Annotated in this window: 105 protein-coding genes (1 of these 105 running past the window's edge); 60 read left to right on the top strand and 45 right to left on the bottom strand. The window is 57.9% G+C overall.

Going from position 1 to position 115,343, the window contains the following annotated elements; all coding sequences use genetic code 11:
* Together C1N60_RS22755 and C1N60_RS22750 are read right to left on the bottom strand one after the other, a co-directional pair.
* On the bottom strand, positions 1-1,082 hold the beginning of the coding sequence (locus tag C1N60_RS22755; protein WP_394521859.1) for a hemagglutinin repeat-containing protein. Its footprint begins 9,628 nt before the window's first position; 1,082 of the gene's 10,710 nt are visible here — the first part of the coding sequence; the start codon lies at positions 1,080-1,082; its stop codon lies beyond the left edge, outside the window.
* Positions 1,083-1,094: 12 nt separating this feature from the next.
* Positions 1,095-2,759, bottom strand: a complete 1,665-nt coding sequence (locus tag C1N60_RS22750) for a ShlB/FhaC/HecB family hemolysin secretion/activation protein (protein WP_394521858.1) — start codon at positions 2,757-2,759, stop codon at positions 1,095-1,097.
* Positions 2,760-3,363: 604 nt separating this feature from the next.
* On the opposite strand from C1N60_RS22750, the gene C1N60_RS22745 reads away from it, so the two are divergent.
* The 6 genes from C1N60_RS22745 to C1N60_RS22720 are packed head-to-tail and all read left to right on the top strand — an operon-like array spanning position 3,364 to position 9,370.
* Positions 3,364-4,074, top strand: coding sequence for a FadR/GntR family transcriptional regulator (locus C1N60_RS22745; protein ID WP_021509083.1), 711 nt, complete (start codon positions 3,364-3,366; stop codon positions 4,072-4,074).
* On the top strand, positions 4,061-5,227 hold the full coding sequence (locus tag C1N60_RS22740) for a PLP-dependent transferase (protein ID WP_260640906.1): 1,167 nt from the start codon (positions 4,061-4,063) through the stop codon (positions 5,225-5,227). The genes C1N60_RS22745 and C1N60_RS22740 overlap by 14 nt, the downstream gene beginning before the upstream one ends.
* Before the next feature lie 21 nt (positions 5,228-5,248).
* Complete coding sequence (locus C1N60_RS22735) at positions 5,249-6,520, top strand: ABC transporter substrate-binding protein (protein ID WP_059011244.1); 1,272 nt, start codon at positions 5,249-5,251, stop codon at positions 6,518-6,520.
* A gap of 24 nt (positions 6,521-6,544) precedes the next feature.
* Positions 6,545-7,465 carry a carbohydrate ABC transporter permease gene (locus C1N60_RS22730; RefSeq protein ID WP_132463025.1) on the top strand — a complete coding sequence of 307 codons (921 nt, stop codon included), beginning with the start codon at positions 6,545-6,547 and terminating at the stop codon, positions 7,463-7,465.
* 9 nt (positions 7,466-7,474) lie between these two features.
* Positions 7,475-8,299: a carbohydrate ABC transporter permease gene (locus tag C1N60_RS22725; protein ID WP_394521857.1), complete on the top strand. Its 825-nt coding sequence runs from the start codon at positions 7,475-7,477 to the stop codon at positions 8,297-8,299.
* A 3-nt stretch (positions 8,300-8,302) separates the two neighbouring features.
* Entirely contained in the window at positions 8,303-9,370 is a 1,068-nt protein-coding gene (locus tag C1N60_RS22720; protein ID WP_088517298.1) for an ABC transporter ATP-binding protein, read from the top strand.
* Positions 9,371-9,386: 16 nt separating this feature from the next.
* Here C1N60_RS22720 and C1N60_RS22715 read toward each other — a convergent pair whose 3' ends face one another.
* Together C1N60_RS22715 and C1N60_RS22710 are read right to left on the bottom strand one after the other, a co-directional pair.
* A complete protein-coding gene (locus C1N60_RS22715) occupies positions 9,387-15,365 on the bottom strand; it encodes an autotransporter outer membrane beta-barrel domain-containing protein (protein ID WP_394521856.1) in 5,979 nt (1,992 codons plus the stop codon).
* 300 nt (positions 15,366-15,665) lie between these two features.
* Positions 15,666-16,802, bottom strand: coding sequence for an acyltransferase family protein (locus tag C1N60_RS22710; RefSeq protein ID WP_394521855.1), 1,137 nt, complete (start codon positions 16,800-16,802; stop codon positions 15,666-15,668).
* Between the two features lie 560 nt (positions 16,803-17,362).
* Between C1N60_RS22710 and C1N60_RS22705 the strand changes: the two genes are divergently transcribed.
* The 3 genes from C1N60_RS22705 to C1N60_RS22695 all read left to right on the top strand — a co-directional run bounded on the left by C1N60_RS22705 (position 17,363) and on the right by C1N60_RS22695 (position 19,124).
* Entirely contained in the window at positions 17,363-18,163 is an 801-nt protein-coding gene (locus tag C1N60_RS22705; RefSeq protein ID WP_394521854.1) for an SGNH/GDSL hydrolase family protein, read from the top strand.
* 114 nt (positions 18,164-18,277) lie between these two features.
* Positions 18,278-18,742 carry a GNAT family N-acetyltransferase gene (locus C1N60_RS22700; protein WP_150360313.1) on the top strand — a complete coding sequence of 155 codons (465 nt, stop codon included), beginning with the start codon at positions 18,278-18,280 and terminating at the stop codon, positions 18,740-18,742.
* A gap of 10 nt (positions 18,743-18,752) precedes the next feature.
* Positions 18,753-19,124, top strand: a complete 372-nt coding sequence (locus C1N60_RS22695; protein WP_394521853.1) for a RidA family protein — start codon at positions 18,753-18,755, stop codon at positions 19,122-19,124.
* Positions 19,125-19,382: 258 nt separating this feature from the next.
* Here C1N60_RS22695 and C1N60_RS22690 read toward each other — a convergent pair whose 3' ends face one another.
* Together C1N60_RS22690 and C1N60_RS22685 are read right to left on the bottom strand one after the other, a co-directional pair.
* The gene (locus tag C1N60_RS22690) at positions 19,383-20,510 is read right to left on the bottom strand and encodes a DDE-type integrase/transposase/recombinase (RefSeq protein WP_196368259.1); all 1,128 of its coding nucleotides are present in this window, start codon (positions 20,508-20,510) and stop codon (positions 19,383-19,385) included.
* A 202-nt stretch (positions 20,511-20,712) separates the two neighbouring features.
* The gene (locus C1N60_RS22685) at positions 20,713-21,657 is read right to left on the bottom strand and encodes an AraC family transcriptional regulator (protein WP_394521852.1); all 945 of its coding nucleotides are present in this window, start codon (positions 21,655-21,657) and stop codon (positions 20,713-20,715) included.
* Between the two features lie 99 nt (positions 21,658-21,756).
* Here C1N60_RS22685 and C1N60_RS22680 point away from each other — a divergent pair, with 99 nt between their 5' ends.
* Positions 21,757-22,503: an SDR family oxidoreductase gene (locus C1N60_RS22680; RefSeq protein WP_222952109.1), complete on the top strand. Its 747-nt coding sequence runs from the start codon at positions 21,757-21,759 to the stop codon at positions 22,501-22,503.
* Here C1N60_RS22680 and C1N60_RS22675 read toward each other — a convergent pair.
* Together C1N60_RS22675 and C1N60_RS22670 are read right to left on the bottom strand one after the other, a co-directional pair.
* A complete protein-coding gene (locus C1N60_RS22675; RefSeq protein WP_394522004.1) occupies positions 22,500-22,928 on the bottom strand; it encodes a nucleotide triphosphate diphosphatase NUDT15 in 429 nt (142 codons plus the stop codon). The two genes, C1N60_RS22680 and C1N60_RS22675, sit on opposite strands and share 4 nt — an antisense overlap.
* An 80-nt stretch (positions 22,929-23,008) precedes the next feature.
* Positions 23,009-24,157, bottom strand: coding sequence for an MFS transporter (locus C1N60_RS22670; RefSeq protein WP_394521851.1), 1,149 nt, complete (start codon positions 24,155-24,157; stop codon positions 23,009-23,011).
* A gap of 110 nt (positions 24,158-24,267) precedes the next feature.
* Here C1N60_RS22670 and C1N60_RS22665 point away from each other — a divergent pair, with 110 nt between their 5' ends.
* Together C1N60_RS22665 and cybB are read left to right on the top strand one after the other, a co-directional pair.
* Positions 24,268-24,756, top strand: coding sequence for a MarR family winged helix-turn-helix transcriptional regulator (locus C1N60_RS22665; protein ID WP_394521850.1), 489 nt, complete (start codon positions 24,268-24,270; stop codon positions 24,754-24,756).
* A gap of 87 nt (positions 24,757-24,843) precedes the next feature.
* On the top strand, positions 24,844-25,383 hold the full coding sequence (gene cybB, locus C1N60_RS22660) for a cytochrome b561 (protein WP_031280003.1): 540 nt from the start codon (positions 24,844-24,846) through the stop codon (positions 25,381-25,383).
* Between the two features lie 72 nt (positions 25,384-25,455).
* Here cybB and C1N60_RS22655 read toward each other — a convergent pair whose 3' ends face one another.
* The 4 genes from C1N60_RS22655 to C1N60_RS22640 all read right to left on the bottom strand — a co-directional run bounded on the left by C1N60_RS22655 (position 25,456) and on the right by C1N60_RS22640 (position 29,617).
* Entirely contained in the window at positions 25,456-27,396 is a 1,941-nt protein-coding gene (locus C1N60_RS22655) for a methyl-accepting chemotaxis protein (RefSeq protein ID WP_394521849.1), read from the bottom strand.
* 463 nt (positions 27,397-27,859) lie between these two features.
* Positions 27,860-28,189, bottom strand: a complete 330-nt coding sequence (locus C1N60_RS22650; protein ID WP_058775925.1) for a YebG family protein — start codon at positions 28,187-28,189, stop codon at positions 27,860-27,862.
* A 76-nt stretch (positions 28,190-28,265) separates the two neighbouring features.
* Complete coding sequence (locus tag C1N60_RS22645; protein WP_010618046.1) at positions 28,266-29,060, bottom strand: SIR2 family protein; 795 nt, start codon at positions 29,058-29,060, stop codon at positions 28,266-28,268.
* Positions 29,057-29,617 (bottom strand): non-canonical purine NTP pyrophosphatase, encoded by a 561-nt coding sequence (locus C1N60_RS22640; RefSeq protein WP_010618047.1) that lies wholly within the window; start codon positions 29,615-29,617, stop codon positions 29,057-29,059. Before C1N60_RS22640 ends, C1N60_RS22645 begins: the two co-directional genes overlap by 4 nt.
* Before the next feature lie 372 nt (positions 29,618-29,989).
* On the opposite strand from C1N60_RS22640, the gene C1N60_RS22635 reads away from it, so the two are divergent.
* On the top strand, positions 29,990-31,348 hold the full coding sequence (locus C1N60_RS22635; RefSeq protein WP_125310504.1) for a putative bifunctional diguanylate cyclase/phosphodiesterase: 1,359 nt from the start codon (positions 29,990-29,992) through the stop codon (positions 31,346-31,348).
* Positions 31,349-31,465: 117 nt separating this feature from the next.
* Here C1N60_RS22635 and C1N60_RS22630 read toward each other — a convergent pair whose 3' ends face one another.
* From C1N60_RS22630 to C1N60_RS22595, 8 genes are all read right to left on the bottom strand, one after another.
* Entirely contained in the window at positions 31,466-32,377 is a 912-nt protein-coding gene (locus C1N60_RS22630; protein ID WP_394521848.1) for a transporter substrate-binding domain-containing protein, read from the bottom strand.
* Positions 32,377-33,171 (bottom strand): amino acid ABC transporter ATP-binding protein, encoded by a 795-nt coding sequence (locus C1N60_RS22625; RefSeq protein ID WP_021509061.1) that lies wholly within the window; start codon positions 33,169-33,171, stop codon positions 32,377-32,379. Before C1N60_RS22625 ends, C1N60_RS22630 begins: the two co-directional genes overlap by 1 nt.
* Positions 33,155-34,081 carry an amino acid ABC transporter permease gene (locus C1N60_RS22620; protein ID WP_021509060.1) on the bottom strand — a complete coding sequence of 309 codons (927 nt, stop codon included), beginning with the start codon at positions 34,079-34,081 and terminating at the stop codon, positions 33,155-33,157. Before C1N60_RS22620 ends, C1N60_RS22625 begins: the two co-directional genes overlap by 17 nt.
* An 11-nt stretch (positions 34,082-34,092) precedes the next feature.
* Positions 34,093-34,605: a GNAT family N-acetyltransferase gene (locus C1N60_RS22615; protein WP_021509059.1), complete on the bottom strand. Its 513-nt coding sequence runs from the start codon at positions 34,603-34,605 to the stop codon at positions 34,093-34,095.
* 9 nt (positions 34,606-34,614) lie between these two features.
* The gene (locus C1N60_RS22610; RefSeq protein ID WP_058781522.1) at positions 34,615-35,547 is read right to left on the bottom strand and encodes an ABC transporter substrate-binding protein; all 933 of its coding nucleotides are present in this window, start codon (positions 35,545-35,547) and stop codon (positions 34,615-34,617) included.
* Between the two features lie 17 nt (positions 35,548-35,564).
* Positions 35,565-36,878 (bottom strand): LLM class flavin-dependent oxidoreductase, encoded by a 1,314-nt coding sequence (locus C1N60_RS22605; RefSeq protein ID WP_260640919.1) that lies wholly within the window; start codon positions 36,876-36,878, stop codon positions 35,565-35,567.
* A gap of 79 nt (positions 36,879-36,957) precedes the next feature.
* A complete protein-coding gene (locus C1N60_RS22600; protein WP_394521847.1) occupies positions 36,958-38,094 on the bottom strand; it encodes an amidohydrolase in 1,137 nt (378 codons plus the stop codon).
* A gap of 12 nt (positions 38,095-38,106) precedes the next feature.
* Complete coding sequence (locus tag C1N60_RS22595; protein ID WP_058770234.1) at positions 38,107-39,102, bottom strand: MsnO8 family LLM class oxidoreductase; 996 nt, start codon at positions 39,100-39,102, stop codon at positions 38,107-38,109.
* A gap of 418 nt (positions 39,103-39,520) precedes the next feature.
* Between C1N60_RS22595 and C1N60_RS22590 the strand changes: the two genes are divergently transcribed.
* From C1N60_RS22590 to C1N60_RS22555, 8 genes are read left to right on the top strand one after another with little or no spacing between them, the layout of a single operon-like run.
* On the top strand, positions 39,521-41,143 hold the full coding sequence (locus C1N60_RS22590; RefSeq protein ID WP_104093335.1) for a TIGR04028 family ABC transporter substrate-binding protein: 1,623 nt from the start codon (positions 39,521-39,523) through the stop codon (positions 41,141-41,143).
* Positions 41,144-41,153: 10 nt separating this feature from the next.
* On the top strand, positions 41,154-42,098 hold the full coding sequence (locus tag C1N60_RS22585; RefSeq protein WP_394522003.1) for an ABC transporter permease: 945 nt from the start codon (positions 41,154-41,156) through the stop codon (positions 42,096-42,098).
* Positions 42,095-42,952, top strand: coding sequence for an ABC transporter permease (locus C1N60_RS22580; RefSeq protein ID WP_394521846.1), 858 nt, complete (start codon positions 42,095-42,097; stop codon positions 42,950-42,952). The genes C1N60_RS22585 and C1N60_RS22580 overlap by 4 nt, the downstream gene beginning before the upstream one ends.
* Entirely contained in the window at positions 42,949-44,559 is a 1,611-nt protein-coding gene (locus tag C1N60_RS22575; protein WP_394521845.1) for a dipeptide ABC transporter ATP-binding protein, read from the top strand. Before C1N60_RS22580 ends, C1N60_RS22575 begins: the two co-directional genes overlap by 4 nt.
* Positions 44,556-45,560 (top strand): putative FMN-dependent luciferase-like monooxygenase, encoded by a 1,005-nt coding sequence (locus tag C1N60_RS22570; protein WP_394521844.1) that lies wholly within the window; start codon positions 44,556-44,558, stop codon positions 45,558-45,560. Before C1N60_RS22575 ends, C1N60_RS22570 begins: the two co-directional genes overlap by 4 nt.
* 12 nt (positions 45,561-45,572) lie before the next feature.
* A complete protein-coding gene (locus tag C1N60_RS22565; RefSeq protein ID WP_262264025.1) occupies positions 45,573-46,676 on the top strand; it encodes an alkylhydroperoxidase domain protein in 1,104 nt (367 codons plus the stop codon).
* A 2-nt stretch (positions 46,677-46,678) separates the two neighbouring features.
* Complete coding sequence (locus tag C1N60_RS22560) at positions 46,679-47,056, top strand: peptidase dimerization domain-containing protein (RefSeq protein ID WP_058770240.1); 378 nt, start codon at positions 46,679-46,681, stop codon at positions 47,054-47,056.
* 23 nt (positions 47,057-47,079) lie between these two features.
* Positions 47,080-47,928 (top strand): VOC family protein, encoded by an 849-nt coding sequence (locus C1N60_RS22555; RefSeq protein WP_058770241.1) that lies wholly within the window; start codon positions 47,080-47,082, stop codon positions 47,926-47,928.
* 154 nt (positions 47,929-48,082) lie between these two features.
* On the opposite strand, the gene C1N60_RS22550 is transcribed toward C1N60_RS22555, so the two are convergent.
* Entirely contained in the window at positions 48,083-48,349 is a 267-nt protein-coding gene (locus tag C1N60_RS22550; RefSeq protein ID WP_394521843.1) for a YdgH/BhsA/McbA-like domain containing protein, read from the bottom strand.
* A 621-nt stretch (positions 48,350-48,970) separates the two neighbouring features.
* Between C1N60_RS22550 and C1N60_RS22545 the strand changes: the two genes are divergently transcribed.
* Genes C1N60_RS22545 through C1N60_RS22500 form a run of 10 tightly spaced genes read left to right on the top strand, consistent with a single transcriptional unit; the run spans position 48,971 to position 59,037 of the window.
* Complete coding sequence (locus tag C1N60_RS22545) at positions 48,971-50,554, top strand: arylsulfatase (RefSeq protein ID WP_127834936.1); 1,584 nt, start codon at positions 48,971-48,973, stop codon at positions 50,552-50,554.
* A 48-nt stretch (positions 50,555-50,602) separates the two neighbouring features.
* Positions 50,603-51,898: an anaerobic sulfatase maturase gene (locus tag C1N60_RS22540; RefSeq protein ID WP_166710413.1), complete on the top strand. Its 1,296-nt coding sequence runs from the start codon at positions 50,603-50,605 to the stop codon at positions 51,896-51,898.
* Positions 51,895-52,896 (top strand): AAA family ATPase, encoded by a 1,002-nt coding sequence (locus C1N60_RS22535; protein ID WP_059012126.1) that lies wholly within the window; start codon positions 51,895-51,897, stop codon positions 52,894-52,896. The genes C1N60_RS22540 and C1N60_RS22535 overlap by 4 nt, the downstream gene beginning before the upstream one ends.
* Positions 52,893-53,822 (top strand): DUF58 domain-containing protein, encoded by a 930-nt coding sequence (locus C1N60_RS22530; RefSeq protein ID WP_021509042.1) that lies wholly within the window; start codon positions 52,893-52,895, stop codon positions 53,820-53,822. The genes C1N60_RS22535 and C1N60_RS22530 overlap by 4 nt, the downstream gene beginning before the upstream one ends.
* Entirely contained in the window at positions 53,803-54,240 is a 438-nt protein-coding gene (locus C1N60_RS22525; RefSeq protein ID WP_166710415.1) for a DUF4381 family protein, read from the top strand. The genes C1N60_RS22530 and C1N60_RS22525 overlap by 20 nt, the downstream gene beginning before the upstream one ends.
* Positions 54,233-55,210, top strand: a complete 978-nt coding sequence (locus tag C1N60_RS22520; RefSeq protein ID WP_394521842.1) for a VWA domain-containing protein — start codon at positions 54,233-54,235, stop codon at positions 55,208-55,210. Before C1N60_RS22525 ends, C1N60_RS22520 begins: the two co-directional genes overlap by 8 nt.
* Positions 55,207-56,709 carry a VWA domain-containing protein gene (locus C1N60_RS22515; protein ID WP_394521841.1) on the top strand — a complete coding sequence of 501 codons (1,503 nt, stop codon included), beginning with the start codon at positions 55,207-55,209 and terminating at the stop codon, positions 56,707-56,709. The genes C1N60_RS22520 and C1N60_RS22515 overlap by 4 nt, the downstream gene beginning before the upstream one ends.
* Positions 56,706-57,722 carry an oxygen tolerance domain protein gene (locus tag C1N60_RS22510; protein WP_278426961.1) on the top strand — a complete coding sequence of 339 codons (1,017 nt, stop codon included), beginning with the start codon at positions 56,706-56,708 and terminating at the stop codon, positions 57,720-57,722. Before C1N60_RS22515 ends, C1N60_RS22510 begins: the two co-directional genes overlap by 4 nt.
* Positions 57,719-58,741, top strand: coding sequence for an HAD family hydrolase (locus C1N60_RS22505; protein ID WP_394521840.1), 1,023 nt, complete (start codon positions 57,719-57,721; stop codon positions 58,739-58,741). The genes C1N60_RS22510 and C1N60_RS22505 overlap by 4 nt, the downstream gene beginning before the upstream one ends.
* Entirely contained in the window at positions 58,738-59,037 is a 300-nt protein-coding gene (locus C1N60_RS22500) for a YicS family protein (RefSeq protein WP_021509036.1), read from the top strand. The genes C1N60_RS22505 and C1N60_RS22500 overlap by 4 nt, the downstream gene beginning before the upstream one ends.
* An 83-nt stretch (positions 59,038-59,120) precedes the next feature.
* Here the strand turns inward: C1N60_RS22500 and fetB are convergent, their stop codons facing one another.
* Both fetB and fetA read right to left on the bottom strand, forming a co-directional pair.
* On the bottom strand, positions 59,121-59,882 hold the full coding sequence (gene fetB / locus C1N60_RS22495) for an iron efflux ABC transporter permease subunit FetB (protein WP_394521839.1): 762 nt from the start codon (positions 59,880-59,882) through the stop codon (positions 59,121-59,123).
* The gene (fetA, locus tag C1N60_RS22490; RefSeq protein WP_394521838.1) at positions 59,869-60,537 is read right to left on the bottom strand and encodes an iron efflux ABC transporter ATP-binding subunit FetA; all 669 of its coding nucleotides are present in this window, start codon (positions 60,535-60,537) and stop codon (positions 59,869-59,871) included. The genes fetB and fetA overlap by 14 nt, the downstream gene beginning before the upstream one ends.
* Before the next feature lie 160 nt (positions 60,538-60,697).
* Here fetA and C1N60_RS22485 point away from each other — a divergent pair, with 160 nt between their 5' ends.
* Positions 60,698-61,597 carry a nickel/cobalt transporter gene (locus C1N60_RS22485; protein WP_031279999.1) on the top strand — a complete coding sequence of 300 codons (900 nt, stop codon included), beginning with the start codon at positions 60,698-60,700 and terminating at the stop codon, positions 61,595-61,597.
* A gap of 134 nt (positions 61,598-61,731) precedes the next feature.
* Here C1N60_RS22485 and fhuE read toward each other — a convergent pair whose 3' ends face one another.
* Complete coding sequence (fhuE, locus tag C1N60_RS22480; protein WP_394521837.1) at positions 61,732-63,930, bottom strand: ferric-rhodotorulic acid/ferric-coprogen receptor FhuE; 2,199 nt, start codon at positions 63,928-63,930, stop codon at positions 61,732-61,734.
* 712 nt (positions 63,931-64,642) lie between these two features.
* On the opposite strand from fhuE, the gene C1N60_RS22475 reads away from it, so the two are divergent.
* A complete protein-coding gene (locus C1N60_RS22475; protein ID WP_394521836.1) occupies positions 64,643-65,044 on the top strand; it encodes an H-NS family histone-like protein in 402 nt (133 codons plus the stop codon).
* A gap of 156 nt (positions 65,045-65,200) precedes the next feature.
* Here C1N60_RS22475 and C1N60_RS22470 read toward each other — a convergent pair whose 3' ends face one another.
* From C1N60_RS22470 to C1N60_RS22460, 3 genes are read right to left on the bottom strand one after another with little or no spacing between them, the layout of a single operon-like run.
* A complete protein-coding gene (locus tag C1N60_RS22470) occupies positions 65,201-66,400 on the bottom strand; it encodes an aminotransferase class I/II-fold pyridoxal phosphate-dependent enzyme (protein ID WP_394521835.1) in 1,200 nt (399 codons plus the stop codon).
* Positions 66,401-66,416: 16 nt separating this feature from the next.
* Entirely contained in the window at positions 66,417-67,715 is a 1,299-nt protein-coding gene (locus tag C1N60_RS22465) for an LLM class flavin-dependent oxidoreductase (RefSeq protein WP_058770255.1), read from the bottom strand.
* A 34-nt stretch (positions 67,716-67,749) separates the two neighbouring features.
* Complete coding sequence (locus C1N60_RS22460) at positions 67,750-68,820, bottom strand: iron-containing alcohol dehydrogenase family protein (protein ID WP_394521834.1); 1,071 nt, start codon at positions 68,818-68,820, stop codon at positions 67,750-67,752.
* Positions 68,821-69,072: 252 nt separating this feature from the next.
* Here C1N60_RS22460 and C1N60_RS22455 point away from each other — a divergent pair, with 252 nt between their 5' ends.
* The 9 genes from C1N60_RS22455 (at position 69,073) to C1N60_RS22415 (ending at position 76,427) form a co-directional block, all read left to right on the top strand.
* Positions 69,073-69,618: a GNAT family N-acetyltransferase gene (locus C1N60_RS22455; RefSeq protein WP_394521833.1), complete on the top strand. Its 546-nt coding sequence runs from the start codon at positions 69,073-69,075 to the stop codon at positions 69,616-69,618.
* Positions 69,615-70,766 carry an amidohydrolase gene (locus C1N60_RS22450; RefSeq protein ID WP_394521832.1) on the top strand — a complete coding sequence of 384 codons (1,152 nt, stop codon included), beginning with the start codon at positions 69,615-69,617 and terminating at the stop codon, positions 70,764-70,766. The genes C1N60_RS22455 and C1N60_RS22450 overlap by 4 nt, the downstream gene beginning before the upstream one ends.
* Positions 70,763-72,079: an MmgE/PrpD family protein gene (locus tag C1N60_RS22445; protein ID WP_394521831.1), complete on the top strand. Its 1,317-nt coding sequence runs from the start codon at positions 70,763-70,765 to the stop codon at positions 72,077-72,079. Before C1N60_RS22450 ends, C1N60_RS22445 begins: the two co-directional genes overlap by 4 nt.
* Positions 72,080-72,119: 40 nt before the next feature.
* Complete coding sequence (locus C1N60_RS22440; RefSeq protein ID WP_166710439.1) at positions 72,120-72,824, top strand: helix-turn-helix transcriptional regulator; 705 nt, start codon at positions 72,120-72,122, stop codon at positions 72,822-72,824.
* 117 nt (positions 72,825-72,941) lie between these two features.
* Entirely contained in the window at positions 72,942-73,184 is a 243-nt protein-coding gene (locus tag C1N60_RS22435; RefSeq protein WP_071813632.1) for a ParD-like family protein, read from the top strand.
* A complete protein-coding gene (locus C1N60_RS22430) occupies positions 73,147-73,488 on the top strand; it encodes a type II toxin-antitoxin system RelE/ParE family toxin (protein ID WP_127834950.1) in 342 nt (113 codons plus the stop codon). Before C1N60_RS22435 ends, C1N60_RS22430 begins: the two co-directional genes overlap by 38 nt.
* A gap of 72 nt (positions 73,489-73,560) precedes the next feature.
* The gene (locus C1N60_RS22425) at positions 73,561-73,944 is read left to right on the top strand and encodes a VOC family protein (protein ID WP_394521829.1); all 384 of its coding nucleotides are present in this window, start codon (positions 73,561-73,563) and stop codon (positions 73,942-73,944) included.
* 499 nt (positions 73,945-74,443) lie between these two features.
* A complete protein-coding gene (locus C1N60_RS22420) occupies positions 74,444-75,598 on the top strand; it encodes an MFS transporter (protein WP_394521828.1) in 1,155 nt (384 codons plus the stop codon).
* Between the two features lie 34 nt (positions 75,599-75,632).
* Positions 75,633-76,427, top strand: coding sequence for a hypothetical protein (locus C1N60_RS22415; protein WP_394521827.1), 795 nt, complete (start codon positions 75,633-75,635; stop codon positions 76,425-76,427).
* 125 nt (positions 76,428-76,552) lie between these two features.
* Here the strand turns inward: C1N60_RS22415 and C1N60_RS22410 are convergent, their stop codons facing one another.
* From C1N60_RS22410 to leuE, 4 genes are all read right to left on the bottom strand, one after another.
* Complete coding sequence (locus C1N60_RS22410; protein ID WP_021509020.1) at positions 76,553-77,260, bottom strand: biuret amidohydrolase; 708 nt, start codon at positions 77,258-77,260, stop codon at positions 76,553-76,555.
* Positions 77,253-78,563 (bottom strand): purine-cytosine permease family protein, encoded by a 1,311-nt coding sequence (locus C1N60_RS22405; RefSeq protein WP_021509019.1) that lies wholly within the window; start codon positions 78,561-78,563, stop codon positions 77,253-77,255. The genes C1N60_RS22410 and C1N60_RS22405 overlap by 8 nt, the downstream gene beginning before the upstream one ends.
* Positions 78,556-80,004, bottom strand: coding sequence for an amidase (locus tag C1N60_RS22400; protein ID WP_394521826.1), 1,449 nt, complete (start codon positions 80,002-80,004; stop codon positions 78,556-78,558). The genes C1N60_RS22405 and C1N60_RS22400 overlap by 8 nt, the downstream gene beginning before the upstream one ends.
* A 253-nt stretch (positions 80,005-80,257) precedes the next feature.
* Positions 80,258-80,896, bottom strand: coding sequence for a leucine efflux protein LeuE (gene leuE, locus C1N60_RS22395; RefSeq protein ID WP_058770263.1), 639 nt, complete (start codon positions 80,894-80,896; stop codon positions 80,258-80,260).
* A 38-nt stretch (positions 80,897-80,934) separates the two neighbouring features.
* On the opposite strand from leuE, the gene C1N60_RS22390 reads away from it, so the two are divergent.
* Entirely contained in the window at positions 80,935-81,093 is a 159-nt protein-coding gene (locus C1N60_RS22390; protein ID WP_193751881.1) for a hypothetical protein, read from the top strand.
* Positions 81,094-81,097: 4 nt separating this feature from the next.
* Here C1N60_RS22390 and C1N60_RS22385 read toward each other — a convergent pair whose 3' ends face one another.
* The gene (locus C1N60_RS22385; protein WP_278706772.1) at positions 81,098-81,979 is read right to left on the bottom strand and encodes a LysR family transcriptional regulator; all 882 of its coding nucleotides are present in this window, start codon (positions 81,977-81,979) and stop codon (positions 81,098-81,100) included.
* Positions 81,980-82,102: 123 nt separating this feature from the next.
* On the opposite strand from C1N60_RS22385, the gene C1N60_RS22380 reads away from it, so the two are divergent.
* Positions 82,103-82,957: a Vmh family MBL fold metallo-hydrolase gene (locus tag C1N60_RS22380; RefSeq protein WP_282954427.1), complete on the top strand. Its 855-nt coding sequence runs from the start codon at positions 82,103-82,105 to the stop codon at positions 82,955-82,957.
* A 48-nt stretch (positions 82,958-83,005) separates the two neighbouring features.
* Here C1N60_RS22380 and C1N60_RS22375 read toward each other — a convergent pair whose 3' ends face one another.
* Entirely contained in the window at positions 83,006-83,986 is a 981-nt protein-coding gene (locus C1N60_RS22375) for an alpha/beta hydrolase (protein WP_369974302.1), read from the bottom strand.
* Positions 83,987-84,328: 342 nt separating this feature from the next.
* Between C1N60_RS22375 and yddG the strand changes: the two genes are divergently transcribed.
* Positions 84,329-85,243 carry an aromatic amino acid DMT transporter YddG gene (gene yddG, locus C1N60_RS22370; RefSeq protein ID WP_125310541.1) on the top strand — a complete coding sequence of 305 codons (915 nt, stop codon included), beginning with the start codon at positions 84,329-84,331 and terminating at the stop codon, positions 85,241-85,243.
* Between the two features lie 47 nt (positions 85,244-85,290).
* On the opposite strand, the gene C1N60_RS22365 is transcribed toward yddG, so the two are convergent.
* The gene (locus C1N60_RS22365; RefSeq protein ID WP_394521825.1) at positions 85,291-86,259 is read right to left on the bottom strand and encodes a GlxA family transcriptional regulator; all 969 of its coding nucleotides are present in this window, start codon (positions 86,257-86,259) and stop codon (positions 85,291-85,293) included.
* A 112-nt stretch (positions 86,260-86,371) separates the two neighbouring features.
* Here C1N60_RS22365 and C1N60_RS22360 point away from each other — a divergent pair, with 112 nt between their 5' ends.
* The 4 genes from C1N60_RS22360 (at position 86,372) to C1N60_RS22345 (ending at position 91,429) form a co-directional block, all read left to right on the top strand.
* Positions 86,372-87,013, top strand: coding sequence for an HD domain-containing protein (locus tag C1N60_RS22360; protein ID WP_394521824.1), 642 nt, complete (start codon positions 86,372-86,374; stop codon positions 87,011-87,013).
* A 595-nt stretch (positions 87,014-87,608) separates the two neighbouring features.
* A complete protein-coding gene (locus C1N60_RS22355) occupies positions 87,609-88,343 on the top strand; it encodes a gluconate 2-dehydrogenase subunit 3 family protein (protein ID WP_136547322.1) in 735 nt (244 codons plus the stop codon).
* Complete coding sequence (locus C1N60_RS22350; RefSeq protein ID WP_136547324.1) at positions 88,340-90,115, top strand: GMC family oxidoreductase; 1,776 nt, start codon at positions 88,340-88,342, stop codon at positions 90,113-90,115. The genes C1N60_RS22355 and C1N60_RS22350 overlap by 4 nt, the downstream gene beginning before the upstream one ends.
* A gap of 18 nt (positions 90,116-90,133) precedes the next feature.
* Positions 90,134-91,429 (top strand): c-type cytochrome, encoded by a 1,296-nt coding sequence (locus C1N60_RS22345; RefSeq protein ID WP_136547326.1) that lies wholly within the window; start codon positions 90,134-90,136, stop codon positions 91,427-91,429.
* Positions 91,430-91,542: 113 nt separating this feature from the next.
* Here the strand turns inward: C1N60_RS22345 and C1N60_RS22340 are convergent, their stop codons facing one another.
* The 3 genes from C1N60_RS22340 to C1N60_RS22330 all read right to left on the bottom strand — a co-directional run bounded on the left by C1N60_RS22340 (position 91,543) and on the right by C1N60_RS22330 (position 94,265).
* Positions 91,543-92,610, bottom strand: coding sequence for a mechanosensitive ion channel family protein (locus tag C1N60_RS22340; RefSeq protein ID WP_394521823.1), 1,068 nt, complete (start codon positions 92,608-92,610; stop codon positions 91,543-91,545).
* Positions 92,611-93,027: 417 nt separating this feature from the next.
* A complete protein-coding gene (locus tag C1N60_RS22335) occupies positions 93,028-93,606 on the bottom strand; it encodes a YceI family protein (protein WP_058759072.1) in 579 nt (192 codons plus the stop codon).
* Positions 93,607-93,887: 281 nt separating this feature from the next.
* On the bottom strand, positions 93,888-94,265 hold the full coding sequence (locus tag C1N60_RS22330) for a winged helix-turn-helix transcriptional regulator (RefSeq protein ID WP_021509005.1): 378 nt from the start codon (positions 94,263-94,265) through the stop codon (positions 93,888-93,890).
* Between the two features lie 101 nt (positions 94,266-94,366).
* Between C1N60_RS22330 and C1N60_RS22325 the strand changes: the two genes are divergently transcribed.
* Entirely contained in the window at positions 94,367-95,095 is a 729-nt protein-coding gene (locus tag C1N60_RS22325) for an SDR family NAD(P)-dependent oxidoreductase (protein WP_394522002.1), read from the top strand.
* 58 nt (positions 95,096-95,153) lie between these two features.
* On the opposite strand, the gene C1N60_RS22320 is transcribed toward C1N60_RS22325, so the two are convergent.
* On the bottom strand, positions 95,154-95,933 hold the full coding sequence (locus tag C1N60_RS22320; protein WP_264251819.1) for a MipA/OmpV family protein: 780 nt from the start codon (positions 95,931-95,933) through the stop codon (positions 95,154-95,156).
* A 125-nt stretch (positions 95,934-96,058) separates the two neighbouring features.
* On the opposite strand from C1N60_RS22320, the gene C1N60_RS22315 reads away from it, so the two are divergent.
* The 4 genes from C1N60_RS22315 to C1N60_RS22300 all read left to right on the top strand — a co-directional run bounded on the left by C1N60_RS22315 (position 96,059) and on the right by C1N60_RS22300 (position 102,254).
* Positions 96,059-96,754, top strand: a complete 696-nt coding sequence (locus C1N60_RS22315) for a response regulator transcription factor (protein WP_021509002.1) — start codon at positions 96,059-96,061, stop codon at positions 96,752-96,754.
* Positions 96,751-97,923, top strand: coding sequence for a sensor histidine kinase (locus tag C1N60_RS22310; RefSeq protein ID WP_394521822.1), 1,173 nt, complete (start codon positions 96,751-96,753; stop codon positions 97,921-97,923). The genes C1N60_RS22315 and C1N60_RS22310 overlap by 4 nt, the downstream gene beginning before the upstream one ends.
* A gap of 97 nt (positions 97,924-98,020) precedes the next feature.
* Positions 98,021-99,190: an efflux RND transporter periplasmic adaptor subunit gene (locus tag C1N60_RS22305; protein WP_394521821.1), complete on the top strand. Its 1,170-nt coding sequence runs from the start codon at positions 98,021-98,023 to the stop codon at positions 99,188-99,190.
* The gene (locus tag C1N60_RS22300) at positions 99,174-102,254 is read left to right on the top strand and encodes an efflux RND transporter permease subunit (RefSeq protein WP_394521820.1); all 3,081 of its coding nucleotides are present in this window, start codon (positions 99,174-99,176) and stop codon (positions 102,252-102,254) included. The genes C1N60_RS22305 and C1N60_RS22300 overlap by 17 nt, the downstream gene beginning before the upstream one ends.
* 131 nt (positions 102,255-102,385) lie before the next feature.
* Here the strand turns inward: C1N60_RS22300 and C1N60_RS22295 are convergent, their stop codons facing one another.
* The 3 genes from C1N60_RS22295 to C1N60_RS22285 form a co-directional block, all read right to left on the bottom strand.
* Positions 102,386-103,582, bottom strand: a complete 1,197-nt coding sequence (locus C1N60_RS22295; protein WP_058775975.1) for a cupin domain-containing protein — start codon at positions 103,580-103,582, stop codon at positions 102,386-102,388.
* A gap of 344 nt (positions 103,583-103,926) precedes the next feature.
* A complete protein-coding gene (locus C1N60_RS22290; protein ID WP_394521819.1) occupies positions 103,927-105,126 on the bottom strand; it encodes an FAD-dependent oxidoreductase in 1,200 nt (399 codons plus the stop codon).
* Positions 105,127-105,216: 90 nt separating this feature from the next.
* Positions 105,217-106,251, bottom strand: a complete 1,035-nt coding sequence (locus C1N60_RS22285; protein ID WP_394521818.1) for an SDR family oxidoreductase — start codon at positions 106,249-106,251, stop codon at positions 105,217-105,219.
* A gap of 69 nt (positions 106,252-106,320) precedes the next feature.
* On the opposite strand from C1N60_RS22285, the gene C1N60_RS22280 reads away from it, so the two are divergent.
* Positions 106,321-107,292 carry an AraC family transcriptional regulator gene (locus C1N60_RS22280; protein ID WP_394521817.1) on the top strand — a complete coding sequence of 324 codons (972 nt, stop codon included), beginning with the start codon at positions 106,321-106,323 and terminating at the stop codon, positions 107,290-107,292.
* A gap of 28 nt (positions 107,293-107,320) precedes the next feature.
* On the opposite strand, the gene mgrA is transcribed toward C1N60_RS22280, so the two are convergent.
* Positions 107,321-108,355 carry an L-glyceraldehyde 3-phosphate reductase gene (gene mgrA, locus C1N60_RS22275; protein ID WP_394521816.1) on the bottom strand — a complete coding sequence of 345 codons (1,035 nt, stop codon included), beginning with the start codon at positions 108,353-108,355 and terminating at the stop codon, positions 107,321-107,323.
* Positions 108,356-108,524: 169 nt separating this feature from the next.
* On the opposite strand from mgrA, the gene C1N60_RS22270 reads away from it, so the two are divergent.
* Together C1N60_RS22270 and C1N60_RS22265 are read left to right on the top strand one after the other, a co-directional pair.
* Positions 108,525-109,424 (top strand): LysR family transcriptional regulator, encoded by a 900-nt coding sequence (locus C1N60_RS22270; RefSeq protein WP_394521815.1) that lies wholly within the window; start codon positions 108,525-108,527, stop codon positions 109,422-109,424.
* A 392-nt stretch (positions 109,425-109,816) separates the two neighbouring features.
* Positions 109,817-110,107 carry a hypothetical protein gene (locus C1N60_RS22265; RefSeq protein WP_021508990.1) on the top strand — a complete coding sequence of 97 codons (291 nt, stop codon included), beginning with the start codon at positions 109,817-109,819 and terminating at the stop codon, positions 110,105-110,107.
* Between the two features lie 24 nt (positions 110,108-110,131).
* Here the strand turns inward: C1N60_RS22265 and C1N60_RS22260 are convergent, their stop codons facing one another.
* Positions 110,132-111,559 (bottom strand): alpha,alpha-trehalose-phosphate synthase (UDP-forming), encoded by a 1,428-nt coding sequence (locus C1N60_RS22260; RefSeq protein WP_394521814.1) that lies wholly within the window; start codon positions 111,557-111,559, stop codon positions 110,132-110,134.
* Positions 111,560-111,731: 172 nt separating this feature from the next.
* The gene (locus tag C1N60_RS22255; RefSeq protein WP_394521813.1) at positions 111,732-112,595 is read right to left on the bottom strand and encodes a substrate-binding domain-containing protein; all 864 of its coding nucleotides are present in this window, start codon (positions 112,593-112,595) and stop codon (positions 111,732-111,734) included.
* Between the two features lie 234 nt (positions 112,596-112,829).
* On the opposite strand from C1N60_RS22255, the gene C1N60_RS22250 reads away from it, so the two are divergent.
* The 3 genes from C1N60_RS22250 to C1N60_RS22240 all read left to right on the top strand — a co-directional run bounded on the left by C1N60_RS22250 (position 112,830) and on the right by C1N60_RS22240 (position 114,810).
* Positions 112,830-113,525 (top strand): RipA family octameric membrane protein, encoded by a 696-nt coding sequence (locus C1N60_RS22250; protein ID WP_394521812.1) that lies wholly within the window; start codon positions 112,830-112,832, stop codon positions 113,523-113,525.
* Between the two features lie 97 nt (positions 113,526-113,622).
* A complete protein-coding gene (gene blc, locus C1N60_RS22245; RefSeq protein WP_058775967.1) occupies positions 113,623-114,153 on the top strand; it encodes an outer membrane lipoprotein Blc in 531 nt (176 codons plus the stop codon).
* 111 nt (positions 114,154-114,264) lie between these two features.
* On the top strand, positions 114,265-114,810 hold the full coding sequence (locus C1N60_RS22240; RefSeq protein WP_141496117.1) for a GNAT family N-acetyltransferase: 546 nt from the start codon (positions 114,265-114,267) through the stop codon (positions 114,808-114,810).
* A gap of 104 nt (positions 114,811-114,914) precedes the next feature.
* On the opposite strand, the gene C1N60_RS22235 is transcribed toward C1N60_RS22240, so the two are convergent.
* Positions 114,915-115,121, bottom strand: coding sequence for a DUF7661 family protein (locus C1N60_RS22235; RefSeq protein WP_394521811.1), 207 nt, complete (start codon positions 115,119-115,121; stop codon positions 114,915-114,917).
* Between the last annotated feature and the right edge of the window lie 222 nt (positions 115,122-115,343).

Raw genomic sequence — 115,343 nt, 5'->3', positions numbered from 1 at the left:
ATGTCACCGTTAGCTGCAACGGTGCTGTTTTGATCTGCCGTGACGTCGCTTGCCGCCAGGCGCAGATTGCCGCCGCTGGTCAGTTTATTGTTACGCAGCTGCACATTGCCCTGGCTGTTCAGCGTTACGTCACCGGTCGCCTGTTGCGTCCCCTGCAGCTGCATATCGCGGGCATTCGCGAGCAGCTTGCCGCTGGTGCTGGCATTCCCCAGTGTCAGGGTGCCATTCGCGTTTAACGTGATATCGCCCTGGTTGGCCAGTAGATTACCGATGTTGACCCCGACGCCTTTGTCGCTCGACACCAGATGAATCCGGTTAGCGTACATGCCGCCAAGCGCACCGGTATCGACCGCCACTGACGGCACTGGCCCTTCTCCGGCGATTGGCGTAACCGAGCCGTCCTGCGCAACGCGGTTGGCACCCGCCGTGATAGCGAGATCGCTGGCATGAATATCCGCATTAATTTTGGTGGCGCGCGCAATGAGCGATACCGCATCAGCGCGGCTGCCATCCAGCCCTTTGCCCTCAACCGTCACGTCGCCTTTGGTGACTTCCAGCGCGGCAAGATTGCCGCTGGCATCCAGCTGCGGTTTTCCGGTGGTGAGCGTGACGTTGGGCGTATTAATAAAGCCACAGCCGTTACAGGTTATGCCGTAAGGGTTGGCCACGATCACATTCGCGGCTTTACCCGCGACTTCGGTATAGCCCTGCAACTGCGAACGATTAGCTCCCACCACTTCATTGATGATCGCCCGGGCTTCGTGCCCGGCTTGCAGGTTAGGGTTATTCTGGATCAGTCCGCCCAGTTGCGTCTGGGTAAGTTGCCCGCTGGCATTATTGAGAATCAGCCCCTGCTGACCGACGTTGTACTGCTGGTACTGGTTATGGGAAACACCAGCCTGATTCGGCGTGGCGATATTGACCATCGGCACGCCGTTACCCGCGGCATCCATGCGCGTGCCCGGCGTAACCGGGGTAATTTCCGCGGCCACAACCGGCAGCAGTGGCTGTACCGCCACCAGATAACAAATGAAGTAGCTCAGCGCGCGACGAAACGGGGAAACCGGTTGACGATCATCCATAATCATTGCCTCTTAAAAAACCAGCCCGACCCGGGCATAAATGCTAACGTGATCCGGTTGCAGATAGCCGGGATAACTGAGCGGAAAACCGACCGTGTATTGGGTATAAAAGAAACGGCTGCGGGTGCTGATCCCCACGGCGCTGCCCCATATCGTGCCCACAGACTCGCGGTTCTGCGCATCGCTCTTCAGCCAGCCGCCGTCCACCGCCGCCAGGGCGCTGACGTCACCGACCAACGGCAAGGTGAACAGGGTGTAATCCAGTTCATTACGCAAATAGCCACCCGCGTCGCCTGACAGGTATTGTTCTTTGAAACCCCTGACTGAGCTTTCGCCGCCGAGCGTCAGGCGTTCGCTGCCGTATAACCGATCCGGTGACCACTGGCCATATACGCTGCTGAGCCACCATAACTTGTCCGAAACCGGTCGCTGAAAGCTGCCGCTCAGGCTCCACTTGCGAAACTGCGCCCGCGGTAAGTCCCCGCTTTTGTCGGCATCACTTTCCGCATCAAACCACGGCATACCGCGGCTAAAGGTTGGGTTGAGCGTTGCCACGCCACCGAACACCTTTTGCGTATGGTTGAATCCGATCTGGGTACTGGTGATTTTGCGACTGCTACTCTGCAACAGGGTATTGTTGAGATAGTTGTGACTGGTGTAGTGATTCAGGCCGAGCTGCAAACTGGTTTTGATTTCACCGTTGCGAAACAGCACCCATGAACCATTCAGGCGATGCGCAATATTGTCGCCGTTACTCAGCCAGGTGAAACCATTGTTATCAAAATGACTGTGATAACTGCTCCAGCTATAGCTGTAGTCGAGCAGGCCGTAGCCATACGGCACGCTGACACCCGCCTGCACATTCTGCGCGTCACGCCACTCGCTGAATGCGCTGCTGCGACCGCCGCTGATAAACCAGCGATCCGCCAGCCCTAACAGGTTGTTGCCGGTCAGCGATGCGGTTAACTGACCGACACCGGTGCTTTTTTGTCCGCTATTATCAAATCCCAGCGCGGCGCTGAGCGGAAATTCTGCCGCTGTCGTCAGGTTCACCACTGAATAACCGGGCTGCGGCGCAGGCTGAATTTCAATCTGTACCGGGGTGCGGCGCAGGCGATTAATTTGCTCCATACCCTGCTCAATATCGCGCAGGTTAAGTATTTTTCCTTCAGTATGAGGAAAAGCCATCTTTAACATTGCCGGCTGCGCCCCGTCGAGGCGAATAGCGAATAGTTTCCCTTCCAGCACCGGAATAATTAACTGCCCATGCGACAGATCCTGTTCGGCTAAAAACGCCCGGCTGGTAATGTAACCACGTTGCATATACCAGTCAGAAACCGCATGTACCAGCGCATTAATTTCACTTAAATTCAGACAGCGATTGATATAAGGTGCCGTCAGCGCCTGTTGCTGACGATCGGATATCAGCGTGACGTGCTGCAGACGGATATGCTGGATCGGAAAACAGGGGCCGGGGCCCGCCGGGGAGGCGTCCGGCGCATTCAGCGGTGCCACAGCATGCCACAGTGCATCGCGCTGCTGCTGATCCTGCTCCAGTCGCTGCTGTTGTTGGTTTTGCAGATAATCGCGGTCGCCGGGTGTCAAAGGGGCAGCGATAATCTGGCCTGACGCTATAATAATAGACAGCGCCAGCAATATCCTTATTTTTGCCATCATCAAAGACTTAAGTAAAATTAATTGTAAAGGTTTTGTAAGCTTCTGTGCGCAGAATATCACCTAAACAATCAGAGAGTTCCGCTTAATATTAAAAGACAATAAATTTCGCAAAGTTTTAATTACGCGAAAAAAACAGTTCTCCTTAGCACAAATAGACAACAGAAAATTAGCAGGAGATTTTGATTCATTAACACAAAGCGATGGCGGCATGACCCCCGCATAAGCAGACCGAATGATATGAGATCATGTCAGCGATAAATCAGTGCCGTATTGATAAGCGCCACGGCAATCTGCGCTGACGCCGCAGTGCCGGGTCATTTAACCGGTCACAACGCTCTTCTTTTACCTTAACGTCATGGCTAACGGTTTTGTTGGCTGAAAGTTGCCGCTGTGCCACCGCATCTGCTGAATTCATACCCCGATTAATCAAAAAACGAGCACCGCACCGCCACACCACGGTGCACCGTGGCGCTTTTTGCACCAGTAAATCTCATAATCTGTGCTTATTACGGCATCAAATTTCCTGCTGAATCAAAGCCTCACGATTCTGGCATGCGGGTTGCTAAGCCTTTGGTAGAGATGTTGGACCAATTAAGGCAAAGCGATGCATGACCCGGCTGAACTCCATCCCATCATTCCCACGCGCAGCGATACGCTGATTCTTGATGCGCTCACGCGCTACATGGCGCATGCCGGCGCGCAGCCGGGCAGTCGCCTGCCGCCGGAGCGCGAGCTGGCGGAGAAACTGGGCGTCAGCCGTAATACGGTGCGCGAGGCGCTCAAGCGCTGGGAAGCACTCGGCATCATTGTGCGCAAAAAAGGCAGCGGCACTTTTCTGCAGGCAGAAGTCGGTCTGCATGACAGCTTTCTCTCTCTGCGCTTTAAAAACGACTCCGCCAACATGCTTCATGCGCTGGAAGTGCGCCGCATCATTGAGTCCGAATCCTGCGTGCTGGCCGCGCAGCGCGCCAGCGCCGACGACCTGCTGGAAATCGAACGGCGGCTGGAAGAGATGGAGCGTGTGCACCTGGCTATCGGTTCCGCCGGGCCGGAGGATTGGGCTTTCCACACCAGCATTTACCGCGCCGCCGGTAATCCGCTGCTGTTGCAGATGCTTAACGGCGTCTACGACACGCTGCACGCCTTTTTCGAATCCCCGCCGGAGCAGGCACTGTTTTCAGACTCGTTTCCCCTGCACCGTGAACTGTTTAACGCCATCCGCGCCCGCGACAGCCAGGCCGCGCGCGCCCTCTGCCACCAGATTCTTGATATTACCGAACGCGACATGAAGGACGTGATCCATGCCAAACGCTAAACCTATTGCGCAACAGACACTGCTGACCCACGACCAGCGCCACGAACAGGGCGCCGTAACGCCACCGATTTATCAGTCCTCGCTGTTTACCTTCAGCGATTACGACAGCATGATCGCCCGCTTTCGCGGTGAGAGCGACCAGCCGCTCTATTCCCGCGTTGATAATCCGACGGTCAAAGCGCTACAGGATAAAGTTGCCGCGCTGGAAGGCGGTGACGCCTGCCTCGCCTTTGCCAGCGGCATGGCCGCCATCAGCAACGCGATTTTGAGTGTGGTTCAGCCAGGCGCGAAAGTGGTCTGCGTTAATCATGTCTATCCCGATACTTACCGCTTTTTGCGCGGCTTTTGTCAGCGTTTCGGTATCACGACGCAGTTTGTTGATGGCGACGATGAAGCGGCGATGGCCGCCGCGCTGCCCGGCGCCAGCCTGCTCTATCTGGAAAGTCCCTCCAGCTGGGTGATGAGTGAACAGAACCTGCGCCAGCTGGCCACGCTGGCGCGCGATGCAGGCGTCGTCACGTTGATTGATAACAGCTGGGCTTCGCCCATATTCCAGCAGCCGCTGCTGTGTGGTATCGACATCGTGGTGCACTCCGCCTCGAAGTACATCAGCGGCCACAGCGATGTGGTGGCCGGCCTGGTGATTGCCAGCCACCAGCACATCAACAACATTGCCCGTCACATTAGTCCGTTCCTTGGCGGCAAACTGTCTGCGAACGAAGCCTCTTTGCTGATGCGTGGCCTGCGCACGCTGCCGCTGCGTATGAAGCAGCATCAGCACAGCGCCCTGCAGCTGGCGGAAAAGCTGCGTGACCATCCGCAGGTCAGCGCGGTTTGCCACCCCGGGCTCAATCCCCCTGCATGGTCCACGCTGCGCGGTTACAGCGGGCTGTTTTCCTTTGCCGTGACCGAACAGGTCGACATACCGCAATTCTGCAACGCCCTGCAACTGTTCCACATGGGCGTCAGCTGGGGAGGTTTTGAGAGCCTGGTGATGCCGGCGATTTCGGTCATTAATCAGGCCAGTGAATTTAATTCAGCCCAGGATTTTGGTGTCTCGCCGCGCCTGATCCGTATCTCTGTTGGCCTCGAAGAGACCGACGATCTTTGGACCGATCTGAATCAGGCACTTGCTGCCGCCACTCACCGTTAATCACGCTCCGGAGAACCAGCCATGACAACACGTTTCGCCCTGAAAGCCCTGGTACTCGCCGTGGGTTTAGGCAGCGCCTTTTGCAGCCTCGCCGCCAAACTCACCGTGGTGGAAGTCATCACCAGCCCGCCACGTACTGCGCTTCTGCAAAAAATGCTCGACGAATATAAGACGCAGCATCCCGGTACCGAGATAGAGCTGATTTCGCTGCCGTGGGGTCAGGCATTTGAAAAACTGGGCACCATGTTACAGAGCGGACAGGTTCCGGATGTGGTGGAGATGCCCGATACCTGGCAAGGCTTATACGCCAGCAACAATATGCTGGAAGATCTTGAACCCCGCCTGAAAAGCTGGCCTGAAAGCGCCCAGCTGACGGACAAAACGCTGGCAATGGCGCGGGCCGCAAACGGTAAAGCCACCATGGTGCCGTACGGTTTTTACCTGCGGGCGCTGTTCTGGAATAAAAAGCTGTTTAAGCAGGCAGGACTGAGTGAGCCGCCGAAAACCATGGACGAGTTTGCCAGCGACGCGAAGCGTATTAGTCAGTCAGGTAACGGTATTAGCGGCTACTGCATGCGCGGCGGTGTCGGGGGAACCAATGCGTGGATGATGTTTATGGCGGCGATGAATGGCTCGCCTGCCTTCTTTGATAAAGACGGCAACAGTACCTTAACCCAGCCGGGGGCGATAAAGGGGGCACAACTGCTGGTCGATTTGTATCAGCAAGGCGGCGCGCCTAAAGACAGCGTGAACTGGGGCTTTAACGAGATTGTCTCGGGCTTTTATTCCGGCAAATGCGCGATGCTCGATCAGGATCCGGACGCGCTGATCGCGATTAAAAATAGCATGGCGGCTGAGGATTTTGCCGTGGCGCCCATGCCGGTCGGGCCGTCCGGTAAAGCCTTCCCGACCATCGGCTATACCGGCTGGGCGATGTTCAAACAGGGTAAACAAAACGATGTCGCCTGGCCGCTGATTACCTTCCTCAGTAATAAAACCAACAACCTGGCGTGGGCGAAGTTTGTCGGCACGCTACCCATCTATAAAGGTGCGGAACAGGACCCGTTCTATCAGACGCCGCAGTTTGCCGGCTGGTTTAAGGAGCTGAACGATCCAAATTATGTGCCGCTCACCATGCCGACCCATCTCAAAGGCTGGGGCTATTTCAATTCGGTGATCGTGAAAGAGAGCAGCCAGGAGACGTTACTGGGCGAAAACGACACCAAAGATATGGTGCAGGACTGGGCCAGCTATCTGAGTAAAGAGCAAAAAGCCTGGCTCGCCAGCCAGTAATCCCGCGTAAACCGGAGCCCTGAAATGACGCCTGAAATCTCTCTTCCTGCCAGCCCGGCGCGCCGCCGCTGGCGCTGGACCCGGCTTGCGGAGCCATGGTGGTATCTGTCACCGGGCCTGTTGCTGATCGCCCTGTTCATCTTCGTGCCGATGGCGATCGGCATTTCTTACGCTTTTCAGAGCATGAACCTGCTCAATCCGCTGGAGAGCGGCTGGGTTGGCTGGGCGAACTTTGCGCAGATGCTCGACGATCGCCGCTTCTTTCGCGCGCTCGGCCATACCCTTAACTGGACGCTGAGTTCACTGCTGCTGCAGTTCTTTTTCGGCCTCGCGCTGGCGCTGCTGCTTAACCGCGAGTTTCGCTTTCGCCGCTGGGTGCAGGCGCTGGTGTTCTTACCGTGGGCGGTGCCGGCGTTTCTTTCCGGCCTGACCTGGTCCTGGCTGCTCAACCCGGTTGTGGGTCCGCTGCCACAGTGGCTCAGCGACGTGGGCATTCTCAGTGAACCCTACAATATTCTTTCCGATCCGCAACTGGCGATGTGGGGGCCGGTGATTGCTAACGTCTGGTTCGGCATCCCGTTTTTTGCCATCACTTTACTGGCGGCACTGCAGTCGATTCCCAAAGATTTGTATGAAGCAGCAGCCATTGACGGTGCCAGCGGCTGGCAGCAGTTTCGCCGAGTCACCCTGCCGTTTCTCGCCCCGATGATCGCCATTACCGTGATGCTGCGTACCATCTGGATCGCTAACTTTGCCGATTTGATCGTGGTGATGACCGACGGCGGTCCGGCCGGTTCAACCTCGATTCTTTCCAGTTACATCTTCACCACCGCTTATCGCAAACTGGATTTTGGTTATGCCTCGGCGATGGCGGTGTGTCTGTTATTGCTGATGACCTGCTATGCGCTGGTACTGCTGCGCATCCGCCATCAGTTACTTAAGTAAGGAGTCTGCATGCGCCTGTTACCGTTGTTCGGTCATCGTCTCAGCATCGCCGCCTATTTGCTGTTTGCGCTGTTTCCGTTGTACTGGATCATTAAAATTGCCGTTACGCCGGACAGGTTACTGTTCAGTCAGGGCGTGACGCTGTTACCTGGCGGTTTCACCCTGAGCCACTTTGCGAAGGTATTGACCGACAGTGATTTCCCCACGTTTTTTATTAACAGTCTCGTTGTCTCCTGCAGCACTGCCGCGCTGACCACCTTGATTGCCGCGGCTGCCGGCTATGCCTTTTCCCGCTTTCAGTTTCGCGGCAAGATGGTGATGGCGGCCCTGCTGCTGTTTACCCAGATGTTTCCGCTGGTGATGATCATTGCGCCGATTTACCGGGTGATGGCCCCGCTGGGTCTGACGAATAGTCTGCTGGGGCTGATTCTGATTTACAGCGCCTTCAATGTCCCGTTCGCCACCTTCCTGATGCAGTCATTTTTTGATGCCATCCCGAAAGATCTCGAAGAGTCCGCCATGCTGGAAGGCTGCACCCGCTTTCAGGCGCTGTACCGCGTGCTGATGCCGCTGACGCTGCCCGGCATGGCGGCGACGCTCGGCTTCGTTTTCACCGCCGCGTGGAGTGAGTTGCTGTTCTCACTGATGCTGATCAACAAAAACGAAGTCATGACCTTTCCGGTCGGGCTGCTCAGTTTCGTCTCCAAATTCGCCGTTTCGTGGGGCGAAATGATGGCTGCCGCCGTGCTGGCGTTAATTCCAGCCTGTCTGTTCTTCGCTTTCATTCAACGCTACCTGGTTCAGGGACTCACCGCCGGTGCGGTTAAGGGGTAAATAATGGCTGAAATTACGCTGGCGCAAATTGAAAAGCGCTATGGCAACGTTGAGGTTCTGCGCGACATCAATCTGACCATTAAAGATGGTGAGTTCGTGGTGCTGGTCGGCCCGTCCGGCTGTGGTAAATCCACCCTGCTGCGCACCATTGCCGGCCTGGAGTTGGCAACGGGCGGTAATATCCATATCGGCAGTCAGCTGATGAACGAGGTGGCGCCGAAAGACCGCGATATTTCGATGGTGTTCCAGAGCTATGCGCTCTATCCGCATCTGACGGTCGCGCGCAACATGGGCTTCAGCCTTGAAATTCAGAAACGACCGCGTGCTGAGATTGAGGAGAAAGTCCGGCGAGCGGCGGAGATTCTCAGCCTGACACACCTGCTTGATCGCCGGCCAAAAGAGCTGTCGGGTGGACAACGTCAGCGCGTGGCGATGGGCCGCGCCATTGTGCGTCAGCCGCAGGTGTTTTTGTTTGATGAGCCGCTTTCCAACCTCGATGCGCAACTGCGCGGCCAGATGCGCGTGGAGATCAAAAAACTGCATCAGCAAATGAACAACACCATCGTTTATGTTACCCACGATCAGGTTGAGGCCATGACGCTGGCTGACCGCATCGTGGTGCTCAATCACGGCGTCATTCAGCAGGTGGGCACACCGCTGGAGCTGTACGACACACCGGCCAATAAGTTTGTCGCCAGTTTTATCGGGTCCCCGTCGATGAATTTTATCAACGGCGTGATGACCCCCAGCGGCGTGCGTATCAGCGACAGCGCACAGTTGCCCCTGAATACGCACTGGGCGGCACAGGCCGCTGGCCGCGACGTTATTTACGGCATCCGGCCGGAAAACATCAGTCTGGCGCAGCCGGGTGAGCAGCATGCGCTGCCTCTTGAAGTGTCGCTGGTGGAGCCGACCGGCCTGTCCGAACTGATTCACGGTTCGCTGTTTGGCCACCCGCTGATGCTGTTTACCACCCAGCGTTCCGGCGCGCGCGCCGGTGATATTTTGCCGGTCACGCTCGACAGCGAACGTGCGATGCTGTTCGACGCCGCATCACAGCGCCGCCTGTAATTGCACGTTTAAGCGATCAAAACGACCAGCGCACCCCGGCATTGTAGCGCCAGCCTTTGACGCCGTTGCCGGCAATCTCTTTGCGGTAATCCGCCTCGGCATACAGCGCCACGTTGTTGATAAGGGTCGCCGTGCCGCCGAGGCCGACGTCCCACATCTGGCCAAATTTGCCGCTGCTGAAGCTCTGGCTCAGGTCGCTGTCGCTGGTGCCGACCCTGACCTGCGCCGTACCGCCCCAGCCGCGGTAGTAGTTAGCGCGCAGATACGGCGTGTACTGGTTCTGACTGCTGTCCTGCCAGCTGCGCGCCACGCGTGCGCCGAGCCGGCCAATGGTATGATCGTAATCGTTATAGGAGACGCGCGCGCCGTCAGCATCGGTAAAACTGTCCATGTTCATACGCAGCCAGCTAACCTGTGCCTGCGGTTCCAGGCGCACATCCCCCGCCAGCATCAGCGGATAGCCAGACTCGACTGACGCCGTCCAGCCGTGCCCTTTGGGTTTGGCGACCGCTTTCTGCCGCGCAATGTCGGTTTCGCCACGGTAGCCGCTCCAGCTCAGCGAGCCATCAACATACCAGCCACTGCTGCGCAGCCAGGTGCCATAAAGTGACAACGTATCGCTATCAAAGCTGGTGGAGCTGTACCCGTCAGCGGCATGCGGGCGAATGCGCGTGTTGCCGCGCGTATAGGCGACGCCGCCACGCACGCTATCTTCAGCGCCATCGGCGCGCAGCAAATTGCCGCCGAGCTGTACGGCGCTGTAGTTGAGGTCGAAATCATAACCCCAGGCATCCAGGCCGCGATTGCTTCGATACTGCAAATCCGACCCAAGGTAGCGGATAAACATCTCTGCGTTGTCCGCCGGCTGCTGGCGCAGTTCGCCGAGACGCTTATGCAGATCGTCAGTGACTGCCAGCGAGTAGTACGCCAGCCCGACCGGTGCGGAGATCCAGGACGGCACCTGCGGCGTAACCGCCGGACGCACCGCCTTAACCGCACTGCCCGCCTGCGGCTGGCACAGCGAGCCATCGCTGCAGATGAAATTGTTTGCCAGACGATAGTCCCATACGTTGCCGCCTGCGCTGCTGCCCGGTGCAAAGCTGTACAGGCCATACTGCCACGGCCCGGCCGCCACATAGCCATTGCTCAGCCTGAAACTGTCGGCGCTGGCGCTGCCGGTCACCTGCACCAGTGAGATGCCTTCGCTGGCCGCGATGACGTTGTCGCGATTGCTGTCCAGCAGCCCGCCGCCCTGCAGCCGGTCATCCACCCAGGTGGTGCCGCTGGCGTTACCGTTAACACGCAGCACGTCGCTGTGGGTGGCTGTCGAATTGAGTTTCAGGCGGCCCTGCGCGGAGGCCAGACTACCTTCGATGGTCAGGGTATTTGCCGCCACATTGCCACCGTTGGTCAGGTCGAGCGTGCCGGCATTATTCACTACCAGCGAATCATTGCTGGCCCCCTGCAGCCGCGCGTTGACGCCATCGCCGGCGAACAGCGTGGATCCGGCATCGATATTGATGGTGCTGTGCGCCAGTTTAATGTTGTCGCTCAGCGTCCACTGCGTATCGATGAAGTTCAGCGTGCTCCAGCCCGCGCCGAGGTTGGTGCCTTTGGTGAGGTCGTCCTGCCGGAACGAACCGCCGCGCGCATTGAGCTGGCTGAGGTTCAGCGTGCTATCCGCGCCGCCGCTGGTGATATGACGGGTCTGTTTCAGGCTGATAGTCTGCACCGTCGCCTGATTCGCACTGCCGTCGCCCATACTCAGGCCACCATCCAGCGTACCGCCCGTGACCAGCAGCGTATCACTGCCGTTGCCTGTGTTCACTTCGCCCGTGACGTTGCCCGCCAGCAGTGCCACCACATCACGGGTCGCGCCGCCCGCCACCACCACCTGATCGGCATAAGGCGCATCCAGCGTACCCTGGTTGATAAACACCGTCTCGCCGCCGCGCAGATCAATAAGCGGTGCCACGCGGCTTTGTGAACGGATGGTGCCCTGGTTAACCACCTGGCTGGCGCTGCGGGTGACAATCGCCGAACCGCCATCGGCATCGCGGATATCAATCAGGCCCTGAGCGATCACCCGTCCACGGGTGTTGGCACGCACGCCGGTGCCGCTGCCGTTGACTTCAATGCGGTAGTCGCGCCCAATCACTAAATCGTTGCCCGTAGTCGATCCATCTGCGTTTTCAAAACGATAGCCGGTACCGCCTGCGCCGACGTGAATCTGCGCGCTACCCGCCGGTTCGAACGAGGTGGCAGAGCGAATGCCGGTGCCACCGTTAGCCTCGAAGCGCACATTACTCAGCGAAATATCACTGATGCCGGCGCGATTGTTCAGCGCAGTGCCGCTGCCGTAAGCGCCGATGATGATGTCGTTGGCTTCAAAGCGCTGCGCACCGCTGTCGAGCAGCAAACCATCGGCTTTGCCGTAAGCCGCCAGCGTGCTGGCCCCCTGCCCGTCGCCGTAAATTTTCATCGCGCCGCCGGAGCCCACGCGCAGCGCGGCGGTGCCGTCATTCACGCGTAAGGTGCTGTCGAGCGGGACATACTGGCCATAACCGCTGCTGACGTCCACGCCGGTGCCGCTGGCGACGCTAACCGAGCCGCGGTTGATAAAGTTACCGCCATCATGCACCCGGGCCCCGGTACTGTTGCGGCCACGCAAATCCACTACGCCCTGCTGCTGATTAAACAGGCGCGCGTCGCCGCTGACATCAAACGCCGTGGCGTTGCGCCCGGTGCCGGTGATGAGCGAGGCGGCGTAGACCTCGGTGCCATCGCCTGTCGCCTGCGCGCCGAGGGTGTTTTTGCCATTCAGCGCGATAAGGCTGGTAATGATCCCCTGCGCGCGATCGCTGGCGCGCAGCACGGTGGCACCCTTACCGGTGACCTGATAAACATCGGTGCTGGATACCAGCGCATCCGTCCCGCTGACCACGATGCCGGTGCTGTCCCTGCCGCTCAGCGTGACGTTGCCAAAGCCCTGATTGTACAGCCACGCGCCGTTGCGGATTTCATACAACGTCGAATTACGACTGCTGACATCAACCGGGCTGCCGTTGACGATCAGGCGTGAGCCGGGATCAAAAGCCTGATAGCCGATCTGCTGTGCATCGTGGAACACCACACGGCTGTTCGCGCCCAGCGTAATACGACCGCCGGCAAAGGCTTTCGCGCCGACCACGTTATCGCCGTACAGATTAATCGTGCCGTTCTGGTTAATCCGCCCCAGCTGGTGATACGAGACCGCACCGAAGGTGGTGGTTTGCTGGGTGCTCTGGCCGCTGTAGAGATTAAGCGTGCCGCTATTGTTAATCTCCGTCAGGGTTTTGCCGTCGCCGGCGCCTGGATAACCATCGGCAAACAGTGCACGGCCGTTACGTAAGATGTTGATATCGCCGCGGTTGTCGACCGTGGCGCCATACTGTGCGTAGATACCCGTTACGCCTTCACCCCGCAGGGAGATAGCGCCACGATTCACCAGCCGCGCATGATTCATCACGGTAAATGGCTGCTGGTTATTGGCGCGGCCGTCTATCGCCGCCTGATTGATCAGTAAAGTGTTCGGGTCGAACTGCGTATCAGGGTTAACAACGTTACCCTGCAGCGTATAGCGATTACCGTCAGCGATGGCGACGCGGGCATCAGACCCGTTGAGGTGAATACGCGTTGCGGCATCAATGGTGGCGCGGGCGCCATCAGTGATAGTCAGCCCGCTGGCAAAGCTGGCGATGTTCAGCGTCGCGCCGTGGGTATTAATGTCGGTGCCGGCACCGCTGCCGTACACACCGGTCGCAAACGGGCTGTTCATCGACAAAGTCAGGCCGCGCCCGTCAAAATCCGCGCCCTGCTCGACGCGAAAAATCGTGCCGTTCCACACGGAGGCGCTGTAGCGGCCGTTGGCCGGCAGATTAATGCGCGCATCCGGGCCGATACGGTAGAAACTGATCTGTCCGCTATCCAGCATGCTGTCGCTGCCGCTGGAGGTGGGAATCGCGTGGGCGCTAACGTCGACCGTTGCCTGGCCTTCAGCGCGAATCCCAATGCCCGCTTTGCCGCTGAGCCGGATTGGGCCGGTGATATCGGCACTGGCGTGACCGCCCGGTTCGCCAGTTACCCACACCGCCGTATTGTTGGTGCCGCCAAAGCGGTCGGCGTCACCCGCCACGTTGATCGCCCCGCTGGAGAAAGCGTGCGCCTGGTTGCCCGCCGTGGCGATCACTTTCAGGCCGGTGCTGTTATAGCCATTCAGATTGAGGGTGCCGCGGTTGCCCACCTGGCCGCCGCTGCCGGAATCCATCGCCAGCATGGCGATATTTTCGCGCGGTAGCGCCTGCGCCATACCGTTGACATCGATAACGCCGTTATTCAGTGACACCGCGTTGGGCCCAGCCTCAATGCGCATGCCAACGGCGTTCTCGACTTTTGAGCCGATAACAATACGGCCATCATTGATGGCACGTGAGTCGAGCAGGCCGGAAATGGCGCTGATGCCACCGCCGAGGCTGACCGCGACATCCTGCGTGACGTCGCCCTTATGATTTTGCGGTGTACGGCCGAGATAAATCGTGCCATCGCGCGCGTTGACGAAGCTGCCCTCGCCGCTGAAACTCACCGCCGCTGCTGAGGAGCCGTTCGCCACATCGTGAATGCCGATGTTAATATTGCCGTGGTTGACCGCGCTGCTGCTGCCGAGAAATAAGCCGGCGGTGCCCCACGGCGCATCACCGATATGCACATTGAGCACGCCATTGTTGCGGAACTCACTGTCATAAATCGCCGACACCGCTGTGCCCGCATAGCCGAGGGAATCCTCCGCCACGCCCCGTCCATTGGCGGCGTTGAAAAAGCCACTGTTGATGACACCATTATTGATACCGCGCGTGCCGCTGACCAACTCCAGCGCGCCCGCTTCGGATGAGAGCGCGTTACTGGTCGCCAGTTTTCCAGCGATAATCGCCGTTGCACCGTTGCTGGCGCGCATCACGGCGCTGGCGCTGTTGGCCACTTCCAGCGTTTTGCCGCGATTGATTTCCACACTGGCTTTCGCGCCATCGGCACTCAGCACCACCTGATCACCGAGTGCGGCAGCCACTTCATCATCGTAATTACCGGTGCTCATGCGGTAAACCACACGACCGTCGCGCAGGCTGAACGCCTGGTTCAGCGCGGCGTTATAACTTTCCGGGCTCAGGTTGCCGCCGCTAATCTGGTCAATCAGCCAGTCGTTATAGTTACGCAATTCATTGAGATTACTGACGTAATAGGCGTTGCTGCTGCCATCCTTAAGCGTGACATCAAACAGACCGGCGTAGGTCACCACGCCTCCGGCATCAAATGCCAGCCGATCGCCACCGTACGGCGGCGTGGCGGCGGTAAAGCGGATGCGGTTATTACTGTCCCAGTTAATCTGGCCGTTATTACTGCTGGCAAATAACTGACTCTGTTTGGCCGCCATTGACCAGCGATTGGTGCTGGCGTTAGCGGCTGCGCCTTGCTGACCAATATTGATATTTAACCGGCCATTAGTGACTGTCGCAACGCGCGCATCAATATATTGCTTATCGTTCACATCATAATAATCTGGCACTACCGTAGCGCCATTAATTTCCGCCGGCGCAATCATTTCCGCGCTGTTATAAACCTGATAGACACGATAACTGCCTGTTTCTTCATCCGGAATACCAATAGCGTAATTTTGTGCGCCGAGTTGCAGGCGGGGCTCGCCGATTAAATTGTCATTAATAATACGCCCAACCTTTTGTAGTTCACCCAGCGTGACGCTGCTCATGCCACTTTCTCCAGCGGTAAAGCGCGGCACGCCGCTCAGCGTCTGGGTGTAACCATTACATAAGCAATAAGCGCCAACTTTATTGTCGTTGCGTTCGGGAGTGAAAGATTTTAATACCACCGCCGATACCGGTGTGGCAGACAGCATTAAGCCCTGCGCAGCAAGCAGGCTTAGTAACAAGGGATTTAATTTAAACACACTATTTTCCTCACCAGAGAAAAGACAAATGCCGCACAGCGAATGCGCAGTGCGGGGAAATAGCGAAGCGAAATATATTGTCGTAATAGCTTACAGCTGGAAATCCGTTGAAATGAGTATTACCGCGATCAGATTAAAACGTCCAGTTTGACTTAAGGAATTGTGATGACGGCGATAAGCTTTAGGAATTGCGCTAACGGCCTGAGATAATTATCTGGAACTAAAAATGCGGAAAATGGCAAAAATCAGATGGCGGGAAATAATACCCGGCACGCCAGTGGCGGCCGGGCATGATGACAATTACAGTCGCGCTTCGACCGGCACCGACACTTTTTTATCTTTCGGCTTGAGGCCAAACATGAACGAGGCGAAGCGTGAACGTTTGACGATGGCGTAACACACCGCGCTCAGCGCAATGCCGAGGGCAAAATCGATCAGGACATACAGTACTGACAGGTTATCCGGTAACCAGACATCCAGCAGCCATGAGAAAATGATCACCACCGGATAGTGCAGCAAATAGATGATCAGCGCGGAATCCACAATTGCCGTCAGAATGCGACTCTCTTTCACGTTGATGCGTTCGAAGCTAAACACCAGCCAGTAGGACAGCATCACCGACAGCACGCTGCCCAGCATCACCGGCACATATTTCATCACCCCGGTGATGTGGTTGTGCGCGACAACATAGCAGGCGGCCCACACCGCCAGCACCAGCGCGGCCACCAGCCAGCCATTCATCAGTTTACTGTTGGCGTACCGGGCAATTTTCTCGCGGTTGACGTATAACGCAAAACCGGCGGTGTAGTAGACGAGGAAGCGTGCGGTCACCGGGATGAGCTCGACAAATTCACCGCGGCCTTTTACCAGGAACTTCAGCACGAAGCAGGCGTTACCCAGAATCACCAGTGTGGCGATCAGCATTGGCAACGACATTTTGCCCAACTGACGGGCGCTCCACTGATAAAACGCGCCGGGTACCAGCAGCGACATCACCGACAGCGACACGAGGAACCACAGGTGGTGCATCATGGTATAGCTGTTTAGCCAGCCTTCGAGACTCAGCGGGGTGTTATTCATCTGTCCCGCGATAAAATACATCAGCGGCGGAATAAACAGATAGGCTGATATCAGCGGAATCAGGACGCGCTTACGGCGATTATCCGTAAAGAATTTCTGCCCTTTGCGCAAAATAATCAGCGCGGAGAACATGCCCGAAAGAAAGAAGAACACTTCCATCCTGAAGGTGTGCACCATGCTCAGCAGTGCCGTAAATATTTCCGAGGGATCGCGCTGCGCGACATAATACCAGCCATTCTCACCCGGTAAACTCCGTGAGGCGTGTAATAACACCCCTTCCAGAATTAGGCCGGCACGCAGCAGATCCAGGCCAATATTACGGCTGGATAAAAAGGATTCTGTTTTCACATTGCACATCCTGAAATGAGTTGTAACGCAATCATAATGATTCAGTCAGAATGCTAACACCGGATTAATCTGTATACATTATGTTTAGAAACGTTTCGGAATTTCGCCATAGTGTAAAGAATGTCACTGTGCAATGTCCATAAAGCTTAAGCCAGAATGTTCTGATGGTAAAAGTTATCGTCAGGCAGTGCTTATTCGCAGCTAACTCCCGGAAAAACAGCGAAAACCCACTCTTTTACAACAGGTTGTGGATTAACGGTTCGACTCGCAGTGCGAAAATTCGCTAATCAAGCTGCGTTATGTCCTGAAGCGACCGTGATGTTTTAAGCAGGCGTCAATGCGGGATTTTCTGGCTGAAGGGTGACTGTTGGGTAAGGTTTGTTTTTATGTTGCTGTATTTAAATAACTTTTATTCAGCGAGCGGCTTTTTTCTCAGAGTTGACCTAATTTTCACCCCGCAACCGTGCTTTCGGATTGTTGACCCGCAATCTCCCCTGTTAAGGTAATTCGCTTACGGTAAACAACCGATTCTCCATGTAACCTTGAGTATCAAAAGGCGGAAATTTGTTATGCAACGAGCGCTATCTGGCATCGTCACTTTGCTGATTACCACAGCCTGTCTGTGCAATACCGTATTCGCCGAAAGCGGCAAGCCCGATAATAACTTTATTATTGAAGCCTATGGCGGTTCCAGTACGCGCGGTGCCATGGCGATAAAGGAAAATGGCAAATTGCGCGCAATCTATATTAAAGACAATGAGATTGCTCTGATTAACCAGTGGTTACAGGAGAAGTATGGCGATGGCATTCGCGTAGTGAATAAAGGCGCGTCCTCATCACAGGCCATGGACCTGTTAAATGGCAAATATTTCTACAAGAATAATAAAAGCTGGCGCGAAGAGATGAAGAAATCGCCGGCAAAAATCATTTTGCTGAATTTTGCCACCAACGATGCACGCCATTTCCATTTCCGCGATATAGAAAAGGATTACCAGGTTAGCCCGGATAAATATACCCAGGTAATGACACAGCTGATCACTATTGCCCGTGAAGAGGGTAAGCAGGTGATATTACAGGAGCCGCACCCGATTTGTGGCCGCGCGGAGAAATGGCACGTTGCACCTTACGTCACCAAACTGGACGCGCTGGCTAAAGCAGAGTCGGTGCCGCTGGCGCGTCAGTATCAGCGCATCCTGCAGATGAAAGACTGGCAGTCGCTGATGTCACCCGATTGTATTCATCCGTCTGAACAGCTGTACCGCATGAAAGCAGAAGAAACTTTTTCGGTGCTGGTCTCCCACTTTAATACCGAGCTGGCTGCTGCCGGGCATGGCAAAAACCCGGATGGCGAGCAGGTGGCGAAACGCTAAACCGGTGATTGGCTGACCGGTGAAAACGGCTTAACGCGATAGTGTAGCGACATATTAACGGTAGTCTTTACCACCACGCTGTGTTATCCCTCGGGTTGTCGCGGAGGGATAACAATGAATATCAGTTTACTGAGCCAGTGCCCGCAGTTGCTGGATACGGTGGCAACTATGCTTCATCAGGAGTGGTCCGGGTTTTCTCACTGGCGCGATCGGAGCGCCATACGTCAACGCCTGCTGATGCGCAACGCGCATCCGGCAAAAACGTTTACGCTGGTCGCGTTGAATGCAGAAAATGAAGTGCTTGCCACTGCCAGCACGATTCTTCACGAGCTTGATGACATCCATGAACGCCAGTTCTGGATGGGCGAAGTACTGACTGTCGCGGCACACCGCGGTAAAGGCGTGGCCTCTGCTTTGGTATTGCGTTTAATTGAAGAAGCTCGCCAGCGCCACATGCCAGAGTTGTGGCTGTATACGCCGGATCAGCAGGCATTTTACCGTCGCTATGGCTGGCAGGAAATCGAGCAGCGCATCGTGTCGTCAGAACAGGTTAGCGTGATGCGAAGGGAAATCTTTTAAGGAAAAGAAGATGTTGGTACGTAAAAACTATCCAGAACTGGGCGAAGTGAAAGCGCCTTACGTGCACGCCGTGAAGCATGGCGACACGCTTTACGTTTCGGGTCTGACTGCCTTCGCAACAACGGCGCAGCAGGCGGATATTGCTGCGCAGGCAGAAGTGATTTTTCAGCAGCTACATTTGCTCGCCGCACAGGAGAATACTTCGCTAAAAAATCTAATTAAAGTGACGATTTTTATCACTTCATTTACCGATATAAATGCATTGCGCGACGTGCTTTACCGGCATTATGGCGAACACCTGCCCGCCAGTTCACTGGTGCAGATTAGCCAGCTGTTTTGCCCCGATCTGAAAATCGAAATTGAAGCAATTATTGCTCTGTGATGAAGTTGTAATTCTTTGTTTTAACGATGCTTTGATTTAAAACGATTCTTGTAGGTCGTCTGTTGCCTTCACAAGTTTTACCTGGTCACCATAAATGGCGACCCTACGGGTTAATTGCACGGTTTTATAATGTGTTTTGGGTCACCGTAAATGGTGGCCTTGCCGGGTAACGGCACGGTTTTGTAGGGTGCGCATTGAGGTACGACCGGGCACATGGGTAACAGATCAGACCGGGCACACAGGTAACACTTTTTGTGGTCAGTCGATCCGGATAATACGCTTTTCTGCCCGGTCATAATACGCAAGGATGAGCCTGTCGAAGAGGATGACGTCAATGCCGTCGTCCACTTCCAGGAACCGCACGTACTCGCCCCGTAACGCTGCGCTCAGGAAGGTCCGCCCGTTCAGCCTCAGGTCGCCTTTTTCACCGACTTTGTACAGCTTCGCCCCCTCCGGATAACCCACCTCCGGCACTTTTCCGTTCCATTTCCGCGGTGAAGGCGTCCATATTTTTGCGGGCGGCTGCTGCCCGTGCGCCTCATGCGGCTTTTCCTGATTGAACTCGTTCCGCCATCCGCTGCACCACGCCTGCTGCTCTGGCAGCGAGCCAAAGACGTCGTGATGGCTCATGGCGACCTTCAGCGACCGGTGCATCCGCTCGTGGCGGGCGTTCTGCCCCGGACAGCCCGGCGCGGTTCTTTCCGGCTGTATCCCCAGTTTTATCAGCCACACGCTCAGCTGCGTCAGCGCGAGGATGCCCGGCGCAACGAAGGGCGAGCCGTTGTCGGTGCGGATAACGTCGGGCAGCCCGCCTTCCAGGAAGGCCTTTTCCATGCAGCCGCGCACGAACACCGTGGTCTCCGACGTGCCCGGCTCGCAGGACAGCAGGTAGCGGCTGTGGTTATCGGTGAGCGTGAAGGGGCGGCACCAGCTGCCGTCTTTCAGGCGGAAGCGCCCTTTAAAATCAGCGCTCCAGACGTGGTTATTCCTCACGGGTGTCGTGAGACTGCGCAGGTTGCCCGGCGTTCGCTTACGCGGCGTCCGCGGCTGCACCATTCCCGCCGCCTTCAGCAGGTCGCCGATGGTGCTGGCGGCGGGCACGATGAAGTCAGCGCCGTTGCTGAGGAACCAGTGGCGGATTTTTTTTGGCCCCCAGTCGGGGTGCTGCTGGCGGAACTGAACAAGGCGCGCGGCGATGTCGGGGGCGATTTTATCGGGCTGGAGATGGCGGGCGCGGGAGAGATTTTCAAGCGAGGAGAGCTCGCCGGGGTTAAAGCGGCTGAGCCACTTGTAGCCGGTTTTGCGGCTGATGCCGTGGCGGTGACACAGCTGCGTCATGGATTCCCCGCCTGCCTGGCAGGCGAGGATGAATTCAAGGCGTTGCATGGTAACAGTCTCAGTCCAGGGCATAGTGAGTCTCCTCTGCTATGCCGTTTATAACTGTTACCCATGTGCCCGGTCTAAAGTGTTACCCATGTGGCCGGTTTGTACCTTGATGCGCACCGGCATTAACAGGGTATTTTTGAACTGAACGGCATTGCACGTTTTATGGCGACACGTTTTACGCTGGCGGCTGCCCCGGGCGTGATTAACTTACCCGGGTGATTGCTGGCTCAGCTTCTGCGGTGCCGCTGCGCCGTTCCGCGCCAGCGAAGCCGCTCGGCGTCTGGCCAGTGAAGCGGGTGAAAGCGATGCTGAAGGCGCTGGCAGAGCGGTAACCCACCCGTTCAGCCACGTCGGCCACTGACAGGCGGCTGCTGCGCAGCAGATTTTTCGCCAGCGCCATGCGCCACGTCAGCAGATACGCCATCGGCGCCATGCCCACTGCATCGCGAAAACGTACGAAAAACGCCGAGCGCGATAGCGCCGCGTGTTTCGCCAGCTGGGGTACCGTCCAGCCATGGGCAGGCCTGGCGTGGATGGCGCGAATCGCCCCGGCCAGCCGCTCATCGGCCAGTCCCCGCATCACACCAGGCGATGCATTCGCCGCGGGCATTGCGCGCAGCGCCTCGATCAGCAGTAATTCCAGCAAACGTTCCAGCACGATCTGCCGTGCCGGACGCTGTGCACGGCACTCATCCCTGACCAGCTGCACCAGCGTGGTCAGGCGCGATGCGCCACGCACATGAATAAACTGTGGCAGTAACGAGACAATCAATCCCGCGTCGGGTGCGGCAAACTGGCAGTAACCAATCAGCGTCTGTACCTCGGCTGGCTGCTGCCGATCGCCAAGCCACACTTCGCCCGGCGCAAGCATCTCCGGCATCGAATCAGGCGCATCTGCGGCCGGTGGCTGCTCGCTGGTCATGCAAAACTCCCACGCAGCCGGAATCAGGACAAAATCCCCCTGCTCAAGCGCAACCGGAGGATGACCTTTCATTTCCAGCCGGGTGCGCCCCTCCAGCACCACGCAGTAAAACGGCTGGCCGGTCTCACTGCGCTGCACACGCCATAATCCATTGGCACGCGCGCGTTTGGAATAAGCCGCCCCGGGCTGTAACAGTGACACCATTTCGGCGAGCGGATCGATCATAATGGACTCCTGCAAATGAAACCAGGACTGTACGTTGTAGTGAGTCCGGTAGTGGCACTCTATAGTGAGCTCTTACCCAACGCAATGCAGGAGTGAACCATGAAAACCATTTTAATCACCGGCTGCTCTTCTGGTTTTGGTCATGCTACCGCGCTCTGGTTTCTGGAGCGCGGCTGGAAAGTCATCGCCACCATGCGCACCCCGCGCGCCGAACTGTTTCCTGAATCCGCCCATCTGCGCCTGCTGCCACTGGATGTCACCGATGCCGCCAGCATCAGGCAAACGCTGGCTGAAGCAGGAGAGATTGATGTGCTGGTCAACAATGCCGGCATCGGTTTATTAACTTCGCTGGAAGGCGCGCCGATGTCCTCGGTACGGGAGGTGTTTGAAACCAACACGTTGGGCACCATCGCCATGACGCAGGCGGTCATCCCGCAGTTTCGCGCTAAAAACAGTGGCATGGTGATCAATGTGACCTCGACGGTGACGCTGAAATCTCTGCCGCTGCTGGCGGTTTATACCGGCAGCAAAGCGGCCGTCAACGCCTTTACCGAGTCGCTGGCGCTGGAACTGCAGCCCTTTAATGTTCAGGTGAAACTGGTATTACCCGGGATGGCTCCCACCACCGACTTTGGCAAAAATGCCCGGCCGCGCATGGAAAACACCTTGCTCGAGCCTTACCAGCCGATGTTTGATGGCATCATCGCCGGCATGCAGCAGCCCCAGCCAACCACTAAAGCACAGGACGTTGCCGCTGCCGTGTGGCGTGCCGCGACCGATCCCGCCGCACCGATGCGCATCCCGGCCGGAGAAGATGCCGAAGCCTCGATGAAGCAATACGGTTAGCGATCTTTGCGCTGGGCCAGCGCCTGCAGTGCTGCCAGACCGTCGCGCGCCAGCCAGCTTTGCAGCGGGGCAAACAACGGTTCAGGCAGCGCCTCAGGCGCGAACCAGTGCCAGCCTGCGCACTTATCCGGTTCCCGCAGCTGCGGCTCACCGCTGGCGTTCGGCGCTACCATCAGCAGTGTAATATAGTGCCGGTTGACCGCCGGAAACACATCGCTGACGAAGGCGCCGTTGTGTACGCTGTGCAGCAGTAAACCGGTCTCCTCCAGCACTTCCCGCCGCGCACAGGCTTCCGGGGATTCACCAAACTCCAGATGGCCGCCCGGCGCCGACCAGTCACCGGCACCGTGGCTGCCTTTACGCTGGCCGAGCAACAGCTTGCCATCGCGGAAAATTAATACGCCAACACCGACCTGTGGGGACATCATTGCTCCTGATTTATCGATCCTCTCACTCTGCACGGTTTATAAAACAGCGTATTCCGTCTGACAATGGTTTCCTGCCGTTATCGCTGGGGTTTGAGTCGCAGCGCCATCAGCATCAGTAGCAGCACGCCCGCCGCCATGATCTGCCACGCGCTGTCGAGTGATGCCGCGCGATCGCGCACAATGCCGGCTATCAGCGGCATCAGCGCGGCCAGCATATAGCCCCCGCCCTGCACAAACGACAGCAGCGCAGTGGCTTCTTCTGGCGTGCGGGCATGATCAAGCGTGACGATCAGCGATAGCGGAAACAGCGCACCAATCCCCAATCCCAGCAGCAGCGTCGGCAACCAGGCGCGTTCGCCGCCCAGCCACAGCAGTGCGATCAGCCCCAGCAGGATGGAAGCCAGCACCAGCAGCAGCGGCCAGCGGCGATCGCGGCAGCGATGAATCAGCGCGGAGAGCATAAATCCGGCGGCGACTTCGGTCAGGGTTAATGCGCCCAGCACGTAGCCGCTCTGCGCCGGCAGCCAGCCGTGTTGCATGTAAAATGGTGGCAGCCACGCCAGCACCAGCGTGTATGCACCGGTGCCGATGCCAAAAAACAGCATCAACAGCCAGGCGCGCCGCGTGCGGTGTACGCCGCCGGCCGGTGGCGTGTTTACTCTTGTGGTCACAGGCTGCAGGCACAGCCACAGAATCAATGCGATCAGCGCCGGTAGCGACGGCAGCATCAGGGCAATCGTCAGTCCGGCATGGCTGGCGAGCGGCGCGGCGCTGGCAGCGGCCACTGCGGCTCCGGCCATAATACCGGTGGTGAACAGTGCCATTAACGTACCGGCACGCGAGGCGAAGTGACGTTTGATAAGCGCGGGCATCAGCGCCTGGATCAGCCCGATGCCGCAGCCGGCCAGCAGCGCGCTGGCGGTTAGCATGGTGGCACTGTGATCAACGCCACGCGCGCCACCCGCGAGCACCAGCACTATCAGGCCAGCGGTAATGCCGCGCGCTTCACCCAGCCTGCGCAGCAGCAGCGGCCCGGCCAGCGCCGCCAGCCCCATCATAATGACCGGCAGCGTCGTCAGCAGGCTCAGCTGCGTGGCACTGAGCCCTGCATCGTGCTGCAGTTGCAGGAACAGCGGTCCGATGGCCGCCATCACCGGACGCAAATTCAGCGCCACCACAAAAACCAGTAAAGCAAACAAGCCAATAGCAGGTAAGGTACGATTCACATTCTGTCTCCATACGCCAAAGTATCTTAACGTTAAGATACTTTGCGGAAGAACGATAGCGGGTGCGCACAAAGCGACACATTGCCCGCCGTGAACTGATGAGAATTAACATGACTGACCACGTAGATTTTGTCGTTGCGCAATGGGCCAGCGCCATGCCGGAGCTGGACGCCTCTTCCATGGCGATTTTTGGCCGCATGCTGCGCCTGATGAAGCATCTGGCGAAAAAGCGCGCTGAGGCGCTGGCGCCCTTTGGTTTTCGCGATGGCGAATTTGATGTGCTGGCGACACTGCGGCGTGCCGGCGCACCTTACCGCCTATCGCCCACGCAGCTCTACAAATCGCTGCTGGTCACCTCCGGTGCCATGACCAACCGGCTTAACCGGCTGGAAGAAGAGGGATTGATTGCGCGTGTTGCCGATGCCGATGATAAGCGCAGCACGCTGGTGATGCTGACGCCGGCCGGCCTGGCAAAGATTGAGCAGGCGCTGCAGATGCATACGCAAACGCAGAACGCGCTGCTGGCCACGCTGGACGATCGGCAGCAGCAGCAGCTTGCCGCCCTGCTGCGTCAGCTGTTGCAGGCAGCCGAACAGTAAGCCGAACGGGATGTGGCAAAAAATGAATTAATTCAGCGCGTTTTTCGCTATGTTAAGCATCCCACACCGCTTATTTTCGGACTGGCTATGCGTAACAAATATGCCCCTGCGCAAATCTTTATTCACTGGCTGACGCTGGTACTGGTGGCCACCGCTTACTGCACCATGGAGTTTCGCGGCTTATTCACGCGCGGATCCTGGCAAGGTTATACCATGATCGTCGGACATTTCAGCGCCGGCAGTTGTGTGCTGTTGCTGATGCTGTCACGCATTGTGCTGCGTTTTCGCCATCGCAGCCCGAAAATCGAACCCCAGCCGCCGCACTGGCAAACCGGACTGGCGCATCTGATGCATCTGGCGATCTATCTGTTCTTTATCGTACTGCCGATTCTCGGCATCCTTTCGCGCTTCTACATGGGCCGTAACTGGTGGATTTTTGCGATTCCGATGCCGGTCAGCGCCAGCCCGGATCCCGACTTTGCCGATATGCTGAGCGACTGGCACGAAACCCTCGCGCCATACGGCTACTGGCTGATTGGTCTGCACGCGGCGGCCGCGCTGGTGCATCATTATCTGATTAAAGACAATACGTTGCTGCGCATGATGCCGTCACGGCGAAACGGATGAAAGGAATAAGACGGTCGCCTGACGTGGCGACCGTCCTGATTTACGCAGCGTGCCGGCGATCGGTCACCGACCTCAGCTGAGGTGAAAACGTCCCACGGTATGCGCCAGCTGTGCCGCCTGGTCTTCCAGCGAACTGGCGGCGGCTGACATCTGCTGGACCAGCGCGGCGTTCTGCTGGGTGGTGCCATCCATCTCGTTTACCGCGATCGTTACCTGGCTGATGCCGCGCGCCTGCTCGTCTGACGCGGTAACAATCTCGCCGATAATGGTGCGCACCGAGTTCACCGCCTGCGTCATCTCCTGCATGGTTTTACCGGCATCCTGCACCAGCTGCACACCGCTACCGACGCGCTGACCGGACTCTTCAATCAGCGCAGCGATATCCTTCACCGCATTGGCGCTGCGCTGTGCCAGATTACGCACTTCCGACGCCACCACGGCAAAACCGCGTCCCTGTTCCCCGGCGCGCGCCGCTTCAACCGCGGCGTTGAGCGCCAGAATGTTGGTCTGGAAGGCGATGCTGTTGATAATGGCAGTGATGTCGCCGATTTTCTTCGCGCTGTCGTCGATTTGCGCCATGGTCTGCACCACCTGGCCCACCAGTGACTCACCGCGGCTGGCGATGTGCGTCGCGTTATCGGTCAGCGTCGTCGCCTGATGCGCGTTAGCAGCGTTGTGTTTCACCGTCGCAGTAATCTGCTCCATGCTGGCGGCAGTTTGTTCCAGTGCGGCCGCCTGCTCTTCGGTACGTGACGCGAGGTTGAGGTTGCCGCTGGCGATTTCACCTGCGCCCTGGCGCACCGACGCGCTGGCATCCTGAATCTGCCCGACAATCTCGCGCAGCTGATTTTGCATAGTGTGCAAGGCGAAGAACAGACTGCTGCTGTCGCGCGCTTTCAGCGGGATAGCGTTATCCAGTTTGCCATCGGCCACCGCCAGCGCAATGGTGGCTGCGGTCAGTGGCTCACCGCCAATCGGCTTCAGCACTTTGCGACTAAATACCAGCCCAAGCAGTGCGCACACCACCAGGATACTGATCACCATTAAAATCACCGCGTTAATCAGCTGACGGTGCGCCGCTTCCATCACCTTGCTCACCGGGGCCACCACGCCGAGATACCATTTCTGATCGCTGTTACCGATCACCACCGGCCGCCAGGCTACCAGCGCATCCTCGCCCAGAATAGCGTCATGCTGTTCGGTGACCGTACTGCTGAAATTATGTGTGTCGCCCTTCCAGGCTTTGCTGGTCTGGCTTTTGTCCGGATAAGACACCACATTGCCCGCGCTCGAGAGCAGCATGGCGTAACCGCTGCCTTCCCACGGTTTGATGCTGTTCACTTTTTCCTGCAGTGACGCCAGTGAGATATCGGACGTCACCACGCCCCACAGTTTGCCCTGGCTGATAATTGGCGCGGCCACCGAGGTCAGCAGCGTTGGCACACCGTTATAGGCATAGCTATAAGGTTCGATCAGCGTATCTTTCTGGCTTTTCTGCGGCAGCAGATAGTAATCGCCCTGGCCCGGCGTAAAGATTGAGGTCAGCGGATGCAGGGCAAAATTGCCGCCCTGGTCGCGATCGACGAAATAGGCGTAACGTCCTTTAGGTGCCGCGCCAGCCTGAGAGGCAAACTCAGCATCGCGTCCGTCAAATGCGTTTTCTTCGAAGATGACCGAAATAGAGAGATAGTCCGGATTATCACGCAGTGCAGAGACCAGCAGCTTATCGGCCACTTTGCGGTCCTGCACGCCGGCAGCCGGCAGGGCAATCAGACTGTGGCCGAGGTTGTGTGCGACATCGCGTGCGTAACTTAGCTCCTGCTGGATTTGCAGCGCCTGACTCTGTGCAATCTGCTGTAAGTAACTTTCCGCCAGCGATTTTTGCTCATTGCTGGACTGCCAGCTGAGCACGCCGATAGTCACGGCGAAGCCGAGGGTGATGGTTAAGGCGCCCGTCAGCAGCATTTGTGTGCGGGTGCTCATTTTTTTCTTATTAGATATGGTTGTGGCCATGTCGGCGCTCCTGGTGTTGACACTTTATTACTGAAAAAGAATCACGCCCTGTGCACCTGCATCCCTGTAATCACTCTATCGGCGCACAATCCGGGAACTTGATGGCCTGGCAGGTCCGATCAGAAAACCATCAACCGCTGTTGCGGCGTTGAGTCGCCATTAAAAACGCTAAGACGATGCAGTAAAAAAGAAGGAATTTGATCTGGCGCAAGATCGCCACTTCGTTGTGCTGTCAGGTTATTGCGTACGGGCGTAACGCGCCGCATAACAAGAGGAATGCAACATGGCAGGTAAATTGAGTCTGGCAGGGTTAATGGTGGTCTGGCTGGTGTATGTGGCGTGGATGGTCAGTTACTACTCAGGCACCTTCTCTCTTTTCACGCACTGATCGTTAGCACGGTTCTCAGGCCAGCGCAGAGGCTGGCCCGGATTCAGCAGCAGTGCAAAGCGAACGCGCTGTTCCTCAGGCGGCTTTGACCGCACGCACCTTCTTCTCTTTTTCCGGCGCAGCCGTATCGCTGTCGTCAGCAGCGGTTTCGCCGCTGTCTTTCACCGCGTCCGGCAGTTTGCTGGTGCGCAGAATGTGTTGCACCGCGTCTTTCTGTTCGGCCAGCAGCATACCCAGCGCTTCTGCCTGGGCCTCATCCATCGCTGGCTGATGTTGCTGCAGCCAGTCGGTGAACGCGTCGGCCATATCGAGCATTTTGTCCCATGCATCTGCGTCTTTTTTATTGGCAAACGTCATCTTCTCTTCACCCTTTCTGACCACAACATATTTGGTTTCGACTGCCATGATGCACCTCATTTACTGTGTTTATATACAGTATATTTCATTCAGCTTTTTTAGCCAACGGTTTTCTGCTTGCCATTTAAGCCAGCAGCTCTTCGAGGAAGGTTGCCAGCGCTTTGCGCGGATCGTCCTCTTCAGACACGATCATTTCAATGCCCCACTGCCCCAGTACCTCTTTCGCCACCGGATTATTACGGTTGGTGAACAGGTAGGATTTAGGCCGTGCGGTCGCCAGCCCGGTGCGGCCCCACATTTTGGTCAGGCGATAAAACAGCAGGCGGATATTGAAATCGCTGATGCTGTAGCCAACAAACAGCACGGAGTTACCCATGACATCATGGGTCAGTTTGATATCCAGCGGCGAGTCAAAATAGAGCCGCTCGAAGTAGCTGCTCTCGTCCAGCACGATGGAGGTATCATCGTCAAAATCGCCATGGAGTTTAATAATATGGCGCTTATCTTCGGTCAGCGACACCAGATCGGCGGCATTAGCGACCTTGCTGTACGGCACGTTGTGCGCTTCATGCGCCATCTCCAGCCAGCGGTCGTAATTAGTGGTATAGATGCGCGAGAAATTGCCCTGAGTGATCATGGTGTGGATTTCAGAGCTGCGTACGTCGATGTCCGGACGGTGCCACTCGCGATCCATCCAGCTGCGCAGCGGGCCGAGCGAGCCTTTGCGCTGTTTGTAATACTCCGCCAGCGACAAATGGGTGCCATAGGTATTGAAGATCTTCGGATCGTAGCCCAGCTCATTAGCCAGATGTGCAATCAGCTCGTGCCACTCCGGCAGTCCGAGATTGCGTGAGATGCCCGCACCGGCGAACAGAATCAGTTTGCCGGCATCGTAAGCGCGTTTGAGTTCCGGTTTCATGCCAGTCCCCGCGAAGTTTTCAGAAAGGTGGCAAAGCGATCCAGCGCCAGGCGGCGCATCGAGATTTCGTTTTTCAGTTCGCCCATTTCAGCGAACGTCTGGGTGTGCCCTTCGGGGATAAACACACAGTCCCACTGAAACTCACGCGGCCCCGCCGGCTCTCGTGCAATGGTGCCGCGCAGCTGGCCTTCAAACTGGTACATTTTGCGCCCGTCACAGTAGCCGAGAACGGTTTTGGCGGTCACGCCCGGGCTGTCCAGCCCGTTTACCAGTTTGGTAAAGCGTTCTGCGTTCAGCCGGCTCCAGAAGATGCGCGTCAGACCGGCGGGCAGGCCATTGAGCCCATCCAGATACAGACCGGTATGCTCGACAAACAGCGGGCGGCCAATGATTGAAAAGGCTTTAGTCAGTTTGTCACGAACCAGCTCCACCTCATTTTCGGTCTGAATCTCTTCAATACGGCGCGCAATGGGCACCACTTCGACACCCACCGGCTCAAGGATGGTACGCACCTCGGCCAGCTTGAGTTCATTAGCAGATAAGAAACGAATTTTCATTGCAATCAGTATGTTGAAAGTGGGTTAGTCCAACCTGGTGACGCGTATCCGGCTGCGGTTCCGGCTGTTATTGTCCGGCACGCTGTCGCCGCGCCGCGTGGTCATTCTACTCTGCGGCGACGTCACTGGCGAGGAACAATCGGGCCGCGCTGCGCGCGCCTTCGCCGGTATAGCGCATCGCTTATCGCTGGCGGCGTTAAATATTGCGCCTGAATGCGTTAATAGCGCTATTTGACGCCGCTTATGTCAAATATAAAAATCCGCGCTTAACGCGCAAATAATCTGAAAACAATTATGACAGTCGTCTCGCTTAAATATATTATGTGGCGTTTACACCTTCACGCGTCATGACAATAAAACCCGGAACCGTTTATGAACCCTTTGTTGAGTTCAGCCTGGTCGCGCATCCGTAATCTGCCCTTCATTCTGCAGGGTGATAGCCCGGAAAAAAAGCTCCGCCTGACGCTGCTGATTGCCGGCGTCGCCAGTATCGTGGCTGGTATCTTTATGGCAACCCTGAATTTCAGTCGCGGTCATCATGACATTGGCTGTCTGTATATCGCCAGTATAGCGCTGGGGGGCTACATCATCATCGGCGCCTTCAGCGACCGGCTGGAGCGGCATCTGGCGATCATTACCCATGCGTTATTATTTACCATCATCGTGCTGTTGCTGGTGGATAATCATCACGCTGCCGGCAAGCGTTCAGAATATAACTATCTGGTGGCCTTGATCGTAGGTTCGGCGCTGGTGTTGCGCCAGCAATCCTTTTATCTGAGTAAAATATTTCCGCTGCTGTGCCTGCTGTGTTATCTGTTTTTTGTCACCACCGGTCTGATCTGGGAAAATAATCGTTTTCATCTGAATATTCCGCAGGAAGCCGTTTTTACCGTTTTCAATTGTGCAGTGCCGGTGACGGCACTGCTGTCGACCGTGTTTACCTATGGCGGCAATTATTCCGCCACCGATCTTATCAAGCGCGAGCTCGCGTCCGCCATTGAGCGCCAGCAGCTGGAGCTCTATTACCAGCCGCAGGTCGATGGCGACAAAAATCTCATCGGTTTTGAAGCGCTGCTGCGCTGGAAGCACCCGGAGAAAGGCTTTATCTCGCCGGAAGTGTTTATTCCGGTAGCCGAAAAAAGCGGGCTGATTATCGATATCGGCAAGTGGGTGCTGGAGCGCATGCTGCAGCAAATCGTTGAGTGGGATCGCGTGCTGCGGCTGCCCCCGCTGGTGTTTTCCATCAATATCAGCCCGCTGCAGTTGATGCACCGCGACTTTACCCATGACACGCTGCTGACGCTGTCGCATTACAAAATCCGTCCCGAGCGGCTGAAGTTTGAAATTACCGAGACCACCTTTATTTACGATCAGCAGCGCATTGGGGATGTCATTAACCACTTCAGCCAGTTAGGGATTAAGTGGGCGATCGACGATTTCGGCGTCGGTTACTCTTCGCTTAAGTCGCTGAGTGATTTCGCTATTGATGATATTAAGATTGATAAATCCCTGATCATGCACATTTTTGAAAACGAATCGGCGGCGATTGTGGTGCAAAAGACCATTGAGTTGTCGCGCGCGATGGGGCTGAACGTGCTGGCGGAAGGCATTGAGAGCGAGGAGTATTTCGAGCACCTGCGCAATAAGGGCTGCCATTTATTCCAGGGCTACCATTTTGCCCGCCCGCTGCCCGCCGCCGAAGCATTGCAGTGGATAAAAAAAGCAGGGTAAACCGGGCGAGCCTTCATTTTTTAAGCCAGTGCGCAGCAATGCGCACCCTACGAAAGCCCGTGCGAGCTGTAGGGTCGCCATTTATGGTGACCACACCGTGCGCCTGACCACCCCGCCCTAATTATCCTGATAAACAATCCCGGGCGGATTAACCTGCGAAATCTCCACCGCCTCGCCCTCTTCACCCCATCTTGCCAGCACCTGGTGGTACTGGCCACCAGCGATAGCGCCGTTGATCGCCTGCTGCAGCGCGACGTCAAGGCCATTGCCCTTCTTCGTCGTGACCGCCACCCAGGCGCGAAACGGTCCGTGCCCGACAATTTTGGTTTGCCCGCGCGAAGCCACTTTCCACGCCGCCATGGCCTGCGGGCCAAATGACGCATCGGCCCGGCCAGAGAGCAGCGCCAGCGTGGCGAAGGCATCATCGTTGAGATAAATCGGCTGCACCGGGGCCAGGCCCTGCGCCCGATTCTTCTCATCCCAGCTCAGTAATATTCGCTCCTGATTGGTACCGGAGCCCACGTTAATCCGTTTGCCGGCCACGTCTTCCCGGCGACGAATCGCGCTGATTTTACTGTCCGCTTTCACCGCGAAGGCGTGGTTATCCGCGCGATAGGTGGCGAAATCAAACTTCTGCTTGCGCTCCTCGGTCACCGCGATATTAAACATCGCCACATCATAGCGCCCTGCCGTGATGCCCAGCGGCCAGTCCTCCCAGGCCGCCGGCACCAGCCTGAGTTTCAGACCGAGGCTGTCGGCCAGCAGGCGCGCAATGTCCGGGTCGCTGCCGATCAGCGTTTTATTATCGGACGCCCAGAGACCAATCGGCGGTGAATTATTGGCTGAAGTGGCGACGGTTAAATAGCCGGGGTGAACAAAATGAAATCCGGCGGGGATCTTCGCGATCGCCTGCGGATTGGCCGCCATGGTGATCGGCGTTTCGTTGTGACTGGCGTCCAGCTGTTGCGCACCTGTCGCGGGTGCCGCCAGCACCGCACCCGTCAGCGCGAGTATAATCACCGGCTTCATTACAGCACCCTGGCGAGGAAACGTTTGGTGCGCTCATGACGCGGCTGATTTAGCACCTGCTGGCTGCTGCCCTGCTCAACCACGCGCCCGTCAACCATAAACACCACGTTATCCGCCACTTCGCGCGCAAAGCCGATCTCGTGCGTGACAATCACCAGCGTGGTGCCGGATCGCGCCAGTTTTTTAATCACATCCAGCACTTCGCCCACCAGTTCCGGGTCGAGCGCCGAAGTCGGCTCATCAAACAGCATCACGCGCGGGTTAAGCATCAGCGCACGCGCAATCGCAATGCGCTGCTGCTGGCCGCCAGAGAGATGCCGCGGCCAGGCATCGGCTTTGTGCCGCAGGCCGACCACATCCAGCAGCTCACCGGCGCGATCGATCGCTGCCCGGCGCGACAGCTGACGATGGGCAATCGGCGCTTCAATCAGATTTTCCAGCACCGTCAGGTGCGGAAACAGATTGAAGTTCTGGAACACATAGCCGACGTTGATGCGCTGCCGCAAAATCGCCTTCTCTTTCAGCTCATAGAGTTTATCGCCGCGCCGCTGGTAGCCGATGTAATCGCCATCGATCTGAATAAAGCCTTCATCCACGCGCTCCAGATGATTGATGGTGCGCAGCAGCGTCGATTTGCCAGAACCGGACGGCCCGAGGATCACCGTCACCGAACCGGGAGCCAGCTCAAGCGACACCTCATCCAGCGCTTTATGCCGGCCAAACGTCTTGCTGACGCCGGTAATACTGATGGCGCCGGTGGTATGCAGATAGCGGTAATCAATGGCTTCGGACATGAGACAGCTCCTCGTTGACGGCAGGGTTCACGCTGCGGTTGCGCCACTGGCGCCAGCGCGAAGGTTGCGGTTCACGCGTGACGCTGCGTGCCAGCCAGCGCTCGACGCTGTGCTGCAGCAGCGACAGTACGGTGGTGATGATCAGATACCAGGCCGCCCCGACCATCAGCAGCGGGATCACCTGCTGGGTGCGGTTGTAGATCATCTGGATGGTGTAAAACAGCTCGGGCATCGCCAGCACATACACCATTGAGGTGCCCTTGGCGAGGCTGATGATCTCATTAAAGGTGGTGGGAATAATCGCGCGCAGCGCCTGCGGCAGAATGATGCGAAACGTGCGGCGCGACGACGATAATCCCAGCGCCGAAGCGGCTTCAAACTGGCCGTGATCGACGCCGAGAAACCCGCCGCGAATAATCTCCGCGCTGTACGCGCTCTGCACCAGCGTCAGGCCAATCACCGCCGCCGGGAACTGGCCGAGCACGTTGATGGTCTGGAAGTGCCCCCACGACAGGGCGGTGAACGGAATACCGAACGACAGCGTGTCGTACAGGTACGAGAAGTTATACAGAATAATCAGCACCACAATCAGCGGCAGCGAGCGAAACAGCCAGATATAGCCAAACGCCAGCGTGCTCAGCAGCCACGATGATGAGAGCCGCGCCAGGGCCAGCAGGCCGCCGAATATCAGGCTCAGCAGCGTGCCGCACAGCGTCAGCAGCAGCGTTTGCCCCAGGCCATTAAGGATCACCGGATCGAAAAACCAGCGGGCAAACACGCTCCACTCCCAGCGCGGATTAAAGGCCACGGAATCGATCACCGCCGCAAGGATAAATAGCGCGATGATGGCACCGACGGTACGCGCCGGATAGCGTGCCGGCACCACGGTCAAAGGTTGTTGCTTACTCATGGTGGCTCTCCTTAGCTGGCCTGCGCCACGTTGTGCACATCAATCACTTTGAGAAAACGCAGCCGGCCATCGTGCGGCGGCTGGCCGTAAATCTCCATATCTTCGCGCAGCTCAAACTGCGGCTGATAGCCGTGGCCGATATACAGCTGTACCGCTTCCGGCTGACGAAAACCGGTGGTGAGAAACACGCGCTGATAGCCTGCGCGTAGCGCCCGGCGCTCCAGCTCCTGCAGAATCAGCAGTGCCAGTCCCTGACGGCGCAGGTCACGCCGCGTCCAGATGCGCTTCAGTTCGGCGGTGGTAGCATCCCACGGTTTGTAGGCGCCCATGGCGATGATCTCACCGTCGCGCTCCAGCACGATAAACAGCCCGCGCGGCGGCAGATACCACTCGGTCAGCTCAACTTCATTGTGCTTCCTGAAGAAATCGCCGTAGCGTGCTGCATATTCACCAAACAGACCGTCAAGAATCGGCTGCAGCTCCGGCGCTTCCGGTGACACTTCGCGGAAAAATTGCTGGCTCATGCCGCCTCCTTAATCGCCCAGTCCGGGCGGATTGATCTCGGAACGATCCAGACGCTCCACGCCTTCACCCCAGCGGTTCAGCACCTTGTCGTAGTCACCGTTTTTGATCACGCCGTTGAGCGCGGTATTGATTGGCTGCACCAGCCCGTTGTCTTTCTTCACCGTCACCGCGATGTGCGCCGCCTTCGGCCAGCCGCCGTCCACACTGCCCACCAGCCGGGTCTTTTTGGTCAGCGCCGCTTTCCACGCGCCAATCACGTTAGGGCCGAAGTAAGCGTCGGCACGCCCGGCCTGTAGCGCCAGCGTCTGCGCAGCGTCATCTTTGGTATAAACCGGTGTGAAAGGCTTCAGTCCCTTAGCCTGATTCTCTTTATCCCAGGCCAGCAGGATGGCCTCCTGATTGGTGCCGGAGCCGACGATGATGCGCAGGCCGGCGATATCTTCTGCCTTGCTCAGCGAGGTAATCGGGCTGCTGGTTTTCACATAGAAGCCCAGCGAATCTTTGCGGTAGGTGGCAAAATCAAAACGCTGTTTACGATCTTTGGTCACCGTCACGTTGGTGATCGCCGCGTCATATTTGCCCGATGCCACGCCCAGCGGCCAGTCCTCCCACGAGGTGGGCACGATGTTGAGCTTCAGCCCGAGGCTGTCGGCCACCAGACGCGCGATATCCACCTCACTGCCCAGTAGCGTTTTATTGTCGTCGCTGAATACCGTGAGCGGCGGCGAGTTGAGTGCCGCCACCGCCACGGTGAACGATCCCGGCACGGCAAATTTGTGGCCCGCCGGAATTTGCGCCACGGCGGCAGGATTCTCTGGCGTGTTGATGGGCGTTTTATTGGCGGCAAGACTCACCTGCTGACCATTGACGGCCACGTCCTCGGCCAGTGCCGCACTGCTCAGGCTGAGTAACAGCAGCACAATCAGGGATTTTTTCTGCATAGCGTGTTTTCTCATCGTTATTGTGGTGTGAACTGGTTGAGCGGTTGTTTCAGACCAAAGCTGGCGCGCAGCGTGCTGCCCGGGTATTCGCGACGCGTCAGGCCGCGCGCCTGGAGAACCGGAATCACCTGATCAACAAAACGCTCGAAGGTGTCCGGCGTGCCGCCCTGAATAATGAAACCGTCAGTGGCTTCGGTTTCGAACCACAGCTGCAGACCATCCGCTACCTGCTGTGGCGTACCGTGAAACAGCGGACGCGGCGTTGCGGCTTCCAGCGCCGCCTGGCGCAGCGTATGGCCGTGTTCGCGCGCTTTGCGTTTGATTTCGTCGGTGGTGCTACGAAAGCTATTCTGGCCAATATCGCCAATGTCCGGGAACGGCTGGTCGAGCGGATACTGCGAGAAGTCGTGATGGTCAAAGAAGCGACCAAGGTAGTTGAGTGCATCCTCAATCGAGACCAGCGCCGCGGTGGTCTGGTACTGGCGCTCGACGTCTGCGTCATTCTCCCCCACGATCACACTGACGCCCTGGAAAATGTGCAGATCGCCCGGTTCACGCCCGTTCGCCACCAGCTGCTGCTTCACATCCCGGTAGAACGCCTGCGCCTCTTCGCGCGTTGGCTGATGGGTGAAGATGGCATCGGCATGACGCGCCGCCAGCTTGCGGCCATCTTCCGAGGCGCCCGCCTGAAAGATAATCGGCCGGCCCTGCGGCGTGCGCTCAATGTTCAGCGGCCCCTGTACCTGGAAAAAATCACCGTGATGATTCAGCGTGTGCAGTTTGTCAGGCGCATAGAACTGACCGCTGGCTTTGTTGCGCACAAACGCGCCCTCTTCCCAGGAATCCCACAACCCTTTCACCACCTGCAGGTACTCGTCGGCGATGCGGTAGCGCAGCGCATGCTCGGGATGCTGCTGACGCGAAAAGTTTTTTGCCGAGCCCTCCAGCGGCGATGTCACCACATTCCAGCCCGCGCGCCCGCCGCTGAGATGGTCGAGACTGGCGAACTGGCGGGCGACGGTGAACGGCTCACTGTAGGAAGTGGACACCGTACCGACCAGGCCGAGATGCTCGGTGACGCCGGCCAGCGCCGACAGCAGCGTCAGCGGTTCAAAGCGGTTAAGAAAGTGCGGGATCGATTTCTCATTGATGAACAGGCCATCGGCGACAAAAAGGAAATCCAGTTTGCCAGCCTCGGCTTTACGGGCGATACGGCGGGCGTAATCAAAACTGATGCTGGCATCCGCCTGCGCCGCCGGATGACGCCAGGCGGACATGTTGCCAGATGCGCCGTGCAGAATGGTGCCGAGGCGCAGTTGTCTTGCAGTCATAATCGTCTCTCTTTGCTCATGGCGCAGCCTGCCGGCGATAGCCTTATCGCCGTACAGCGCTGCCAGAAATGGAAGGAAATCAGTTAAGGATGGCGTCGCGACATCGCGCGTTTAGCTGCTGCAATGCCTGTTGCGCCAGCTGACTAAAGTAGTGTGCCGCCGGGGCGATCAGCGCTTCATCGGGGTTGAAGCCACCGTGATGCAGGCCAAATTCACTGGCGCTGCCAATGCTGACAAACGCGCCAGGGAGCTGCTGCAGGTAATAAGCGAAATCTTCGCCGCCAAGGTGTAGCTCAGCATGTTGCACCTGATAACCCACCTGCTGCGCCACCTGACTGGCAAACTGTGCCCAGTGGGCGTCGTTCTCCAGCACCGGCGGTCCCGGATGCCAGCTAAAGGTGGCCGTGGCACCGCTGGCGGCGGCGATATTGACCACCACCTCGCGTGCACGCTGCTCCAGCTGCGCGCGCACCTGTTTATCGTGCGTACGCACCGTGCCGCCAAATTCCGCTTCAGCCGTCGGCTGACCGTCGTGCCTGTGCGCATCAATCCGCGTGACGCTCAGCACCAGACTGTCCAGCGTATTAAAGCTGCGGCTGGTGAGGGATTGCAGCGCCTGAATAATCTGGCTGGCGACCAGGATGCTGTTCACGTCCGCGCGGGTGCTGTGCACGCGCACCACAAATTTATCGGCGTTTGCGTAAAACGCACCGCTGCGCGTGGCAAAGGTGCCCGTGGGCAAACCCGGTTCGTTGTGCATGCCAAAAATCGCCTGTACCTGATCCAGCACCCCCGCGTCGATGAACTGGCGCGCGCCCTGAGCAATCTCTTCCGCCGGCTGGAACAGGATGCGCACCCGCCCCGGTAGCTGAGCTTCCCGTGTTTTCAGCTGCAGCGTGGCACCCAGTATCACTGCACTGTGCACATCGTGACCGCAGGCGTGCATGACGCCGGCTTGCCGTGAACGAAAAGGCAGCCCGGTGGCTTCATGGATCGGTAATGCATCGATATCGGCACGCAGGGCAATCAGGGGCGCGCCCTGACCTACTTCCGCCACCACGCCGGTGTGCAACGGATAATCCAGCAGGCGCACGTCAGCCTGCTGCAGCCAGCGGCGCAGCCGCGCGCTGGTTTCCACTTCATGACCGGAGAGTTCCGGCCAGCTGTGCAGCTCGCGCCGCCAGTCAATCAGCTGCTGTTCGCTTACTATCGTCACAGGACCTCCCGGTCAGGCGCTAACCAGACGATGCGTCGCCAGCAGTTCGAGGGATTTCACCCGCGCCTGCTCCTCCGCCACCGGCGTATCAATAACAAACTCTTCAATGCCGTAGCGCTGGTGCAGCGCATCAAGCTGCGCGTGCACCTGTGCCGCGGTCCCTTTCAGCAGCGACGGCGTGCGTGGCTCAATCACGTAGTCACTGAAGCCGCCCTGACGCACATAGCGCTCAGCCTGTTCAATGCTGCCGACGTTAACGCTCTGTCCGCCCGTCACGCTGACGTGATAAATGCGCAGTGTGTCGACCAGCAGGTCAGCTTCTGCCGGCGAATCCGCCACCACCACCTGCACCGCCACCAGCGCACGCTGACCCTGACTGTGCTGGCGATAGCTGTTCAGCACCTGTGCCATCAATTGCGGATCGCCGTTGTGGTGTGCGGCGAACACCAGCTGCCAGCCGAGCTCTGCCGCCAGTCGGGCGCTCGCTTCGCTGGCTCCGAGCAGAAAGCGATTGGCCGGACGCGGCGGCTGCGGCGTGGCGCGCAGGATCTCCTCATCCCCCACCGGCGGCACACTGAGCCAGCTATCCAGCAGCGCCAGCTGTTCGGCAAAGCTGCCTTTTTCCTGCTGGTGCACCCCCAGCTGCAGCGCGCGGGTGGAAAGCGGCAATCCGCCGGGCGCTTTCCCCACGCCCAGGTCGATACGTCCAGGTGCCAGGGCAGCCAGCAGGTTGAAGTTTTCCGCCACTTTATAAGGGCTGTAGTGCTGCAACATCACGCCGCCGGAACCCACGCGGATATGCCGGGTCTGGCCAATAATCCAGGCAATCAACAATTCCGGCGAAGGACTCGCCAGCTGGTCGCTGTTATGGTGCTCCGCCAGCCAGAAGCGGTGATAACCCCAGGCTTCCGCGCGCTGAGCCAGCTGCAGTGTGCGATGCAGGGCCTGCGTGGCGCTCTCACCTGCTGCAATCGGTGATTTGTCGAGCAAACTCAGTCGGTATGACATGCGCCTGTTCCTTATTTCGATGAATAGGGTTGCGATGAATATGGCGCTTAGTGTGGCGGGGAGATTTATATTTCGTAAAACAACTAAATCGGCAAAGCGATTCAGGAAATGAGAAATAGTCATAATACTGGTGGATGAAAGCCTGATTTTTCGTAAAGCGGATTTCGCTTTCTGTCGGGTTAACATTACGCGAGCCGGTAATGATCCGCAGCAGCAATAACCTCAGTGCAGGTTTTCAGGTTGAGAAAAAACAATTTTTATCGAGCCAGGAAAACAACCCGGTAATTGCGGCATACAATTAATTCTCCGCTTTTGTTATTTTCGCAAAAGCTTAGTGCAATTCATTGGTTCAACTCACGGGTTGCACATTTGATGATGATTTCAGCCCACCGGGCACTTGATAACAAAGGAAATCATCATGAAGACGCATTTTCACTTGCGGGCGCTGAGCTTAGCCCTGCTGACAGGGATATTTAGCGCCCACGCGGCGGAGACGCCGGTCAAAGGCGGCACGCTGATTTATCTGGAACAGCAGGCACATACCAATCTTTATCCGCCGGCCGGGGGTTTTTATCCCAACGGCGGCATTCTTAATCAGATCACCGACAAACTGACGTGGCAAAATCCGAAAACGCTGCAGGTGGAACCGTGGATTGCCGAAAGCTGGAGCAGCAACGCGGATAAAACGGAATACACCTTTAAAATTCGTCCTGGCGTCACCTTTTCCGATGGCACGCCGCTGGATGCGAATGCCGTGGCGAAAAACTTTGATACTTACGGACTCGGTAATAAAGCCCAGCGCCTGCCGGTGTCTGAAGTGATTAATAATTACGAACGCAGCGAAGTGATTGATCCCCAGACGGTGAAGTTTTATTTCAAACAGCCCTCACCTGGATTTTTACAGGGCACGGCCACCATTGGCTCCGGACTGGTTTCGCTCAGCACGCTGCAGCGCAGTTTCGATCAACTCGGCGATGCGCGCCATATTATTGGCTCCGGGCCATTTGTGGTCAGCGATGAAAAGCTCGGGCGGGAAGTGGATTTAACCGCGCGCAAAGATTACCAGTGGGGACCGAAAAACAGCACCCAGCAGGGACCGGCGAATCTGGCTGGCATCAAATTTATCGTCACACCGGAAGATAGCGTGCGCATCGGCGCGCTGCTGGCCGGTCAGGCCGATTTTATTCGCCAGGTGCAGGCGTATGACGAAAAACAGGCGCAGCAGCAGGCGTTCCCGGTTTACGCTGCGCCGACGCGTGGCGTCAACGACAGCATCAGCTTCCGCCCGGATAACCCGCTGGTCAGCGATCTGCGTGTACGTCAGGCGCTGTTGCACGCGACCAACGCGCAGCAGGTGGTGCAAACGCTGTTTTCACCTAACTATCCGCAGGCCACCTCGGTACTCGCCGCCTCGGCCGCCGGATATGTCAACCTCGCGGACAAACTGAAATACGATCCCGCCCGCGCCAGGCAACTGCTTGATGAGGCTGGCTGGCAGCCCGGCAGCGACGGCATCCGCGCCAAAGCGGGGCAAAAGCTGGCCCTGACCGTGTATGAATCGCTGCCGCAGCCGCAGAACAAAGAAGTGCTGCAGCTGGTGGCCCAGCAGTGGCGTCAGGTTGGCGTCCAGCTCACGGTGAAAGCCGGTGACGCCGGCAGCCGCACGCTGGACAACCTCGATCCGCTAAAAACCCCGCTCACGGTCTCGGAAGTGGGCCGCGCCGACCCGGACGTGGTGAAGAGCATGTTTTATCCCGCCAACCGCGATGCGCTGCTGCAAAAAGGCGGCTCCAGCGACAAAGTCCGGCATTTCCGTGACGACCAACTCAACAAGCTTTTGGTGGCGATCTCGGCCGAAGTCGATCCGGCGAAACGTCTGGCGCTCACCGGAGACGCCCAGCGTTATCTGCTGGATCAGGCTTATGTGATCCCGATCTTTGAAGAGCCGCAGGTGTTTGCCGGCGCGCCGTGGCTGAAGGGCGTGAGCTTTGAAGCCGTAGGCCGACCGTCGTTCTACGGCGCATGGCTGGAAAAACATTGAGAGGATGATGATGCGACACGCACTGCTGAATAGAGCGGGACAAAGCCTGCTGGTGTTATGGGCGGCGTTTACCCTGTCGTTTCTGCTGCTGCAGGTGCTGCCGGGCGATGCAGTGCTGATCAAGTTCCAGAATCCGGATCTGGGTCTCAGCCCCCAGCAAATCGCAGAGATGCGGCAGGCCTACGGTGCCGATAGCCCGATCTGGCAGCAGTATCTGCATACGCTGCTGGCGATGCTGCGCGGTGACTTTGGCTACTCGGTGCAGGCAGGTGTGCCGGTCAGCGATCTGCTGCGCAGCAATCTGCCCGCCACGCTGCAGCTGGCGCTGGCCGGATTTGCCGTTGCCTGCGTGATGGCCTTCGCACTGGCGGCGCTGGCGCGACTGCCTGCGCTGCGCCTGCTGCGTACGCTATTGCAGTCGCTGCCGGCACTGTTTATTTCGCTGCCGACGTTCTGGCTTGGCATCGCGCTGATTCAGCTGTTCTCCTTTCAACTGCGCTGGATCCCGGTGATCAACCCATCGCCCCTGCAGGGGCTGATTCTGCCGGTGCTGACCGTCGCCGTGCCCATCTCCGCCCCACTGGCCCAGATTCTGCTGCGCAGCATCGATCAGGTTGCTACTCAGCCGTTTGTCGCCGTGGCCCGCGCCAAAGGTGCCAGCGCACAACACGTGCTGTGGCGCCATATCATGCGCAACGCGCTGCTGCCGGTGCTCAATGTGGCCGGTTTGCTGCTGGGGGAATTGATCGCGGGCGCGCTTATTACCGAAACCGTGTTCGGCTTAAGCGGCATCGGTCAGCTGACCCAGCAGGCGGTCAACAATCAGGATGTGGCGGTGTTACAGGCGGTGGTGATGATCTCCGCACTGGCGTTTGTGCTGATCAACCTGCTGGTCGATCTGCTGATGCCGCTGTTCGACCCACGTCTGCAAACCGTAGCCGGAGGAAATTCATGAGTCTGGTCGATTACTCTACCGCGCGTCAGGGACAGCCGGCCTTGCGGCGCGATCGTGCCCGTCGCCTGCAGCCCGGCTTGTGGCTGGCATGGACGGTGCTGGCGCTGGCATTTGTGGCGGCCGTGGCACCGCAACTGTTCACCCACTATAGCCCGACCGAAGGCATTGCCGGCGCGCAGCGCTTAGCGCCGCACAGTATGCACTGGCTCGGCACCGATCAACTCGGACGCGACCTGCTGGCGCGCATCGTCTATGGTGCCTCGCAGTCGCTCTCTGCGGCGGTCGCAGCGGTGGCGATGGGGCTCACTGGCGGAACCGCGCTGGGCGTCCTGGCCGGGGCCGTGGGCGGCCGCACTGAACAGGCGCTGATGCGACTGGTTGATGTGCTGCTTTCAATCCCGGCGCTGCTGCTGTCATTAAGCCTGCTGATCCTGCTGGGTTTTGGCACCGTGCACGCTGCGCTGGCGGTGGGCATCGCTTCGATTGCCAGTTTTGCCCGGCTGGCGCGCGGCGAAGTGGTGCGGGTACGCCGCAGTGAATATGTGGAAGCGGCTTTCGGCAGTGGCGGCCGTTTCTGGCAGGTACTGTGGCGCCACATTGTCCCGAACTCGCTGACCGCGGTGATTGCCTTCGCCGCACTGCAGTTCGGTCAGGCCATTCTGGCGCTCTCAACCCTCAGCTTTCTCGGCTATGGCACGCCGCCACCGACCCCCGAATGGGGTTTGCTGATCGCCGAAGGCCGCAACTATCTGGCTACCGCGTGGTGGCTGACTACCTTTCCCGGCGTGGTGGTGGTCGCCGTGGTGCTGGCGGCGAATCGCGTCAGCCGTCAGCTGGCAGGAGGTGACGCATGACAGCGCTATTAAGCGTGGAAAACCTCAGCCTCAGCTATCGCCAGCGCGGCGTGTGGCGTGAAGTGGTGCATAACGTGAGCTTTACCCTGCAGCCGGGCGAAATGGTGGCGCTGGTCGGTGAATCCGGCTCAGGCAAAACCACCACGGCCCAGGCGATTATCGGTCTGCTGGCGGACAATGCCCGGCGCGATAGCGGTAAAATTTTGCTGAACGGCACCGATATCGCTGGCTGGTCATCCCGGCGCATGGACAGCGTGCGCGGCGTGCATATCAGCCTGGTGCCGCAGGATCCCGGTAATTCGCTTAATCCGGTGAAGACCATTGGCGATCAGGTTGGCGAGATCCTGCAGCTGCATCAGAAGCTTAGCCGGACCGCGCGCCAGCAGCGCGTGCTGGAGCTGCTGCAAAAAGTTGGACTGAGCCATCCGGAGCAGCGCCTGCATCAATATCCGCATCAGCTCTCTGGCGGGATGAAGCAGCGCGTGCTGATTGCCATCGCCCTCGCCCTGCAACCACAGTTGATCATCGCCGATGAGCCGACCAGCGCGCTCGATGTCACGGTGCAAAAGCGCATTCTCGATCTGCTTGACCAGTTGCGCCGTGAGTTCGCCACCGCCGTGCTGTTTGTCACCCACGACCTGGCGCTGGCCGCGGAACGCGCGGACCGTCTGCTGGTGTTTCGTCACGGCGAGATCCAGGAACAGGGAAGCGCAGCGACGCTGGTCAGCGCGCCACAGCATCCTTACACCCGCCAGCTGTTACAGGACGCGGTGCCCGATGCTGCCGCTCTGCCTTATCCGTCCGCAGCCCGTTTTTCCACGCCGGCGATTGAGCTCAACGCCATCGATAAACAGTTTGCGCTTGGCAGGCAGCAGACGCTGACGGTGGCGAAAGCGGTCAGCCTGACGGTGCCACGCGGTACGACGCACGCGCTGGTGGGTGAATCCGGCTCCGGCAAAACCACGCTGGCGCGCATTCTGCTTGGCTTTGAACGCGCCGATCGCGGCAAAGTGGTGATCGACGGCATTGATGCCAGCAGCCTGCGCGGCGAAGCGCTGCGTCAGCTGCGGCGCAAAATCCAGTTTGTTTACCAGAATCCGTTCGCCTCGCTCGATCCGCGCCAGACGCTGTTTAACATCATTGAAGAACCGCTGCGCAACTTTGACTCGCTCAGCGCCGCCGCGCGCCAGCAGCGGGTGCACGAGGTGGCGCAGCGCGTGGCACTGCCGCTGGATCTGCTGACGCGCAAGCCGCGCGAGCTGTCCGGCGGCCAGCGTCAGCGCGTCGCCATCGCACGGGCGTTGATCCCGCAACCGGCGATCCTGGTGCTGGATGAGGCAACGTCAGCACTGGACGTCACGGTGCAGGCGCAGATTCTGCAGCTGCTGCAACAGTTGCAGCGCGAGCTGGGCCTCACCTATCTGTTTATCACCCACGATTTGGCCACCGTACGACGACTGGCACACAGCGTTACCGTGCTGCGCGCCGGCGAAGTGGTTGAACAAGGTGACACCGTCACACTGTTCAATGCGCCGCAGCATCCCTACACCCGCGCGTTGATTGACGCCATTCCGGTTTTCCGTCCGCTGATTAAGGAGTCTGCATGACGCGCAAACGCATCGGTTTTTTTACCCGCCTGCTCGACGACACCACGGCGCAACAGCGCTACCGGCTGGCGACGGAACAAATTCAGCACGCTGAACGCTGCGGATTTGACAGTGCCTGGATCGCGCAGCACCACTTTCATGAAAAGGAAGGCGGGCTGCCCTCGCCGCTGGTGTTTCTTGCCCACGTGGCCGCGCACACCCGTCATATCCGCCTCGGCACCGGCATCATCACCCTGCCGCTGGAAAATGCCCTGCGCGTGGCCGAAGACGCGGCGGTGCTGGATCTGCTGAGCGACGGACGCCTGGAAATTGGGCTCGGCTCCGGCGGCACGCCAACCTCATTTTTGCCGTTTGGCCTGACCAGCGAACAGCGCGCCGGCGTGTTTGCCGACCAGTTGCATACGCTGCTCAGCGCGTGGCGCGGCGACACGCTGGCCCATCCGGACAATCATCTCTATCCGCCGGCGCCCACGCTGGCGCAGCGCGTGTGGATCGCCACCTTTTCCGTTGCAGGCGCGACGCGTACCGGCCAGGCCGGTCACGGGCTGATGTTATCGCGCACCCAGCCGCGGCCGGCGGGTCAGCCGGACCTGTCGCTGCAGCAGCTGCAAAACCCGATGATCGATGCTTATCTCGCGGCGCTGCCGTCGGGCGTGGCGCCCCGCATCCTGGCTTCACGCACCGCGTTTGTTGCCGACTCGAACGACTACGCGCGCCGCCTTGCCGCGCCCGGTCTGCAACGCCAGGCAGAGCAGTTTCGCAAGGCGGGCCACGACATCACCGGCAGCACTCTGGAGAGCCACGCGCGCCAGCTCGATGCACATATCGGCGATGCGGACGCGGTGCTGGCTTCGCTGCTGGCCGACAGCACGCTGACGCGCGCCACCGACATCACCTTCCAGGTGCACTCTATCGATCCGCCGCACGCCGATACGCTGCGTTCGGTGGCGTTAATTGCTGAACATATTGCCCCCACGCTGCGTGCGCTGGGGACCGCTTAACAGGAGAAAACCATGTCTCAGGCTACAGATTTACTGGCGGCGCTGGCCGATATCGACCCGGCGGCGCAACTGGCAGAGGCGCGCAGCGTGCGTCAGGCCGCGACCCGACACGCACAGGGCAGCTATGAGGTGCTGTTTGGCCAGGATGACGACGATTTCCCGCTGGCGCAGCGTTACGCGCTCGCCGGGCAGGTCGCGGGCTGGCACGGCGTCACATCATTGCAGGCACACTATCAGCAGCAATCCAGCGAAACCCCGACAGATACGCGCTTTGCCGCCGGTCGCGCCTTTGCTGAACTGCTGAGCCTGCATCCGGTCGACGCCACACCGCAACAACTGACCACGCTGCGCCATGCCGGCTGGACGCCACGCGGCATCGTCACGCTGGCGCAGCTGGTGGGATTTGTCAGCTTTCAGAGTCGCCTGCTGACCGGCCTGCGCCTGCTGAGCGGTGAAGCATCGCGCGCGCAGCCGCATGCGGTGGCCGGCAAATGGCATAGCGCCCCGCTCACGGCCAGCGGTCAGACTGCGCTCACCGCATTTACCCAGCAGGAGCTGGGCTGGGAGCCGTGGCTGGCAGCCAAACCGCTCAGCGAGTTTACAGCGGAAGAACAGGCGACGCTGGCAAAAAACGGTCATAGCGAGTCCGACTATTTCCGTCTGCTGGCGCGCAATCTGCCGCTGCTGGAACAACGCACGCTGACGGATAAAGGCATCTTTTATACGCCGGGCGGTTTGCCTCGCGCCGAGCGTGAACTGGCGGCTACGGTAGTGAGTAAAGTCAACGGCTGCATTTACTGCGCGTCCGTGCATGCCCGCAAAGCCAGTCAGCTGTCAAAAGATGAGACTGCGGTGCAGAAACTCCTGAATGTCGCGCCGGGTGCCGAGCTGGCACACGGCCAGTCCGTGCGCTGGGCGGCGATTATCGATTTTGTCGCCACCTTATCGCTAACCCCGGTCGCCAGCAGCCAGACCCAGCTGCAGGCGCTGCGCGAGCAAGGACTGGATACGCTGCAGCTGCTGGACCTGATCCAGTCCGCCGCATTTTTTGCCTGGGCCAACCGCCTGATGCTAACGCTGGGCGAACCTTTCTTACCTGAACAGCCGCAGGGATGACCATGACACACACGTTATCTGCCACACCGGCAGCGTTTACTGACCATTTTTATATCACCATTCACGGCAAAGGCGCTCACGCTGCACGTCCGCATGAGGGCATCGACAGTATCGTTACCGGCAGCCACATCGTCAGCGCGCTGGCGGCCGCCGGCCTGGATGTCACCCGCTTTCAGGGTGGCAACAGCTGGAACGTGCTGCCGCCAGAGGTCGTCGTGGAAGGCGTGCTGCACAGCGAGGATGCCAGTGCGCGCCAGCGATCATCGGCGCAGGCCGCGACGCTGGTCAGCCATATTGCCCGGGCGTTCGGCGCCGAAGCGCAGCTCGCCTGGCAACCGCAACGCGAAGCCGAACGCAGCGCGACACCGCGGTCATCGTAATGATGCGAACCAGGAGGCAGATAATGGCGATACCGGTACCCGTTCCACAGCTCGATCATGCAGTGATCAATGTTGCCGATCGGCTGGATGACGCCAGCGCGCTGTATCGCCGGCTCGGTTTCCAGCTCACGCCACGCGGCCATCATTCGCTGGGCTCCAGTAATCATCTGGCGGTATTTGGTGATAATTATCTGGAACTGCTGGGCTATGAAGCCGGGCGTGCGCACCGGCGTCAGGATATCTGGCAGGCACCGACGGGCCTGAGCGGTCTGGTATGGAAAACCGGCGATGCCGATGCAGTGTGGCGCTATCTGGAAAGTCAGGATATTGATGGCGATCCCGCCGCCAGTTTTTACCGACCGGTGCAGTTGCCGGATGGCAGCGCACAGCAGGCGCGTTTTCGCACCGTTCGCCTGCGCCCCGCACTGGTGCCAAACGGACGCAGTTTTTTCTGCCAGCATGAGACACCGCAGGCGGTCTGGCAGCCAGTGTGGCAGCAACATCCCAACGCGGTGACCGACATTATTGAGTTTGTGGTGGTGGCGCAGGATCCGGCAGCCGCCGCGCTGCCCTACAGTCGTTTATTTGGTGCCGATAAGCTCACCGCCTGCCAGCAGGGCGCGTTTGTGCTGAAAGCGGGCGTGGCCACCGTGCGCTTTGCCGCTGCGCACTATGTGACGCAGCGCTTTACCGGCCTGCCGCCCGATTATGACGGCAGTGCGCGTATGGCCGCGCTGACGCTGCGCAGCAGCGACTTACGCAGGGTGAAAGCCAGCCTGCTGCTGGGCGATGTGCCTTTCCGCGAAGAGCCAGACGCCATCGTGGTCAGCGCGGAACAGGCCAGCGGCGTGGCGCTAAGGTTTCAGCTATGAAAGCATTGCCGGAGTAGATTGCCTGCTGAGGACCAGGCAAGCGAACCAGATCTTAATCTCATCGCTTACTGTAGAAATAGAAACACGACAACAGGCCGTTATTAAAACGGCCTGTTGCAATGACTATGACGCCTGATTTGCAGCGTATAATTTATTATTTATACACTGTTGCCGTACCCTGTATTTTCTTACCTTCTTTGCCGGAGGTGATCACAAAATATTTACCCCCCATCTCATCGGCCTTTTTCGAGATTTCAGCCATGGCCTCTGCCGGTGAACTGTATTCATTATTGGTACTAACCTTACCAACTTCCTGATACTGCTTAGCCTCTTCTTTAGTAATCTCCTGCGCTGCCAGAGCCGATAAAGAGAAAGTTGACGCCACCAGCAATGACGTTATTGCTACCGTAATTTTTTTCATAAATCACCCCAGATTAATTGATTCCATCCCGTTCCGGATGGCCTTTTAAGGCTTAGGTGAGCCATAAAAATAACGCAAACCTGAACGCTAAAAAATATGACCCGCCTCGTAAAAAATAACCAGGCACTTTCAGTTCGCGGGAAAATAATTCATATATTACAATGCATTAAGTTATTTTGAGCTTATTAAAATTAAGAAATACCTTAGCCGAAATGCGGAGCAGTGCGATACGGCAGAAAAAAATCACTCTGCTGCTCACATTTTTAAAATAGCACTTGGCATTCCAGTTATGAGCCGCTATGGTTGCTACATAACCAGATACACAGCCTGCTCATTTTTTGCATTTTTATACCTTGGTTACTTATATCCTCTCGCACACCGCATATTTTTCGCCTGCACGCAGCCTGCGTGCAGCGGGCCACGCTTTAATAAAAACTATTTAAAATCACAGATAATCAGACTGACTGAGCACCGCCATTCCGCACCGGGAAATAGCCATCAAAAAGATGCGTTTATTCATCTGCCGTCCTTTCAGGGTAAGGAGGAAATAACCGTCTGCGCAGCACTTATTCGGTCGGAAAAATTCTGACCTGGTCGGAATACAATTATCGGAGTGCAGAAATGTCCAGATTACCTTTTAGCAAGTCACTATTAGCGTCCATGCTATCTGTGGCCTGCTGTTCCTGGAGCGCCCATGCGGCTCCTCAATCCCCGACGCCCTCTACCGCGCCCGAGCAAAATTCGGGCAAGCCTAACATCGTGGTGATTTTTGGCGATGACATTGGCTACTGGAACATCAGTTCCTATAACCAGGGCACCATGGGATACAAAACGCCCAACATCGACAGTATTGCCGCCGAGGGCGCCAAATTCACCTCGTATTACGCGGAGCAAAGCTCCACCGCCGGACGCTCGTCGTTTATCACCGGGCAGATGCCGTTCCGCACCGGCATGAGTAAAGTCGGTATGCCAGGTGCACCGCAGGGTCTGCAGAAAGAAGATCCGACCATTGCCTCGATCCTGAAACAGCTCGGCTATGCCACCGGTCAGTTTGGTAAAAACCATCTGGGCGATCGCAATGAATTCCTGCCTACCGCACACGGCTTCGATGAGTTCTTTGGCAATCTGTATCACCTGAACGCCGAAGAAGAACCGGAGAACCCGGACTATCCGAAGGATCCTGAGTACCGTAAACAGTTCGGTCCGCGCGGCGTCATTAAAGCCAGCGCGGATGGCAAGGTTGAAGATACCGGGCCCCTAAACGTGAAACGTATGGGCACGGTGGATGAAGAGTTCCTCGCCGCCAACAACGATTTCATGGAGCGTCAGGTCAAAGCGGGCAAACCGTTTTTTACCTGGTTCAACACCACGCGCATGCACAACAAAACGCACATTAAACCGCAGGATCAGGGCGTGACCGGCCTCGGCGACTACGCAGACGGCATGGTTGAGCACGATAAAATGATCGGCGAGGTGCTGAAGAAAATCAAAGATCTGGGTATCGAAGATAACACCATCGTGATTTACACCACCGACAACGGTCCGATGATCGCCACCTGGCCTGATTCCGGCATGACGCCATTCCGCGGCGAGAAAAATACCGGCTGGGAGGGCGGGTTCCGCGTCCCAGCGATGATCAAATGGCCGGGACACATTAAGCCTGGCACGATGATCAACGATATTTTCGGCAGCAATGACTGGTTCCCGACGCTGGTTGCCGCAGCGGGCGTGCCGGATATCAAACAGCAGCTGCTGAAAGGCTATAAGACCAGCGCCATGACCTACAAAGTGCATCTGGACGGTTACAACCAGCTGGATTTCCTGCAGGGCAAAGGGCCCGATCAGCGTAATGAGTTCTTCTACTGGAGCGATGACGGCGATCTGTTAGCGATGCGCTACGGTCGCTGGAAAGCCCATTTCATGATTCAGGAACACACCGGCCTCGACCTGTGGAAATATCCGTTCGTTAAACTGCGCACGCCACTGATCTTCGACCTGGAGATCGACCCGCTGGAGCGCGGTGACAGCGGTATGGATTACAACCACTGGTTCTATGACCGTCTGTTCCTGCTGGGTGGCGCGCAGAAATATGCCGCAGAAATGCTGCAAAGCTTTAAAGAGTTCCCGCCTCGTCAGAAACCCGGTTCCTTCACCGTTTCGGATGTGCAGAAACTGATTGACGAAGGCAGCCCGGCCACTAACTGAGTTAAGACTCACAGCCGGGCACGCCGTGCCCGGTATTCGGAGGCATTGATGAAATACAGCACCACACTGCCGGTTCGCCCGTTGCCCTCGGCGGAAAAATACAACGGCATCGGCCCGGCGTATAAACGCCGCTTTCACGTGATGGCCAAGCCCACCGGCTCGCGCTGCAATATCGACTGCAACTACTGTTTTTACCTGCATAAAGAGCAACTGCTGCAGCAGGATCATCACAGCGGCATGTCTGATGAGGTGCTGGAAAACTATATTCGCCAGTACATTGATAGTCAGGATGGCGATCAGGTGGTGTTCTCCTGGCAAGGCGGTGAACCGACGCTGATGGGGTTGCCGTGGTTCGAAAAGGTGGTGGCGCTGCAGCAAAAGTATCAGAAGCCAGGACAACGCATCGAGAATGATCTGCAAACCAATGGCATCCTGCTGAACGATAGCTGGGCGCGCTTTCTGAAGCAGCATCACTTTCTGGTCGGGCTGTCGATTGATGGCCCGCGCGAGTTGCACGATCGCTATCGCGTAACACGCAGCGGTAAACCGACTTTCGACAAAGTGATGGCGGGTGTGGCGGCGCTGCAACGCCACGGCGTGCCGTTCAACGCGCTGGTCACGGTCAACCGGACCAATGCACGCTTTCCGCTGCAGGTGTACCGCTTTCTCACGCGCGAACTGGGCGCGACCTATCTGCAATTCAATCCCTGCGTTGAGCCAGTCGATTTTACCCAAACCGCGCCGCAGTTCTGGCGCGATGACAGCATCCCGGTGAGCGGTTCCCGCCGCGCGCGGCCAGGCGATCTCGACTCGGTGGTGACCGACTGGTCGGTCGATCCCGATGACTGGGGACGCTTTCTCATCGCCGTGTTTGAGGAGTGGGTCAACAACGATCTAGGGCGCGTACAGGTTAACCTGTTTGAAACGGCGGTGGCGCAAACCCTGGGCCTGCCGGGCCAGATCTGCGTGACCTCAGAGTTCTGCGGCAAGGGCCTCGCCATTGAAAAAAACGGTGATATCTATGCCTGCGATCACTACGTCTATCCGGAGTATCAGCTGGGCAATATTGCCAACACTAAACTGGCGCACCTGGCGTTTTCCGAACGGCAAAAAGCGTTTGGCCTCGGGAAACGCGACACCCTGCCCGCCGTCTGCAAACGCTGTCCTTACCTCAAATTATGCTGGGGCGAATGCCCGAAAAACCGCATCGTGCGCAGCGCAGAGGGTGAACCCGGCCTTAACTATCTCTGTCCCGGCATCAAAGCGTTTTTTTCCTATGCTCAGCCGATCCTGGTAGGTATCGCCACGCTGCTTGAGCGGGAAAAACAGGGAGTGACGCAATGACCCTGCGGCAACGGTTTCTCGACCTGGAAGCGAGCATGAACCAGCAGGTGCTGGGTCAGCCAGAGCTGGTGCGCATGCTGATTATCGCGCTGCTGTGCGACGGCCACGTTCTGCTGGAAGGACTGCCCGGACTGGCCAAAACCCGTGCGGTGCGTGAGCTGGCGCGCCACATTGAAGGCGACTTCAGCCGCATTCAGTTCACACCGGATCTGCTGCCCTCGGATATCACCGGCAGCGAAATTTATCAGCAACACGCCACGCGTGAAGAGGAGCAGTTTCGTTTCCGGCCAGGCCCGGTGTTCGGCAACCTGATTCTGGCCGATGAGATCAACCGCGCCTCGGCCCGCGTGCAGTCGGCGTTGCTGGAAGCCATGGAGGAGCGTCATGTCACGGTGGCGGGCAACAGCTGGCCGCTGCCCGGCGTGTTTATGGTGCTGGCGACGCAGAACCCGGTTGATCAGGAAGGCACCTGGCCTCTGCCGGAAGCGCAGCTGGATCGCTTCCTGATGAAAGTGCTGGTGCACTATCCCTCGAAAGAGAATGAACAGCGCGTGATGCAGCTGGTGCGCGCCGAACAGCAGGCAAAATATCGCGAACAGGACACCTCTGCCGTCAGCGCCGCTGCGCCGCCGCCGGTGAAAATCAGCCAGGCGGATATGGGTTGCTGCTGGCAGGCCATCTCCGACATTTACGTCGCGCCCACGGTGGAAGATTACATCGTCTCGCTGGTGGAAATGACGCGCCAGCCGCAGCAGGTCAGCGACACCTTTGCCAGTTATGTGGCGCTGGGTATCAGCCCGCGCGGCACGCTGGCACTGGACCGCGCCGGGCGCGCGCAGGCGTGGCTCGAAGGGCGTGATGCGGTGTTGCCGGACGATATTCAGCGCATTGCCCCGGCCGTGCTGCGGCATCGTCTGCTGCTGAGTTATCAGGCCAGCGCCGACCAGGTGACCGCCGATGACGTGGTGCGCATGCTGCTGGATGCGGTGGTCGCATGACGGATACCGCACTGGCCGTCACCCTGCCCGGCCTGCTGGCGCTGGCGGGTGCAGCGCAGCAGCTGCGCAATCCGCCGGCTCAGCTGCCACCCGGCGCGATGGCCGGCGAGCGCGTGTCGCGTCAGCAGGGACGCGGACTCAATTTTGACAGCCTGCGCCGCTATCAGCCGGGCGATGATGTGCGGCTGATCGACTGGCAGGCCACCGCGCGTCTGCGCACACCCTGGGTGCGCTTGTATAACGAAGAGCGCGAGCGGCCGGTATTTCTGCTGGTCGATCAGCGCCTGGATATGTATTTCGCCACACGCGGGCACACCAAATCGGTCGCCGCCGCCCATCTGGCAGCGCTGCTGGCGTGGCGTAGCTGGCACGATGGCGATCGTCTCGGGGCCGCCGTGTTCAGCGATGATTCCCTGAGATTGCAGCGCTGCCGCTCGCCGAAACTCGCCCTGGCGCCGTGCCTGAACGACCTGCATCAAATGAATAATCAGCTGCCGGCGCGCTATCCGCAGGAGCCCGCCAGCAGTCTGCCACTCCATCAGGTGCTGCAACGTATCCGCGCTCAGGTGCCTGCCGGAAGCTGGCTGGCACTGATCAGCGATTTCCACGATCTTGACGCTCAGAGTGACGCGCTGCTGGCGGCGCTGGCGCGCCGGTGTGATATCACCGCCTTTGTGCTGCTCGACGATCTGCATCTGCGGCTTCCGCATCAGGGCTATCTCGCCGCGCATTACCAGCATCAGCACGTTACGCTGCCGCTTTCGCCCGCGTTGCGTCAGCAGATTAGCGAGCGGGTCACCGCCCGGCTGGCACAGCAGCAGACGCGACTGCTGCGGCTCGGCATCCGCGTGCAGCACATTGTGGTGAGTGAACCGTTATTGCGTCAGCTGACGCAGGGAGACGAGCATGCTGGAAAAAGGCTTTAGCGTTCCGCCACTGCTGCAGCCTGACCTGCCGCCCGCGGTCTCCTGGCTGCCGCTGCCTGCGGGCTGGTGGTGGCTGGCAGGCGCGTTAGCGGCCCTGCTTGTGCTGCTGGCGCTGTGGCGCACAGCGCGCTGGCTGCGCAACCGCTGGCGGCGTGAAGCGCGTCAGGTTTTACGTCACGACAACAGCATTGATAGCTGGCTGCGGCTGATTAAGCGGGTGCGGCTGGTGCACCAGCCGCGTGCTCAGGTCAGTGAACTGAGCCTCAGCCAGTTACTGCAGGAGCTACCGCTGGATGCCGCGACCTATCAGCGGCTGCTTGACGGCTACTGCCAGCCGGACAATAGCCTGTCGCCTGATGAAATGCAGCGCCTGCGCAGACAGCTGCGGCGCTGGCTGGAGGCACTGCCCGATGTCTGAACTGCTTACCCGCTTCGATTTTGCCTGGCCGTGGATCTGGCTCCTGTTGCCGCTGCCGCTGCTGATGCGCTTTCTGCTACCGCAACGCCAGCCGGTCAGCGAAGAGGTGCGCGTGCCGTTCCTGCCGGAACTGGTGAGGGAGTTGCGTCTGGAGAATGCCCCTCCGGCCAGCCGCTGGCCTCAGACGCTGCTGTTCTGGCTGGTGTGGCTGCTGTTACTGGCCGCGCTGGCGCGCCCTGAGCTGCTGTTGCCACCGCAGCTACAGCATAAGCCGATGCGCAATGTGGTGCTGGTGCTGGATGTTTCCGGTTCGATGGCGAAAAACGACGCCGGCGCGGGCACCACTCGCCTGCAGGCGGTGCAGCGCTCGGTGCACAATTTTGTGCTCCAGCGAACCCGCGATCGCATCGGGCTGGTGATTTTTGCCAGTCAGGCGTGGCCGTTTGCGCCGATCAGCGCCGATAAGCAGGCACTGCTAGCGCGCATCAACCAGCTGGCACCCGGCATGGTGGGCCAGCAAACCGCCATCGGCGATGCGCTGGGGGTAGCGGTCAAACTGCTGGACAGCAGCCTGGAACAGGACGCCAGCCGCATGGTGATTTTACTTACCGACGGCAACGATACCGCTTCACAGCTGCCGCCCGCCCTCGCTGCGCAGCTGGCAGCAGAGCATCAGGTGCAGGTTGATACCATTGCCTTTGGCGATCTCAACGCCAGCGGCGAGGACAAAGTCGATAGCGCGCTGATGCAGGATATTGCCCGCATCACCGGCGGCAGCGCGTTTCAGGCGGCTACCTCAGGCAGCGCACTGCAACGTGTCTGGCAATCCATTGACGCCCAAACTCCGGCGCAGGTGGCGACGCTCGGTCTGTCGTTTACACGCCCGCTGTTTGCCTGGCCGCTCGGCGCGGCGCTGGCGCTGATAACCGCGGCGTTGTTGCTGGCGCGCCTGCGGGAGCGCGCAGCATGAATGGCTTTCATTTTATGCACCCGTGGTGGCTGTCCGGGCTGCTGGTTTGTCTGGCACTGGCGTGGCTATTGCGCGCGCCGCGCAGCGCCTGGCAGCGCATTATGACAGCGCCGTTTCACGCCCTGATTACCGGTAAGCGACTGCAGCGGCTGTCACCCGTACCGTGGCTGCTGGCGCTCGGCGTGCTGGCGCTGGCAGGGCCGTCATGGCAAAAGGCGTTGCCGGGCGGCGTTACGCCGCAAAGTAACGTGATGGTGATTTTGCAACAGGATCTCAGCATGCTGGCGCAGGATCTCCCGCCCGACCGGCATCAGCGCATGCAGCATAAGATCGCTCAGCTGATGCAGCAGATGCCGGGTAGCCACTTTGGCCTGGTGGTGTATCGCGGCGGTGCCTGGCTGACCACGCCGCTGACCAACGATCCGGCCTTTTACTCGCTGTTCTTGCAGGCGCAGCAGCCAACGTTACTGCCGGACGGTCAGGGCAATGGCCTGGCGGCCGCCCTCCGGCTGGCCGATGATAACCTGCCGGACACGCCGCGCAGCATTGTGCTGGTGGCTGATACGTTGCGCCAGGATGATGCCCGGTTGCTCAGCCAGACCTCGCTGCCGCTGCAGCTGTGGGTGCCCGGCACCGCGCCCGGCGGCCCCTTGCCGCCTGCTTTCGCCAGTCAGGCTATTGATACCCGCCTCAACGTGGCGCGCTTCCAGCAGCTACGCGCCAACGGCGTGGCGGTTACGCTCGCCACCCCCGATGACAGCGATCTGCCTGCCATCAGGCACCATATTCAGCAAAGCCTCAGCGCCCAGCAAAACAGTCGCGGGGATCTGCCGTGGCACAACAGCGGCTACTGGCTGATTGCGCCGATGTTGTTGCTGCTGCTGTGGTGGCGTCGTCAGATACTAATCGTGCTGATTGTGTTGCCGCTCAGTGGGATAACGCCGCCGGCGGCCGCCGCGCTGCTGGATGCGTTTATCCCGCCCGACCTGCAAGGGCAACATGCCTTTCAACGGCAGGATTACGCGCGCGCGGCGCAGCACTATGTTGATCCGCTGCGCCGCGGCATTGCGCTCTACTATGCCGGTGATTTTTCCGCCGCCAGCGGCGCTTTTCGTCAGGCACCCGTGACGCCTGAATCGCTGTTGTGGCTGGGCAACAGCCTGGCGCAGCAGAAACAGTGGCAGCAGGCGCTGCAGCATTACGATCAGGCGCTAAGCCTGCGTCCCGACTGGCGAATGGCACAGCAAAATCGCGCCAGCATCGCGCGCATTGTGATGCAGCTTCGTCAGCAGGAGCGCGATCGCCAGGCGGCACAGGGAAAAGAGCAGGATTACGATCCTGACGGCAGCAAAAAAGACCTGCACAAACAGCAAGGCGTCGCGCAGCAGGTCATGCAGCCTGCAGGTCACGCGGCACCGCAGGTCAGTCAGTGGTACGACAATCTCAGCCTGTCGCCCGGTGGCCTGCTGGAAAATCTCTATCGTCAGGAGTCACCATGAGAACGCTGCTGATTTGCCTGTTGCTGCTGACCGGGCACGCGCGCGCCGCGATGGACATCACGCGCGAGCTGGTAGGCGATGACCGTTTGGTGCCGGGTCAGCCGCTGCGCGTCGCGGTAACCTACTGGACCGATAGCTGGTTTAACCCGCCGCCACAGTGGCCTGACTTCCTGGTCAGCAACGGCACGCTGTTGCCGGCGGCCATTCCCAATCAGCTGGTATCGCGTCAGCGTGACGGTGTCAGCTGGAGCGGCATCCGCATGGAGCGCCAGCTGATGGCCTGGGATCAGGGCAAACTGCAGCTGCCGGCGCTGGGCATCACACTGCAATCCGCGGGCCAGCCGCCGCAGACCGTTACGCTGCCAGCGCTGGAAAAAAATGTGCGCTGGCCGCCGGGTGTGCAGCAGCCGGATCGCTTCCTGCCCGCCGCCACGCTTCATCTGCAGGAAAAAGTGACACTGTATCGTGCCGCGCAGGGCGACGCGCTGCACGCAGGCGACGTGGTGGAACGTCAGATTACGCTGCAGGCCAGTGGTGTGGTCGCCGGACAGATTCCACCGGTGCTGATCGATTTGCCCGGTGCCAGTACCCAGCTGCTGACGCCCGAGGTCAGCGCCCTGACCAGCGGACGTGGTGAAATCACTGGCAGCCAGCGACGCGAGCGGCTGCGCTATCTGCCGGACAGCGCCGGCAGCCTGACGCTGCCGCCGGTGCAGCTGCGCTGGTGGGATACCCGCCAACAGACATGGCAGCTCGCCACGCTGCCCGCCCATCACTATGACATTCTGCCTGCGCGCACGGCCGGCAGCGAACAGGTGCTGCGTGCCGGGCCTGAACGCCCCTGGTGGCAGTGGCTGCTGCTCGCCGCAACCGTGGTTCTCCTCGTCGCGGTGCTGTGGGCTGGCCGCCGTTTACTGCGTCAGGCGCTGATGTTTGCCGGCCATACGTGGAGCCGCCTGTGGCGTATTCATGCGCTGCCCGATCTCGTTCCACATCACAGGAGTCGCCGATGAAAACTGTTTCTATACTGGCGGGCCTCACGCTGTGCCTCGCTAGCGTCAGTCAGGCTGACGATCTCTCCGCCTGGCGTGACGGTGCGGCAAAGCATGCCATTACACAGTGGGTGGATGACACCACCCGCGCCGGCAGCGCTGACTTTATTCCTCTTAGCCAGCGCTACGTGGTGTTCGATAATGACGGCACGCTATGGCCGGAAGCACCGCTCACCTTTCAGCTGCAGTTTGCGCTCGATGAAGTGAAACGGCTGGCACCGCAGCATTCGCAGTGGCAGCAGGATGCGCTGGTGCAGGCGGTGCTCAGCAACAACACCGCCGCTATTGCCGCCAGCGGGAAAAAGGGGCTGATGCATTTGCTGACACTGACTCACAGCGGTATCACCACCGATGAGTTTGCACAACGCGTGCAGAACTGGGTGGCGACGCAGCGGGATACGCGTTTTGGCTGCCGCTACGATCGCATGGGCTATCTGCCGATGCGCCAGCTGCTGGATTATCTGCGCGCTCACGGTTTCCGCACATGGATTATCTCCGGCGGCGGCATCGATTTTATGCGCGTGCTGGCGGAACAGATGTACGGCATTCCACCTGAGCAAGTGGTTGGCTCGTTTTCCCTTGCGGAATTTTCACTCAGCGACAACGGCACGCAGTTGCGGAAAACCATGAATGGTGCATTTTATGATGATGAAGCGGCCAAACCGGTGGCCATCCATCTGTTCATGAGTCATCGGCCGGTAGCAGCGTTCGGCAACAGCGACGGCGATGTGCCGATGCTGCAATACACCTCGGGCAACCCTGCCGCCAGCACCTTCGGGCTGCTGGTGCATCACACCGATGCACAGCGGGAATACGCCTACGATGCGCATCCGCCGGCCAGCGGCAAACTGGTTAACGGTCTCAGGCTGGCCGCGCACTATGGCTGGACCGTTGTCGATATGAAACAGGACTGGGGTACGGTGTTCGACCCCGCCCAGTGCCCGGCCGCCGTTCCCGTTCATCAAGGAGAAGCAAAATGAAAACATTACCTTTCACTGCCATGATCGCCCTGCTCACCCTGAGTGCCACGTCTGCGCTGGCGGTATCGCCGTATGAGAATCTGGCGCTGGCGCTGCGGCAGCAGACCATGATCAACGATCTGCGCACTCACTGCCGCGTGCCGGTCTCCATCGCCGACGAAAAAATCAAGCAGACCTTTCTGGCGGATAAGAGCAATCACAACGCGCTGTTGCAGGCGGCTGATGCGCTGAAGATGGGCAAGCATCAGCATTATCAGCAGCTGATGTCGCAGATAACCTGCCCGGATTTTAGCTGATCGTCGCTGGCAGGAAATGCCAGACGCCATCGTGGTCAGCGCGGAACAGGCCAGCGGCGTGGCGCTGCGGTTTCAGGCGTAATCTACGGTTTGAGCTGCGCCCGCGCGGTGTAAAAGCGACGGTAGGACAGACACGCCGCGATGATGGTCGACAGGCTGGCGGTGGCAATCAGCATAAACGTCACCATAATCTGGTACTTGATGGCCTTTACCGGATCGATCCCGGCGAATATCAACCCGGACATCATGCCTGGCAGACTTACCAGCCCCACCGTTTTTGCGCCATCAACGGTGGGGATCATCGCGGCACGAATACTGTCACGCATCAGCCCGGCGGATGCGCGTTTGATCGGCGCGCCCAGGCTGAGCATCTCCATGATTTTCTGCTGGTTGTCGCTAAAGCGCTGATTGAGGTTGGTGAAACACAGCCCGACCGCGACCATGGCGTTACCGGCAATCATGCCGGAAATGGGGATTACCTGCATGGGAACAAAGGCAATGGCGCCGCTCAGCAGCAGCACCGTTAGCGTGAGTGCCGTACCGCTGGTAATCGCCACCAGCGCGATGATAAAACCATGATCGATCCGCCGGCTACGTTTGCGCGCATTCAGCGCTGCATTGATGCAGATAAACAGCACCATCAGTAGCGTCAGCCAGTCATTATTAACATCGAAAATTGACTTCAGCACATAACCGACGATCACCAGCTGGATAATGGCGCGCGTGACACTCCACAGAATGTCTTTGCTCATCCCCAGCTTCTCTTTCTGGCTAATCAGCAGCGCCACCAGCACCAGCATGAGTGAAAGCAGCAGCGAGCTATCGCTGATATTATGCTGATTCATGCTGTTCTCCCGCTGCGGGTGGGGTCAGCCGCAGAATACGCTCAGCGGCATCAATCTCCTGTACGTCATGGCTGATACGGATCACCGCCAGCCCTTTTTCCGCCACCAGCGCGGCAATCAGCTGGTTAACCCGTTGTTTATTGGGCTCGTCCAGTGCGCTGGTCACTTCGTCCAGCAGCAATATCTGTGGCAGAAACTGCAGATTGCGCAGCAAAGCCACCCGCTGCTTTTCACCCCCAGAGAGTCCGGCAACGTTTTTGTCCAGCATGTCGCCGGATAAATGCAGACTGCGCAACGCCGCCACCAGCTGCTCGCGTGACGGTTGTTGCTGACGCAGTTGCCACGGCAGCGCCAGGTTATCGTAGATCGTGTCTCCAAACAGTTGCGGTGTCTGGAAACAGTAGGAGACCTGCTGGCGATAGTGTTCGACTTTCAGCGTGTGAATATCCCGCTGCTGAAACAGGATCTGGCCGCTATCGGGCTCCAGCAGTGAGGCAATAATTTTCAGCAACGTGCTTTTGCCGCTGCCGGACGGGCCAGTGAGCAACAGCGTTTCACCGGCGTACAGCTGCAGTGATACCGGCGCCAGCAAGGTGCGCCCCTGCACGGCCAGCGTGACGTCTTGTACCGCCAGCAAAGGAGAATCAGCAGACATAAAAGGCATCCGTGAGAAATTGTCGGCAGATTATAGACAGCTGCACAAGGCAGGGGAATGCGTCACGATGCGGAGAGCGGCTGCCGTTTAACCGCCGTGGCTTTACAACGCGGCAGAAATCCGCATGCTGGAGGCATTCAGGACCACTTTTTTCATTACTATGACCGCCACCAAAACCGGATTTCTCTGCGCGAGCGTGCTGCTGCTGAGCGCGCTGACACTGCTGTCGTTGCACTGGAGCGCGTTTCAGGCATGGGCACTGCAAAGTCAGATTCAGCTGCACCGGCTGCTGGTTACCCATTTACTGCAAATCAATAGCGGCCAGTACAGTGCCGGACTGTGGCTGCTAGCTGTGACCTTCATTTACGGCATTCTGCACGCGGTGGGTCCCGGGCACGGTAAATTTATCGTTACCACCTGGCTGACCACCCATCAGCCCCCGCGCGGCGTGGCGCTGAGCGTGCCGCTGCTGGGCAGCCTGGTGCAGGGCCTGAGCGCGATTGCCTTTGTCTTTATTCTGGCGGTTGGTTTTAACCTGACCACCGGCGATCTCAGCCTGAGTCGCTGGTATCTGGAGAAAGCCAGCGCTGTGTTCATTGCCGGGCTGGGCGTGATGCTGCTGCTGCAAGCCTGGCGCAGGCCACCAGCGGAGCATCATCATGATCATTGCGGCCACGCGCATGGCGTCGCGGCTGGGCACGGCAGCGACTGGAAAAGCTGGGCGGGTATTATCATTGCCACCGGCGTGCGGCCGTGCAGCGGTGCGCTGACGGTGCTGCTGTTCGCCAGCGTCATCGGGATTACGCGCTGGGGTATGCTGGCGGTGATGAGTATGGCGCTCGGTACCGGCATGGCGCTGGTGGCGCTGGCACTGTTTGTGCAGCATTACCGTCAGCGCGCCGGGCAGCTATGGCTGGCAGAGCGCTCGCCGCAGGCGGCATCGCTGCTGAGAGCGGTACGGATCGCCGGTGGGATATTGCTGGTGATGTTTGCGCTGGTGCTGTTTTTTACCGTGGTGCCGGTGAGTGCCAACGGGGATTATATTGCGGCGGGATGCTGAGGTGCATGGTTTGGGGAGGGTGCGGTTTTCCCCTCACCCTAACCCTCTCCCGCACGCGGGAGAGGGAATGTCAGGTGCGGCCTGTTCCCCGGGAGAGGGGATGTCAGGTGCTGCTTTTGATACCAGCTTAATGATCAGAAACGGTATTTCGCGGACAGCATAAAGTTGCGCGGTTCGCCGTAGACGATGCCGGTGCTGTCGACGTTTTCGTCGTATTCTTTGTCGAACAGGTTATTCAGGTTGGCCTGCAGGCTGAGGTTTTTGGTCACGTCGTAGCGCGCGAACAGATCCACCAGCGCATAGCTGCCCTGACGGGTGCGCCAGGTGCCATTGCCATCCGGGCCACTGATGTCCGCGTAAGTTCTCGCCTGCCAGTTCACCCCGCCGCCCAGCGTCAGCTGGTCCAGCATCGGCAGGCGATAGCTGGTGAACAGGTTGAACGAGGTGCGCGGGAGTTGTGAATTGTAGCGATCGCCGTTGGCGTCTTCCGCCACATACGAGGTCCCGCCAAAGGTCATCTGCCAGTTATCGGTCAGCGCTCCGTTGACCTCAAACTCGACGCCACGACTTACCACGCCCTTCTTCGCCACGTAAATAGTATTACCGGTTTGCGCATTGGTCTGACCGGTGCTCTGGCCGACGTTATCCAGTTCGGTGCGGAAAATCGATACCGACGTCGTCAGACGGCTGTTGAACCAGTCAGATTTCACGCCCGCTTCGTAGTTTTTGCCAATTACCGGTGAGAGATACGCGCCTGACGCATCCTGATAATCTTGCGGCTGGAACACCGAAGTGTAGCTGGCGTAGGCAGACCAGTTATCGTAGAAGTCCCAAATCACCCCACCGTACGGCGTGATGTTGTTTTTCTCCATCTCTGCCGTCAGCGTCTGGCGGTTCCAGTTGGTGTAGCGCGCCCCGACAATCAGGTGCAGCGGATCGGCCAGATTGATGCGCGTCGCAAGATACGCTGACTTCTGCCGCACCAGCTGGGTGTCGGCCGCGGGTTCACGCGGATTCCAGTCGGTTTCAGGGAAATCGCCGTTAAACTGGTTGAAGTTGCCCAGCTCGGCTGACGAAATGTTGGCCCAGGCGCTGTAATATTTGTTGTCCTGACGGCTGTAGTTCACCCCGACCATCAGCTCATGCTGGCGGCCCAGCAGTTCATAAGGACCGCTGGCGAAGGTATCGACCGCATCCACCTTACGTTTGCCGGTGTTGTAGCCGGTTCCGCCCACCACCGGATAGCCGGCATAACCAGAGACGCCTGCGCCAGTGGTTTTGTCGAAGTAACCGTCGAGATACAGCTGCTTACTGTCGAGGAACATCTCGTTATGCGTGCCGTTAAGGGTGATGTTCCAGCCGTTATCGAAATTCTGCTGCAGGTTAACAAAGACCTTTTTATTTTCTTTGTTGTTGTAAGCCCATTCAGGTGCGGTGTTATAGCCGCGACGCGAGTGGATCTGCGTGCCGTCGGTGTACCAGCGCGGCGCACCGCCCCACATCGGTGAATCCGTGTTCACCTGGCTGAATTCATAACCAACGGACAGTCTGGTGGCGTCCGTCACGTCAGCGTCGACCACGCCGTAGATAAACTTCTTATCGGCGCCGTAGCGTTCAATGAAGCTGTTTTTGTCTTCATAGCCGGCAACCAGGCGACCGCGCACGTTGCCTTCCGGTGATAGCGGTGCAGAAAGATCGGCGACGTAACGCTGCTTATTCCAGCTGCCATAGCCAGCTTCAAGGCTACCGGTAAACTCTTTGCTGTCGGCATGTTTACGCACCATGTTGATGGCGGCGGAAGGATTGCCCGGTCCGGTCAGCAGGCCCGTTGCGCCGCGCACCACTTCGACGCGCTCGTACAGCGCGGTATCGGTCTGCGCATCACCGAGGTTCCAGCGCTGGGCAAACGCGGTCGGAATGCCGTCGGTCATGTAATTATCGATCAGGAAACCGCGCGAATAGTAATTGATGCGGTCCATATCGGCGGCCACACCGTGGATGCCGGTGGTGTTGCTCAGTACGTCGTTCAGCGACTGCAGCTGTTGATCCTGCATGCGCTGCTTGCTGACGATGGTAACCGACTGGGGAATATCACGTGCGGTCAGCGCCATTTTGGTGCCGGCCCGCGTCACCGGTACGCTGTAATCCGCTGCGGCCTGCGCCTGCTGCGCTTCTGCGCTGGCGCTGGCATCAACGGTCAGGGTGGCCTCACTGTTTTGCGTATCGGCCGCCTGAGCGACACCCGAGGCAACCAGCACTGCCAGCAGTGACAGGCGCAGCGTGCGCTGCGGCGCAAGACCTGCGTCCCGGACGCGCATCTCTTTGCAAGACATAATATTCCTCAATCGGCTTATCGTTATTGTGTGGTGAGCATTTGGTTAAGAAAGCAAATGAGAAATATACGCATTAAGATTAACATTGCAAGAATTTGTTACTGCCTTTCTGACGCCTTCACAATGCGAAAAAATCTTATGCTTCAGGGAGTAACGGCCCTGAGGCTGCTTTACAGGAAACTATCACGCCTGAAATCATCCTTAATCTCAGTCAACCGGTACGTGACCTACGGCCTCCCCGCCTGAACGGCTGTGCCTGCATCCTGATCTGGCATCTGAACACCACGCATTTACCAGCTTCGTACCCGGTCACCGCCATTGATTTATAATTACGCTGCCGATAGGAAAGGTGTTTATAAAGTTTCCTTTTCTGCGCTAAGGTGGACCAGTTATGCTTTTAATCCTGCAGCAATCGCTGCGTTGTTAACATGGCGCCATTTATTAAGCTGTAAATCGCCGTGACGTATATTGCGTGAGATGCCGCGATGTTAAATGAACGGCTTAACGTAGGTGGCGAGTAATATTAAATCAGCCGCTAACATGTTTATGCGTAATCAATGAAGAGACAAAAATCTTTACGCCCAATCAAAAACTGTACAGGTCGGGGCATATTTCCGGACAAATCTGTCGGCGGGTGAATATTTCCATTTGAATAAAATTGCCGTAGAATGCACGCTTTCGAATCAGTGATATCAGTAATAAGGGTTTATACATGAGCGATGCACTCAAGGCATTGAACAATCTTCGTACGCTGCGTGCTGAAGCACGTAATATTGAGGTTGCGGTATTAAACGAAATGCTGGAGAAGTTTGCCGTGGTGGTCGCCGAACGCCGCGAAGAGACGGCTGCAGAGAGTGCTGCACTGCGCGAAAAAGAAGAGAAGCTGGCGTTATATAAAGAGATGCTGCGCAAAGACGGCATTACAATTAATGAACTGGCGCAATTAAACCAGGGTGAAACGAAGAGCAAAGCAAAACGTGCACCCCGTCCGGCGAAGTATAAATTTACCGACGAACAGGGTAATGAGAAATTCTGGACCGGTCAGGGTCGTACTCCCTCGCCGATAAAGTCAGCGATTGACGCTGGCGGTTCGCTGGATGATTTTCTGATTTAATCCAGTCGCAGGAAATCGGGGCGGAACCGGCTAATTGCCGCATCACCGCCCCTGTATCGCGGCACCCTAAATGCTTTCATGCAATCCTTTCATGCATTCCTTTCATGAAGTGTACCGCGAGGTGATCAGGCCATTACGCCTTCCCACACCCGCCCGTCAGATTAACGCTGCACAGGCGCGCGCAATACGTTTACCCGCCTCCTGCACGCTATCGATATCCGTGGCGATCGACAAACGGAAATACGGCGACAGGCCGTAAGCACTGCCCGCAACGCCGGACACACCGCTCTCCAGCAGATAATTCAGCACATCCTGTTCATCATGCAGTACGGCGCCGTCAGGCCGGGTTTTGCCCAGCAGGCCAGCACAGCGACAAAAGACAAAAAATGCGCCCTGAGGTTGCAGCACTTCAATGCCGGCCACCTGCTGCAACTGCTGCACAATGACATCGCGTCGCGCCTGATACGCGGCGCGCTGCGGGGGCAGAAAATCGAGCCCACCGTCAAAGGCCGCAACCGCCGCCGCCTGGCTGATGGCGCTGGCACCAGAACTGTTCTGCGACTGCACCACTACCATGGCATCAATCAGCGGCTGCGGCCCGGCAGCAAAGCCAATGCGCCAGCCGGTCATGGCATAGGTTTTCGACGCGCCTCCCACCAGCAAAATGCGTTCAGCCAGCTCCGGCGCCACCTGCAGCAGGCTAACGTGCTGACGATCGTCAAACAGGATATGTTCGTACAGCTCATCCAGCATAATCAGCACATTGGGATGATCGCGCAGCACCGTCGCCAGGGCCTGCAACTCCTGTGCGCTGTACACCATGCCAGAGGGATTGCCGGGATTGTTCAGCACCAGCCAGCGGGTTTTCTCAGTGATCGCCTGCGCCAGCTGCGCCGGCTGCAGCTTGTACTGCTGCTCAAGCGGACAAGGCAGCAGCACCGCCTCGCCACCGTTGAAGCGCACGCTGTCCGGGAAAGTTGGCCAGAATGGCGTGGGCACAATCACCTCGTCGCCGTCGTTTAGCGTCGCGGCAAACGCGTTGAAGATGATCTGTTTTGCGCCGTTGGCGATACAGATTTGCTCCTGCGCGTACTGCAGCTGATTCTCGCGCGCCAGTTTGGCCTGCACCGCTTTACGCAGCGCGGTGGTGCCATTGGTCGGCGTATAACGGGTTTCACCGCCATCCATCGCGGCGCTGGCGGCGGCACGGATGTGCGCGGGCGTATCAAAATCCGGCTCACCGGTGGTGAGGTCAAGAATATCCACGCCCTGCTCTTTTAGCTGGCGCGTCAGCTGACGTGCCGCCGCGTTAGCCGAGAGCGACACAGACTGTACGCGCTTCGATAGGGTGATCATGTTTCGCTCCTGTCTCTCACACCACCGGCAGGCCGAGGTTTTCACGCAGCGTGGCGAACTCGTACTCTTCGCGGAACAGACCGCGACGGCGTAGTTCCGGAATCACCAGCTCCACAAACAAATCCAGCTGCTCGGACATGATCGCCGGCATGATGTTGAAACCATCGGCACCGCCCTCGTTGAGCCACAACTCAAAGTCATCAGCAATATCCTGCGCGGTACCGACGATTACCCGGTGACCACGCGATCCGGCGGCTACCGCGGCCAGTTCGCGCAGCGTCAGATTTTCACGTTTCGCCATGTCGGTCATCAGTTTCACGCGGCTCTGGTTGCCTTCACCCAGCGGCACTTCCGGCACCGGACCGTCGAGCGGATACTGGCTCAGATCCATATTGAAACGCAGCGAGAGCTGACGCAGACCGTTGTCGATATCAACCAGCGTGTTGAGCTCTTTCCACAGCGCTTTGGCCTCTTCGCGCGTGCGGCCAACAATCGGCATCACGCCAGGCATGATCACCACGTGATCAGGATTGCGTCCGGCGGCAATCACCTGATCTTTTTGCGAACGGTAAAAGCTCTGTGCTTCTTCCAGGCTGGCCGAGGCGGTGAAAATCACCTCGGCGGTCTCTGCCGCCAGCTTCTGCCCATCGCTGGAAGAACCGGCTTCGATAATCACTGGACGCCCCTGCGGTGAGCGGGTAATGTTCAGCGGGCCCTGCACCTGGAAGTGCTCGCCGACGTGGTTAATCGGCTGAATTTTGTCATCAATGAAGTACTGACCGGTCTCTTTGTTGGGCTGCACCGCCCCTGCCTGCCAGCCGTCCCACAGCTTATAGGTAACATCAAGGAATTCACGGGCGCGCGCGTAGCGCTCCGCATGATTAGGCATATCGCTGCGGCTGAAGTTACGCGCCACATCGGTAGAGAACGACGTCACCACGTTCCAGGCGGCGCGGCCGCGGCTAATGTGGTCCAGCGATGAGAAGCTGCGCGCCATGGTGAACGGGTCGCTGAAGGTGGTCGAGGCGGTCGCCGCCAGGCCAATACGTTTGGTGTTGACCGCCAGCGCCGACAGCAGCGTTAACGGCTCCAGACGCGCCATGGTGGAAGGCAGACGATACATGCTGGTCGCCAGTGCATCACCCACGAAGAACAGATCAAACTTGCCGGCTTCGGCTTTTTTCGCGATGGTGATCAGCCAGTCAATATCCGTCGGATCGCCCAGATTTTCCGTCAGCCGCCAGCCGCTCACATGCTGTCCAACCGGTTGTACAAACAGCCCTAAACGGATGCGGCGTGAAGATGAAGTAGCCATATTTTTTCCTGGTCAATAAAAGGGTCAATAACAATTAAAAGGCGTTCTCAGTCGCCAGCAGCGCCTGCTCTAAGGCATCCGCGCTGATGCGGAACGGCAGACGTTCGGCGCTGGCCGCCGGGAATTTGATCTGTTCAGCAATGCTTCTGATGGCTGCGCGACGATCGCCGTGCAGCGGCGCTAAGGTCAGCGGCATATCATACTGCCGCAGCAGCGCCAGCAGCGCGGCGTCCGGCTCACCGTCGTGCTCAATCAGCGACTGCACCAGCAGGCTGTAACCGACTTTTTCACCGTGCAGCCAGTGGTGCAGCTCCGGCTGATGGGTCAGACGGTTATGAATCGCATGGGCAAAGCCTGGCGTTGGCAGCACATCACGCACGCTGTTGGCCAGGCCGGCCAGCACAATGCTGGCATCGATCACCTTCACCAGTTCCGGCGTCACCTGCTGTTGCTGGTTGGCCAGCACGGCGGCGGCACCGTGCTGGCGATAGACATCCAGCGCGCGCTGCGCGGTCATCACTTTAAGATCGAGGGCGAGATCGTGGGGGTTGTGCCGCAGATAAGGAGAGAACTCGTAGTATTTAGCCAGCGCGTCAACAATGCCCGCTTTGAGGTAACGCACATCACTTTGCGCAATCACTTCGCTGTCTACCAGTACCAGTTCAGGCATTTTGCCCAGCGGCTGGCTGCGCACGTGGCCGCCCTGCGCGTCATAAATAATCGCCACCGGCGACCAGGCGGCACAGGTCGCCGCGACGGTGGCGAAATTGACGACGGTGATTTCCGGTAACTGGCTGCCGACCGCTTTAGCCGCATCCAGTACGCGCCCGCCGCCAATTGCCAGCAGCAGTTCAGCCTGCTGCTGTTGCAGATTGCTTTTCAGCGTATCAATGGCCGCATCGGTGCATTCGCCGTGCAAATACTCGATTTCCCAGCGAATACCACAGGTTTCCAGACTTTGCGTTAATTGCGGATTAACCGCCTGCCAGGCGCGCGGAGAGGTGAAAATACGGATATGCGTAGCATAAGGTTTAATGAATTCACCGGTGCGCGCACGCAGTCCCGGTTCGTGTGCGTAGACACGCGGAGATTTAATCGCTAACACGTTGTCACCCTGATTAGGAAAAACGCCATAACAAAATTGTTATATTTCAGAGGATTAATGCGAAATAGTTATAGCGCTATGTATTTTATGCATACTACGGTAAATGGCGATTTGTGCAATGAAAAAGCCGCCATTTCATTTTCACAAATTTGCATTAGCTTATCCGGATTTCACATATAGCCCGTCAGCGCTTTACTGCTACTCTGAGCCTTCTTTCTTTATCGCCCGCCGGGCGGTTTTCCGGGGATAGCTATGACACTTGAGTTTCGTCAGGTCACAGAAGACGAAGTGGACACTTATCAGGCGCTGATGCATGCCGCCTATGCGCCCACGCTGGCGCTGGGGATCAAATTTGATGCGGCCACCGCTGACCACGAGAAAACGCTGCGGCATCTGCAAAGCCACGGCGTGTATGCGCTGTATGCCCAGGGCGTGATGGTCTCCTCGGTCACCGTGCGTTATCCATGGGGCCCGTTGCCGGGTCCGTTCGGCCTGCCGCATATCGGCTGGTTTGGCGCTCACCCGGACTACGCGGGGCAGCAGTTTGGCCGCCAGGTTCAGGATCGCCTGGAGCAGGAAATTTTACGCGGCCAGTTACGCGCACCGGCGGTATCGCTCGGTACCGCCATCAACCATCCGTGGCTGATTGATATGTATCGCAAGCGCGGATTTGTGCTCATGCACACCACCGATCTCGGCAAAGGCCACATCACGCAATATATGAAAAAAGTGCTGGATGAAACCGCGCACGATGCCTGGCTGACGCGCCAGGCAGCATCACAAGGAAGCCAGGCATGAGCCAACTGAATGAAACAGCGCTGGGCGAGCAGCTGATCGCCTTTCGCCACGAACTGCACCGTTTTCCGGAACTCTCTAATCAGGAGTTTGAAACTACCGCCCGCCTGCGCCAGCAGCTGGAACAGCACCAGATTCGCATCGTTGATTTGCCACTGAAAACCGGTCTGGTGGCGGAGGTCGGCCCGGCACAGGGACCGCTGATTGTGCTGCGTTCGGATATTGATGCGTTGCCGATTGAAGAGCAGTCGGACGTTGCTTTTCGCTCGGAGCGTCCCGGCGTGATGCACGCCTGCGGCCACGATTTTCACGCTTCCGCTGCACTTGGCGCGGCGATTCTGCTTAAGCAGCAGGAGGCAACGCTGCCCGGCCGCGTGCGGATTCTGTTCCAGGCCGCCGAAGAGAGCGGCCAGGGCGCGCCGGATGTCATCGCCACCGGCGCGCTGCAGGAGGCGGTGGCGATTTTCGGCATTCATAACGATCCGTCGCTGCCGCCTGGCGTGGTGGGCAGCAAAGCCGGCGCGCTGACCGCGGCGGTGGATCGCTTCGATATCCGCATCACCGGCACCGGCAGCCATGCCGCCAAACCGCATCAGGGCAACGATCCGATCGTTATCGCGGCGCAGATTGTCTCCGCGGCGCAAACGCTGATTAGCCGTAACGCCCCCTCCGCTGACAACGCGGTGGTGTCGATCACCCAGCTGCACAGCGGCAGCACCTGGAACGTCATTCCGGACAGCGCCTGGCTGGAAGGCACGGTGCGCACCTTCTCTCAGTCCACGCGTGAGCGACTGGAGCAGCGCTTCCGCGAAATCGTGCTTGGCCTTGGTGCGGCTTTTGCCGCAGAGGTTGAGTTTAACTGGCACGCCGGTCCGCCTGCGGTAGTGAATGATGCGCACTGGGCGGATTTTGCTCTGCAGCAGGCCACCGCCAGCGGACTTGAGGCGCGCGTGGTGGAAGCCAGCCCGATCGGCGAAGATTTTGCTTTTTATCAGCAACAGCTGCCCGGCGCCTTTGTGATGATCGGCACTGGCGAACCTTATGCGCTGCACCATCCGGCTTTTCGCATCAATGATGCGGTGTTGCTGCCCACCTCACGCTACCTCGCGCAGCTCGCCGTGGCGGCGCTGCGCAGTCTGGAGCGGGCATGAACCTGAGCCACGCGCTGGCTGAGCGCATCCTGCAAAGCCAGCCGGATGCGGCGGCACGTGATGCCGCGCGCACTGGCATACAGGATTTTCTCGCCGTGAGCTGGCCGGTGTTACAGCAGCAGGTGCCGGACAGCGGCTTACCGGCGCTGCGACAGGTTTATGGCGACGGCAGCGTACGCTCACAGGCGTTGCTGCTGGGCTATGCCGGCCATGCGCTGGATTACGATGATTTCCATGCCGATTTTCGCGGCCATCCCAGCGTGGCGATTCTGCCCGCGCTGTTTGCCTGGCAGCAGCAGCAGCCCGCCACTGCCGAAGCGTTCCTTGATGCCTATGTCATCGGCGTGGAAGTGGCTGGCCGGCTGGGACTGGCCGCCAGCCAGCAGCACTACGCGCTGGGTTATCACAACACGGCCACGCTGGGCACGCTGGCGGCGGCGGCCGCGCTGGCACGTCTGCTGCAGCTTAATGCAACCGACTGCGCCACGCTGATCGGCATCGCGGCGACCCAGGCCAGCGGACTGCGCGCTCAGTTTGGTTCGGCGGTGAAGCCGCTGCATGCCGGACTGGCGGCAGAGCGTGCGGTGATGGCGGCGCAGCTGACGCTGGCGAAATTCGATGGCCGGCATGAAGGCGTGATCGACGCGTTTCTCGCCGCCAGCAGTAACGGCGAGGCGCAGCCGCAACGGCTGGTGGAAAACTGGGGCGCGCCGTGGCGCATCAGTACCCCCGGTCTGGAGTTCAAACCCTTCCCCACCTGCGCCGGAACTCACAGCGCTGCCGAAGCGGCACGTCTGCTGCGGCGCGCCTGGCTGGCGGAAGGTCACTCGCTGGACTCGCTGCTGGAAAATATTGATGACATCACGGTCGCCTTCCCGCCGGGTGGTGACATCGCGGCGGCAGTTCGCGTGCCGGCTAACGGCATCGAAGCACGCTTTAGCCTGGAGTACGTGATTGCCGCCATGCTGATGTATGACGATTTGCGGCTGGAAGATTTTGCCGAAGGTGCGCTTAATCCAGCGGTGATGCCGCTGGCGGCCAAAGTGCGTCGCACGCCGGATGCGTCCGCGCCGCCCGATGCGCTCAACCCGGCGCGGCGTTTTCATCTCGTCACGCTGACGCTGAAGGAGGGTCGTCAGTTGCAGCAGCGCCGCACGCGGCAGCAGTCGCTGGCGGATGGCGTAGATGTGGCGGCCAAACTGCGTCAGGCGCTGCGCCATGAAGTGCCGGCGCGCCAGCAGCAGTTACTGGCTATCAGCGAGCTGCAAAGCACGGCGGATTTGGCTACATTAAGCCAACTGTTGCGCGCCTGAATCCTGCCGGCGCGCGTTCTTCGCTTAAGGCTGGCGTATCATGTCTAAAACTCAGCGGCTTCCCGAACTGCTGCAATTGCTGCGCTGTCATCGCTATCCGCTGACCGCGCAGCGTATCGCCGAACAGCTGCACATCAGCGTGCGCACCGTCTATCGTGACATTCTTAGTTTGCAGCAGCAGGGCGTGGAGATTGAGGGCAGCGCGGGCGTTGGTTATTTACTCAAATCCGACGGCCATTTGCCGCCGCTGATGTTTTCCCGGCAGGAGATTGATGCGCTGGTGCTCGGGCTCAACTGGGTCACCCGACACACCGACGATGAGCTTAAGTCCGCCGCGCGCCATGCGCTGGCCAAAGTCCAGGCTGTGATTCCGTCCCATCTTACGCAGAGTATCGATCACCAGTCGCTGCTGATCGCCTCCCAGGGCGAAGCCTTGTTCGAAACCCATCTGCCGCAGATTCGCCAGGCAATCCATCAGCGCAGCAAGATCAGCCTGCGCTACAAAGATCTGCAGGATAACCTCTCCACCCGCACCATCTGGCCGGTGGTTATTGGCTACTTTGAACGCGTGCGCCTGCTGTGCGGCTGGTGCGAACTGCGCCAGGAGTTCCGCAATTTCCGCGTCGACCGCATTGAAGCGATCAGCGTCACCAGCGAACTCTATCCCGGCACGCGTCATCAGTTGCTGAAACGCTGGCGGGATTATCACCATTTACGTCACCCGGTGGACAGCGCGACGCGCTAGCGACATAAAGTTGCCATAAGCGACAAAATGTCGCATACTTAGCCACGTGCAGCAGTAATCGAAACTCAACATTACAACAGTCAGTCCATCACCGCTTTCATCCGCGAGGTAATATTCATGGCCACAAGTATTCGTTTAGACGATGACTTCGTGAGCGACGTTAAAATTCACGCTGAAGCCGCCAGCCGCAGCATTCCAAAGCAGATTGAGCATTGGGCGAAGATCGGCCGGATTGCTGAGGATAATCCGGACTTACCGTATAGCTTCATTGCTGAAGTATTGATCGCCCAGGCTGAAGTCGATAATCAGAAGGTTTCGCCGTATGTCCGCCGAACACCCCGATCCAAAACCACAAAATAGCATCGAGGTTTTTCAAACACGCCGCTTTGAAAAAACGCTCGATAAATTGCCCGATACACAGCGTGCCATCGTCGAGGATGAGATCGACAGGATTGTTGACGCGCCTGAGATCGGTGAGCTTAAAAAAGGTGACTTAAACTTTTTACGCGTGCACAAATTTCAGCTGAATAACCGCCTGACGCTGTTGGGCTATAGCTGGGTGGAAAATAAACTGGAACTGTATCTGCTGGATATCGGACCCCATGAAAATTTCTATCAGGAACAGAAAAAGCACCGTAAAGCCGATCTGAAAATTATCAGTTAACCCATCGACTCCTGACAAAATCTGTCACAGCCTCCCCCTACTATGCAGCGGTAAACACACAAGGAGATCACCATGCTTACCGCTAACATGACCATTATTTATGTGCCCAACGTCGTGAAAAGTGCTGACTTTTATGCCGCGCTGTTCGACATCAAACCCGCAGAACTCAGCCCAACCTTTGCCATGTTTGTGTTTGAGAGCGGCTTTAAACTGGGTATCTGGTCGCAGTATACCGTTGAACCCGCACTCTCCCTGCCCGCCAGTACAGCGCATAGCGAAATTGTTTTTAAAACCGCGCGCAAAGACGATGTCGATTTTCTTTATCACGAATGGGGCGTGCTGCGCGAAATCACCATCATTCAGTCACCGGTGCGCATGGACTTTGGCTACACCTTTACCGCGCTGGACCCGGACGGGCACCGCCTGCGTGTCTGCTATTTACAGCTGGATGAGTAAGTGAAGAGACCTGGCGCTTACGGTTGCAGGTTGTTAAATGCACTGAGAAATCATTAACTATATTTATATTCTTAATTGCCGGTTAATGACATCAACGCTGCTGTTCAGTTAAGCAACGTGCAGGTAATTCAACCTGGTGGATAGCGGTGCGATTTATCGCGCAATAAGTTGCACCGCTACACAGTGCGCGAGATGCTTGTATTTCCTCTGGCTAATATCCATATATTACAGCGCATTATAATAAGATTGTCATCGTTGACTTTATCCGTCATTACCGTTCCCCTCCCACATCGCGCTTTTTTAAAGTGCCTTCCGTGTATGCAATAAATAAAATCTACTGAATACAGCCACCTGAACACGCTACGTCATTTCCAGGACAAGTCTTGTTACTGTTAAATATTAATTACGTTTTTATGGGCCTCTGCACAGGCTGCAGTGTACCTGTAGCCCGACCATGGATAAGGCCAGGCAATGAAACGCCGTACTACACCGGGATGTGATGATGAACAGTAATCTGCTTAACCTGCGCCAGCAGCGCGCGACGCGCACGCTATTTTTTATCGCCGGACTGGGCATGGCCGCCTGGGCGCCGCTTATTCCCTTCGCCAAAGCGCAACTGGCGATCAATGACGGCATGCTGGGGCTGCTGCTGTTCTGTATCGCCGCAGGCTCCATGTCAGTTATGCCTTTTACCGGCGCGCTGATAGCCCATTTTGGCTGTCGCACGCTGCTGCTGCTGTGCGGTGCCGGACTGGCCCTGGATCTGCCGCTGCTGATGCTGCTGAACGCACCGCTGCCGATGGCGGGCGCGCTGTTGCTCTTCGGCGCGATCAACGGACTGATGGATGTCAGCATGAATTATCAGGCGGTGATCGTGGAGCGCGAGGCCGGGGCCAGCAAGATGTCAGGCTTTCACGGTTTTTACAGTCTTGGCAGCATTGCTGGCGCTGGCGCGGTGAGTCTGCTGCTGTGGCTGCAGGTTGCGCCCCTGCTGGCGCTGCTGCCGCTGTGTGCGTTGATTTTATTGCTGCTGCTGATGAGCCATACCGCCCTGTTGCCCCGTCGCCGCACGGATGCAAAACCAACGCGCGGTACGCTGCGCGCCCTGACGCACCGTAACGTGGTGCTGATTGCCCTGCTGTGTTTTCTGCTGTTCCTCACCGAAGGCGCCATGCTCGACTGGTCAGCGGTGTTCATGAACAGTGAACGCGCCATGTCGATGCAGCTGGCCGGTTTCAGCTTCACGCTGTACGCCACGGCTGTCGCTACGCTGCGCCTGTTTGGCGATCGGCTGATTAATCACTATGGCAGTCGCCGCGTGCTCACCTGGGGCGGTCTCGTCGCCAGCGGGGGGCTGGCATTAGCGATTTTATCCGTCTGGCTGTGGAGCGCCCTGCTCGGCTTTGTGCTGGTGGGTATCGGTCTGGCCAATATCGTGCCGATTTTATTCAACGCGGCGGGTAACCAGCGCACTGTCGCCGCGCATTACGCCATACCGGCCGTCACGCTGTGCGGTTACTCCGGGCTACTGCTGGGCCCGGCGCTGATTGGCTTTAGCGCCCAGCTCACGTCCCTGACCACCACGCTCAGCGCCGGCATCGTGATGTTGCTGCTGGTGACTTTCGCGGCGCGTTTCGCTCTGACAGCGAAGTAGCGCCTCTGCCCTGTCATATTCACAAGGAGTTTCTATGACAACCTCAACGCAACCGGTGTTCAGCCTGCACTACGTCGGGCTCAATCTGAAGAAAGGCGTTAATGCCGCGACCTTCGAAGCCTTTCTCAAGGCGCGCGGCACGCAGATTCCTGTTTATCCGGGCTGGCAATGGTCGCTGTTAAAAGGCCTGCGTGGCGAACGCCAGGAACAATACCTGATGCTGTATCAGGCTCCCAGCCAGGCAGACTATGACCGCTATATCACACCGGCTGGCGAACTCACGGCTGAGGCCATCGCCTTCTGGCAACAACGGCCCGAGGCGTGCGCGCTGCTTGAGGAGTGGAAAAACTTTGCCACCTACGGGGAGTTACCGACACTCTTCTCCACCTTCTCGCTGCTGGCAGAAAACCGCCACAGTTCACTGCCGCCCGGCCCGAACTTTCAGCCCGATGCTCAACCTGGGGTGGCACGCGTGGTCGGTTTTCATCATCTGGCGCTCCGCGCGGGCGTGACGGCTGCCGACTTCGATCGCTTTATGATTGAGAACGTCGCGCGCATTGATGACTATCCTGGCTGGAAGTTTCACATGCTGAAGGGCACCGGCGGTAATCGAAGTGAGCAATATGCGGTGATGCTGGTGATCGAGAGCCTCGACTCGCTCAACAGCTTCCATCCGGCGATGGACGTCTCAACCGAAAAATCGCTGACGTTTGTGAAAAACCATCAGGAGAGCGAGCGTATGTATGATGAATGGCGCACCATGGCCTCGTTCTCCGGCGCACCGCAAATGTATACCGACTATCTGACGATTGCCGGCAACGTTGGCTGAGGCTGGTCATGACCGGCGGAGGCCGGTCAGACTGCATCATCACACCCGCGCAGGGTTGGTGTGCGGTTGTGGCTGGCCCGACACCTCAACGCCTGGCCAGCCCGCTGTTCGCGTCCGTTGCCGGATTAGCTCACCCGCGCCGCTGCCGGGCTGTTCAGCGCGGCCAGCAGCGTTGCCGAGTCCGCCACTGCGCCAAAAATACCGCCCTGCATATGAATCATGCTGAGCGCCGCCTCATGATGCTTCAACTCCGTCGCCGCGCAGCAGTCGCTCAGCACCAGACATTCAAAGCCGCGATCGTTGGCTTCGCGCAGTGTGGTATGCACGCAAACGTCGGTGGTGATGCCGCTGATGATTAAGTTGCGGATACCGCGACTGTGCAGAATCAGCTCAAGGTCGGTGGCGTAAAAAGAGCCTTTGCCAGGTTTATCAATAATCACTTCATCCGGTAGCGGCGCCAGCTCGGGAATGATTTCCCAGCCTGGCTCACCGCGCACCAGAATGCGGCCACAGGGCCCTGGTGCACCAATTTCCGCCTGCATCCGCCGCGATCGCCAGCGCTTGTTGGCCGGCAGATCGCTCAGGTCCGGACGATGGCCTTCACGGGTATGGATGATCGGGAAGCCGGATTCGCGCATGCGCGCTAACACCTGCTGCAGCGGTTTGATGGGGGCGCGCGTCAGGGAGATGTCGTACCCCATAGTGTCAACATAGCCGCCCTTGCCGCAGAAGTCGGTTTGCATATCAATCACCAGCAGCGCGGTATTTTGCACCGTGCAGTTGCCGTCAAACGGCCACGGATAGGGGGTTGAATCTACGATATAATCAGGCATTGCTTTTCTCCATTACCGCCGTGCTGCTTTCCGGTTTCCATTTCACAATCAGCGTATAGCTCAGTGCCGCGGTGACCAGGCCGATAACCGCTTCACCAAACTGCGGGAATTCGAGGTGGGCCATCACCGCACACAGGCTGCCGATGGCCCAGGCGGCGAACGCGCTGCCGCGCAGGCGCCGTGTTTGACGCTGTTCGCTGATTTTCGCCATAAAGATCAGGTCAACAATCATCACTGCGCCAAACGGCGGCACCACCATGCCGAGCAGGCTGAGCCATTCGAGGAACCAGGACCACACGCCGGCCAGCGCCAGCACGCCACCGATGGCACCGAGGATCAGCGTCCACAGGCGCATTTTGCTGCTGAACAGATGGCTGAAACCGACCGCGCCGTTATACAGGCAGTGCGTGCACACCGAACCGAGGTTGATAAACACAAACAGAAAGGCAATGACGGAGAGCAGCATGCCGTGCCCCATCAGCAGCGGCAGGAAGTTACCGCCGTTGCTGAGCGGATCGACCGCCGCGCCGACGGCGACAATCACCACGCCAAACAGATAGGAAATCACATTCGCCAGCGGGAACGCGGAAAACGCGGCGATCACCGCTGATTTGCCGTCCTTCGACCAGCGGGTGAAATCCGCTGTCATGGTGCCGGAATCCGCAAAGCCGGCAATCACCATGGTGACCGCCGTGCCCATGCTCATGGCGCCAGCGGCTGCCGGACTGCCCTGCCACTGGGTCAGCGTGGTGAAATCATGATCCTTGCTCACCAGCCACAGCGCAACCAGCCCCAGCACCACAAACAGCGGAGCGGCAATCATTCCCAGCACCGACAGCGCCCGCACCCCAAGAAAGGTGACGCCGGTATACAGCACCATGGCAAACGCGGTGACCGCCAGCGCATTCCAGCCAAAAGTCTGGTTGATCACCGTCCCGGTCAGGCCGGTCTGGAAGGCGTACCAGCCTATCACCACGGTAGAAAGAAAGCCGGACACCAGGATATAGCCTTTGGTGCCAAAGGTCCGCTTCGCCTGCAGCGCGAAGTTCATACCGGTATGCCCGGCGAACCAGCTAAGTGCGCCGACATAGGCAAACAGCACCAGGTTACCCAGCAAAATCGCCAGCAGTGCCGGCCAGAAGCCAAGATGCCAGGTGATAATGCCGCCGAACAGCGCATTGGTGAGGATCATCGGAAAGCCAAACCACACCGCCGACACCGAACCCGTCGAGTGGCGATGGCTAAGCGGCACCGGCTCATGCTCGAACTCCTGCTCCAGCGCAGGGGAAGATTTGTTACTCATGGAGAACTCCAATAGCAGCAGGATAGTGATGATTCCATGGTTGGATGCGCTCAAAAGCGGCACTGGCCGCCAGCACCAGGCCATCGTCCAGATGACGACCCACAATTTGCATACCGATCGGCAGACCACTGGCCGTGAAGCCGGCAGGCACCGAGGCGGCAGGCTGACCGGTAAAATTGAACGGGAAGCAGAACGACAGCCAGTGATCGCTGCGCACCATGCGGCCATCAATGACTTCCGGGCCCTGCATGTGCAGCGCAAACGGCGGTACCGCCAGCGTCGGTGACAGCAGCAGGTCGTAGCGCTGCATAAAGCGCCACAGCTGGTTGCAGAGCTTTTTGCGCGTGGTATTGGCGTCGGTGAAATGCTCCGCGCGCCAGTCGCGCTGCAGCATGGCACTCAGGTGCGGTGACATCGCTTTTCCCAGCTGGTTCTGCATCTGGCGCATGCCGCTCAGATCGCTTTCGAACGCCACCAGCGCAGCAAAGCTGGCGCTTTCGTCAGCGATGCCGGGATCCACCTCCTCCAGTTCTGCGCCCAGCGCCGCAGCGAAACGACGTGCGGCCGCGGTGACCACGGCGCGCACTTCCGCATCGACGGCGATATAGCCAAAGTCGGCGCTGAAAGCGATGCGCAACCCCTGCAGTGGCCGATGCAGACTGGCCAGCCAGTCAACATCGCTGCATGGGATGGAGTGCCGATCGCGCATGTCCGGACCGGCCATCACCGACATCATCAGCGCGCTGTCGCGCACGCTACGCGTCATCGGACCGATATGTTCAAGCGATTCCCAGCTGGAAACGCCAGGATAACGTTCATCGCGGCAGCCCGGCCACAGCGGCACCCGCCCCATCGAGGCCTTGAGTCCATAGACACCGCAATGGGCTGCCGGGATTCGTACCGATCCTCCGCCATCACTGCCGAGCGCAATCGGACACAGCCGCGCCGCCAGCGCCGCGCCGGATCCCGCACTCGATCCGCCCGGCGTTTTGCTCACATCCCAGGGATTACGCGGTGAGGGAAACAGGGGATTATGGCCGACACCGCTGTAGCCAAACTCCGGCGCGGTGGTCTTGCCCAGCAGGATGGCATCCGCCGCCAGCAGGCGCTCAACGGTGATGTCATCTTCTTCGGGAATAAAATCGGCGTAGGCGGCCGATCCTGACGTGGTTCGCACACCTGCGGTACAGATCAAATCTTTTACCGCCAGCGGCACACCCGCCAGTGCGCCCAGCGGCTCGCCGCGCGCACGACGGCGGTCGATCTGCTCTGCCTGTGCCAGCGCCCGCTCCGGCGTTAGCGTACAAAACGCCTGAATCAGCGGCTCCCGCTGTTCCAGGCGATCCAGCGTCGCCTGGGTTAACTCGCGCGCGGAAACCTCGCCGTCGCGCACCCGCGCCGCCAGCTGGGTGGCATCTTCATCCAGCAGTGCATCAAACATGATCGTTCTCCCGGGTTAATTGGCTACCGGGATGAGTGCAGTTTGCGTGCCAGAATAGTGTGGTGTGCGCGGCCGTTAAGCGCCGGACCAGATGGGATACGGTCTGGGATACAAGATGGAATACTTATGGATGCGGCAGCCATACCGATGCAGGCAATACGCACAAACTGTGCGCACCGCTGCATCATGGCGTTGCCATTTTAGGGTGCAGCCAGCGGAGGCGGCGTTGCTGCCGTGGCGTGCGTCAGAAGGGTTAGCTTTGCGCGCTGACTAACCGCACGGCGAAGCCAAAAAACAGCATGCCGGTCAACATGTTCGCCAGCTTGACCAGGCGGGTGCGGCTGCGCAGATAGCGCACCATCACCGCGCCAGCCACCAGCAACAGGGAATAGTAGCTGAAACTGATCACCTGGATCAGCGCACCCAGGGTGGCAAACGCCGGCGCGGTATGGGTTACGCGCGGATCGATAAACTGAATGAAGAACGAAACGTAAAACAGAATCGCCTTGGGATTGGTTACGCCAAGCAGCAGCGCACGCAGGAAATAGTTTTCCTGTTTTACCGCTTCAGCCGGTTGATCGCCGCTGCGTTTGCGCAGCGCGCCGATGATAATCTTCACGCCGAGATACAGCAGGAACATGGCGCCAAGATAACGCACCACCATAAAAATATGCGGACTGGTACGGATCAGCGTCGCGACGCCCGCCCAGGCGAGAAAAATCAAAATCAAATCGCCCGCCATCACCCCGGCTATCGCCTGACAGGCCGGCTTTGCCCCACGACTCATCCCGGTGCGCAGCACATACAGGCTGTTGGGTCCGGGTAATAGAATGATCACCAGCGCGCCCGCCAGGAAAGTCCAGAGATTGATGATGCCTAAATCGTGAAACATTACGGTGCTACCCCATGCCGATAAGCAGGTAAAAATGAGTGAAAGTGGAACCCGGCGCGCTGCTCAACTGCCGCGGCGCGGCGCATAGTAGCAGTTGTGCGATGGATTTGTCGCTTAACGCCACGGTTCAGGTGGTCGAAACGGTGTTACGTAACACATACAGCGCGTGGCAGGCACCAGTGACGTTGTCACAGTGATGATTCAGAGGTTTCGCAACTGCTGCATCACCGCATCCAGAAATACCCGTAACACCGCAGGCTGGCGTTCGCGCGACATATACAGGCCATAAATGCCTAAGGTGCGCGGTTGAAAACCGGGCAGTACGCAACGTAACTGACCGCTGGCCAGTGCAGCCTGCGCCTCCATTGCCGGCACCATGGCAACCCCACATCCGGCGATAGCGGCATCACATAACACGGATGAAATACCAGCGCTAAAATTGCCGCTCACCACCACGGAAACCGCCTCGCCTTGCGCATCGTGAAACTGCCAGCGCTGCCCGGCAAAGCGGCTGTAGTGCAGGCAATTATGTTGTGCCAGATCCGCTGGCGTCTGCGGTTCGCCCCGCTGCGTTAAATAGGCCGGTGCAGCGCAGACTACCGAAGCACATTCACCCAGCCTGCGGGCAATCGCGCCGGGCTCCGGATCGTCAGTAATGCGAATAGCCACATCGATGCGCTCACCCACCAGGCTGACCGGCTGATTATTGATCTCCAGCTCAATACGCACCGCCGGGTAACGCGCAAGGAACGCCGGAATCATCGGTCCAAGAATGTGTGTGGCGGTTGAATGTGCACAGGCTACGCGCAACGTGCCCTGCGGTTTGCCCTCATCGCCCTGCTGTTCAATCTCGTCGGCCAGCCGGGCCAGTGCGCGTGTCTTATGCAAAATCTGCTCACCCGCCGGGGTAATGGTCAGCCGCCGTGAAGAACGGTGCAGCAGGCGTGCGCCCGCCCACTTCTCCATTTCATCAAGATAGCGACTGACCATCGGGCGCGATATATCCAGCGCGCGCGCCGCCGCGCTCAGGCTTCCCAACTCACAAATCCGGTTAAACACTCGCGCTGCCGTCACTCTGTCCATGCAGGCTCCATCTGATCGTTTTATGCAACTGATCATATCTGATTGCGGGAATTCTGCCAGCTGGCGATTTGCTTACAATAGCGTCTTTCAGTGACGGCACGTTGCCGTAAAAAGGAAGATGCCATGAAGATGAAATCACTCGCGCTGCTGGTCACCTTAGCCGCCGCGCCGGTTTTTGCCGCCCCGTTGCAGTTAGACGTGTATAACCCACAGGAACAGGGAATTTTTCCGGTCTCGTCGACGCTGGTCTCCGGTCCGCATGAAGCGATTCTGTTTGATGCGCAGTTCAGCCCCAAAGATGGTGAAAAGCTGGTGGAACTGATTAAAGCGCGCGGCAAGCAGCTGACCCACATCGTGATCACCTCGGGCGATCCGGATTTCTACTTCGGTCTTGAGCCGCTGGTGCAGGCGTTCCCGCAGGCCAAAATTGTCGCCTCGCCGCTGGTAGTGGAACATATCGAAGCGACTAAAGATGCCAAGCTGCAGTACTGGGGACCGCAGATGAACGGCGCTGCGCCGCACCAGCTGTATGTGCCGCAGATTACCCACCAGACGCGGTTTAGCGTCGATGGTGAGCGCATCGAGCTGCGCCACGCGGCAGAAAAATCAGCCTACGTGTGGATTCCCTCCAGTAAGGCAATACTCGGTGGCACAGTGGTGGATTCCGGCATTCACGTCTGGACCGCGGACACCCAGACCGCAGCCAGCCGCGCAGAGTGGCGTCAGGTATTGCGAGAAATGCAGCAGTTGAAGCCGCAGGTGGTGATCCCCGGCCACTATCTGGGTGCGCGTCCGGCGGGCGATAAGGCGGTCACCTTTACCCTGGATTATCTGCAAAGTTTTGAGCGGGCGCTGCAACAGCACAAAGGCTCCGCGGCGGTGATTCAGGCAATGAAACAGGCGTGGCCAACCTTAGCGGATGTCAGCTCGCTGGAGCTGAGCGCGAAGGTGAATACCGGTGAGATGAAGTGGAAGTGACGCGAGGATAAATGAACGGGCCAGACGCCGCCGCGCCTGGCCTGAAGCTTACTGCAGATGGGTTTTCAGCTCTTCCGCCGCCTGGCGAATCGCAGTGCGAACCGCCGGCACCTCGCTCAGCGGATTGAGCAGACCGTAGTCATGAATCAGGCCGTTATAGCGCGTCACGGTGACATCCACACCGGCGGCATCCAGTTTGCGACCAAAGGCTTCACCCTCATCACGCAGCACATCCAGTTCTGCCGTCTGAATCAGCGTTGGCGGTAAGCCCTGCAGCTGCTCTTTCGTGGCGCGCAGCGGCGAAGCGAGGATATTGTCACGCTCGCTCTGTTTGGTGGTGTAGGCGTCCCAGAACCATTTCATCATGTTCCGCGACAGGAAATATCCGTTGGCAAACTGGTGATACGAAGCGGTATCAAAGCGCGCATCGGTTACCGGCCACAGCATGATGTCATAACGAATCGCTGGCGTTTGCTGCTGTTTAGCCTGCAGCGCGACCGCCGCCACCATGTTACCGCCGACGCTGTTACCAACCAGCGCCAGGCGCTTGCCATCGACACCAATCTCGCTACCGTGTTCTGCCACCCAGCGTGTCGCCGCATAAGCCTGATTGATGGCCAGCGGATAATGCGCTTCGGGTGACGGCGTATAGTTCACAAACACAGCCGCAGCGCCAGATTCCACCACCAGATCGCGCACCAGACGTTCGTGGGTCGGGAAATCACCGAGGATCCAGCCGCCGCCGTGGAAGAACATAAATACCGGCAGCGTACCCTGTGCGCCCTGCGGTTTTACGATATTCAGCTTAATGGGCTGGCCGTTTACCTGAATGGTTTTTTCAGTGACGTCGGCCGGCGGCAGTGTTACGCCCTTCTGCGCATCAATCAGGACCTGGCGCGCTGCCTGCGGTGACAGTTGCTCAATCGGTTTGCCGCCGCTGCTGTTCAGCGCCTGTAAAAACTGCTGCACGTGACGTTCAGGTTGTGGTGCGTCAGCAAAGCTATTTACCGACGCAGTAGCCATCGCCATGGCAAGCAGAGAGTGTTGTAATTTCATGGTGTTACTCCTTTAATATTTTTTGCGATTATATCGCACGCTATTTAAATGATAATGACTCGATGATCGTGTTCTGAACTGAGACTGAATTTATATAGCGCGCTATTTAATAGCAAGATATTTTTTAGCGAAGATTTACATCACTACTCTATTGCACTGATTTTAATCAGGATATTTTTTTAACTTTTTGTCTGCAGACGGGTTCGTTTTCCGGCCAGTCACATTGGCAACCTGCAAATTCATCTTGTCTGCGTCCCCGCCAGCCGCCACACTGGCGAGCACGCCGCGATTTTTCACACATTGAGGTAACGGGTAATGCCGCAGAGTAAAGCTACCCTGACTGGTCTGCTGGCCATTCTGCTGTGGAGCACGATTGTAGGATTAATAAAAAGCGTTAGTGAAAGTTTTGGTCCGGTAACCGGTGCCGCGCTGATTTACAGCGCCAGCGCCCTGCTGTTGCTGCTCACCGTGGGTTTTCCTGACCTGCGCCAGTTTCCCCGCCGCTATTTGCTGATCGGCAGCCTGTTGTTTGTCTGCTATGAGCTCTGCCTGTCGCTGTCGCTGGGTTTTACTCATAGCGGCCATCAGGCGATTGAAGTCGGCATGGTTAATTACCTGTGGCCGGCGATGACCATCGTTTTAACGGTGATGGTTAACCGGCAAAAGACCAGCCCGTTGATTATTCCCGGCCTCCTGCTTGCCGTCGCCGGTATTTGTCGGGTACTGAGCGGCGATCGGGGATTTTCATTGGGCGAAATGATCGACAATGTGATGGATAATCCGCTCAGTTATGGTCTGGCATTTGGCGGTGCGATGATTTGGGCGGTTTATTGTGTCGTGACAAAAAATAGCGCGAAAGGCAGTAACGGCATCACGCTGTTTTTCATCTTAACTGCGCTGACGCTGTGGCTGAAATCGCTGCTATCACCGCAGCCGCCCGTGGTGTTTTCGCTGCAGGCGTGCATCAGCCTGGCGCTGGCAGCGATGGCGATGGGGCTCGGCTATGCGGCGTGGAACGTCGGCATTCTGCACGGCAATGTCACGCTGTTAGCCGCAGCTTCCTACTTTATCCCTATCATTTCGTCGCTGATAGCCGCTTTTATCCTTAACTCCAGCCTGACCTTCTCCTTCTGGCAAGGCACGGCGATGGTTTGCCTCGGTTCGCTGCTCTGCTGGTGGTCAACGCGCGGGACTGCAACGCGTAAGCTGGAAAGCAATACGCTGGAATAACCGGCTGGATGGCGCAGCCGGACGAGAATACGGACAGTGGTGCAGACTCAGCGCGGCGGCGGGAACATTTTGCGATACAGCGACGGCGTCATGCCGGTCACTTTGACAAACGCGCGGCGCATCACATCGGCACTGTGATAACCGCAGGCCGCCGGGATCGCTTTGAGCGGCAGCTCACCGGCATCCAGCAAAGCCCGCGCGTGGCTGATGCGTGCCTGCTCCAGCCATGCGCCAGGCTGGATCTGCATCTCCTGCTGAAACAGACGCGCTAAATGCCGCGTACTGAGGTGCATGTGCGCCGCCAGGTCTTCCAGCCCGCGAATCTGTGCCAGATGCGCGATTGCCCAGCGCTGCATCTCCTGAAAGGCGCTGCGTCCGGCCAGGGACACCTGTTGTTTACGAACAAAATGTCCCTGTGTGACCGGGCGCTGGAAGAACATCACCAGGCTGGCGGCCACCTCCTGTGCCAGCTCGTGCCCGAGATCCTCTTCCACCAGCCGCAGCGCCAGATCCAGTCCGGATGTCACCCCGGCAGCCGTGCGTAATGCACCATCCGCCACATACAGCGCATCGGCTTCGACCTGTGCATCGGGTAGCAGTAATGCCAGCCGTTCCGCACACGCCCAGTGAGTAGTGACTTTCCTGCCGTTCAGCAAACCCGTTTGCGCCAGCAGTAGCGCCCCCGTACACACCGAGCCGTAACGCTGGCTGCGCTGACAGAGCGCGATAATCTGCTGGCGCTCACTGGCGGAGAGCTGCATCTGGCTGGCGTCAGGTGCTCCGGCGACCAGAAAGGTATCGGCGCGATGCTGTGTCGCCGCAGTTAGCGCAACGTCGGCTTCCAGCCGGACACCAGACGAGCAGCGGATGCTGGTGTGCTGCAGCGACATCACGCTGAGCTGATACACCTGACGATGCAGCAGCCGATTTGCCTCGGCAAACACATCCAGCGGCCCGGAAATATCCAGCAACTGGGCGCCGGGAACGGCCAAAAGGGTAATGTGATGGTGAGTCATTGTCTGGCTGTCCGCTTAAATCGCTATGTCTGAAATCATCGTTAAACAGAGATTCATGACATTGTCGCGCGGCTTTATGCTGAACGCAACTTCACTAAGCGGAGAGATCACCATGAGTTTTACGATTAACGGCATTTGTATTCCGGACAGCAAAATGGCGCGCGATGCTACCGCGCTGGTACGTGACATCGAATCGGATCTGTTATTTCATCACTCCAGCCGCGTTTTTTACTGGGGCGCTTTGGCAGGTCAGCGACTGGGGATCAAAGTGGATGCCGAGCTGCTTTACGTTGGCTGCATGTTCCATGATGTGGGCCTGACGCAACAGCATTGCAGTTGCGATAAGCGCTTTGAAGTCGATGGCGCCAATGCGGCGCGCGATTTTCTGCAACATTACGGGGTTGCCCAGGCGGATATTGATAAAGTGTGGACGGCGATTGCCCTGCACACGACGCCCGGCATTCCGCAATTTATGGCCGGGGAAATCGCCCTGGTGACGGCCGGCGTTGAGATGGATGTGCTGGGTATTGACTATGACCACTTCAGCGATGAGCAACGTGAAGCCGTGGTGCAGCAGCATCCCCGTCCGGCACAGTTTAAAGAAGAAATTATCCAGGCATTTTATGAAGGCATTCAACACAAACCGGCGACGACTTTCGGCAACGTGAAAGCTGACGTCATCGCTGATAAGCAACCGGCATTTCGCCCGATGAATTTTTGCCGGATTATCCGCCAGTCGCGCTGGGCGGGTTAACATGGACAGCGGAAATAGCTCATCGCGAACGGGAGAAATGGCGACGGAAGCGTGCGCTGTGAATCCCGGCAACAAAATTAACTCATCGAACATTGTCAGCAGGGGAGAATTTTCGTTGCTATTATAGTGACGCAACACACAGCTCAAGCGTTGCGACGAGAATTTTTCCTGTAGTTTTTTGTTATGCCCGCTCTGCGGGCATTTTTTTATGCCAGAAATAGACTGCCGTCCCCTGCCCCTGCCGTGCTGCCTGGTGTCCGCTGGACGTTTTGCCGGTACCGGATGTTAATGAAAGCGACCAATTCATAACAATTCGCCCACCACGCATGTATATCTTCGTTACAAATAGGGTGACGAAATGACCTTGTTTCATATGGTACAACACTGTTTCACCATGTAAAATCGCAACGACTATCCAGTAAGACTGCTTACAGCATGCATCGATCCCTGAGAGATCGGGCTGCCGCATGGCCAGAGGATTGAATACAGAAAAACAATTAGTTGAGGTTATTTATTATTCCCCTGGGAAAGAAAGGGGGTGGGCAAAAAGCAAGTAGTGCAAAGCGCCATGTCTTTGTACTCAGGAATCATTTGAATGAAATCAAAAGAGCAACCAATCAAAACATCCAGAAGGTCATTTCTGCAGAAAACCCTCTCTGTCATCCCCTTCACCGCGCTTGCAGGCACCACAGCAGTCAGCGCGATGGCTTCTGCAGCTCCGGCTACAGAAAAAAGTGAGACCTATCACTACGTTCCGGTATTTTTTAATAATGACGAATGGCGATTTATTTTATCCGCAACGGACCTGCTGATTCCTGAAGACGAATTCGGTCCCGGTGCGGTGAGTGAAGGCGTGCCCGTTTACATCGATAAGCAAATGGAATTGCCTTATGGCTATGGTTACCTGTGGTATATGAGCCCGCCATTTCAGGAGTCGATTCCTGAGATGGGATACCAGACTAATCTGGTGCCACGGGAAATTTACCGCCGGGGAATTATCAACCTGAACAAATACTGCCGTGAAAATTTCCAGAATAACTTCGCAGATTTAAGCAAAGAAAAACAGGAAGCGATTTTACACGATCTGGAGTCGGGAAAAATCGTGCTTGATACTATTTCAGGCAAGTTATTTTTCTCTCAGTTACTACAGAACACTAAAGAAGGTTATTTAGCCGATCCGGTGCATGGCGGTAATCAAACCATGGCATCCTGGAAATTGATTGGTTTCCCGGGCGCGCGCGCGGACTTTATTCAGGTTATGGAGAATCCCGACAAACCTTATCCTTTAGGCCCTGTAAGTATTTCTGGCAAGTATGGTGCAAAAAAATGACGATTAAAAAAGAACCTGTAGATGTAGTTATTGTTGGCTTTGGCTGGGCTGGTTCGTTGATGGCGATGGAATTAGCCTCAACCGGATTAAAAATTGTTGCGCTTGAACGGGGAGAACAACGAGATACTTACCCTGACTTTGCCTATCCCCGTATCATTGATGAACTGACATATGGTGTCAGGCTAAAACTTTTTCAGAACATATCCAAAGAGAGCGTGACGGTGCGGCATACCACTAAAGATACCGCTTTACCTTATCGCCGCATGGGTTCTTTTTTACCCGGCGACGGCGTGGGCGGCGCTGGCGTACACTGGAATGGTCTGCTTTGGCGGCCACTGGAAGCGGATCTCCGACTGAAAACCGTGGTGACTGAAAAATATGGTGCCAGTTTTATTCCTGAGGGTATGACGCTGCAGGACTATCCTTTCAGCTACAGTGAAATAGAACCCTATTTTGATAAGTTTGAGAAAATTTGTGGTGCTTCAGGCCAGGCCGGGAACCTGAATGGCAATATCATCGAAGGTGGTAACCCCTTTGAAGCGCAACGCGCGAATCCTTTCCCGACCAAACCGTTGCTTTACCAGTATTCTGCCATGCTGTTTGAAAAAACCACGAAAGAACTGGGCTACAATCCCTTCCCGGGTCCCGCCGCCATCTGCACTGAGGCATATACCAACCCGTACGGCGTTGCGCTGGGCGTCTGTAACTATTGTGGTTTTTGTGAAAAATTCGGTTGCTATAACTATTCTAAAGCGTCGCCACAAACCAGTGTTATTCCCGCCCTTAAGCAATACGATAACTTTGAATTGCGCTGTAAATCACATGTGCTTCGCGTCAATAAAGACAACACGGGGAAACTGGCCACTGGCGTAACCTATATTGATGAAAATGGCAGTGAAGTCGAACAACCCGCAGCGATGGTTATCCTCAGCGCCTTCCAGTTGCATAATGTCCGGCTGCTTTTGCTGTCTAAAATCGGTAAGCCTTATAATCCCGAGACAGGCGAAGGCGTGGTTGGCAGGAATTATGCCTATCAAATGTTAGGCGGCGCAAAACTGTTCTTCAACAAAGAGACCTACTTTAACCATTTTGCCGCCACCGGTGCGTCAGGCGCCTATATTGATAATTACAACAGTGAAAACTTCGATCACTCTGCTGCAGGCTTTATTGGTGGCAGTACGGTCTCTGCGCATGTTACCGGCGCCCGGCCTATAGAGCAAACTGTCACGCCTAAAAATGCGCCTAAATGGGGCAGCGGCTGGAAAAAAGCAATCAGGGATAGCTACCTGCATAATATGAGCATTGGCGTCAGTTCATCTGTCATGCCTTATAAGCAATGTTATCTTGATCTTGACCCGACCTATACCGATGGTTATGGGCTGCCTTTATTAAGAATGACGTTTGACTGGCAGCAGAATGAACTCAAAATGACCCAGTTCATGGCAGGCAAAACGGAAAATATCATTAAGGCTATCGGGCCAGATTCTTACGACATGGGCTTCAAAAACTTATCTACGCATTACGATGTTCGTCCTTATCAATCTACCCATACCACCGGTGGCGCCATAATGGGTGACAGCCCGGCGACCAGCGTGGTGAATAAATATCTGCAGTGTTGGGACGTGTCCAACGTGTTCGTGGCCGGTGCCAGTTGCTTCCCACAAAATCATGCATACAACCCCACGGGAATCGTCGGCGCAACCACGCTATTTTCAGCTAACGCAATCAAAACGATTTACCTGAAAAATCCAGGCCCAATGGTTCAGGCTTAAGGGGATAAGGATAAGAAGATGAAAATGACCTGTTTGAAATGGCTGTCCTTATTAACACTATTCTGTGCTTTATCCTCTGCAGCGGAAGATGTCTCTCCGGAACTCATCAGCAAGGGTAAATATATTGCCACTGCCGGAGATTGCGTTGCCTGTCACTCGATTGCCGGAAAAGAGAGCTTTACCGGCGGATTAAAAATGATGACGCCGGTTGGCGCAATTTATTCGACTAATATCACCCCGGATAAAGCCACCGGTATTGGCGAATACACCTATGACGACTTTGCTAAAGCATTACGTCAGGGAGTAGCGAAAGACGGGCGACATTTGTATCCAGCGATGCCTTATACGGCTTATGCCAAAGTTAACGATGAAGATATGCATGCTTTGTATGCTTACATGATGCATGGTGTAACGGCGGTTCACGCGGAAAACAGAAAAAGCGATATTCCATGGCCACTGAATATGCGCTGGCCACTGGCCCTGTGGAATCTGGCTTTCCACGACGATAACGCTTACGCAGCGGATACCACCAAAAGTGCGGAGTGGAATCGTGGCGCTTATCTGGTGCAGGGATTGGGTCACTGCGGCACCTGTCATACCCCGCGTGGCATTGCTTATCAGGAAAAATCGTTAGATCAGCAGGGCAAAACGTACCTGACCGGCGGGACACTGGAGGGCTGGCATGCCCCGGATCTGACCGGCAACGCGAAGTCGGGACTCGGCAGTTGGTCAAATGAAGATATTGCGTTATTTCTGAAAACCGGTCGTACCAACACCTCAGCCGCGTTCGGTTCTATGACGGATGTGGTAGAGCACAGCACACAATATCTCAGCCAGGCCGATCTTGCTGCGGTGGCGAGCTATTTGAAGTCACTGCCGGCTTCCGCACCTGATATGCCGTCTGCGCCATCCGCCGATACCACCACTGCCGCGCTTATCCGGGGAGACATCAGCGTACCTGGTTCACGGCTGTATATGGATAACTGCTCAGGTTGCCACCGCCTGGATGGCAAAGGCTACGCCAAAACCTTCCCTTCTCTTGCCGGTAACTCAGCAATCCTGAGTGATGATCCTTCATCGGTGATTAGCATTGTACTGCGCGGCGGCAAAATGGCTGTCACGAAGGAGGCGGTCACCGGGCTGGCTATGCCTGATTTTGCCTGGCGGCTCAACGATCAGCAGGTGGCGGATCTGGTGACATTCATTCGTAACGGCTGGGGCAATCAGGCACCTGCGGTAAGCGCGGATCAGGTGGCAAAACTGCGTAAAGATCTGCCAAAGGCAGCGGAGGCGGATAAGGAAAAGAGTCAGTAAAAACGGACGGAGAAAACGCCCTATTCAAGGCCCCGACAAGGGCCCTGATAATGACGCCGGATAGCAATGGCATCCTGATCAGTTACCGCGCAATGCCCCATCGCCAGCCTTAACTATGTTTTGTCGGCGTCGGTCAGGGTGGCTCTTACCTGCGGCAGACTCTGCGGGTAATTCTGCTGAATGAATTCAATCATTTTCTCGCGTACATAGCAGCGCAGATCCCATGCCGTGGGTGAGTTCTGCGCGGTCATCAGTAAACGGATGGTCATGGTTTTTTCCGTGGTATCGGTCACCTGCAGTACCTGAGTTTCGCGATCCCAGAGCCGCGTCTCATTGAGGATTTTTTCAAAATGCTCACGCAGCGGCGCCAGCGGCATCGAGTAATCAACATACAGAAACACAGACCCCAATATTTGCGCATTATTTCGCGTCCAGTTCTGAAATGCGTTCTCGGTAAAATAGGTGATGGGCAGCACCAGACGGCGTAAATCCCAGATGCGCACCACAACATAAGTCAGATTGATTTCCTCAATCCAGCCCCACTCCTTTTCGACCACCACCGCATCGTCAATTTTTATCGGTTGGGTGAAAGCAATCTGAATGCCGGCAAACAGATTCACCAGCGACTTTTGCAAAGCGAAACCAATAATGATACCGGCGACACCGGCACCCGCGAGGATGGTGGTGCCGAATTTACGTACACCAGGGAAGTTGAGCAGAATTAAACTCAGGCAAAACAGTACCAGAATGACGATAGCCACTTTTTTAACATAGATTAATTGCGTACGAATTTTACGCGCACGCAGGTTGTTCGACAGGTTGATATCGTAGCGAATAAACAACATATCCTGCGCTACGTTAATCAGACGAATCAAAATGGAACAGAACGATAAGATGATAAAGATATTAAGCGTGGTGGCGATAAAGCTCAGTGAGCCAGGATCGAGATGCACATAATTCATCCCCATATTGATCAGCAGTAATGGAATGAATAAAAATAATGATCCCCGCAGATGCTTTTCCAGCGATTTAAACAGCTTGCGATCGCGGCTTTGCCAGTAGCGGATAAACCTGAGAAGAAGAAAGCGGGCCAGAAAACCCAGCAGTAGCGAGAGTGTGACGAGCAATACAGCAGGCACCCATGTCGGCGCACCAGATAACTCATCAGGAAGTAATGGCATGATATTCCCTTCTGTTCAGCTAACAACCGTGGTTGTCAGATAAGTCACCAAAATCAGTAACCGTTATCGTGCCGGTTATCTGCTAAACCCATGATTTCGCACTTCAGTGGGTAAAAATATAGTTCACTGGCTGCTGTTAGCAGGGTAAAAACCCATCAGGTAATCAGGTGCAGTGCTGGCGGTCATCGCAAGGGTATGAATTGGTGGTTTTTTTCGGCTTTATTGCTAAAGGTCTGAAATTGCAGGCAGGTGATGAGGCAAAGCGTCAGAGGGTGCTGACGAGAAATGCGCTGGCAGGCAGTGATGCTGCACCCAGGGAAGAAGTACAGACAACCTGTTGCGCCAGCTCGCGCTGAACACGCGCATAGCGCCGCAGGTTGATGCAGAGAAAAAGCGCGCGATTAAGCGCGCAATGCATTATTTGGCATACGCCTCGGTAGAGAGCGTAATCGTCACTTCGTCGCCCACGGCTGGAACATATTTATCGATTTTAAAATCCGAGCGTTTGATGACGCCGGTGGCATCAAAACCGATTGCCTGCTTTTTAACCATAGGATGCATATCCTGCTTGTTCAGCGTGGCATGCAGCACAACCGGCTTAGTGATACCTTTGATGGTTAAATTACCCTGCACATCATATTTATTATCGCCTTTGCTTTCCACATGGGTGCTGTGGAAGGTGGCCTGAGGATATTTTTTAACGTCAAAATACTCATTACCCAAAAACTCTTTGGTCAGCGCCGGCACATGCGTGTCAATCGTTTTTAACGGCAGGGTCACATTAACCTGTGACTTTTCCGGGTTTTCTTTATCAAAAGCCAGCTGACCGGAAACATCAGAAATATCAGCAGTCGGATGAGAGAAACCAAAGTGATTCCATGCGATCACCACGGAAGTATGTTGCGGGTCAAGGTTATATTCCGTCGCCGCGGCATGTGACAGGGGAACATATAATGCCACCAGAGAAAGCAGCGCCGTTTTTTTCAAAAATTTCATGGAAACATCCTCAAACAATCAAGTGCTAATACTGTAGCGCAAACCTGCAGAGGTGTTATTGAAATCATTTGCTTTACCCATTCAAAATTTTTAACCGTTTTTTCCTGCAAGCAAATAATAACGCAGCGTGAATTTTACTGAAATGACGCAATTAAATTCCGGCGAGTCGAATTTAATAATTCCGTTTTTATGTGGACTAGTTTAGCGGCGAGGAGAAGAACGGCAAACCATGTTGAGCATGCGATTAACAGACCGCCTGAATAGCCGGCGGCCGCCACGCTTTATTCTTCGCTGGCACGACGTTGATCATAGACAACCTGTGCCTTTTCAATCGCGTCGCCCTGCTCTCTGGCCCACTTCACCAGCGCAACAAACGGATCCTGCAACGTCTGGCCCAGCGGCGTAATGGCATATTCCACCGCCACCGGGGACGAGGCGATCACGCGACGGCTAATCAGGCCGTTACGCTCCAGCCGGCGCAACGCCTCCGTCAGTGCCTTGTGGGTAATCGGATCAAGACGGCGCTTGATCGCGTTAAAGCGAGCGGGTTCAGTGCACAGCACGGTCAGAATTAATACCGACCACTTATTGGCGACCTGTTCCAGGATTGGACGGGTGCTGTTGATCTCTGCCAGCAGCGCCGCGATATCAGTCGGCATGAGGTTTCCTTATGTATATCTAATGTAGATAAGGTGCGTAATTGACACTAAATATACGAAATGTATCATCAGCCGTCCACCCCTCTCATCCTGGAGCAGCCATAATGAAACTCGAAGGAAAAGTCGCGCTGGTGACCGGCGGCGGCAGTGGTATCGGCCTCGCCATCGCGCGCCGTTTTGTGCAGGAAGGTGCCCACGTTTTCATCACCGGGCGACGCGAAGCGCTGCTGGCCGAAGCCGTCACGCTGACTGGCGGCCGCATTGAGGCGATAGCAGGCGACCTCACCAGCGCAGACGATGTTGCCCGTCTGTTTGACACCGTGCAGGCTCGCGCCGGACGTCTCGATATTCTGGTGAACTCCTCTGGCGTGGCTGAACCCGCCAGCGTCGAAGAGACCAGCGCAGAGCACTTTGACCGCACGTTCGGCCTCAACGTGCGTGCCATGGTATTCACCGTACAGCATGCGGTGAAGCACATGACGGAAGGCGGTGCCATCGTGCTGGTGGGCTCGATTGCGGGCAGCATGGCCAATCCTGGCTATGGCGCTTATTCGGCCAGCAAAGCCGCGGTGCGCGCCTATGCCCGCACCTGGAGCAGCGAACTGGCACCGCGCGGCATTCGCGTCAACACGCTCAGTCCTGGCCCGACGGACACGCCGATGTTTGACCAGGTCAGCGACGAGGTACGACAGACATTCAGCGCGCAGATACCGGCCAAACGCCTCGGCCATCCTGACGAAGTTGCGGCGGCCGCCCTGTTCCTCGCATCGGACGAAAGCGTTTATGTCACCGGCAGCGAACTGGTGATTGATGGCGGTATGTCCGCGTAATGGTTGTCGTGCTGCACAGCGCGCCGGCCGGGCGTTGTGCAGCCACCGAAAACGTTTCTCAGAAGGTGTAGCTAAAGCCGACCGTGCCGGTGACCTGATCGCGCCGGGACACGATCGGGCTGTCCGCGGCGCGATCGCCCAGCCAGCTGTAACCCGCGCTGACCAGCGTGCCCCAGTGGGCATCAAACTGGTGGCTCCAGGTGAGCGTAGTCGCAACACCGTAGAAGCCGCCGCCGGCATCGTAGCGTGAAAACCGGCTGCGCCTGCTCTGGACATCGCTCACGCCATACCAGGTATTCATATAACGCGCATCGCCAAACAGCGCCGCCGTCTGCAGTGCAATGGTATCGCTGTCGCGCTGGAGAGGCACCAGCGTAACGGATGCCTGATAGTTCACGCCCTGATCATCGCTGAGCGGCAGCACCGCTTTGCCCTCTGCACTCAGCCACGGCGTAAGCTGCCAGCCCAGCGCAAGTGCAGTGTTCACCGTCGCATTGATGTTTCCCATGCCTTGCAGCCGGCTGGCGCCATCCCGCCACGTTGAATCTTTATCGCTTCTGCCAAGGCCATAACCCAGCGTGTGTTCCAGATAAAACCCGCTGTCGCTCTGCAGGTCGTACCCGATGCCTTTCTGGGCATCAGCAAAAAATGCGCCATCTCTGGCCTGGAAAATCGGTACCGGCTGCACCCGTGTTTTATTCGATCCGCTGTAGCGTGGCGCGAATTGCGCCCCCGCGCCGAGCGTCAGGCTGGTCTGTGCGTCACCATCCGCCCTGGCGGCAGCGGAAATCATGAGTAGCAGATGGGTCATGTACATCAGCGTTTTTCTGGTTATCATCGTGTCACCTCTTTATCGGTCCGTTTACCGCCCCTTGCCCGGGCAGCCGCAGCGCGAAGCCGAAGTATCCCGGGGCTGTGTCAACAAACAGCCAGGGATTTATGAAGAAACTGTCAAGGTGAGTTATGCAGACCAAAAATATCCTGATTATTGAGGACGACGCTGACGCGGCTGAGGTGCTGGAGGCGTATCTGCTACGGGAAAATTATGCGGTGCGTGTTGCCGCGGATGGCCTGAGCGGACTTGAGCTGGCCCTGCGCTGGCAGCCCGATCTGATTTTGCTTGATGTGATGCTGCCCGGCCTGAACGGCACCGAGGTGCTGGCAAAACTCCGGCGCAGCAGCGAGGTGCCGGTGATTATGGTCACGGCCATGGGCGATACGCCCGATCGCATCGGTGCCCTGCGCTACGGCGCGGATGATTATGTGGTCAAGCCTTATCATCCCGGCGAAGTAGTGGCACGCGTGCAGGCAGTGCTGCGGCGCAGCGCGGTAAAAACGCCGCAGGAAGAGATCCTGCGCTGGCAGGGGCTGGAGGTGAACAGCGGCGCGATGACGGTTACCGTCACGCAGGCCTCCGGTAACGTGCTTTGCGTTGATACCACGCCAACCGAATTCACGCTGCTGGTCACGCTGATGCGCGCACCGGTGCGCGCGCTGAGCCGCCCGTTTTTGCTGGAGCAGTGTATGCCGGACAGCGACGCGCTGGAGCGGGTGATTGATACCCACGTGTATAACCTGCGCAAAAAGCTGGAAGCGGCCGGTATGGCGGGCGTGCTGCTCAACGTGCGCGGCGTAGGCTATCGGTTCCGCCAGCCATGACAGAAAAATCCCCACAGACGCTCTGGCGCTGGCTTTGTCTGCGCATTCTGACGCTGGCTATCGGTACCGTAGTGCTGATTGCTTTGTGCATGTGGCTGCGCTTCACGGTGCAGTACCTGTGGATCACGCACCATATGCCGCCGGCGGTTCTGCGTGAATTTCTCGCCCTGCGTGCGCATCCGGAACGCGATCCCGCGCGCTTTCACCAGATCATCGATAGCTGGTGGGGCATACGCTACTCCGACCCGTCCATTGCCTCCTCGGACTGGATAACCGTCGGCATCCTGGTGCTGGTGACCATTCCGTTTATTGCCTATTTCGGGCTGCGCCACGCGCGCCCGCTTTCTGCACAGTTCAGCCAGCTCAGACGAGCGGCAGATCAGGTGACCGCAGGCGACTTCGGTGCGCAGGCGGCGTTAACACCGGCAGCGCCCGCCGAACTGGCGCAGTTCGCGCACAACTTCAACGCGATGACGCGCCAGCTGGCGCGTTACGACAAAGAGCTGCGTACGTCGCATGTCGCCATGGCGCATGAGCTGCGGTCGCCGCTCAACGCCGCCATGGTGCGTCTGCAGGCGCTGCTTGATGGCGTGTTCAGCGCTGACTCACGTCAGCTCGCCCTGATCATGGCGCAGCTCAGTTGTCTGCACCGGCTGATCGATGAGCTGCATCTGCTGTCACTGGCGGATGCCGGCCAGCTCACACTGGAGAAAGTCCGCTGCAACCCGGCCGATATCCTGCGCGAGCGCCTGCAGTGGATCAAACCGCAGCTGGATGAAGCGCGCATCAGCACCGGGGTAGCGCTGGCAGAAGAGACATTGCTGCCGGTCGATCCGTTCCGTCTCGGGCAGGTTTTCACCATCCTGCTGGAAAACGCCCTGCGCTATGCCGGAAGCGGCAGCCAGCTGCAGCTGCGCACGCGCAACACCGTTGATCATTACGAAATCATCGTGCAGGACAGCGGCCCGGGCGTTCCTGCGGCGTTTCTGGCGTTGATGTTCGAGCGCTTTGCGCGCGGTGAGGCGTCACGCGCCCGTCACTCGGGCGGCAGCGGGCTGGGCCTGTCGATTGCGCGGGCGATTTGCCAGGCGCACGGCGGCACGATCAATGCCACGCTGCCAGCAACGGGAGGCTTGCAGGTACAGATTTTGTTGCCGCGCGACGCCTGACGTTGTTGCCCTTCTTGACACGCTCTTGATGGAACATCGCCAGATTCTTGATAATCGCACGGTGTAATGGCGCAAATACCGATAAAGGAATTGCGCCATGACCGACGAGCTTCCCTGCCTGATCAAACAGGGTGTGCGCCACCTGCTTAACCCGCGCTACCTGGTTTCCCTGCTGCCGCTGCTGCCCTGTCTGCTGCTGACGGCCCTGCTGCTGACCGGCTGTGACCGCAAGCGTTCGCCCATGCCGCCGCCACCGCGTCCGGTAAAGTTCATTACGGTTGGCCCGCCCGCGCCCGCCGGACAGCAAACTCTGACCGGCGAGATCCGCGCGCACGATGAAACCTCGCTCAGTTTCAGGCTGGAGGGGCGGATTCTGACGCGCAGCGCCGATGTCGGCAGCCGCTTCAGGCAGGGAGAGACGCTCGCCGTGCTTGACAGTCCCGGCGCGCTGAATCAGCTGGCGAGCGCACAGGCGGAGCTGAACAGCAGCCGCGCGGCCGAAAAGGTGGCGGCCCTAAATCTGCACCGCATGCGCCTGCTGATGCCGTCCGGGGCTATTGCCCGCGCTCAGCTCGATAGCGCCAGCGCCGACTGGCAGGCTGCGCTGGCGCGGCGGCAAAGCAGTGAAGCGGCATTGAAAAATGCGCAGGATAGCCTGCGCTGGACCCACCTCACCGCGCCTGACGATGGCGTGGTGACGGGCGTCAGCGCCGCAGCCGGTCAGGTGGTCAGCGCCGGTCAGACGGTGTTTACCGTTGCGACCGGCACAGGCCGTGACGTGGTATTTGACGTCGCCACACCTGAAACCCTCGATCGCCGGGCCAATGCCCGCTTCCGCGTTGCGCTGTTGCAGAATCCGTCCGTGATGGCCGAAGCGCACCTGCGTGACGTCAGTCCACAGGCCGACGCCCAGACACGCAGCTGGCGGGTGCGCATCACACTGGACAATCCTCCCGCGGAAATGGTGCTGGGTGCCAGCGTCGCCGTCACCCTGCCGCTGGCCGACACGACGGCGGATGCGGTGATGGCGATTCCGGCCACCGCGCTGACCCGCCAGGCAGGCCAGCCGGCGGTGTTTATTCTCGACCCGGTGAAAAACTGCGTTATCCGGCGCACGGTGGCGATTGCCGGCTACACGGCAGATGCGGTATGGATTCGCGCCGGCATCATGCCGGGCGATCGGGTGATCACGGCGGGCGTCAGAAGCCTGCGTGACGGTGAACGCGTTGCCGGCAGCCAGGAGGATCAGCATGAAACCGGCGTTTAATCTTTCTGCCTGGGCGCTGAAGCAGCAGCAGCTGATGGCCTTTCTCATGCTGCTAATCATGGCCGCCGGGATCGTCAGCTATGAAAAACTCTCGCGCAACGAAGATCCGGCGTTCACCATCAAAACTGCGGTGGTGTCTGCGCAGTGGCCAGGTGCCGACATCAACGATACGGTCAGACTGGTCACCGATCCGCTGGAGAAAAAGCTGCAGGAAATTCCCTGGCTGGATTATGTGCAGAGTGAAACGCACGCTGGCCGCACAGTCATTTTCGTCAATCTGCGTGACGACACCCCGCCCGCGCAGGTGGCCGGGATCTGGTACCAGGTGCGTAAAAAAATGCAGGATGTGACCCCGGCTTTGCCGCAGGGCGTGCAGGGCCCGGCGGTCAACGATGAGTTTGACGATACCTTTGGCACGATTTACGGCTTCACTGCTGACGGTTTTTCCCCGCGCGAGCTGCGGGACCGGGTGGACGACATTCGCCGCGATCTGATGAGTCTGCCGGATGTGGGTAAGATCCAGCTACTGGGCGAGCAGGAAGAGCAACTGGTGGTGGCTTTTTCCCCGCGCCAGCTGTCCGCCATGGGGCTGGATTTGCAGCAGGTAGCTGAGGCGCTACGGGCGCAGAACGTCGTCGAGCCGGCAGGCAGCGTGCGCACCGCCACCGATAACATCGCCCTGCGCGTGAGCGGCGCGTTCAACAGCGAGGCGAGCCTGCGGGCGGTTACGCTGCGCGTTAACGATCGCTATGTTCCGCTGACGGCGATCGCCACCATCACGCGCCGCCCCGCCGAGCCGCCTGCCCCGCTTTTTCGCGTTAACGGCCAGCCGGCCATCGGACTGGCCGTGTCGATGGCCGCCACCGGCAACATGCTGGAGTTCGGCCAGGCACTGCGGGCGCGCATGGAGAGCGAAGCCAGCCAGCTGCCGCACGGCATTGAGATGACGCGCATCGCCGATCAGTCAGCGGTAGTGCAACAGGCGGTGAGCGGATTTGTCGATGTGCTGGGCGAGGCAGTGATCATTGTGCTGGCGGTTTCGTTTGTTTCGCTGGGACTGCGCGCCGGCCTGGTGGTCGCGGCGGCGATCCCGCTGGTGCTCGCCATGACGTTTATCGGAATGCATCTGGCCGGTATCGGCCTGCAGCGCATCTCGCTGGGCGCACTGATCGTGGCGCTGGGCCTGCTGGTGGACGATGCAATGATCACGGTGGAAACCATGGTGGCGCGGCTGGAGGCCGGCGATTCCCGCACCGGCGCAGCGACCTGGGCGTTCAGTACCACCGCCTTCCCGATGCTGACCGGTACGCTGGTGATGATTGCCGGTTTTATTCCGGTCGGCTTTGCCGCATCCAGCGCTGGCGAATATTGCTATACCCTGTTTGCAGTGGTGCTGATGGCGCTCATCAGCTCATGGCTGGTGGCGGTGCTGTTTTCACCGCTGACCGGCAGCTGGCTGTTGCCGGCCACGCTAAAGCAGCACCGCGCCGGAAACGGGCGCCTCAGCCAGTTCTATCGCCGCCTGCTGAGCAGCGTGCTGCGCCACCGCATGCTGACGCTGGCGATGGCGATGCTGGCGCTGTTGCTGGCCGGCGTCGGCACCACGTATATGCAGGGCGAGTTTTTCCCGGCCTCCGATCGGCCTGAGCTGCTAGTGAGCCTGGCGCTGCCAGCCAGTGCGTCGCAGCAGGCCACCCTGCGTCAGGTGCAACGCCTTGAGCAGATTGTCTCCGCCAGCCGGGATGTTGACCACTATTCGTCTTACGTCGACACCGGTGCGATACGCTTTTACCTGCCCATGGATGTGCTGCTGGACGATGAAAACAGCGCTCAGCTGGTGGTGGTGGCCAAAAGCCTGGCCGCCCGTGAACGATTGCAGCGCTCGCTGGATGCGGTGCTTGCCCGGGATTTCAGCGACATCACCACGCGCGTCGCGCCGCTCGAGCTCGGTCCGCCGGTAGGCTGGCCGATTCGTTATCGCATCAGCGGTCCGGATTATCGCCAGGTGCAGCAGCTGGCAGAGCGGCTGGCCGCCGCGCTCGGCAGCTCAGCGCTGACGCGTGACGTCAATCAAACCGCCGGTGAGCCCGAACGCGTTATCACCTTACAGGTGAATCAGACGGCAGCGCGCGCAGCCGGCCTCTCTTCTGACCTGATTGCTCAGTATCTGCATACGCTCTGGTCAGGAACGCTGATCACCACGGTACGCGATCGCAACCGGCTGATTGATGTGGTGCTACAGGGCAACGCTGCGGCGCGCCATGACCTGAGCAGCCTGTCCGGATTGCTGCTAACCGCGCCGTCGGGCGCAAAAATTCCGCTGACGCAGGTCGCAACACCGCAGTGGGGGCTGGAGGATCCCGTTATCTGGCGACGCCAGCGCCTGCCGTTTATCACCGTCCAGACCGATACGGCGCCGGGTTTGCGCGCGGAAGCCGTCTCCGCCGCCCTCACGCCGCTGATTGCCACCTTCAGGGCCAGCTTGCCGGCCGGTTACCGCCTGAGCGAGGACGGGGCGGTAGCAGAGTCTGACAAGGGCAACCAGTCGGTGATCGCTATCCTGCCGGTCACGCTGCTCTGCATGCTGGTATTGCTGATGTTACAACTGCGGCGGATTTCCCGCATGCTGCTGGCCCTGCTGATGGCGCCCTTTGGTCTGCCGGGCATTGTGCTGGCCATGCTGCCGACCGGCACACCGATGGGCTTTGTGGCGCTGCTGGGCGTTATTGCTCTGGCTGGCATGATCATCCGCAACGCGGTGATCCTGATCAGCGAGGCGGATAACAACGTTGATGCAGGTATGCCGCCGGACGCTGCCATTGCGGCTGCCGCCGAACACCGCGCACGGCCGATCGTGCTCACCGCCAGCGCCGCGATTCTCGGTATGATCCCCATCTCGCGTCAGGTTTTCTGGGGACCGATGGCGCTGGCGATTATCGGTGGGCTGTTAGTGGCGACGCTGGTGACGCTCACGGTTTTACCCGCGGCGATGAGTCTGGTGATGCAGGCAGCAGCCCGTCGTGACAAACTGAAATCGCTGCGCTGGCGGCCGTTCAGAAAATAACCGCCTGCTGGTCAGCCCTGCTGGCACGGGGCAACGAAAGGTTTATCCACAGGGTTCCGGGCGGGATATGCACGCCAGATGTGGACAGTATCAGGAGAGAACGCGCAGCACCGGCTGCGCGTGGTCACGGGCTATTTCACTACCGGATGCTTCTCCTGCTGCAGCGCATTCATAAAGGTGTCGCTGAGATGCAGATGCTGACGCACCAGCGCCGGCGGCGTGCTGGCCAGCCACTGGTTGAGCGAAATATCCGCGTAATAATCGCTTTTAAACAGTTCCAGAAAGCGCAGCGGTTTATCACCCGTGTTTTCGATATAGTGACCCATGGCAAAGGGCACATAGCCGACATCACCGGCGCGGAAGTCAAACGTACGCGCCTGACCCGACGAGGCAAACACGCCCATCCGCCCCTGACCTTCCAGATAGTATTGCCATTCGTCGTTATTGGGATGCCAGTGCAGTTCGCGCATCGCGCCGGGAGCCAGTTCCACCAGCGCGGCGGCGATGGTTTTCGATACCGTAAAATTACTGGAATCAGTAATGCGTACCGTGCCGCCCGGCAGCGTCAACGGCTTCTGCGCCAGCATTTTATGCGAGAAGACCTGTTTCGATTTCACCCCGCCGTTCACCGCCGAAGCCGGCGCGCCGTCCGGTGCCTGCCCGGCAAAGATGTACTCCTCTTCCGGCGAGGGCAGCGCGTTAAACACCTCAGCCGGCACGCCAAAGTTTTTTGCCAGCACTTCGGGCGGGATATGTTTGAACCAGTCGCTGAGCAGAAAGGTACTGTCTTCATCGAAATTGCCATTGTCGAAGGCCAGCAGGAATTCGCAGCCGTCCGGCCCAAGGCCCTGAATTGAGTGCGGCACGCCCGGCGGGAAATACCATAAATCGCCCACGCCGACGTCATCGACAAACCAGCCACCTGCGGTATCCAGCGCGGTGATGCGCGCATTGCCGTACAGCATGTAGGCCCACTCGCCCTCTTTGTGCCAGTGCAGTTCGCGGATACCCCCCTTATCCAGCCGCATATCGACGCCAGCAATGGTGGTGGAAATGCCCAGTTCGCGCTGCGTCACCTGGCGCGTCCAGCCGCCGCTGCCCTTGCGCACGTGCGCATCGCTAAACGAAAAACGCAGGTTGGGTAATGTGCCGCTGTCGGTTGCTGGCGGATCGACCAGATCCGGATTCAGCGCTTCGCGCACCGGATCGTGCGGGCCAGGATCGCGCGGATGGTTGGGATCATTCGCCGGATAAGTCGCCACCTTGCCGTCGTGGGCATGGACCTTGCCGGCTGCCAGCGCCACGGTGCCACCAGCCGCGAAGGCCATAAAGCTTCTGCGAGATAAGTTTTCCAGTTTCATACCTGCTGTTTTCCTCAGTTTCTTATGGTTTGTGTCATGCCCCTTAACCATAATCAAACTGTGGCTTCCGCCAACCTTGTGTCACCGCTGAAATCAATAGAAAACCTTTATCATCGCGTAATCCCGCTCTTCACCCGCCTCACGCCATTTACGCTTCGTTGAGATCGCGTTGACGTTCAGGTTATATCAGCCGACAAATAAGGCACAAAGTGATTAAACCCCCTCCCTGATTAAGCAATTTTTTTAATGATAGCTCGCCGCAAAAGTTAATTTAATGTTACAAAAGCATCGCAATTGCAATAATTACCCGGCTACGTTTTTTCTCCGGCGAGACTTGGCCGTTCCGGGCGGAAACCCATGCCAATCAATCGGCCAAACAGATGGCGTAAAAACGGATAGCGGCTGATGAGCTGCGGAACCTTACTGGGCGTGGTGCGCGGGCGCTTGCCGCTGCTCATCTTGATCTGCAGGAATTGCGTCGCCACCGTCGGAAACTGCCGCCGCCGCTGCACGTTCTCCAAATCGCGCAGCGTGAGCGTGCCGTTTTGCAACGGCCGCGTCAGATAATTGGCGCTGGCCACCGCGTCCTGAATCGCCAGGTTCACGCCCACGCCGCCAATCGGTGACATCGCATGTGCGGCATCGCCAATGCACAGCACGCCGGGCTTCATCCATTTGTCCAGCCGATCGATACGGATGGATAACAGACTCAGCTGCTGCCACTCCTGCAGCTGCGCCATGCGCGCCACGCTGAACGGCGCAACCTCTGCCATGCGGTTTTTCAGCGCGTCGAGCCCGGCCTGCTTCAGCGCCTCGAATTCGCCTTTCTGAATGGTGAATCCACACTGCCAGTATTCGCCGCGGTCAATGACGATGAAGTTTTGCTTCGGCCCCTTGTGGCCCATCCCCAGCTCGGGGTCGTCCGGCTGTTTATCCAGCCGGAACCACACCACATCGCGTGGAGCACCAAAGCTTTTACCCACCAGCCCGGCTTTCTGCCGCACCGCCGAGCGACGGCCATCAGCGCCTATTACCAGCGGCGCGTGAATTTCGTGACCTTGTAACGTTTTCACACCTGCGATTACGCCATCCTGATAAAGAAAATCGTCAAAACCGGTGGATTGCAGCAGCGTGAAACCGGGATAGTGCGCCGCCTGGGCGGCGAGGAAAGTGAGGAAATCCCACTGCGGCATGAAGGCGATAAAACGGCAGCGCAACGGCAGACGGGAAAAATCGGCCATGGTGATCTCCTGCCCGCCCACTTCCGCCTGTAACTTTTCCGCGCGCTGATGCGGCAGCGCCAGCAGCGCGTCGAGCAGACCCAGCTGGTGCATGATCTCCAGGGTTGAGGGATGAATGGTGTCGCCGCGAAAATCGCGCAGAAAATCGGCGTGCTTCTCAATCACGACCGCGCGCAGGCCGGCGCGCGTCAGTAAATAGGCCAGCATCAAGCCGGCCGGACCGCCGCCGACGATACAGCAGTCGGCGTTTATCACCTGTGGAGACGGCATGATATCCTCATCAATCGCTATATATGATAATTGTTATCATTTATATAGCATCTGCGCGTCACCAGGGTGATGATAAATGCCGCAGTCAGACTAGTGGTTTGCTACCAGCCCCAGCGCAATCAGGCTGCGCGCGGTGGCAAGAATAGCCTCCTGCGGACTGCACGGGTGCCAGTTCAGTAACCAGCCGGCTTTAGCGGCGCTGACGTTCATATCAACGCCCAGCAGTTTTACCATTCCCGTCATCAGCGGATTTTGCGCTGCCGCCGCCCGCACCATGGCGTCACTCATTGGCTGCAGCGAAACTTTCTCTGCTTCTGATGCCAGATGGGTTTTGAGCGTGCGCGCCACCTCAATAAGCGGCAGGCTGTGCCCCGAACTGGCAAGGAAGCGCTGCCCCTGCGCGGCGGCGTGGGTCATCGCCAGCACGTGCAGGCTGGCAACGTCACGCACATCAACAAAACATGAGTTGATGTCAGGACAGCCTGGTTGCCCCTCCAGTAGCTCCTTCACAATGCGAATCGAATGTGAATAGTCGGCACCCAGCACCGGTCCCAGCACCGACACCGGGTTCACCGTGGCCAGTTCCAGACCGTTACCCTGCTCAGCGATAAACTGCCAGGCGGCGCGTTCCGCCAGGGTTTTCGATTTCTGATACGGCCACACATCGCCGCTGACATCGCTCCAGTCGCGCTCGGTAAAGGGGCGCGGATAGTCCGCTGGATGTCCGATACCGACCGCGCCAAACGCCGAGGTCAGCACCACACGTTTAACACCTGCATCGCGCGCGGCGCGCAATACGCGCAGATTTCCTTCAATCGCCGGATTCACCCAGTCAGCTTCGCTTACCTGGCTGCCGGTCGGGGTGGGAGAAGCGCCATGCAGCACGAAGCGACAGCCCGTTACTGCGTCTTCCCAGCCCGCGTCTGCCGTTAAATCGGCAACGACAAATTGCAGCGCCTCGCCTGCGGCCACCCCGGCCTGCAACAGATGCGCCCTGACTTCAGCTTCACGTTCGGCATCACGTAAGGTGGTTCGCACCCGATAGCCCTGCTGCAGCAGCGCAATAATGCAGTACTGAGCGATAAATCCGCTGCCGCCGGTAACCAGAACTTTGTCATTACTCATTTTTCTTCCTCATCACAATCATCGTTCATTCTATGCGCTCTACGGTAAGCGGCGGATGGCGGATTTTGAATGCTTGTAAATGCAGTTTACTTGCGTGATAGTACAGAAATGAGCCTTGATCCCTTTTCCGACATTCTGCGATTCGTTCGCGCTGAATCACTGCTGACCGGCGGTTTTACCGCGGGCGGACGCTGGGCGCTGCGTTTCCCTGCGCCCGATAAAATTAAATTCTTCGCCATTATCAAAGGCAGTTGCTGGGTCATACTGGAGGGCGAATCTGAACCGTTCCACTTTGCCACCGGCGACGTCGGCTTGCTGAGCGCTAAACGCGCCTTCGTGCTGGCCAGCCATCCGGACGAACCGCCGGTTGACGCCATGAGCGTGTTTTATGGCGCAGGGAAAGGTCATGCGCCGATTGGCAGCGGTGATGACTTTGTCCATATCGGTGGCCATGTACTGCTTGATCCTGCCAGTGGGCGTTTACTGACCCACGTATTACCTCCCTGGATTCAGGTGCCGGCGGCGTCACCGCAGGCGGCGTCATTCCGCTGGGTGCTGGATCAACTGGTGCAGGAAGGCCAGCATGTCCAGCCGGGATCGCAGCTGGCAACGGCCCAGCTGGCACAACTGCTGTTCATCCAGATTCTGCGGGCGCATTTGCAAACCAGCAGCACGCTGCCCGCCAGCTGGCTGCGGGCGCTGAGCGATACGCGATTGGCACCGGCGTTACAGCGGCTGCATGGCGATCCTGCGCGCAACTGGCATCTGGACGAACTGGCGCGTGCCTGTGCCATGTCGCGCACCCGTTTTGCCCAGTATTTTCGCCAGGTGGTCGGCATCACGCCGATAGCCTATCTGACGGCGTGGCGCATGCGGCTGGCAGAGCGTGCGTTGCAGGAGGAAAATGAGGCGGTGGCCGTGGTAGCGCAGACGCTGGGTTACGCCTCAGAGAGCGCCTTCAGCCATGCTTTTAAGCGTGAAACGGGTCAGTCACCCAATGCATTTCGCCGCGCCGTGCGGTTACAGCAGGCGCAGCGATAAAGCGCGCCGCGTTGCGCGGCGCCGGGCTTTACTTAATTTGTGAAGAGACGCGCCACATATCCACTCCGCCTTCGGTGGCGTAGCGATCAATCTCCGCCAGCTCCTGTGCCGTAAAGGTCAGGTTGTCCAGCGCGCGCAGGGAATCGCTTAACTGATCAACCGTGCGGGCACCAATCAGCGCAGAAGTGACCCGCTCATCACGCAGCGCCCAGGCGATCGCCATCTGCGCCAGCGTCTGACCGCGCGCTTCAGCAATCGCGTTGAGCGCGCGAATTTTTGCCAGGTTCTCTTCGCTGAGCATGGCAGAAAGACGCGGATCGCTGCCGCCGGCGCGCGCGCCCTGCGGTACGCCGTTGAGGTATTTACTGGTCAGCATGCCCTGTGCCAGCGGTGAAAAAGCAATGCAACCGCTGCCGAGCTCCGCCAGCGTATCGAGCAGCCCGTGCTCAATAGTGCGGTTTAGCATTGAGTAATTGGGCTGATGAATAAACAGCGGCACTTTCTCATCGGCCAGAATCGCAGCGGCCTGACGCGTTAGCTCTGGCGAATGGGAAGAGATGCCGACATACAGCGCCTTACCCTGACGATGCAGCTGTACCAGCGCGCCCATGGTTTCTTCCAGCGGCGTATTCGGATCGACGCGATGGCTGTAGAAGATATCGACATAATCCAGCCCCATGCGGCGCAGGCTGTTATCACAGCTGGCAATCAGATGTTTGCGGGTGCCGGTCGGGCCACCATACGGACCCGGCCACATATCCCAGCCGGCTTTGCTGGAGATAATCAGTTCATCACGATACGGGGCAAAATCCTGCGCCAGCCAGCGGCCAAAGTTTTCTTCAGCCGATCCCGCTGGCGGACCGTAGTTATTCGCCAGGTCGAAATGGGTAATGCCGTTATCAAACGCGTGGCGCAGGATCGCTCTGCCGGTTTCAAATACGTCAACGCCGCCAAAATTCTGCCATAGCCCCAGCGAGATCAGCGGCAGCACCAGGCCACTTTTGCCGGTTTTACGGTACTGCATGTTGGTCTGATAACGCGCTGGCGATGCAACATAACTCATAACAGATTCCTCTCATTAAATGCCGCCGTACAGGTGCACAGAAGACATTGTTCTGCCTTCCTGCAAAACCGCGCGGCGAACAGGCGATTGCCGGACAAATTTTTACCGCGTATCGTTAATCTGTAAAATTCATTATTGTGATTAAATTCATCTTTTATGGAGATAACTGATGGAATTGCGCCAGATGCGGCACTTTATCGCCGTGGCGGAACATGAAAATTTCACCCGCGCCGCACAGAGTATGCATATTGTGCAATCGGCCTTGTCCACCTCGATCAAACAGCTGGAGGAGGAACTGGGCACGCCGCTTTTTATCCGCTCCACTCGCCAGGTGCGCCTGACCATGGCCGGGAAAGTGTTTCTCGATTACGCCAGAACCATCGGCGCCTTTGTCGAAAAAGCATCGCAGGAAGTGGCGGCGATCGTGGCGCTTAAGACCGGAACCCTGTCGATTGGCACGGTGCAAAGCGTGCCGCCGTTTATCGATCTGCCGCAATTACTGGAAACCTTTATTCGTCGCTTTCCTGATTTTGACGTCAAGCTGTGCCAGGGATCATCGGCGAAGCTCAATGCAAAAGTGCACAATCAGCAGATCGATCTGGCGATTATGCCGGTGGAGGAAGTCTCCGACCGGCTGTCGTCGCGCATCATCGCCTGCGATGAAATCGTGGTAGCGTTTGCCGCCGATTATGCCGGGTTCACCGCGATGCAGCCGGACGTCACCATGGCACACCTGGCGCAGCAGTCGTTTATCGATTTCGAAGCCGGCCAGGGCACGCGCAAGGTGAATGACAATAGTTTTGCCCTGCAGGGGCTGAGCCGCAAAGTGACGTTTGAAGTGAGCGATCTGGAAACTTTGCTGAGTCTGGTGGAGCGCAATATGGGGATTGCCCTGCTGCCCGAACAGGTAGTGAAAGCGCGCAGCACGACGCTGCATTATTGCCGCATCAGCGACGTTGATATGTGCTGGGAATTGGCTGTGGCCTGGCTCAGCGATCGTCCCGGCAGTATGAACGTCTACGACCGGCCAGTGCAGGAGTTTATGGATATTCTGGGCAGCAGCGATTAGCGCCGGGGCGGGTATCGGTGCAGGATGACGGCGGCAGCGCTTGTTATGTTTTAACGAATCGACAGTCAGCCATGATTCGGTCGCCATCAATGGCGACCCTACCGGGAAATTGCACCCTCACTGTAGGGTGCGCATTAATGCGCACCGCTATTAATATCTGATTCAAGCCACTGTTTGTCAGGGATTATGTGGCTAAAAACCCGTGCCACTCGCACTCCCGCCTGTACAGAAGCGCTTTTGTTGTATAAGTTTAAGGGTGCTGTCGGGGAAACATTTCGCTCAGCAGGTCACACATTTCCGACAGAGGAAGAGCGACACTATCAGTCGTTGATTAGGCTTTGGTTTACCTGCACCAGGCAATGCTAAACGCAACGCGGATACTGAGAGCTTTTATGTATAGAAGTGAAGATGAAAAACTGGCCGACATTGTCATGGGCGATGCCGTGCTGCAATTGTTAAAACAAGCCGGACCGGTAACCACTCTCGCGCTGCTGGAAAAACTGCGCGCGATGGCGGCATCAGAAACCGATCCGGCCCGCCAGCGCGCGTTTCGCTATGCGATTGCTGAAGTGCAGAACAGCAAAAGTGCGCCTCAGGGCGAAGCAGTGGCGTTAAAAGGTAGCGATAACGTCACCCATATTTTTCGCAACCGTGATAATACGGGCAAAAACACCCGACATTAGCCCCGCTCTGCCCCTGTCTGCTTATCAATAACGTAACCGCCCGCTCATGCCTGCGCCCGACAGGTGACGGCTAGACAGCTGCACACTCTCCGGCTGCGGCTCATCAATTAACAGGGCGAGGAAGCTGTCGGCCCACCAGTGACAATCATAGCGGTGCAGATTATTCAGCAAGCGCGCATGACGGTTCTGACGATCGCTGAGCGGCAGCCGCAACGCCGTATGGATAGCATCCGCCATTGCATCAGGATCGTAAGGATTAACGATCAGCGCGCCATCCATCTGTTCGGCCGCACCCGCGAACTGCGACAGAATCAGCACGCCGGGATTCGCCGGATCCTGCAGCGCAGCATACATTTTCGCCATCAGGCTCATGCCCGCCATCAGTGGCGTCACCAGCGCCACCCGCGACGCGCGATACAGCCCGGCCAGCTCCTCACGGCGATAATCGTGGTTGAGATAGCTGACCGGATACCAGTTGAGCATACCGTGCACGCCATTAACCTCACCGCACAGATTTTCCAGATTGTGGCTGATTGCCTGCTGCCGGTGCGGGTGACCGCTGGCAGCAGAAGCCAGCTGCAATAACATCATGTTGCCCGCATAGTCGGGGTGATGGCGTAGCAGCACTTCCAGCGCGCTGATGCGATACGGCAGACCTGCGCTGTCGTCGAGATGACCGCCGCTCAGCACCGTGTTGGCCGGCAAATGTTCGCGGCTCTGCTGCTCCATATACTGGCAGCTGTTACTCTCGAGTAATGCCTGAACCTCAGCCAGATCGATCCCGACCGGAAACACGCCAGTGGTGATAATGTGACCGTGCACGCGCAGACGGTTCCTGCCTAAGCGTTCAGCGCGAAACTCGCTCTCCAGCCACAGCAGAAAGTTATTCATATCCTGCGCGGTCTGGAAGCCAATCAGGTCACAGCACAGCAGCGATTCTGCCAGGCTGCGCCAGTCAGGGATCGCTTCGAACAGCTGACCGGACGGAAACGGCTGATGTAAAAACAAACCGATGCGGTTAGTTAAGCCGGTATCACGCAGCATTTTCACCGTTGGGATGAAGTGATAATCCTGCAGCCAGATCACATCGTCCGGCATGGCATATTCAGCGATGGCGTGAGCATAAGCCGCATTCAGCTGGCGATAGGCCTGGAAGCTGGCGCTGGTGAAACGTGCCAGGTCCGGACGCTGGTGAAACACCGGCCACAACCCCTGATGTACGTAGCCGTGATAGCCCTCTTCGTATTCTGCGCGCGTCAGCGCAAACTGCAGCCTGTCGTATTCATTACCCTGCTGAAAGCTAAGCGTGCGCGCCGCTTCCTGCGCAGCGACGGTACGTTGTCCATCCCAGCAGACCCAGAGGCCACCGCGTCGCGCCATCAGGCGATCGTAAATGGCTGCCAGCGTGGAAGACTGATGCTGATTATGTGTGACCAGAATAGTGCCGGGCATGATATTTCCCTTTGAGGTTAAGGCGCGCCACAGTGCCGCCTGCTGCGCTGATTTAACCGCCGGCAATATAAAAAAGGCGTAAAGAAAACCTGCGCGGATATAAAAATCCGGCAAAGATCAGCGCCAGTGTGTGGAAATCAGCCCGGCGCCAAAGGGGAAAGGCTTGCAGCGATCAGTGACGGATGGCGCAGCCGCACTGCGACATTTCGCCAGGCACATATTTGCCGTGATGCGAATGGCGCACCTGCAACTCACCCTGCTGCCAGGCGCGGCTGTGGTCCGGACGCTGATCCAGCAGCCGGTTCAGGGCTTCCGTCACCAGTAAATCACGGCGCGGTGCCCAGCTGCTCAGGTGCCATGTGGAGCCGCGCGCCTCGTCAGCATCATCAAAGCCCACTACGGCGATATGCGCGCCCTGACCGAAGTCGCGCACGGCCTGCAGTGCGCCAAAGGCCAGCTCGTCGTATTCGCACATCAATGCATTGATGCGTTCTGCCGCACGGGTTTTCTTCAGGTAAGCCATCATCGTCTGATAAGCCTGCTCACGGTGAAGGGCACCGGCGTGCAGTGCTGCGTGCAGCGTCTTATCTTCCGCCTGCAGGCTGGCAATAAACCCCTGAACCTGGCGCGGCGGCGTGTCACTTGCCTGCACCTGCATAGCGCCCAAACGCTGGTGTCCCTGCGACAGCAGTAGTGCGCCAAGCTGCTGCCCGGCGTGATACGCATCGGCAACCACCACATCAGCGCCCGCGCTGTCGTTCGGGCACAGATGCACCGCGCGCAGCGATGGCAGCAGGTGCGCGGCGATCTCCTGCGCATCCCGACACGGCGAGCTCAGGAACAGCAGCCCACCCAGCGGCAGCGACGCCGCGTTCCGCAGCGCGGCCTGAAAATCCTCGCGCGTGGCGGCGCACAGCAGTACCGGCAGCCGATCACGCGCACTGAGCTGACGCGTGACTTCTTTGAGCATGTGCATACTGTGCGGATGACTGACATCGTCGCTGACGATGCCGATGAGCGGCGAATGGGCGGACATAACTGACCTCTCCTGCTACGTAGGGTACGGGAATAATTTTGACGTATTAGTATGAAATTCCACGTTACCCGAATAATCAGATATCGCCAATCGGTGGATGCGAAGGATTGCTGCGCTCCCCCTTCACCCGGTGCGTGTTGACGGCGGCAAAATGCGCAGCCGCTGCACCGGACGCCCGGTGAGCTTCGTTTTACGTTACACTGACGCCACGAATATTTTGCTAGCGGAAAATTTATGCGCATCACCCTCGATCAGGCCGATCAGCCTTTTATTCACCGCTTACTGGGCGAAGAGATCGCCAGTATCGATTCCCCGTCTGACGAACAACTGCGCCTGCGACAGGCGTTGCAGGATGCGCGGTTACAGAGAAATCATGAAGCAGAGCTCGACTGGAAACGCAACGCGCTCTATCTGCTGCTGTTTGTGTTCCTGTATGGCGCACTGGGCTGCTCGCTGACGCTGGATTTGAGCGCGGTCGCACAAGCATCGAGCCATAAAAGCATTGCCTATGCGCTGGAAGCGGTACCGGTCCTGATCGCCTTCTCTGGTCTGTTCCTGTCGCTGCTGTTTCTGTTCGCCGCGCGCGGCAGCGCACGCCGCCTGCACAACTGGGATCACACTATCGTGCTGCTGGAAAAATACAGCGGCTGCAACCTGAGTCTGCAGATTAATGAAATGGGGACGCGCACCACGCATTACTCGCAGTCGGCGATTACCGTGGCGCTGGCGATGTTTATCTGCCTCACCTGGGTGGTGATGTACAACTACTTCACCTTTACCACCAGCGGCGTGATTGGCAGTGTCATCTCGCTGTTTATTACCACTATGACCTACGTGATTCTGGATATTCAGCTGCTGAAATCCGGCAAATCGATCGCTATCGATGAGCCGGTGATTCCGCCAGAAGATGAGGTTGAGAAACGCCGTTAATCGACAGACCGGCGCGGCGTAAGGTTTTCCGCCGCGCCGGTTTCGCTATCCTTATCTATACTTCAGACAGGATTTCGAGAGATATAAAGGAGTTGCGATGAAAATCTGGCCGTTAGTCGCCATCACGGCACTGTCTGTTACCCTGGTCGCCTGTAAATCCCCGACGCCACCTAAAGGGGTGCAGCCCATCACCCACTTTAATGCCGATCGCTATCTCGGCACCTGGTATGAAATTGCCCGCCTCGATCACCGTTTCGAACGCGGTAAAGATCATGTGACCGCCACCTACAGCAAACGCAGCGACGGCGGTATCAGCGTGCTGAATCGCGGTTACGATCCGGAGAAAAAAGCGTGGAGCGAGAGCGAAGGCAAAGCTTACTTCACCGGCAAACCTGACGTCGCCGCGCTAAAGGTCTCGTTCTTCGGGCCTTTTTATGGCGGTTATAACGTGATTGCGCTGGATGAAGATTATCAGTATGCACTGGTCGCCGGGCCGAACCGGGGGTATCTGTGGATTCTGTCGCGTCAGCCCACCATTCCGGCTGAAGTCAAACAACGCTATCTCGCCTATGCCCAGCGACTGGGCTTCGCAACCGATCAACTGATTTGGGTTAATCAGTCACGATAAGAGGGTGCAACGCTGGGTGATGCCTCCGGGGCGACAGCTATCATGCTGGCGGTAAACGAAGGTTTGCCTCCTCCACCAATCCATTTAACATCTAATGATAAAAAGGTTTTCATGATTTTCACGACGACACCGCGACTCATTATCCGTACATTCGAAGACAAAGATGCGCCTGCACTTTTTGATTACCTGTCTTTACCTCGCACACCTTGTTTTCAGGAGGAGAAACTTGACTCTCTCGCAGAGGCATCAGAAGAGGTTAATAGACGATCGAGTGATACAAGCCAGTTTGCTGTCTGCCTGAAAGAAACTGATGAATTGATTGGTCATCTTTTTGCCGATAATAGTGAAGAGGTTGACACTAACACCTGGTCAGTAGGATGGCATTTTAATAAGCGGTACGAAGGCAAAGGTTATGCGACAGAATCCGTCGCGGCACTATTTCAGTACCTATTTTCTGACAAAGAAGCCAGACGTCTTTATGCCTACGTGGAAGACTACAATTTAGCTTCTCAGAAGCTTTGTGCTCGCCTTGGTATGCGTCAGGAGGGCTGTTTCAAAGAATTTGTCGCTTTCGCACGGGATGATGATAAAAAGCAATATGACGATACCTTGATTTTTGCACTGCTCAAAAAAGAGTGGAAGCCGTTGATTGCATAAACACTTTACGTCAGCTCCTCGCTCATAGCGGACATGGGCCTGGGCACCGTCCGCTTTATGCAAAAGGCAAACATCTCAACACAATCAGGTTTTCATTCAATGCGTTACACATCAGGATGATGCTCAATTGCAGCTTCATGAAAGATATCACCCAGCCAGCCTGCAATTTCGTCTTCTGGCATATCATCTGGAATAGCGATATCGAACATTCGCGAAAATTTCCTTTCTGTCACGTCGGCGCGAAATACCTGCCAGGCATCCTCCTTGCGCAGAACGCCAATGTGCCGGCCAAAAACGTCAAAAATCAGCATATTCACTCTCCTGTGATATCAATCAGACTCTGACGCCTACTATACCAACGCTGATACAAATCGCTGGAAAAAGCCGCACTCCGCCACTATTATCGGCTGACTTATTCACCTGCTGATAACTAAGGAGGATCTCTATGCCGTCGTGTGAACTGTTTGTTTACTCACACTTCTATGGTGACTGGACCCGCTCAGGTTTTACCGCACTCGTGCTGCGATAATCCG

The organism is Pantoea sp. SGAir0184 (assembly GCF_043544755.1).
The sequence above is the reverse complement of the archived record's forward strand: the minus strand, read 5'-3'. Positions and strand labels throughout refer to the sequence as shown.

Coding starts and splice junctions, on each gene's coding strand:
- C1N60_RS22725 (WP_394521857.1), top strand. CDS start 7,475: ATGCGCCTGTTACCGTTGTTCGGTCATCGTCTCAGCATCGCCGCCTAT.
- C1N60_RS22335 (WP_058759072.1), bottom strand. CDS start 93,606: ATGAAATTTTTGAAAAAAACGGCGCTGCTTTCTCTGGTGGCATTATAT.
- C1N60_RS22235 (WP_394521811.1), bottom strand. CDS start 115,121: ATGCTGATTTTTGACGTTTTTGGCCGGCACATTGGCGTTCTGCGCAAG.
- C1N60_RS22710 (WP_394521855.1), bottom strand. CDS start 16,802: ATGTGCAATGTGAAAACAGAATCCTTTTTATCCAGCCGTAATATTGGC.
- C1N60_RS22690 (WP_196368259.1), bottom strand. CDS start 20,510: ATGCAACGCCTTGAATTCATCCTCGCCTGCCAGGCAGGCGGGGAATCC.
- C1N60_RS22645 (WP_010618046.1), bottom strand. CDS start 29,060: ATGAAACCGGAACTCAAACGCGCTTACGATGCCGGCAAACTGATTCTG.
- C1N60_RS22700 (WP_150360313.1), top strand. CDS start 18,278: ATGAATATCAGTTTACTGAGCCAGTGCCCGCAGTTGCTGGATACGGTG.
- C1N60_RS22505 (WP_394521840.1), top strand. CDS start 57,719: ATGAAAACTGTTTCTATACTGGCGGGCCTCACGCTGTGCCTCGCTAGC.
- cybB (WP_031280003.1), top strand. CDS start 24,844: ATGCGTAACAAATATGCCCCTGCGCAAATCTTTATTCACTGGCTGACG.
- C1N60_RS22705 (WP_394521854.1), top strand. CDS start 17,363: ATGCAACGAGCGCTATCTGGCATCGTCACTTTGCTGATTACCACAGCC.
- yddG (WP_125310541.1), top strand. CDS start 84,329: ATGCCGCAGAGTAAAGCTACCCTGACTGGTCTGCTGGCCATTCTGCTG.
- C1N60_RS22605 (WP_260640919.1), bottom strand. CDS start 36,878: ATGACTGCAAGACAACTGCGCCTCGGCACCATTCTGCACGGCGCATCT.
- C1N60_RS22295 (WP_058775975.1), bottom strand. CDS start 103,582: ATGGCCTTCGCGGCTGGTGGCACCGTGGCGCTGGCAGCCGGCAAGGTC.
- C1N60_RS22525 (WP_166710415.1), top strand. CDS start 53,803: ATGCTGGAAAAAGGCTTTAGCGTTCCGCCACTGCTGCAGCCTGACCTG.
- C1N60_RS22270 (WP_394521815.1), top strand. CDS start 108,525: ATGGAATTGCGCCAGATGCGGCACTTTATCGCCGTGGCGGAACATGAA.
- C1N60_RS22585 (WP_394522003.1), top strand. CDS start 41,154: ATGCGACACGCACTGCTGAATAGAGCGGGACAAAGCCTGCTGGTGTTA.
- C1N60_RS22580 (WP_394521846.1), top strand. CDS start 42,095: ATGAGTCTGGTCGATTACTCTACCGCGCGTCAGGGACAGCCGGCCTTG.
- C1N60_RS22510 (WP_278426961.1), top strand. CDS start 56,706: ATGAGAACGCTGCTGATTTGCCTGTTGCTGCTGACCGGGCACGCGCGC.
- C1N60_RS22305 (WP_394521821.1), top strand. CDS start 98,021: ATGACCGACGAGCTTCCCTGCCTGATCAAACAGGGTGTGCGCCACCTG.
- C1N60_RS22635 (WP_125310504.1), top strand. CDS start 29,990: ATGAACCCTTTGTTGAGTTCAGCCTGGTCGCGCATCCGTAATCTGCCC.
- C1N60_RS22255 (WP_394521813.1), bottom strand. CDS start 112,595: ATGTCCGCCCATTCGCCGCTCATCGGCATCGTCAGCGACGATGTCAGT.
- C1N60_RS22350 (WP_136547324.1), top strand. CDS start 88,340: ATGACGATTAAAAAAGAACCTGTAGATGTAGTTATTGTTGGCTTTGGC.
- C1N60_RS22355 (WP_136547322.1), top strand. CDS start 87,609: ATGAAATCAAAAGAGCAACCAATCAAAACATCCAGAAGGTCATTTCTG.
- C1N60_RS22345 (WP_136547326.1), top strand. CDS start 90,134: ATGAAAATGACCTGTTTGAAATGGCTGTCCTTATTAACACTATTCTGT.
- C1N60_RS22285 (WP_394521818.1), bottom strand. CDS start 106,251: ATGAGTAATGACAAAGTTCTGGTTACCGGCGGCAGCGGATTTATCGCT.
- C1N60_RS22685 (WP_394521852.1), bottom strand. CDS start 21,657: ATGATCGATCCGCTCGCCGAAATGGTGTCACTGTTACAGCCCGGGGCG.
- C1N60_RS22550 (WP_394521843.1), bottom strand. CDS start 48,349: ATGAAAAAAATTACGGTAGCAATAACGTCATTGCTGGTGGCGTCAACT.
- C1N60_RS22415 (WP_394521827.1), top strand. CDS start 75,633: ATGACAACCTCAACGCAACCGGTGTTCAGCCTGCACTACGTCGGGCTC.
- C1N60_RS22655 (WP_394521849.1), bottom strand. CDS start 27,396: ATGGCCACAACCATATCTAATAAGAAAAAAATGAGCACCCGCACACAA.
- C1N60_RS22570 (WP_394521844.1), top strand. CDS start 44,556: ATGACGCGCAAACGCATCGGTTTTTTTACCCGCCTGCTCGACGACACC.
- fhuE (WP_394521837.1), bottom strand. CDS start 63,930: ATGTCTTGCAAAGAGATGCGCGTCCGGGACGCAGGTCTTGCGCCGCAG.
- C1N60_RS22260 (WP_394521814.1), bottom strand. CDS start 111,559: ATGCCCGGCACTATTCTGGTCACACATAATCAGCATCAGTCTTCCACG.
- C1N60_RS22555 (WP_058770241.1), top strand. CDS start 47,080: ATGGCGATACCGGTACCCGTTCCACAGCTCGATCATGCAGTGATCAAT.
- C1N60_RS22300 (WP_394521820.1), top strand. CDS start 99,174: ATGAAACCGGCGTTTAATCTTTCTGCCTGGGCGCTGAAGCAGCAGCAG.
- C1N60_RS22530 (WP_021509042.1), top strand. CDS start 52,893: ATGACGGATACCGCACTGGCCGTCACCCTGCCCGGCCTGCTGGCGCTG.
- C1N60_RS22290 (WP_394521819.1), bottom strand. CDS start 105,126: ATGCCGTCTCCACAGGTGATAAACGCCGACTGCTGTATCGTCGGCGGC.
- blc (WP_058775967.1), top strand. CDS start 113,623: ATGAAAATCTGGCCGTTAGTCGCCATCACGGCACTGTCTGTTACCCTG.
- C1N60_RS22640 (WP_010618047.1), bottom strand. CDS start 29,617: ATGAAAATTCGTTTCTTATCTGCTAATGAACTCAAGCTGGCCGAGGTG.
- C1N60_RS22380 (WP_282954427.1), top strand. CDS start 82,103: ATGAAGATGAAATCACTCGCGCTGCTGGTCACCTTAGCCGCCGCGCCG.
- C1N60_RS22620 (WP_021509060.1), bottom strand. CDS start 34,081: ATGAGTAAGCAACAACCTTTGACCGTGGTGCCGGCACGCTATCCGGCG.
- C1N60_RS22240 (WP_141496117.1), top strand. CDS start 114,265: ATGATTTTCACGACGACACCGCGACTCATTATCCGTACATTCGAAGAC.
- C1N60_RS22515 (WP_394521841.1), top strand. CDS start 55,207: ATGAATGGCTTTCATTTTATGCACCCGTGGTGGCTGTCCGGGCTGCTG.
- fetB (WP_394521839.1), bottom strand. CDS start 59,882: ATGAATCAGCATAATATCAGCGATAGCTCGCTGCTGCTTTCACTCATG.
- C1N60_RS22695 (WP_394521853.1), top strand. CDS start 18,753: ATGTTGGTACGTAAAAACTATCCAGAACTGGGCGAAGTGAAAGCGCCT.
- C1N60_RS22385 (WP_278706772.1), bottom strand. CDS start 81,979: ATGGACAGAGTGACGGCAGCGCGAGTGTTTAACCGGATTTGTGAGTTG.
- C1N60_RS22420 (WP_394521828.1), top strand. CDS start 74,444: ATGATGAACAGTAATCTGCTTAACCTGCGCCAGCAGCGCGCGACGCGC.
- C1N60_RS22365 (WP_394521825.1), bottom strand. CDS start 86,259: ATGACTCACCATCACATTACCCTTTTGGCCGTTCCCGGCGCCCAGTTG.
- C1N60_RS22265 (WP_021508990.1), top strand. CDS start 109,817: ATGTATAGAAGTGAAGATGAAAAACTGGCCGACATTGTCATGGGCGAT.
- C1N60_RS22435 (WP_071813632.1), top strand. CDS start 72,942: ATGGCCACAAGTATTCGTTTAGACGATGACTTCGTGAGCGACGTTAAA.
- C1N60_RS22405 (WP_021509019.1), bottom strand. CDS start 78,563: ATGAGTAACAAATCTTCCCCTGCGCTGGAGCAGGAGTTCGAGCATGAG.
- C1N60_RS22565 (WP_262264025.1), top strand. CDS start 45,573: ATGTCTCAGGCTACAGATTTACTGGCGGCGCTGGCCGATATCGACCCG.
- C1N60_RS22735 (WP_059011244.1), top strand. CDS start 5,249: ATGACAACACGTTTCGCCCTGAAAGCCCTGGTACTCGCCGTGGGTTTA.
- C1N60_RS22440 (WP_166710439.1), top strand. CDS start 72,120: ATGTCTAAAACTCAGCGGCTTCCCGAACTGCTGCAATTGCTGCGCTGT.
- C1N60_RS22575 (WP_394521845.1), top strand. CDS start 42,949: ATGACAGCGCTATTAAGCGTGGAAAACCTCAGCCTCAGCTATCGCCAG.
- mgrA (WP_394521816.1), bottom strand. CDS start 108,355: ATGAGTTATGTTGCATCGCCAGCGCGTTATCAGACCAACATGCAGTAC.
- C1N60_RS22500 (WP_021509036.1), top strand. CDS start 58,738: ATGAAAACATTACCTTTCACTGCCATGATCGCCCTGCTCACCCTGAGT.
- C1N60_RS22730 (WP_132463025.1), top strand. CDS start 6,545: ATGACGCCTGAAATCTCTCTTCCTGCCAGCCCGGCGCGCCGCCGCTGG.
- C1N60_RS22665 (WP_394521850.1), top strand. CDS start 24,268: ATGACTGACCACGTAGATTTTGTCGTTGCGCAATGGGCCAGCGCCATG.
- C1N60_RS22455 (WP_394521833.1), top strand. CDS start 69,073: ATGACACTTGAGTTTCGTCAGGTCACAGAAGACGAAGTGGACACTTAT.
- C1N60_RS22720 (WP_088517298.1), top strand. CDS start 8,303: ATGGCTGAAATTACGCTGGCGCAAATTGAAAAGCGCTATGGCAACGTT.
- C1N60_RS22540 (WP_166710413.1), top strand. CDS start 50,603: ATGAAATACAGCACCACACTGCCGGTTCGCCCGTTGCCCTCGGCGGAA.
- C1N60_RS22745 (WP_021509083.1), top strand. CDS start 3,364: ATGCATGACCCGGCTGAACTCCATCCCATCATTCCCACGCGCAGCGAT.
- C1N60_RS22675 (WP_394522004.1), bottom strand. CDS start 22,928: ATGTCCCCACAGGTCGGTGTTGGCGTATTAATTTTCCGCGATGGCAAG.
- C1N60_RS22450 (WP_394521832.1), top strand. CDS start 69,615: ATGAGCCAACTGAATGAAACAGCGCTGGGCGAGCAGCTGATCGCCTTT.
- C1N60_RS22590 (WP_104093335.1), top strand. CDS start 39,521: ATGAAGACGCATTTTCACTTGCGGGCGCTGAGCTTAGCCCTGCTGACA.
- C1N60_RS22650 (WP_058775925.1), bottom strand. CDS start 28,189: ATGGCAGTCGAAACCAAATATGTTGTGGTCAGAAAGGGTGAAGAGAAG.
- C1N60_RS22330 (WP_021509005.1), bottom strand. CDS start 94,265: ATGCCGACTGATATCGCGGCGCTGCTGGCAGAGATCAACAGCACCCGT.
- C1N60_RS22630 (WP_394521848.1), bottom strand. CDS start 32,377: ATGAAGCCGGTGATTATACTCGCGCTGACGGGTGCGGTGCTGGCGGCA.
- C1N60_RS22470 (WP_394521835.1), bottom strand. CDS start 66,400: ATGATCACCCTATCGAAGCGCGTACAGTCTGTGTCGCTCTCGGCTAAC.
- C1N60_RS22340 (WP_394521823.1), bottom strand. CDS start 92,610: ATGCCATTACTTCCTGATGAGTTATCTGGTGCGCCGACATGGGTGCCT.
- C1N60_RS22625 (WP_021509061.1), bottom strand. CDS start 33,171: ATGTCCGAAGCCATTGATTACCGCTATCTGCATACCACCGGCGCCATC.
- C1N60_RS22280 (WP_394521817.1), top strand. CDS start 106,321: ATGCTTGTAAATGCAGTTTACTTGCGTGATAGTACAGAAATGAGCCTT.
- C1N60_RS22750 (WP_394521858.1), bottom strand. CDS start 2,759: ATGATGGCAAAAATAAGGATATTGCTGGCGCTGTCTATTATTATAGCG.
- C1N60_RS22310 (WP_394521822.1), top strand. CDS start 96,751: ATGACAGAAAAATCCCCACAGACGCTCTGGCGCTGGCTTTGTCTGCGC.
- C1N60_RS22400 (WP_394521826.1), bottom strand. CDS start 80,004: ATGTTTGATGCACTGCTGGATGAAGATGCCACCCAGCTGGCGGCGCGG.
- C1N60_RS22560 (WP_058770240.1), top strand. CDS start 46,679: ATGACACACACGTTATCTGCCACACCGGCAGCGTTTACTGACCATTTT.
- C1N60_RS22250 (WP_394521812.1), top strand. CDS start 112,830: ATGCGCATCACCCTCGATCAGGCCGATCAGCCTTTTATTCACCGCTTA.
- C1N60_RS22610 (WP_058781522.1), bottom strand. CDS start 35,547: ATGCAGAAAAAATCCCTGATTGTGCTGCTGTTACTCAGCCTGAGCAGT.
- C1N60_RS22375 (WP_369974302.1), bottom strand. CDS start 83,986: ATGGCGATGGCTACTGCGTCGGTAAATAGCTTTGCTGACGCACCACAA.
- C1N60_RS22320 (WP_264251819.1), bottom strand. CDS start 95,933: ATGATAACCAGAAAAACGCTGATGTACATGACCCATCTGCTACTCATG.
- C1N60_RS22465 (WP_058770255.1), bottom strand. CDS start 67,715: ATGGCTACTTCATCTTCACGCCGCATCCGTTTAGGGCTGTTTGTACAA.
- C1N60_RS22485 (WP_031279999.1), top strand. CDS start 60,698: ATGACCGCCACCAAAACCGGATTTCTCTGCGCGAGCGTGCTGCTGCTG.
- C1N60_RS22445 (WP_394521831.1), top strand. CDS start 70,763: ATGAACCTGAGCCACGCGCTGGCTGAGCGCATCCTGCAAAGCCAGCCG.
- C1N60_RS22520 (WP_394521842.1), top strand. CDS start 54,233: ATGTCTGAACTGCTTACCCGCTTCGATTTTGCCTGGCCGTGGATCTGG.
- leuE (WP_058770263.1), bottom strand. CDS start 80,896: ATGTTTCACGATTTAGGCATCATCAATCTCTGGACTTTCCTGGCGGGC.
- C1N60_RS22360 (WP_394521824.1), top strand. CDS start 86,372: ATGAGTTTTACGATTAACGGCATTTGTATTCCGGACAGCAAAATGGCG.
- C1N60_RS22595 (WP_058770234.1), bottom strand. CDS start 39,102: ATGTCATACCGACTGAGTTTGCTCGACAAATCACCGATTGCAGCAGGT.
- C1N60_RS22545 (WP_127834936.1), top strand. CDS start 48,971: ATGTCCAGATTACCTTTTAGCAAGTCACTATTAGCGTCCATGCTATCT.
- C1N60_RS22615 (WP_021509059.1), bottom strand. CDS start 34,605: ATGAGCCAGCAATTTTTCCGCGAAGTGTCACCGGAAGCGCCGGAGCTG.
- C1N60_RS22535 (WP_059012126.1), top strand. CDS start 51,895: ATGACCCTGCGGCAACGGTTTCTCGACCTGGAAGCGAGCATGAACCAG.
- C1N60_RS22680 (WP_222952109.1), top strand. CDS start 21,757: ATGAAAACCATTTTAATCACCGGCTGCTCTTCTGGTTTTGGTCATGCT.
- C1N60_RS22430 (WP_127834950.1), top strand. CDS start 73,147: ATGTCCGCCGAACACCCCGATCCAAAACCACAAAATAGCATCGAGGTT.
- C1N60_RS22315 (WP_021509002.1), top strand. CDS start 96,059: ATGCAGACCAAAAATATCCTGATTATTGAGGACGACGCTGACGCGGCT.
- C1N60_RS22410 (WP_021509020.1), bottom strand. CDS start 77,260: ATGCCTGATTATATCGTAGATTCAACCCCCTATCCGTGGCCGTTTGAC.
- C1N60_RS22425 (WP_394521829.1), top strand. CDS start 73,561: ATGCTTACCGCTAACATGACCATTATTTATGTGCCCAACGTCGTGAAA.
- C1N60_RS22475 (WP_394521836.1), top strand. CDS start 64,643: ATGAGCGATGCACTCAAGGCATTGAACAATCTTCGTACGCTGCGTGCT.
- fetA (WP_394521838.1), bottom strand. CDS start 60,537: ATGTCTGCTGATTCTCCTTTGCTGGCGGTACAAGACGTCACGCTGGCC.
- C1N60_RS22740 (WP_260640906.1), top strand. CDS start 4,061: ATGCCAAACGCTAAACCTATTGCGCAACAGACACTGCTGACCCACGAC.